Origin of the sequence: Pseudomonas sp. (assembly GCF_017744435.1) — a bacterium.
Classification (GTDB): domain Bacteria; phylum Pseudomonadota; class Gammaproteobacteria; order Pseudomonadales; family Pseudomonadaceae; genus Aquipseudomonas.
Window position 1 is genome coordinate 1 of sequence record NZ_JAGIBG010000021.1, and the last position, 92,212, is coordinate 92,212.

Here is a 92,212-nt window from a genome sequence, read left to right on the forward strand (position 1 = left end):
CCTCCAACACCACCTTAACTACCTAACTCATTGAATCTCAAGGAGTTTGTCGTTCCGATGTCGCTGGAAGTGGGGCGCATTATAAGGGGATTCGAAACCCCGTCAACCCTTAATTTCAAGAAACTTTAATATCGCTGAAAGCAAAGCGGGGAGGCCTATCGGCCTCCCCGCTTCTATATAGCTACACCACCAGGCGCTCACTACGCCTTGAGGGTAACCCGGCCAAACGATTTCTTACCCGCCTGGCACACATGGGTCGCACCGAGGGCAAACATGAAATCCTTATCGACCACCACACCATCGACCTTTACCGCACCACCACTGAGCAGGTCACGCGCCTGCGCCGAGTTCTTCACCAGGCCCGCACGGTTCAGCACCGCAGCGATTGGCAAGTCTTCAGCCGCGGCCACTTCAATCTCTGGCAGATCTTCCGGCAACTCACCTTCCTTCATGCGGTTACCCGCCGCACGGTGAGCATTGGCTGCAGCTTCTTCACCATGGAAGCGCGCAACGATCTCTTCGGCCAGCTTGATCTTGATGTCACGCGGGTTCGCACCATTGGCAACGTCGGCGCGGAACTGATCGATCTCTTCCATCGAGCGGAAGCTCAGCAGCTCGAAGTAACGCCACATCAGGGTGTCCGGGATCGACACCAGCTTGCTGTACATCACACCCGGCGCTTCCTGGATGCCGACATAGTTACCCAGCGACTTGGACATCTTCTTCACGCCATCAAGCCCTTCGAGCAATGGCATGGTCACGATGTTCTGCGCTTCCTGGCCGTAGGAACGCTGCAACTCGCGCCCCATCAGCAGGTTGAACTTCTGGTCGGTCCCACCCAACTCCACATCAGCCTTCAACGCCACGGAATCGTAGCCTTGCACCAGCGGGTAGAGGAACTCATGGATAGCGATCGGCTGGTTGGTGGTGTAGCGCTTGTCGAAATCGTCACGCTCGAGCATGCGCGCAACGGTGTATTGCGATGCCAGGCGAATGAAGTCGGCCGGCGTCAACTGGTCCATCCAGGTGGAGTTGAACGCAACCTCGGTCTTGGCCGGATCAAGAATCTTGAACACTTGCTGCTTGTAGGTCTCGGCGTTGTCCAGCACCTGCTCGCGGGTCAGCGGCGGACGCGTGGCGCTCTTGCCGCTCGGGTCACCGATCATGCCGGTGAAGTCACCGATCAGGAAGATGACCTGATGCCCCAGCTCCTGGAACTGGCGCAGCTTGTTGATCAGCACCGTGTGCCCCAGGTGCAGGTCAGGCGCAGTCGGGTCAAAGCCTGCCTTGATACGCAGAGGCTGGCCGCGCTTGAGCTTCTCGACCAGTTCCGACTCGACCAACACCTCTTCCGCACCGCGCTTGATAAGCGCCAGCTGCTCTTCAACCGACTTCATAGACAGACCCGCAAGGCTCAGATTCAAAGGGAGCCAACCATACAAGATCGGCCATCAATTACAAGTTTCGAAATGAAATGTGACCCGACCGACGCGTCACGGCGTCTACGCGCCCTTGCGCGAAAGTAGATTTGGTTATATTTTATACAGTTATTTCATCTTCATCATGTCATTCATCTTTTCCACATTCATTTTTCTTCAAAGTCACCTTAACTATGACCAACGAAACGCCTAAAGCGCCCCCGCTTTATCCGAAAAGCCATCTGTTGGCCGCCAGCGGCATCGCCGCCCTGCTCAGCCTGGCACTGCTGGTATTTCCCTCAAGCGAAGTCGAAGCCAAGAAGACCACCCTCAGCTTGGAGCTGGAAAGCCCGGCCGATCAGCTGAAGGATGAGTCCATCGCCACCCCGCTGGTACACACCCAAGCCGACCAGGGCTCTCCCTTCGTCCAGATCGACGGCGCTGAAGCCAACACCGAGCAAGCAGCACAAGAAGCACCTGCTACCGAGAAAAAGCCTGAAGTCAAGGAACCAGGTCACCGCGAAGTGACCGTTTCCCGTGGCGATACCCTGTCTACCCTGTTCGCCAAGGTCGGCCTGCCGGCCAATGCCGTGCATGACCTGCTGGCCAGCAACAAGCAAGCAAAGCAGTTCAGCCAGCTGAAGCATGGCCAGGTGCTGCAGTTCGAACTCGACAAAGATGGCCAGCTGACCAGCCTGCACAGCAAGGTCAGCAACCTCGAAACCATCCGCCTGACCAAGACCGCCAAGGGGTACACCTTTGATCGCGAGATCAGCAAGCCTGTGGTCCGCACCGCTTACGCCCATGGCGTGATCAAGAGTTCGTTGTCGGCCTCGGCCCAGCGCGCCGGCCTGTCCCACAGCATGACCATGGATATGGCCAAGGTCCTGGGCTATGACATCGATTTCGCCCAGGATATCCGCCCGGGCGACGAGTTCGACGTGGTCTACGAGCAGAAGGTCATGGACGGCAAGGTGGTCGGCACCGGCAACATCCTGTCCGCACGCTTCACCAACCGCGGCAAGACCTATACCGCCGTGCGCTACACCAACAAGCAGGGCAACACCAGCTATTACACCGCCGACGGCAACAGCCTGCGCAAGGCATTCATCCGTACCCCGGTCGACTTCGCCCGCATCAGCTCGCGCTTCTCCGCCGGTCGCAAGCACCCCATCCTGAACAAGATCCGCGCGCACAAGGGCGTGGACTACGCCGCCCCGCGTGGTACGCCTATCAAGGCAGCCGGTGATGGTCGCATCGAACTGGCCGGCCGCCGCGGTGGTTACGGCAACACCGTGATCATCGCCCATGGCAACAGCTACAAGACCCTTTACGGTCATATGCAGGGCTTCGCCAAGGGCATCAAGACCGGCAGCAACGTGAAGCAGGGCCAGATCATCGGTTACATCGGTACCACTGGCCTGTCGACCGGCCCGCACCTGCACTACGAGTTCCAGGTCAACGGCGTGCACGTCGACCCGCTGAGCCAGAAGGTGCCGATGGCTGACCCGATCGCCAAGAACGAACGCCAGCGCTTCCTGCAGCAGAGCCAACCACTGATCGCCCGCATGGACCAGGAAAAGGCCACCATGCTCGCAGCGAACAAGCGCTGATCCATGGCGCTCTATCTGGGGGTGATGTCCGGCACCAGCCTCGATGGCCTGGACATCGCCTTGATCAATCAAGGCGAGCAGCTTCAGTTGCTCGCCACTCACTACCTCCCCATGCCGACCGACCTGCGCCAGCAACTGCTCAGCCTCTGCAGCAGCGGCCCTGACGAGATTGCCCGCGCCGCCCTGGCGGAAAACCGCTGGGCCAGCCTGGCAGCTGAAGGCGTACGGCAATTGCTGGCCAAGCAAGGGCTGCACGCCGACGCCATCCGCGCCATTGGCAGCCACGGCCAGACCATCCGCCATGAGCCGGCTCGCGGCTTCACCGTGCAGATCGGCAACCCCGCACTGCTCGCCGAGCTTACCGGCATCAGCGTGGTCGCCGACTTCCGCCGTCGCGATGTGGCGGCAGGCGGCCAGGGCGCACCGCTGGTACCGGCCTTCCATGAAACCCTGTTCAGCCACCTCGGCCAACACCTGGCAGTGCTCAATGTGGGTGGCTTCAGTAACCTGAGCCTGATCGAGCGCGACAAGCCGGTGCATGGCTTCGACTGCGGGCCAGGCAACGTATTGCTGGACGCCTGGATCGAGCGCAAGCGTGGCCAGGCCTATGATGCCGATGGCGCCTGGGCTGCCAGTGGCAAGGTGCAAGCCGATTTGCTCAGCAGCCTGCTGAGTGACCCGTTCTTCGCCGGCAGCGGCCCGAAAAGCACCGGCCGCGAGGTGTTCAACCTGCCCTGGCTGGATGGCCACCTGGCGGATCTGCCGGCCTACCGTGACGAAGATGTCCAGGCCACCCTGCTGGAGCTGACCGCACGCAGCATCATCGAATCGCTACAGAACGCCCAGCAAGGCACCGAGGCACTGCTGGTCTGCGGCGGCGGCGCTCGCAATGGCGCCCTGATGGCTCGCCTTGCCGAACTGCTGCCGAAGGCCAGGGTCACCAGCACTGGTGCACAGGGCGTGGATCCGGACTGGGTCGAGGCCATGGCCTTTGCCTGGCTCGCCCACTGCTGCCTTGAGGGCATTGCCGCCAATCGCCCAAGCGTGACGGCGGCCAAGGGGCTACGCGTACTCGGCGCGATCTACCCGGCCTGACCCCAAGTCAGAATGCAAAACGCCGCGCAATAGCGCGGCGTTTTCGTAGAGCCTGGCTTCAGATCGAGAACGAGGAGCCACAACCGCAAGTAGTCGCGGCATTCGGGTTCTTGATCACGAAACGCGAACCTTCCAGGCCTTCCTGGTAGTCCACTTCGGCACCGGCCAGGTATTGGAAGCTCATCGGGTCGACCACCAGCGAAACACCTTCACGCTCGACAATGGTGTCATCTTCGGCCACGTCTTCATCGAAGGTGAAACCGTACTGGAAGCCCGAGCAGCCGCCACCGGTGACGAACACGCGCAGCTTCAGGCGGTCATTGCCTTCTTCGGAAACCAGGTTCTTCACCTTTTGCGCGGCGCCGTGGGTGAATTCCAAAGCCGTAGGGGTGAAGGTTTCGACGCTCATGTTGATTCTCCCGGCGCAGTAGCCGCCATAAAACTCGATGACGCGCATTATCCGCTTCTCCGAGAAAATCGGTCAAGAATTGTGCGGCTTTAGTCGCGACAAACAAAAAGGCCCGCACACGGCGGGCCTTTTCCATCAGCAAGCGCTTACGGCAGCAGGCCGGCGTGGGACAAGCCCATGCGCTCGTCCAGGCCGAACAGGATGTTGAGGTTCTGCACTGCCTGGCCCGATGCGCCCTTGACCAGGTTGTCGATCACCGACAGCACCACCACCAGGTCACCACCCTGCGGGCGATGAACGGCGATACGGCAGACGTTGGCACCACGCACGCTGCGGGTTTCCGGGTGGCTGCCGGCCGGCATCACGTCGACGAACGGCTCATCGGCGTAACGCTTCTCGAACAGCGCCTGCAGGTCGACCGACTTGTCGGCGACGGTCGCATACAAGGTGGCGTGGATACCACGGATCATCGGCGTCAGGTGCGGCACGAAGGTCAGGCCGACGTCCTTGCCAGCAGCCAGGCGCAGGCCCTGGCTGATCTCAGGCAGGTGACGGTGGCCCTTGACCGCGTAGGCTTTCATGCTTTCGCCAGCCTCACAGAACAGCGAGCCGACCGCTGCACCACGGCCAGCGCCGCTGACGCCCGACTTGCAGTCGGCAATCAGGCGCGAAGGGTCGGCCAGGCCGGCTTCGAGCAGCGGCAGGAAGCCCAGCTGGGTGGCGGTCGGGTAGCAACCCGGCACCGCAATCAGGCGCGCCTGGCGGATCTTTTCACGGTTGACTTCAGGCAGGCCGTACACGGCGTCCTTGAGCAGCTCTGGAGCGCCATGGGGCTGGCCGTACCATTTGCCCCATTCGGTCGCGTCCTGCAGGCGGAAGTCTGCAGACAGGTCGATGACCTTGGTCCCGGCCGCCAGCAGCTCGCCAGCCAGGGCATGGGCGACACCGTGCGGGGTGGCGAAGAACACCACGTCGCAGGCGGACAGGGTCTTGCTGTCCGGCACGCTGAAAGCCAGGCCGTCGTAGTGACCGCGCAGGTTCGGATACATGTCGGCGACCGCCACGCCCGCTTCGGAGCGCGAAGTGATGACCGCCACTTCGGCCTGTGGATGCTGTGCCAGCAGACGCAACAGTTCGACGCCGGTGTAACCCGTGCCGCCGACGATACCGACCTTGATCATAACGCTTGCCCCTTATCAACGAGCCGTCTGGAAAGCGCACGATAATAGGGGCGCAAAGCGCCTGTAACAACTCTTGGGGTGCCCCTTCGGGCGCTTGGGCTCTACTATCTGACGACCGTGATTACCTGAAGGAACTCCCTCCATGCTTTACCTATGGATCAAAGCGCTGCATATCGTCAGCGTGGTCTGCTGGTTCGCCGGCCTGTTCTACCTGCCCAGGCTGTTCGTCTACCACGCCCAGAGCCAGGACAGCATCAGCCAGGAACGCTTCGTCACCATGGAGCGCAAGCTGTACCGCGGCATCATGAACCCGGCAATGATCGCCACCTACGTGTTCGGCGCCTGGATGCTCTACCTCACCCCAGGCTGGCTGAGCCAAGGTTGGCTGCATGCCAAGCTCACCCTGGTGATTCTGCTGACCGGCTACCATCACATCTGTGGTGCACAGCGCAAACGCTTCGCCGCTGGCAACAATACCCGCAGTCACGTCTACTACCGCTGGTTCAACGAGGTGCCGGTGCTGTTCCTGCTGGGCATCGTGATTCTCGTGGTGGTCAAACCGTTCTGACATAACCCGATGGAGCCTCACCCATGTCCCTGCCCGCTTCGCTCGAACAACGCCTGCGCTTGCCTGTGGTGGCGGCACCGATGTTCCTGATTTCCAACCCCCAGCTGGTGCTGGCCTGCTGTGGCAGCGGCGTGGTCGGCAGCTTCCCGGCGCTGAACCAGCGTGACAGTGCCGGCTTCAAGGCCTGGCTGGAAGAAATTGAGGCAGGCCTGGCACAGTTGCAGGCGCCTGCACCCTATGCGGTAAACCTGATCGTCCACCCGACCAACCCACGGTTGCAGGCCGACCTCGCACTGTGCGTCGAGCACCGCGTACCCATTGTCATCACCAGCCTCGGTGCCGTGAAGGAAGTGGTGGATGCGGTGCACGGCTATGGCGGCCTGGTGTTTCATGATGTCACCACCCGGCGTCACGCGGAGAAAGCCGCCGAAGCTGGCGTCGATGGGCTGATCGCGGTGGCCGCGGGCGCCGGCGGCCATGCCGGTACCTGGAGCCCGTTCGCCCTGGCAGCCGAAATCCGCCAGTTCTTCGACAAGACCCTGTTGCTGGCCGGCTGTATCAACCATGGTCACGAGATTCTCGCCGCGCAGCTGCTCGGTGCCGACCTGGCCTACATGGGCACACGTTTCATCGCCACCCACGAAAGCCATGCCCAGGCGGCCTACAAGCAGATGCTGCTCGAAGCCCAAGCCGCGGACATCGTCCACACCCCCGCCGTGTCCGGCATCCCGGCCAGTTTCCTGCGCCCCAGCCTGGAACAGGCCGGCTATGACATGGCTGCACTGAAGTCCGGGCACGAGCAAGGCAAGCTCAAGCCGATCGACGATGAAGCCAAGGCCTGGAAAACCGTCTGGTCGGCCGGCCAGGGCGTCGGCGACATCCATGACCTGCCCGCTGCCGCCACACTGATCGAACGCCTGCACGGCGAGTACCGCGCGGCCCTTGAGCGTTCCCTGGCGTTGCGCGTCAAGGCCCTGTAGCAAAAGGCAACAACTCGCCCGGCCAGGCTGTACACTAGGCGCCCTCTTCAGTCCCCAGGAGCCTTGCATGACCCGTTACGCCATGATTACCGGCGCTTCCAGCGGCCTGGGCCTGGCCCTGGCGGAAGCCCTGGCACGGCGCGGGCGCAACCTGATCCTGGTGGCACGCCATCGAGAAACGTTGGAGCCGGTAGCGCTCGAACTGGCCCAACGCTTCGGCGTCGAAGTGCTGCTGCGCGCCTGCGACCTCAGCCAGCCCCTGCGGCTGTCCGGTTTCGTACTGGAACTGGAAGAAGGCGAGCGACGCATCGACCTGTTGGTCAACTGCGCCGGCCAGCGGACCTATGGCCCGTTCCTGGCCCACGAATGGGCCGACGAGCAGGACCTGCTGGAGGTCAATATCCTCGCCCTGAGCCGCCTGTGCCACGCCATTGGCAACCTGATGGCGGTGCAAGGTGGCGGGCAGATCCTCAACGTCGCCGGCCTGGCCGCCGTCGCGCCGGGGCCGGGCATGGCCACCTATGCCGCCAGCAAGGCCTATGTGATGAATTTCAGCGAAGCGCTGCGTGAAGAGCTCAAGCCCGCCGGCATCAAGGTATCGGTACTTTGCCCCGGCCCGGTACGCTCGTCGCGCCGACGCATCCCCAGGCTTGAAAGTAACAGCCGTTGCCTGAGCCCTGAAGAAGTGGCGCTGCACACAGTGCGCGCATTGGCCAAGAACCGCGCAGTGATCATGCCGGTACGCCGCAATCGCTGGCTCGCCTTCGCGCCGCGCCTGCTGCCACGCTGGCTGACGCGCAAGCTGGCCGGCTTCATCCACCGCCGCTACTGCCCGGTCGGCATGGAATAGCCTCTGGGCGAGTGGCGCCCGGCTGAGTACACTCGGCCGACACTCACCATGGAGCAAGTGCTGTGGAAGATTTATTCATCAAGATCATCAACCGGGAGATCCCGGCGAAGATCATCTACGAGGACGACCAGGTTCTGGCGTTCCACGACATCATGCCGCAGGCGCCAGTGCATTTTCTGGTCATCCCGAAAAAGCACATTCGCACCCTCAATGACCTGACAGAAGAAGACAAGGGCCTGGCCGGTCACATCCTGTTCACCGCCCAGCGCCTGGCCAAGGAACTGGGTTGTGAGGATGGCTTCCGCGTGGTCATGAACTGCAACGAGCAAGGTGGCCAGACCGTCTACCATATCCACATGCACGTGCTTGGCCAGCGCCAGATGCACTGGCCACCGGGCTGACCCAAGGCAAGCTCCTCCCGAGCGATTGAGGTAAACTGTCGGGCATCACTTCAGCGGAGGTGCCCGATGGCCACCGAACGTCACTATTCGCCGCTCGACCGCTTGTTGCTGCAGGCCGATACCGCCATGCGCACCTTGCTGCCCTTCAGCGGCCAACCCTCCCGCCCATCGCCGGCGATCATCCAACCGGATGCGGAACTGGATGACAGCCAGACCCGCCACATTGCCGGGCTCATGCGCATCAACCATACCGGCGAAGTCTGCGCCCAGGCGCTATATCAGGGCCAGGCCCTGACCGCCAAGCTGCCGCAAGTGCGCAAGGCCATGGAGCATGCAGCCGAGGAAGAAGTCGACCACCTGGCCTGGTGCGAACAGCGCATCCGCCAGCTGGGCAGCCACCCGAGCGTGCTCAACCCGCTGTTCTACGGCATGTCGTTCGGCATCGGCGCCCTCGCTGGCCTGGTCAGCGACAAAGTCAGCCTTGGTTTCGTCGCCGCCACCGAACATCAGGTGTGCAAGCACCTGGACGAACACCTGGAGCAGCTGCCGCAGGAAGACGAAAAATCCCGCGCCATCCTCGAACAGATGCGCGTGGATGAAGAGCAGCACGCCGAGTCCGCACTCGAAGCTGGCGGCTATCGCTTCCCGATGCCGGTGCGTTTCGGCATGAGCCTGCTGGCCAAGGTCATGACCAAGAGCACTTACCGCATCTGACAAGGGCGCACATATGACGGACCGTATCGACGCCAAGGACCTGGCGCGCGCCGTGCAAGCCGGCATTCTCCAGCCAGGCCAGGATCAGGCCTTGCTGGCGTTTCTGCGCCAGCACGCACCCGCCCGTGGCAGTTTCCAGCTTGCCCATGTCGCCTTCTACTTCGGCGCTCTGCTGATCATGGGGGCGATGGGCTGGCTGCTCACCGAAGCCTGGATGAGTATTGGCGATGGCGCCTTGCTGGCAGTCGCCACGCTTTATATCGTTCTCCTCACGGCGTTCGCCCTCAACCTGCAGGGGCGCAGGCAACCGGTTGCCGCCGGTGTACTGGCCGCCGTCGCGGTCAGCATCGTACCGTTGGTCGTGTTCGCCATCGAACGCCTGGCGGGCTGGTGGCCACTGGATGATGCGCAAGCGGACTATCACCAGTACTACACCTACGTGCAGGGCGGCTGGCTGCTGATGGAGGCCGCCACCGTGGTTGCCGGGCTGCTGATGCTGCGCCTGATCCCCTACCCCTTCGTGGTGATGCCGATTGCGGTGGCCCTGTGGTTCATGTCCATGGACCTGAGCGAATGGGCCTATGGCTCGCCCTTCTCCTGGGAACAACGGCGTACGGTGTCACTGTGGTTCGGGCTCGGCTTGCTGCTGGTGTTCCTGGTTATCGACGGGCGTACCCGCGAGGACTATGCCCATTGGGGCTACCTGGCCGGCCTGGCGGCATTCTGGGGCGGGCTGACGATGATGGACAGCGACAGTGAACTGGGCAAGGCGCTATACTGCCTGATCAACCTGGGGCTGATGGGCATGGCGGTGCTGTTGCGCCGGCCGGTGTTCATGGTGTTCGGGGCGTTGGGGGTAGCGGCGTATCTGGGGTATCTGTCTTACGAGGTATTTGCCGAATCGCTGCTGTTCCCGGTGGTGCTGACCTTGATCGGGCTGGGGGTGATCGGCCTGGGACTGATGTATCAGAAGCGGCGTGAGCAGTTGAGTCAGGCGGTCAGAAGCAGCTTGCCGGAATGGTTGTTGACCGCCCTTCCGGCCCTGCGCGACTGACTGGCGATCGCCGGGGCTGCTGTGCAGCCCTGCAATCCCGCGGTCAGCCCAGCTCTACGATTTCGTAGCCATGGGTGATTTCAACACCGGCACGTTCGAGCATGATCGACGCCGAGCAGTACTTCTCTGCCGACAGCTCCACCGCACGCTTGACCTGAGCTTCTTTCAGCCCACGCCCTTTGACCACGAAGTTCATGTGGATCTTGGTGAACACCTTCGGGTCTTCACTGGCGCGCTCGGCTTCCAGGAACGCTTCGCAGCTTTCCACTGCCTGGCGCGACTTCTTCAGGATGCTCACCACGTCGAAGCTGCTGCAGCCACCGAGGCCAAGCAGCAGCATTTCCATCGGGCGCACGCCCAGGTTGCGGCCACCAGCCTCGGGCGGGCCGTCCATCACCACCACGTGGCCGCTCCCCGATTCACCGAGGAACATCGCTTCACCGGCCCACTGGATGCGTGCCTTCATCTGTCCGTACTCCTGGATTTCGCAAAAGGGTGTCAGCTTAAGCCTTGTATGCCTGTCGGAAAAGCTCAATGCGAGTCGCTTTAGTGTCAAAACTTCCAGCGCTGTCTGATAAGCTGGCGCCAATTGACTGGCGCGTCGCGCCAGACAAGGTCTAACAAGAGCCTATGCCTCGCATCGAACAGGATTTCGTGATGGTTGCCTCAGCCCTACCCGCCAAGATCAAGAACATCGACAAGCTGCTGGTTCACTGCCAGCGCCGCCGCTACACCGCCAAAAGCAACATCATCTGCGCCGGTGACCGTGCCGAAACGCTGTCGTTCATCATCAAGGGCTCGGTCACCATCCTGATCGAAGACGACGAAGGCCACGAGATGATCATCGCCTACCTCAACAATGGCGACTTCTTCGGCGAGCTGGGGCTGTTCGAACCGGCAGGCAGCGAGCAACATCGCAGCGCCTGGGTACGCGCCAAGACCGAGTGCGAAGTGGCAGAGATCAGCTACGACAAGTTCCGCGAACTGGCCCGCCAGGACCCGGAGATTCTCTACGCCCTGGGCAGCCAGATGGCCCAACGCCTGCGCAACACCACGCGCAAGGTCGGTGACCTGGCCTTCTTCGATGTCACCGGCCGCGTGGCCCGCTGCCTGCTCGACCTGTGCAAGCAACCGGATGCCATGACCCACCCGGACGGCATGCAGATCAAGATCACCCGTCAGGAAATCGGCCGAATCGTCGGTTGCTCACGGGAAATGGTCGGCCGCGTCCTCAAGGACCTCGAAGAACGCAGCCTGGTACAGGTCAAGGGCAAGACCATGGTGGTCTACGGCACCCGTTAATCCTTGGGCAGCGCCGCCAGCACGTCGCGGTAGGCCAGGGACAGGCGCTCGAACCAGGGCGCCTCGGGCGCCACTTCGTGCAGCGCGATATGGCTGTCGGCGCGACAGCGCTGCTCCAGCTCACAACATTCATTGAAGCGGTTGACCGCCGCGACCATCGATTCGCGCTCGTTGTCCAGCAGCAGCGCGCCATGCACCAGCACCACCGGGCGTTTGCCACCCAGGCCCTGGCGCCAGCGCTGGGCCGTGCCGACCAGTTTGCGGCCATTGAGGTTGACGTTGTAACGGCCATCGCAGAAGGCACCGTCGATTTCACCCACCGAGGCAACGCCGCCCCACTCGCGCAACACATCGCACAATGGCAGGCACAGGCGCTCGTAGGCACTTTCGATACGGCCATGGTCGCCTTCGCTGCGCGGGGCCACGTAGACCAGTGCAACGTTCACCGTCGCGTGCGACTGCGGCACCGGCTCGCCCCCCGTTTCACGCAGCAGCACCGGCCAACCGGCAATCGCAAGCTCCGAACAGGCGGCTTCGAAGTTGTCCAGGCGGCTCATGCGGCGTGGCATGACCAGGGCGTGATCGGTTGGGCGCCAGAACAGCACGCCGCAATCATGATCGCCGCGGCAGACGGCAGCCAGCAGCTCCTGCTCGGCATGCAGGCCCTGCTCAACGGTGAGGGCCAGGGGTTGATCGGTCATTGATCCACCTATGATGTTGGGTTTACCGGCCTCTTCGCGGGCATGCCCGCTCCCACAGGTACAGCGCAGCCCTGAAGATTGTGGGTTCCCTGTGGGAGCGGGCGTGCCCGCGAAGAGGCCAGAACATACATACAAAAAAGCCGGCAATAAGCCGGCTTCGTTTTTCGATCAGTCCAGAGGCTGAACAGTCTTCTTCACCTGATCCGGGAAGAACAACCGCTGCAGTTCCAGCCCCGGCTGCGGGGCGCGCATGAACGCTTCACCGACCAGGAACGAGTAGACCTCGTTGATCTCCATCAGCTCGACATCGGCACGGTTGAGAATACCGCTCTCGGTAATCGCCAGGCGGTCGCGTGGAATGCGTGGCAGCAGGTCGAGGGTGGTTTCCAGGCTGACTTCGAAGGTGTGCAGGTTACGGTTGTTCACCCCCACCAGCGGCGTATCGAGGGTCTTCAGCGCACGCTCCAGCTCATCGCCGTCATGCACTTCGACCAGCACGTCGAGGCCGACATCCTTGGCCACCGAAGCCAGCTCCGCCATCTTCACATCATCCAGCGCCGACACGATCAGCAGTACGCAGTCAGCCCCCAAGGCACGGGCCTCGACGATCTGGTACGGGTCGACCATGAAATCCTTGCGGATCACCGGCAGCGAAACAGCCGCACGGGCCTGCTGCAGGTACTCGTCTGCGCCCTGGAAGTAATCCACATCGGTCAGCACCGACAGGCAGGTCGCCCCACCCTTCTCGTAGCTGACGGCGATGTCCGCCGGCACGAAGTGCTCGCGGATCACGCCTTTGCTTGGCGAAGCCTTCTTGATTTCGGCGATCACTGCCGGCTGCTTGCGCTTGGCCTGCTCGATCAGCGCATTGGCAAAGCCACGCGGGGCATCGGCTGCCTTGGCCAGGCGCTCCAGTTCGGCAAGGCTGACGCGCGCGCTGCGCTCGGCCACTTCCTGGAACTTGCGGGCGATGATCCTTTCCAGCACCGTCGGCACACTCATGCTTCGTTCTCCACCTTGAATACTGCAGTAAAGGCGCCCAGTTCCTGCAGTTTCTCCCAGGCCAGCCCGGTGTGCAGTACGTCGTGGGCCAGTTCCACGCCAGCCTTCAGGCTCATGGCATGGTCAGCGGCATACAGCGCCGCGCCAGCATTGAGCACGATCATTTCGGCGGCCTTCTGGCCGTTTTCGGTCTTGCGCCGGCCCAGGGCATCGCGGATCAGCTCCAGCGAAGCCTGTGGGTTTTCAACCGCCAAGCCATGCAGGCTCTGGCTCTTCATGCCGAGGTCTTCGGGTTCGACCCAATATTCAGTGATCTCGTCGTTCTTCAGCTCGGCGACAAAGGTTGGCGCCGCCAGGCTGAACTCGTCCAGGCCATCTTTCGAATGCACGACCAGCACATGCTTGCTGCCCAGGCGCTGCAGCACCTCGGCCAGTGGACGGCACAGCGCCTGGGTGAACACGCCGACTACCTGGTGCTTCACACCGGCCGGATTCGTAAGCGGGCCGAGCATGTTGAACAGGGTACGCAGCCCCAGATCGCGACGCGGGCCAGCAGCATATTTCATGGCGCTGTGATGGCTCTGGGCGAACATGAAGCCAATCCCCAGGCTGTCGATGCAGCGGGCGACCTGGGTCGGCGTCAGGTTCAGGTAGATGCCAGCGGCTTCCAGCAGGTCGGCGCTGCCGCTCTTGCCCGATACCGCGCGGTTCCCATGCTTGGCCACGGTGCAGCCGGCGGCAGCGAGGACGAACGACGACGCGGTGGAAACGTTGAAGATGTTGGCGCCATCACCACCCGTACCGACGATGTCGACCACGCCATCAAGGTTTTTCAGTTCGACCTTGTCGGCCAGCTCGCGCATCACCGAGACCGCACCGACGATCTCGTCGATGCTCTCGCTCTTCATGCGCATGCCCATCAGGAAGGCGCCGATCTGCGCTTCACTGCACTGGCCGGTCATGATCTGGCGCATCACGTCGCGCATTTCATCGGTGCTGAGGTCCAGGTGGCCGACGATCCGGCTCAATGCATTCTTGATATCCATGATCGATCCTTAGCGGTGGCCGCCGGTCTGCTTGAGGAAGTTGGCGAACAGCTCGTGGCCCTGCTCGGTGAGGATGGACTCGGGGTGGAACTGTACCCCTTCGATGTTCAAGGTCTTGTGCCGCAGGCCCATGATCTCGTCGACCGAACCGTCTTCATGGGCAGTCCAGGCGGTGACTTCCAGGCAATCCGGCAGGGTTTCGCGCTTGACCACCAGCGAGTGGTAGCGGGTCACCGTGAGCGGGTTGTTGAGCTCGGCGAACACGCCAAGGTCGCGGTGGTGCACTGGGCTGGTCTTGCCGTGCATGACCTGACGGGCACGCACCACATCACCGCCAAAGGCCTGGCCGATGGACTGGTGGCCCAGGCATACGCCGAGGATCGGCAGCTTGCCGGCAAAATGCAGGATGGCTTCGATGGACACGCCTGCTTCGCTCGGCGTGCACGGGCCTGGGGAAACGACGATTCGCTCGGGGTTGAGGGCTTCGATCTCGGCGATGGTCATTTCGTCATTGCGAATGACCTTGACCTCGGCACCCAGCTCGCCAAGGTACTGAACGACGTTGTAAGTGAATGAGTCGTAATTGTCGATCATCAGTAACATCGGGCTAAACCTCTTGAATCTACTGACTTCAAAAAACGAACCTTCCTACACCGACCATGGGCACGGCTTTGCCACGAAGGGCGGTCGCTAAACGGACAGGAAGGCAAACGGGGACGGGCCGGACGGGCCGGCAGGAGATAAAGTCAGGCGCGCCAACGCCAACGGGCGTGGGCCTTGATAACGCGCATCAAGAGTTTGCTGACGATCAACACAGGATAGGTCTCGCTCATACTTGCACGCACAGTAGCCTACCGGGGCGGCGGGCGCAATATGCCCGTAAACACGGGGAAACGAATGGACTTGGGGGGGATGCACAGCGATTTGCTAAGGTCGGGCGGGTAGTGCTCATAAAAACAATGAAAAGGATATTCAACGATGCGAAAAGCACCCTTGATGCGCTTTACCTTTGCCTCATTGGCCTTGGCCTGCAGCCAGGCTTTCGCAGCCCCTTCGCCCTACTCCACAATGATCGTGTTTGGCGACAGCCTCAGTGATGCCGGGCAGTTTGGTGGCGCACGCTTCACCAACCGCGATGCCAATGGCAACTATGCCCCGGTGTCACCGATGATCCTGGGCGGGCGGTTGGGTGTGAACCCGACAGCGCTGGGCCCTTCCACCTCCCCCGTCAACCAGGCACTGGGGCTTGCCGATGGCAACAACTGGGCGGTCGGCGGCTACACCACACAGCAGATCCTGGACTCGATCACCAGCACGTCGCAGACGATCATCCCACCAGGACGCCCTGGCGCCGGGCAGGTACTGCGTGACAAGCCAGGCTATCTGGCCAACGGCCTGCGCGCCGACCCCAACGCGCTGTACTACCTGACCGGCGGTGGCAACGACTTTCTCCAGGGTCTGGTCAACAGCCCGACCGACGCCGCAGCCGCAGGAGCCCGCCTCGCCGCCAGCGCCCAAGCCCTGCAGCAAGGCGGCGCGCGCTACATCATGGTCTGGCTGTTGCCGGACCTTGGGCAGACCCCCAACTTCACCGGTACGCCACAGCAAAACGCACTGACGCAGCTCTCCAGTGTGTTCAACCAGTCACTGATCGGCCAGCTCGGGCAGATCGACGCCGAAATCATCCCCTTGAACATCCCGGTATTGCTTAGCGAGGCCTTGGCCAGTCCGACCCAGTTCGGCCTGGCCGCCGGGCAGAACCTGGTCGGCACCTGCTACAGCGGCGACAACTGCGTGGAAAACCCGGTCTACGGGATCAACGGCAGCAACCCCGACCCGAGCAAACTGCTGTTCAATGACTCAGTGCACCCGACCATCGCCGGGCAGCAACTGATCGCGGATTACGCCTACTCGATCATTTCCGCCCCCTGGGAGCTGACCTTGCTGCCGGAAATGGCCCACGCCAGCCTGCGCGCGCACCAGGACGAGCTGCGCAACCAGTGGCAGACCCCCTGGCAGGCAGTCGGCCAATGGCAGGCCTTCGTCAGCACTGGCGGCCAGGATCTGGACTTCGATGACCAGCACAGTGCTGCCAGCGCTGACGGCCATGGTTACAACCTGACCCTGGGCGGCAGTTACCGGCTCAATGATGCCTGGCGCCTGGGCCTTGCCGGCGGCGTGTACCGGCAGAAGCTGGAAGCTGGTGAACAGGACTCGGACTACAAGCTCGACAGTTACCTGGCCAGCGCCTTCGCCCAGTTCCGTCAGGACCGCTGGTGGGCCGATGCCGCGCTGAGCGCCGGCCATCTGGATTACCGCGACCTCAAGCGCACCTTTGCGCTTGGCGTCAACGACCGCAGCGAGAAGGGCGACACCGATGGCGAGGCCTGGGCGGTGACTGCCCGGCTGGGCTACAACCTGGCGGCCGACAGCAGCCGCTGGCAACTGGCACCGTTCATCAGTGCCGATTATGCGCGGGTGAAGGTCGATGGCTACGACGAGAAGAGCGGGCGCTCGACAGCACTGGGCTTCGATGACCAGGAGCGAACTTCACGGCGCCTGGGCGTTGGGCTGCTTGGCAGCGTGCAGGTATTGCCGAGCACCCGGCTGTTCGCCGAGGTGGCGCAGGAGCATGAGTTCGAGGATGACCAGCAGGATGTGACCCTGCACCTGACCACATTGCCGGCGAATGACTTCACGTTGACCGGGTATACACCGCACAGTGATCTGACTCGGGCGAGCCTGGGGGTGAGCCATGAGCTGGTGACGGGGGTGCACCTGCGCGGGAACTACAACTGGCGCAAGAGTGATGAATTGACTCAGCAAGGTGTCAGCCTTGGAATCAGCGTGGACTTCTAAATCATTGGGGCCGCTTTGCGGCCCATTCGCGGCTAAAGCCGCTCCCACAGGTATTGCATAGGTTTCGAAGCCTGTGCGGTCCCTGTGGGAGCGGCTTTAGCCGCGAGTGGGCTGCAAGGCAGCCCCAATCGATTTACTTGGCGGTAGTCTGCTCAGCCAGCGCCACGGCACGGAACATCGCCCGGCGCTTGTTGATGGTCTCCTCCCACTCCAGCGCCGGCACCGAGTCGGCAACGATGCCGCCACCGGCCTGCACGTGCAGCTCGCCGTCCTTGATCACTGCAGTACGGATGGCAATCGCGGTATCCATGTTGCCGTTCCAGGCGAAGTAACCGACCGCACCACCGTAGACGCCACGCTTGACCGGCTCGAGCTCATCAATGATCTCCATTGCGCGGATCTTCGGTGCACCCGACAAGGTGCCCGCCGGCAGGATTGCCCGCAGCGCATCCATCGCGGTCAGGCCTTCACGCAGTTGGCCGGTCACGTTGGACACGATGTGCATCACGTTCGAGTAGCGCTCGATCACCATTTTCTCGGTCAGGCGCACGCTACCGGTGGACGAGACCCGGCCCACGTCGTTGCGGCCCAGGTCGATCAGCATCAGGTGCTCGGCGATCTCTTTCTCGTCCGACAGCAGGTCGTCTTCCAGCGCACGGTCCGCTTCTTCGGTAGCCCCACGCGGGCGGGTACCGGCGATCGGGCGCACGGTGACCAGGTTATCCTCTACTCGCACCAGCACTTCCGGCGAACTGCCGACCACATGGAAGTCGCCGAAGTTGAAGAAGTACATGTATGGCGTCGGGTTGAAGCAGCGCAGCGCGCGGTACAGGTCGATGGGTGCAGCCTTGAAGTCGATCGACATGCGCTGCGACGGCACGACCTGCATGCAGTCGCCGGCCAGGATGTACTCCTTGATACGGCCGACCGCATTCTCGTAGTCGTCACGGGTGTAGCTGGAGCGGAATTCCGGTTCGGCAGCCATCGGCCCGCTCAGGTCCAGGCCACGGCGAGGGGTGATGGGCTGGCGCAGTTTCTCCAGCAGGCCTTGCAGGCGTGCCTGGCCTTGCTCGAAGGCCTGCTCTTCTGCCGGGTCGACCAGCACGATGGCGTGCATCTTGCCCGCCAGGTTGTCGAACACCACCACCGCGTCGGAAACCATCAGCAGGATGTCCGGCACGCCCAGCGGGTCCGGGTTCGGGCTGGCACCCAGGCGCTTCTCCACGTACCGCACGCAGTCATAGCCGAAGTAGCCGACCAGGCCACCATTGAAACGCGGCAGGCCAGGGATGTCGGCAACCTTGTAGCGGTCCTTGAAGCTTTCGACGAAGGCCAGCGGGTCCTCGACGTCGTGGCTTTCCACTTCCACGCCATCCTGCAGGATGCTCACGTGGTAGCCATGCACGCGCATCACAGTGCGCGACGGCAGGCCGATCATCGAGTAACGGCCCCACTTCTCACCGCCCTGCACGGACTCGAGCAGGTAGGAGTTGGCTTGGTCGGCCAGTTTCAGGTAGATCGACAGCGGCGTGTCGAAGTCGGCCAGGGTTTCACAGGCCAAAGGGATACGGTTGTAGCCGGTAGCGGCCAGGCGCAGGAATTCTTCGCGGGTCATGGGTAGCCTCGTGGCAAGCAGCAATGGGGTCGGGCAAGCGGACGGGCCGGCAGGCGCCGGCGGGCATAAGTCAGGCGCGCCAGCGCCAACGGGCCAGGGCCTTGATGACTTTCATCCAGAATTTGCCAGTGACCGCCACGGTGGACTCTCTGTCTTGGGAGGCTTGAAGGTCCGCCAACGTTATCCCAGTGGCCGGGTCTGCGCAACCGGGCAGCAGTGCGCGCAGGTCGTCCACCACCAGGCTGGGGAATTCCTCGGTAATCGGCCGGCCATGGTTGTAGCCGTAGGTGAGGCCCACGCATTGCACGCCGGCCGCCTTGGCCGCCAGCACATCGCTGCGCGAGTCGCCGACGAACAGCGACTGCTGCGGGCTGACACCGGCCATCTGCATGACGAACAGCAACGCTGCCGGGTCGGGCTTTTTCTGCGGCAAGGTATCGCCACCGATGATCCAGCGGAAATAGCGGCCGATCTTCATCTGGTCCAGCAATGGCGCAACGAAGCGCTCCGGCTTGTTGGTGATCAGCGCCATTTCCACGCCCTGCTTCTGTAGCCAGCGCAGGGTGTCCTTCACTCCGGGGTAGAGCACGGTGAGCGCGTGGCTTTCGGCATAGGCATCCATGAACAGCGCCAGACCTTTTTCGGCCAGCACATCGTCCACGGCATCATGTTCGATGCCACCGGCCAGGGCCCGGCGCACCAGCACCTGGGCGCCGTTGCCAACCCAGTGGCGCACCGCCTCAAGGCCGGCGGGCGGGCGCCCCAGTTCGAGCAGCATGCGGTCCACGGCGGCAGCCAGGTCGGGTACCGAGTCGATCAGGGTACCGTCCAGATCGAACATCACCAGCCTGGGCAGCGTCCCCGGGAACAGCTGCTCGAAGCCACTCATGGGCGGGCCTGGGCCAGTTCGGCGCGCATCTTGGCGATGACTTCCTGGTAGTCCGGGGCGTTGAAGATCGCCGAACCGGCCACGAAGGTGTCAGCGCCAGCGGCGGCGATTTCGCGGATGTTGTTGACGTTGACGCCGCCGTCGATCTCCAGGCGGATATCGCGGCCGCTGGCGTCGATCAGCGCGCGGGCTTCACGCAGCTTGTCGAGGGTACCAGGGATGAACTTCTGCCCGCCGAAGCCTGGGTTGACGCTCATCAGCAGGACCATGTCGACCTTGTCCATCACGTACTTCAGGGCGTCCAGGCTGGTGGCCGGGTTGAACACCAGGCCGGCCTTGCAGCCGCCGTCCTTGATCAGTTGCAGCGAGCGGTCGATGTGCTGCGAGGCTTCCGGGTGGAAGGTGATGTAGGTGGCGCCGGCCTCGATGAAGTCGCCGATGATGCGGTCGACCGGGCTGACCATCAGGTGCACGTCGATCGGTGCGGTCACGCCGTACTTGCGCAGCGCGGTGCAGACCATCGGGCCGATGGTCAGGTTGGGTACGTAGTGGTTGTCCATGACATCGAAGTGGACGATGTCGGCACCCGCGGCCAGAACCTTGTCGACGTCTTCGCCCAGACGGGCGAAATCGGCAGAGAGAATGGAGGGGGCAATAGCGTAGGGCTGCATGGCGCACCTGTTGGCAGAATCACGGTGGCGCGCATTGTAACTCAGGGAAGCGAATGAGGGCTGATTAGCGTCAACCTGTACTGGCCTCTTCGCGGCTAAAGCCGCTCCCACAGGAGGTATGCGAACCCTGTGGGAGCGGCTTTAGCCGCGAAGAGGCCGGTACAGACAACGCATCATCAGGCAGGTTGTTGAGTCCTGAGTTTCTCGCTACGCCCGCGCAGCCACTCCAGGGTCAGCAACAGCACCACCGAGAAGGCAATCAGCAGGGTTGCCGCCGCCGCAATGGTCGGGCTGAGGTTCTCGCGAATGCCGCTGAACATCTGCCGCGGCAGGGTTGCCTGCTCCGGTCCGGCGAGGAACAGCGTCACTACCACTTCGTCGAACGACGTGGCAAAGGCGAACAGCGCCCCCGAGATCACCCCGGGGGCAATCAGCGGCAAGGTCACCCGACGGAAGGTCAGCAACGGCGAGGCGCCGAGGCTGGCCGCCGCACGTACCAGGTTGTAGTTGAAGCCCTGCAAGGTCGCCGACACGGTGATGATGACGAACGGCACACCCAGCACCGCGTGCACCAGGATCAGCGAGATGAAGCTGTTGCCCAGGCCCAGCGGGGCGAAGAACAAGTAGCTGGCCACGCCGATGATCACCACCGGCACCACCATCGGCGAAATCACCAGCGCCATCACCAGCGACTTGCCCGGAAAATCACCACGGGTCAGGCCGATCGACGCCAGGGTGCCAAACACCATGGCCAGTACCGTGGCCGCTGGCGCGACGATGATGCTGTTCTTCAGCGCCCGCATCCACTCGGCCGAGGCAAAGAAGTCGTGGTACCACTGCAGCGAAAAGCCCTGCAGCGGGTACACCAGGAAGCTGCCGCTGTTGAACGACAGGGGCACGATCACCAGCACCGGCAGCACCAGGAACAACAGGATCAGGCCGCAGAGGATGCGCAGGGTGTAGAACCACACCCGCTCGACGGGCGACATGTAGGGGCTCAGCATCTCAAGGCTCCTCAGCTCAGGCGCAGGCGGCTGGCGCCGACCAGCCAGCTATAGATCAGGTACAGCAGCACGGTCGCCAGCAGCAACAGCCCGCCCAGCGCGGTGGCCATGCCCCAGTTGATGCTGGTGTTGGTGTAGAAGGCGACGAAGTAGCTGACCATCTGGTCGTTCGGGCTGCCGAGCAGTGCCGGGGTGATGTAGTAGCCGATGGCCAGGATGAACACCAGCAGGCAACCGGCACCCACGCCGGCATAAGTCTGCGGGAAGTACACCCGCCAGAAGCTGGCGAACGGGTGGCAGCCCAGCGAAATCGCCGCACGCATGTAGCTCGGCGAAATGCCTTTCATCACGCTGTACAGCGGCAGGATCATGAACGGCAGCAGGATATGCACCATCGAGATGTACACGCCGGTGCGGTTGAACACCAGTTCCAGCGGCTGGTCGATGATGCCCATCGCCATCAGCGCGCTGTTGATCAAACCGCCGGACTGCAGCAGCACGATCCATGCGGCCACCCGCACCAGGATCGAAGTCCAGAACGGCAGCAGCACCAGAATCATCAGCAGGTTGCTCTGCCGGGTCGGCAGGTTGGCCAGCAGGTAGGCCAGCGGATAGGCCAGTACCAGGCAGATGGCGGTGATCACCACACCCATCCACAGGGTGCGGGCAAAGATATCCAGGTAGATGGCCTGGTCGGGGGTGGCCTTGGCCAGCTCGCCAAGGTCATCGATACGGTGGTCGAGCGAAGCCAGCAGGTAGAACGAGGTCACCGAACTGGTATTGCGGCGGATCGCCTGCCAGTAGGCCGGGTCGCCCCAACGTTCGTCGAGCGCCTGCAAGGCATCTTTATACGAGGCAGGTTCGGCCTTGAACGGCAGCGCCCGTGCAGTCTTGGCCAGCAGGCTGCGGTAGCCGGCCAGTTCCATGTTCAAGCGTTTGGAGAGGTCGCCCAGGGTCTGGTTCTTGCGCGACTCGGCCAGGTCCTGGCTCAACGCCTTGTAGACGTCTTCGCCGGGCAGGCTCTTGCCGTCCCACTGGCTGATCACCCCGACCGTGCGCGGCAGGCCGCCGACCACTTCCGGGTTGCCGACGCTCTTGTACAGCAGCGCCGCGATCGGCACCAGGAACACCAGCAGGAGAAACAGCGCCAGCGGCGCGATCAACGCCTGCGCCTTCCAGCGGTTGACCCGCTCGGCATGCTTGAGGCGCTGCTTGAGACTTGGACCTGCGCCTTCGTTGAGGGGCACTGCAATGGCCATGGCGAACTCCGCGATACAGGCTGAAATTGGGGCTGCTACGCAGCCTATCGCCGGCAAGCCCGGCTCCCACAGGTATTGCACTGGCTCCGGGGATTGTGCGATCCCTGTGGGAGCCGGCTTGCCGGCGATGGGCCGCAGAGCGGCCCCCGCTTCCCGGGTTGTTACTTCTTCGCCGCCCAGGCGTTGAAGCGTTGCTCCAGCTGCTCGCTGTTGTCGGCCCAGAAGGCCACGTCGATCTGCACCTGGTTGGCGATGTTCTCAGGCGTGGTCGGCATGTCTTTCTTCACCGCGTCGGCCAGCAGCGGTACGGCCTTGGAGTTGGCCGGGCCGTAGGCGATGTTCTCGGAGTAGGTCTTCTGCTGCTCTGGCTGCACGGTGTAGGCAATGAACTTCTTCGCCTCTTCCACATCCTTGGCGCCCTTCGGGATCGCCCAGGCGTCGAAGTCGTAGATGCCGCCGTTCCATACCACCTTGAGGTTGCTCTCTTTCTGCACTGCAGCGATGCGGCCGTTGTAGGCCGAGCTCATGACCACGTCCCCCGAGGCCAGGTACTGGGGTGGCTGGGCGCCGGCTTCCCACCACTGGATGCTCGGCTTGAGCTCGTCGAGCTTCTTGAAGGCGCGATCCACGCCCTCCTTGGTGCCCAGCACCTGATACACATCCTTCGGCGCAACGCCGTCGGCCATCAGGGCGAACTCGAGGGTGTACTTGGCGCCTTTGCGCAGGCCACGCTTGCCCGGGAATTTCTTGGTGTCCCAGAAGTCGGCCCAGCTGGTGGGTGCGGTCTTCAGCTTGTCAGCGTTGTAGGCCAGCACCGTGGACCAGACGAAGAAGCCCACGCCGCAAGGCTGGATGGCGCCCTTCACATAATCGGATTCATTGCCGAACAGGGCCGGGTCGAGTTCTTCGAACATGCCTTCGTCGCAACCTCGAGCCAATTCTGGCGACTCCACCTCCACCAGGTTCCACGACACGCTATTGGTGTCGACCATGGCTTTGACCTTGGCCATTTCACCGTTGTACTCGCCTGCGACGATCTTGCCCTTGCCGGCCTTCTCCCATGGCTCGTAGAACGCCTTGACCTGGGCCGCCTTGTTGGCACCGCCGAAGGAGACCACGGTCAGGTCCGCCGCCATGCTCTGGCCAGCGGCGCACAGGCCGAGGGCCAGGGCGGTCAGTTTCAACTGCTTGCGCATTATTATTCTCTCCACAGTACAGGGTTGGTGAAGCAATCCATCAGTGGGCTTCGGCAATCGGATCGAGCGCGCGGGCGTGCTCCACCTCCCAGCCCAGCGGTACCACATCGCCCACGGCCAGCGCCGGGTCGAGCTCGGCGATCGGCTGCTTCACGAAGAAGTCGGCCTTGCCGCAGACTTCCAGGCGCACCCGTACGTGGTCGCCCAGGTAGATGAACTCGGCCACGCGGCCAGAGAAGCGGTTGACGCAGCTTTCGCTGTGGCCGTTGAGGCGCACGCGCTCGGGGCGTACCGACAGGGTCACCGGCTCGCCAGCCTGGCCGACGTTCACCGCCAGCGCCTCGACCCGCTCGCCACGCGCCAGCTGCACCTGGCAACGCTTGCCATCGCTGGCCAGCAGGGTGCCGTTGATGCGGTTGTTCTCGCCGATGAAGTTGGCAACGAAGGTGTTGCAGGGTTCTTCATAGAGGGTGCGCGGGTCGGCGATCTGCTGGATCTCGCCCTGGTGGAACACCGCCACGCGGTCGGACATGGTCAGCGCCTCACCCTGGTCGTGGGTCACGTAGACCACGGTCACGCCCAGGCGCTGGTGGATGTGCTTGATCTCCATCTGCATGTGTTCACGCAGCTGCTTGTCGAGGGCGCCCAGCGGCTCGTCCATCAGCACCAGCTGAGGTTCGAACACCAGCGCCCGGGCCAGTGCCACACGCTGCTGCTGACCGCCAGAAAGCTGGCCGGGGTAGCGCTTGGCGAAGGCATCGAGCTGGACCATGTTCAGCACCCGCTTGACCCGCTCGCTGATGTCGGTCTTGCTCAGGCCACGCACGGTCAGCGGGAAAGCCAGGTTCTCGGCCACGGTCATGTGCGGGAACAGTGCGTAGTTCTGGAACACCATGCCGATATCGCGCTTGTGCGGCGGCACGTTGTTGATCGAACGCCCGGCCAGCTGGATCTCACCGGCGGTAGGGGTTTCGAAACCGGCCAGCATCATCAGGCTGGTGGTCTTGCCCGAGCCGGAGGGGCCGAGCAGGGTGAGGAATTCACCCTTGCGAATGTCCAGGTTGAGGTCTTTGACGATCAGCGACTCGCCGTCGTAGCTCTTCTGCACACCACGGAAGCTGACCAGCGTCTCGCCGGTGGCAGCGTTCGAATTCGCCTCGCTCATGCCTGCACCTTCTTGTTGGAATGACTGCGTAGGCGAAAGAGTAGAAGAGCCGCAAGCGCCCGGAAATCGGCGGTACTGAGAGAATGCCATCATCCGGTTGGAAGGTTGACTGTAGGGATTGCCCTACAAGAGCGGCGCTTTCAGCACAGACATTAATCTCTGTGGGAGCGGGTTCACCCGCGAAGAGGCCAGTCCAGGCACCGTGCAAATGGCAGGCCAGACCCTTTCGCGGGTAAACCCGCTCCCACAGGGTTCGGCGCCGTACAGGAAATGGCAGCTGTCGCAATCAGAACAGTCAGACCAGCTTGTGCTCCATGGCGTACTTCACCAGTTCCGCCAGCGAATTGACCTTGAGCTTCTGCATCAGCCTGGCCTTGTGGGTGCTGATGGTCTTGCTCGACAGCGCCAGCTGCTGGGCGATGTCGTTGACGTTGGCGCCCTGGGCCAGGCGCTCGAACACCGAGAACTCGCGTTCCGACAACAGCGTGTGCAGTGGCCGGGTTTCGGTCAGGCCTACCTCGAAGACCATGCGGTCGGCCAGTGCCGGGTCGATATAGCGCCCGCCGCCTGCCACCCGGCGAATCGCCGTGAGCAACAGGGCCGGGTCGCTGTCCTTGGTCGCATAGCCCGCAGCGCCCGCCTTAAGCGCACGGGCCGCCATCTGCGCCTCATCGTGCATCGACAGCATCAGGATCGCCGGGGCATCGTTCAGCGCGCGGATACGCGGGATCGCCTCCAGGCCGTTCACCCCCGGCATGGAGATATCCAGCAACACCACCTCGCAAGGTGTGTGGCGCAAGGTCTCGAGCAATTGCTCGCCATTCCCGGCCTCCCCCGCCACCTGCATGTCCTTGGCCAGGCCGATCAACTGCTTGATGCCTTCCCGGACAATGGTGTGGTCTTCGGCCACCAGCACTCGAATCACGCTCGCTCTCCTACTTCAAGGGAATGGCCACGCTCAGGCTGGTGCCCTCGCCTGGTTCACTGTCCAGCGCCATGCTGCCACCGAGCATCAGCACCCGCTCACGCACGCCCACCAGGCCGAACGACGTCGGCCTGGGCTGATCCCGGCAGAAGCCGGTGCCATCGTCACTGACCGTCATGCGCAGTTGCCCGTCTTCACGCACCAGCTCGATCTCAACGCTGTGTGCCTGCGCATGGCGCATCACGTTGGTCAACGCCTCCTGCAGGATGCGGAACAGGCCGATGGCCTTGGCATCGCTCAATGCTGGCAGATTATCCGGTACCTGTACCAGACACGGTATCTGCGTGCGCGCTTCGAAGCGCCGCGCCTGCCATTCGATGGCCGAGGCGATGCCCGCGTCGAGGATCGGTGGACGTAGCGCGGTGGCGACGTCGCGCACCAGCTGGAACAACTGGGCGATCAGGCGCTTCATGCTGCCCAGGCGCTCGTGCAGGCCAGGGTCCAGTTCGGCAAAAGCCAGCTCGCACATCGACACTTCCAGCTTGAGCACGGTCAGCATCTGCCCCAGCTCATCGTGCACTTCACGGGCGATACGGGCCTTTTCTTCTTCGCGCACGCTCTCCAGGTGCGCCGACAACTCGCGCAGCTGCTCCTGCGACTGGGCCAACGCCAGCTCGGCGCGCTTGCCTTGGGTGATGTCCCAGACGACACCGTCCCAGGCCACCCGGCCATTGGGCAAACGCCGGGCACTGGCCTTGATGTCGGCCCAGCGCTGCTCGCCCTGGCGGGTGAGGATGCGCCCTTGCCACGACCAGTCCTGATCGCTGGCAATGGCCAGGTCCTGCACCTGGTGATAGTCGGCCCGATCGTCTGGATGAACGAGATTGCGCAAACCCATCAGTGGGTGCTGGATCTGCGCGGGCGTGTAGCCGACCAGTGCCTCGCTGCCCTCGCTGATGTAAGGAAATTCCGGCTCACCTTCGGCAGGTGCCGGCTCAAGGCGGAACACCAGGCCCGGAACGTTGCCGGCGATGCCCTTGAGCCGCGCCTCGCTTTCGCGCAAGGCCGCCAGGGCGCGATGGCGCTCGGTGACATCGGCGAGGTACACCACCAGGTATTCGGCATCGCGAAAACGCAGGAAACTGAGCGACAGTTCCACCGGCAGCAAGCTGCCGTCGGCGCGCCGGCACTGGGTTTCGAATTGCCGGGCACCGCCATCGCCGGCACGGGCGCCCTTCCACAGTTCGAGCCAGCGGTCCATGGTCAGGTTCGGCTCGAAGTCGATCAGCGGGCGCTCCAGCAGCTCGGCCTCGGCATAGCCGAGCATGTGCTCCACCGCATGGTTGGCGTAGCGTACATGGCTGTCCCAGTTGACCCAGAGAATGCCCACCGTGCTCTGATCGATGGCGAACTGGCTCAGGCGCAGCGCCTCTTCGCGCCCCTGCCGTTCGGTCAGGCTTTCCCGCGTGGCCAGCAAGCTGCGCTCCAGCTGGCGTTGCTGCCGACGCTGCCACACCAGCGTGGCCAGGGCGCACAGCAGCAACATGCCGAACAGCAAGGCCAGGTTCTGCCAGAAGCCAGGCGACTCGCTCAAGCGCGGGTATTTAGGCTGCAACCAACGCTGGTGAAGTTGTTCCAGCTCCTTGGCCGGCATGGCCTGCAGCCCGCGTTCGAGCACATCGGCAAGCACCGGCCAGTCGCGTCGCGAACCCACCCGCAGCAATTGCGGCAAGCCGATATCACCCACCACCACCAGCTCGGCGAACTCACTTTCCCGCGACAGCCGACTCAGCTGTGCCTCATCGAGCACGGCGTAACTGGCCTGGCCACCGACCACCAGTTGCAAGGCCTCGCGCTCGCTGGGCACGCCCTGAAGATTGAGGCCGCTGTAATTGCCGCGCAGATAGTCGGCAAGGGCGCCGGGCATGCGCACTGCGACGCGGGTTTCAGCATCGAGCTTTTCCAGCTCCACGGCCATCGCCCCGGTACGCGGCCCCACCACCAGCTGCGGTACCCGCATGTAAGGGTCGCTGAACAGCCACAGGCGCAGGCTGGCCGGTGTTTGCGTCAGTCCCGGGGCGAAATCGATTTCCCCCGCCTGCAAGGCATGCTCAAGGCCGGCCTGGTCGGTGAAGTTGCGCCAGGTCAGGTCCAGGCCCAGCGCTTGCCCCAGCCAGTTCACCAACTCGACGTTGGCGCCGTAAAGCTGCTGCAGGCGGCGGTCGAACTGTGCGTAGGGCGCCTGCAGCACCAGGCCGACACGCAGGCTGCGATGACTGTCGAGCCATTGCTGCTGGGCAGGCTCCAGCGTCACCGCTGGCGGCACTTCCGGCCGTGCCAAGGCGATCAAGGGCAGGCACAACCAGCCGATAACCAACAGGCGACGCAATCGCTTCATCTACACGCTCGTCTTGGCAAGGGCGCCCATGCAGCATGGCCGCCGCGGGCAAATACTATTAGGCTGCCGGTATCATTCTGGCCTTGGGTTGATTCATGTCCACACTTTATCGCACGACGCTGGCAATGTGCTGTCTGGCCTCGCTCCTACCACTCGGCGCTTTGGCCGCTGACGCCGCCAAGCCGGAGGCTGCAGCCGAGGCGCCTGCCGCCCCGGTGCCACGGCCGCCCCTGCTGGAGCGCAGCCAGGAGGACGCGCAAGCCCTGGAGCGCCTGGCGCCAAAAGCCGAACAACAGACCCTGCAGGCCGGAGCGGACAGCTTCCTGGCCCTGTGGAAGCCGGCCAACGACAGCGATCCGCAGGGTGCCGTGATCATCGTCCCTGGCGCTGGCGAAAATGCCGACTGGCCCAACGCAGTCGGCCCGTTGCGGCGCAAGTTCCCGGATATCGGCTGGCACAGCTTGAGCGTGAGCCTGCCCGATCTGCTCGCCGACGCCCCGCAGGCGCGGGTAGAGGCCAAGCCGACGCCAGCCCCTGAGAAGAAAGCAGGCGAAAGCGCACCGGCCAAGGACACCCCCGCCGACGCCAACGCCAACATCGCTCAGGCCACCGCCACCGACACCGATACCGCGGAAAGCACCGACGCCGAGCAAGCCAGCGAACAGAACGACGTGGCCGACGCCGAACGCATCTTCGCTCGCCTGGATGCTGCCGTGGCCTATGCCCAGCAGCACAACTCACGCAGCATCGTGCTGATCGGCCACGGCAGCGGCGCCTATTGGGCAGCACGCTACCTGAGCGAAAAGCAACCGCCACAGGTGCAGAAGCTGGTGATGATTGCCGCACAGACGCCGGCCCGGGTCGAGCACGACCTGGAAAGCCTGACGCCGACCCTCAAGGTACCGACGGCCGACCTCTACTACGCCACCCGTACCGGTGATCGCAATGCGGCGGCGCAGCGCTTGCAGGCCAGCAAGCGGCAGAAGGACAGCCAATACAAGCAGCTGTCATTGATTGCCATGCCGGCCAACAAGGACGGCGAACAGGAGCAGTTGTTCCGCAGGGTTCGGGGCTGGATGAGCCCGCAACAGTAATTCCAGGTTGCCAGGGGCGCTGTGCGCCCCTTCTAGAACCCGCCCCGCTTGCGCACGATGGCGTAGGCCTGGTGCAGTTCGCGGGTCCGCTCGGTCGCTTCGCGCACTTGCGCTTCGCTTGCCCCGCTGCCCGCCAGTTTGTCCGGATGATGCTTGCTGACCAGGCGCCGGTAAGCCTGCTTGACCTGGTCCCCTTCGGTATCGGCCTCGACCCCCAGCAAGCGCAGCGCTGCCGCGTAGTTCATCACCCCGCCTGACACCGGTGCCTTGCGTGGCTCGTACTCCAGTGACATCGCCTGCACCTGACGCCGGCTCAGCCCCAGCTTGTGCCCCCACTCCAGCAGCAGTTCACGCTCGTGCCGCCCAGCCTTGCCGTCGGCCCAGGCCATGCGCCAGCAGGCACGCAAGGTACCCTCGGCGGCATGCGGCTGCAGGCGGATGCGGCGCAAGTGACCAGACAACCTGTCTTTGCCAGTCTTGCCCCGGTTGAACGCGGCTATCGCCCGCAAACGTGCGGCCTCAGCCATGTCCAGGCGGACCATTTCCTGTCGCGCCTGCTGGATGTGCTGCTCGGCCACGCGGCCATCGCTCTTGGCCAACCGCCCGAGCAAGACGAACAGCAATTCATCGTCTTGCAGGACCGGGCGACCGCCCAGGCGCTCGCACATGTCGTCCCAGCCCTGCAAGCGAATGCGTCGGTCCATCGCCTGGCCCAGCAAGGCGCCGAGCAACGCACCGGGGATGCTGGCGACCGCAAAGCCTGCGCCCAGCCCGATTACCGTGCCTGGCCACCACATGTCAGGCGCGCTCGCCGATCAAGCGCTCGGCTTCGGCCAGGCGCTCCAGGGTACCGACATCTACCCAGTGGCCGCGGAAGTGCTCACCGCTCACCTGGCCTGACGCCATCGCCTCGCGCAGCAACGGCGCCAGCTTGAAGGCACCCGCCTGGCAGCCTTCGAACAAGGCCGGGTGCAGCACCGAGAGGCCGCTGAAGGTCAGCGTGCCGGGGGCCTCGTCACCATCGACCACCCGATCCTCGCTCAGACGGAAGTCGCCACGCCCGTGATGGCCGGGGTTGTCGACCAGCACCAGATGCGCCAGACCGCGCAGCGGTGAGCGCAGGCGGGCCAGGTCATAGTCGGACCAGACATCGCCGTTGATCAGCGCAAAGGGCTCATCCCCCAGCAATGGCAAGGCCTTGAAGATGCCGCCGCCGGTTTCCAGCGGCTCACCTTCGGCCGAGTAGCGAATGCTCAAGCCAAACCGGCTGCCATCGCCAAGATGGCCTTCGATCTGCTGGCCAAGCCAGGCGTGATTGATCACCACCTCGGTAAACCCGGCCGCCGCCAGCGCGCGCAGGTGATACTCGATCAGTGGCTGACCCGCGACTGGCACCAGCGGTTTGGGGGTATGCAGGGTCAGCGGGCGCATACGCTCGCCTTTGCCTGCTGCAAGAATCATCGCCTTCATGCACGCGCTCCGGCTTGCAACTCGGCGATCAGCTGGCCCAGTTCGGCAAGCTCCGGGCGACGGCTGACCACTTCTTCTATATAGGCGAAGAATCGCGGGACGTCGGCCAGATAACGCGGTTTTCCGTCACGATGGCAGATTCGCGCGAAGATACCGATCACCTTGAGGTGGCGCTGCACGCCCATCAGGTCGCTGGCGCGCTGGAAATCGTCGAATGCCGGCTGCACCGGAATGCCCGCAGCCTGCGCCTGGTCCCAGTAGCGGCGCAGCCAGCCTTCGACCTGCGCTTGCGGCCAGCTGAGGAACGCATCCTTGAACAGGCAGGTGATGTCGTAGGTGACCGGGCCGTAGACCGCGTCCTGGAAGTCCAGCACGCCTGGGTTCGGGGTGCTTTGCATCAGGTTCCGCGGCATGTAGTCACGGTGCACCAGCACCTTGGGCTGGGCCAGGGCGCTGTCGATCAGCAACTGGCTGATACGCTGCCAGCTGGTTTTCTGCGCGTCAGTGAAGGCCAGGCCGAGCTCGCGGCCGACGTACCACTCCGGGAACAGCTCGACTTCACGGCGCAGCAGGACGTCGTCGTAGCTGGACAACGGCGCGTCCATCGGCAGGCGCTGGAAGGCCAGCAGGGCGTCGATGGCATCGGCGAACAATGCATCGGCGTTGTCGGCATTAATGATGTCCAGGTATGTCTGGTGACCCAGATCCCCCAGCAACAGGAAGCCGCGCTCCAGGTCCTGCGCATGAATCTGCGGCACATGCACGCCAGCGCCGGCCAGCAGATGGTCAATGGCGACGAATGGTCGGCAGTTTTCCTGTGGCGGTGGCGCGTCCATGATCACGAAGCTGTGGCCTGCGCCCTGCCAGCGGAAGTAACGGCGGAAGCTGGCATCACTGCTCGCGGCGGTCAGGCTGCCCTCGGGCACCTCACCCCAGGCGTTGTCGCGGAAAAGTTGATCGAGCTGCTCATGGAGCCAGACAGTCAGTTGTTGCAAGCGTACATCGTGTTCAGGCATTACAAGGGTCTCCGACGGCCCTAGCCGTCAAGCGGGTCATGCTTTATTATCCAGCATCTTTTTCAGACCATCGAGAGGCGTGCGGCCCCACACGCGGGCAGATGGCACGCAGGAAGCCCGGACTAATAAGATGGCATTGAAATCCCCCGCGTTTCGTAGAAAGTTTCCGTTGCTGGTGACCGGCGGTCTGCTGGCCATGCAACCTCTGGCCACCCCCTATGTGGTGGCTGCCGAGCAGTTCGACTGCCAAGTGTCCGCCTCCGGTGGTTGGGACTGCAAGCCCAAGACCCCAGCCAACAACCTGCCTCCACGCCCGGTGCATGAAGGCGCCGCGCTGACTTCGGGCACCGAAGCCGAGCCGACCGAGTCCGCTGACAAGCCCATGCTGGTCACCGAGGCCAAGGGCCGTGGCCTGAAGTCGCGTAGCGAAGACTACAGCCACCTCGACTGGGTTCCACGCGAGAAGCTCACTGCAGCCCAGCTGGCCGAAACCGGCCCGTACTGCGGTGGCGCGTACATCGAGCCCACTCGCCCGGGCATGGCCGACTCCACGCCGAAGGACGAGTCGCCTACCTACATCAACGCCAAGGTGTCCAAGTACCAGCAGGAGCAGCAGATCGCTACCCTCGCCGGTGACGTGGTCATGCGCCAGGGCAGCATGCAGGCCGAAGCCGACGAGGCCAACCTGTACCAGGCCGAGAACCGTGGTGAGCTCAAGGGCAACGTCAAGATCCGCGACAACGGCTCGCTGGTGGTCGGTGACCAGGCAGAGATCCAGCTCGACACCGGCGAAGCCCAGGTCGACAACGCCGAATACGTGATGCACAAGTCGCACATTCGCGGCAACGCCCTGTACGCCAAGCGTGGCGAAAACGCCATCATCCGTCTGAAGGACGGTACGTACACCACTTGCGAACCGGGCAGCAACGCCTGGCAGCTGAAGGGCAACAACATCACCCTGAACCCGGCGACCGGTTTCGGTACCGCGACCAACGTCACCCTGCGGGTCAAAGATTTCCCGGTGCTCTACACACCGTACATCTACTTCCCGATCGACGACCGTCGCCAGTCCGGCTTCCTGCCGCCGTCCTTCAGCAGCACCAGCGATACCGGCTTCATGCTGGTCACGCCGTACTACTTCAACCTGGCGCCGAACTATGACGCCACGTTGTACCCGCGCTACATGACCAAGCGCGGCATGCTGATGGAAGGCGAATTCCGCTACCTGACCAAGTCCAGTGAAGGCCAGTTCGGCGGCGCGTACCTCAACGACGAGGACGACGATCGCAAGCTGCAGACGGACTACAAGAAACAACGCTGGATGATCAACTGGCAGCACAAGGGCGGCTTGAACGAGCGCCTGATGACTGAAGTTGACTACACCGACATCAGCGACCCGTTCTACTTCCAGGACCTCGAATCTGATCAGATTGGTGTGAAGAGCCAGGACGTGGTCAAGCAACAGGGTGCCCTGACCTGGCGTGGCGACAACTACACTGCCCGCCTGAATGCGCAAGCTTACGAAATGGCGACCCTGTCGCAGATCACTCCGTACAATAAGCTGCCGCAGCTGACCTTGAATGGAGCACTGCCGTTCCATCCGGGCGGCCTGCGCCTGGGCTACGAGACCGAAGCCGTACGTTTCGACCGCGACCTGAAGAATGACACTGTGTTCGACAAGGACGGCAACCTGGACACCACCGCCGGTGCCGATGGCCGTCGCCTGGACCAGAACATCAGTGGCATCGCACGGGCCAACGGCACACGCCTGAACGTCGCGCCGTCGATCAGCCTGCCGATGCAGGCCAGCTATGGCTACTTCACGCCCAAGCTGAAGTATGCCTACACGCACTATGACCTTGACCTGGACAGCCAGGGCCAGGCGCAAGCGATCACCCAATCGGCCAACCCGGCATACGGCAGTTACAACAGCACGCTGAACCGCGACATTCCGATCGCCTCGATCGACAGCGGCCTGTACTTCGACCGCAACACCTCGCTGTTCGGTACCAACTACCGCCAGACCCTCGAACCGCGCCTGTACTACCTCTACGTCCCGTACAAGGACCAGAAGGACATCCCGCTGTTCGACTCGGGTGAAGCGCTGTTCAGCTACGACTCGCTGTTCCGTGACAACCGCTTCTCCGGCACCGACCGTATCGGTGACGAGAACAAGCTGTCGCTGGGTGTGACCACCCGCTGGATCGAAGATAACGGCTTCGAGCGTCAGAACTTCAGTATCGGCCAGGCGTACTACTTCAAGGACCGCAAGGTCCAGCTGCCAGGCATCGACTACCGTACCCGCCAGGACTCGCTGTCGGATGTATCGCCGTACGCGTTGCTGTACAACTACTACTTCAACCGCGACTGGCGCTTCAACTCGGACTTCAACTGGGACCCGGACAGCCGCAGCACCCGCTCGGGCAGCGCGATGTTCCACTACCAGCCTGAAGACAATCCGAACAAGATCGTCAACTTCGGTTATCGCTACCGCAACGACACCATCGCCTACGACTCCACCACCGGTACGTGGAAAGTGGGCGGCGGCGACTATGGCACACCTGGCACCGACACTTTCATCAAGGATTACTACAAGATCCAGCAGCACGACTTCTCGGTCATCTGGCCGGTCGTACCGCAATGGAACGTGATTGCCCGCTGGCAGCATGACTACAACCGCAACCGCACCCTGGAAGCCATGGGCGGTTTCGAATACGACAACTGCTGCTGGAAGCTGCGCCTGATCAACCGTTACTGGGTCGACTACGACGACTTCAGCCAGGCCACGCCAGCCAACGAAAAAGGCGACCACGGCATCTTCCTGCAAATCGTCCTGAAAGGCCTCGGCGGCGTAGTGGGCAACAAGGTGGAATCGTTCCTCGACCAAGGCATTCAAGGTTACCGTACACGTGAAGACCAAGCTTATTGATCGACTGCGCCCGGTGTTGCTGGGCGCTGCATTGCTGAGTGGCGCGGTGCATGCCGCGGTACAACCTCTGGACCGCGTGGTAGCCATCGTCGACAACGATGTGGTCATGCAGAGCCAACTGGACCAGCGTGTCCACGAGGTGCAGCAGACCATCGCCAAGCGCGGCGGCGGCGTGCCGCCGTCCGGCGCACTGGAGCAGCAGGTACTGGAACGCCTGATCGTCGAGAACCTGCAACTGCAGATCGGCGAACGTTCGGGCATCCGCATCACCGACGAAGAGCTGAACCAGGCCATCGGCACCATCGCCCAGCGCAATGGCATGTCCCTGGAGCAGTTCCGCGCCGCCCTCGCCCATGACGGCCTGTCGTTCGACGACGCCCGTGAGCAGGTCAAGCGCGAGATGATCATCAGCCGTGTGCGTCAGCGCCGCGTTGCCGAGCGCATCCAGGTTTCCGAACAGGAAGTGAAGAACTTCCTCGCCTCGGACATGGGCAAGATGCAGATGTCGGAAGAGTACCGCCTGGCCAACATCCTCATCCCGACCCCGGAAGCCGCCAACTCGGACGACATCCAGAAAGCTGCGCGTAAGGTCGGCGAGCTGTACCAGCAACTGCGCCAGGGCGCCGACTTCGGCCAGGTGGCGATCGCCAACTCGGCCAGTGAAAACGCCCTTGAGGGTGGTGAAATGGGCTGGCGTAAAGCGGCTCAACTGCCACCGGACTTTGCCAAGATGCTCAGCAGCATGGCGGTCGGCGACATCACCCAGCCAATCCGCATCCCCAACGGTTTCATCCTCCTCAAGCTCGAGGAGAAGCGTGGTGGTGGCGAGAACGTGCTGCGTGACGAAGTGCATGTCCGCCACATCCTGATCAAGCCGAGCGAAATCCGCAGCGAAGCGGCCACCAAACAACTGGCCGAGCGCCTGTACGACCGGATCCAGAACGGCGAGGACTTCGGCGAGCTGGCGAAGAGCTTCTCGGAAGACCCAGGTTCTGCACTCAACGGCGGCGACCTCAACTGGGTCGACCCGAACAGCCTGGTACCGGAGTTCCGCGAGCAGATGGCCAACGCCCAGCAAGGTGTTGTGACCAAACCGTTCAAGACCCAGTACGGCTGGCACGTCCTTGAAGTGCTGGGCCGCCGTGCCACCGACAGCACCGAGCAGGCGCGTGAGCAACAGGCCATGAACGTGCTGCGCAACCGCAAGTACGACGAAGAGCTGCAGACCTGGCTGCGCCAGATCCGCGACGAAGCCTACGTTGAAATCAAGCTGCCTGGCGCTGACCAGGCCGCACAGTGAAGCCCCTGCGCTTCGCCGTCACCCCCGGCGAACCAGCCGGCATAGGCCCCGACCTGTGCCTGCTGCTCGCCGCCGACGCCCAGCCCCATCCCCTGATTGCCATCACCAGCCGTGACCTGCTCGCCGAGCGGGCCACGCAGCTGGGGCTGGCTGTCAGCCTGCTGCCGGTCATGCCAGGCCAATGGCCCGACCAGCCTGCGCCTGCTGGCAGCCTGTACGTGTGGGATACCCCCTTGGCCGCGCCAGTGGTGCCAGGCCAGCTGGACAAGGCCAATGCGGCGTTCGTGCTGGAAACCCTGACCCGTGCCGGCCAAGGTTGCCTTGACGGGCAATTCGCCGGGATGATCACCGCGCCGGTGCACAAGGGCGTGATCAACGAAAGCGGTATCGCCTTCTCCGGCCATACCGAATTCCTTGCCGACCTGACCAGCACCGCCCAAGTGGTAATGATGCTGGCCACCCGTGGCTTGCGTGTCGCCTTGGTGACCACGCACCTGCCGCTGCGGGACATTGCCGACGCCATTACCGCCGAGCGCGTGGAGCGGGTCACCCGTATCCTGCACGCCGACATGCGCGACAAGTTCGGCATTGCCAACCCGCGCATCCTGGTCTGCGGCCTCAACCCGCATGCCGGAGAAGGCGGCCATCTTGGCCGCGAAGAAATCGACATCATCGAGCCGACGCTGGCCCGCCTGCGCACCGAAGGCATGGACCTGCGCGGCCCGTTGCCGGCCGATACCCTGTTTACCCCCAAATATCTGGAGCACTGCGACGCGGTGCTGGCGATGTACCACGACCAGGGCCTGCCCGTACTCAAGTACAAAGGTTTTGGCGCTGCCGTCAACGTGACCCTGGGCCTGCCGATCATCCGCACATCGGTGGACCACGGCACTGCCCTGGACCTGGCCGGCAGCGGCAAGGTCGACACCGGCAGCCTGCGTGTCGCCCTGGAAACCGCCTACCAGATGGCCGAGAACCGACCATGAACGAGCAATACCAACACCGGGCGCGCAAGCGTTTCGGCCAGAACTTCCTGCACGACGCAGGCATCATCGACCGCATCCTGCGCGCCATCAACGCCAAGGCCGGCGAACACCTGCTGGAAATCGGCCCGGGCCAGGGTGCCCTGACCGAAGGCCTGCTGGGCAGTGGCGCCCAGCTGGACGTGGTGGAACTGGACAAGGACCTGGTGCCGATCCTGCAGCACAAGTTTGCCGGCCGCAGCAATTTCCGCCTGCACCAGGGCGACGCCCTGAAGTTCGACTTCAACCAGCTCGGCGTACCACCACGCAGCCTCAAGGTGGTTGGCAACCTGCCGTACAACATCTCTACCCCACTGATCTTCCACCTGCTCAGCCACGCCGGGCTGATCCGCGACATGCACTTCATGCTGCAGAAGGAAGTGGTCGAGCGCATGGCGGCCGGCCCAGGCGGTGGTGATTGGGGTCGCCTGTCGATCATGGTGCAGTACCACTGCCGTGTGGAACACCTGTTCAACGTGGGCCCAGGCGCGTTCAACCCGCCGCCGAAGGTCGACTCGGCGATCGTGCGCCTGGTGCCGCACGAAGTACTGCCACATCCGGCCAAGGATGCGCGGTTGCTGGAGCAGGTGGTGCGTGAAGCGTTCAACCAGCGTCGCAAGACCCTGCGCAACACCCTGAAAGGCCTGCTCGACAGCGCCGCCATCGAGGCCGCCGGCGTGGATGGCAGCCTGCGCCCTGAACAGCTCGACCTGGCAGCCTTCGTGCGCCTGGCGGATCAGTTGGCCGACCAGCAAGCCTGATTCAGCCTGCACCGGCCTCTTCGCGGCGGTTCGCCGCGAAGAGGCCGGCACTGACGACACACATTCCCCGAGGCTGCGCACCGCTGGCCCTCCCCCCTCTCAATGGCCTAGACTGCGTTATTGCGTCAGTTCGCCCAAGGCCCTTGCATGTCCGACCCTCGCTATCAGATCGACGTCAGCGTCGTGACCCGTTACCTGAAAGACCAATCCGACCCCGAAAGCAGTCGCTTCGCCTTCGCCTACACCATTACCGTGCAAAACAACGGCTCGATCAAAGCCAAGCTGTTGTCGCGTCACTGGCTGATTACCAACGGTGATGGCGAAGTCGAGGAAGTGCGCGGTGCCGGCGTAGTCGGCCAGCAGCCGACCATCGAACCCGGCCAGAGCCATACCTACAGCAGTGGCGCGGTCATCAGCACGCGCGTCGGCACCATGCAGGGCAGCTACGAAATGTTCGCCGAAGACGGCAAGCGCTTCGAAGCCGACATCGCTCCCTTCCGCCTCGCGGTCCCTGGGGCGCTGCACTGATGGCCACCTACGCCGTCGGAGACCTGCAAGGCTGCCTGGGGCCGCTCAAGTGCCTGCTCGCACGGGTCAACTTCAACCCGGCGGTCGACCGCCTGTGGCTGGTCGGTGACCTGGTCAACCGCGGCCCCGAATCGCTGGAAACCCTGCGTTACCTCTATTCGATCCGCCAGTCGCTGGTGTGCGTGCTGGGCAACCATGACCTGCACCTGCTGGCCGCCTGGCACAATGTCGAGCGCCTGAAGAAAAGCGACACCCTGCGCGAGATCATCGAAGCGCCGGACGCTGACCAATTGTTCGACTGGCTGCGTCAGCAGAAGCTGCTGCATTACGACGAGCCCCGCGGCATCGCTCTGGTCCATGCCGGTATCCCGCCGCAATGGACCCTAGGCCAGGCACTGCAACTGGCCGAAGAAGTCGAGCAAGTGCTGCGCGACGACAACCGCCTGCAACTCTACCTGGACGGCATGTATGGCAACGAGCCGAACAAGTGGAGCAAGAACCTCAGCGGTGTCGAACGCCTGCGGGTGATCACCAACTACCTCACGCGCATGCGCTTCTGCACTGCGGCAGGCAAGCTCGACCTCAAGAGCAAGGAAGGCCTGGATACTGCGCCCAAAGGCTACAAGCCCTGGTATGCACACAAGGACCGCCGCTCGCGCCACGTGAAGATCATCTTCGGCCACTGGGCCGCACTCCAGGGCCAGGTCAACGAACCCGACATCATCGCCCTCGACACCGGCTGCGTGTGGGGCGGTGCCATGACCCTGTACAACGTCGACAGCGGCGAATACCACCGCTGCGACTGCACCGACGACGGCCATGTCCGCCCGCCAGCACAAGCCACTACACTGAACGATCAACCCTGAAGAGAACCGTACCCATGAGCGAATTCAAGCGCATCCCTCCCGAGCAGGCCCTGGCCCTGCGCGCGCAAGGTGCGGTAGTCGTCGACATTCGCGACTCGCAAGCCTTTGCCGCCGGCCACATCACCGGCGCCAAGCATCTGGATAACCACTCGGTCGCCGAGTTCATCCGCAATGCCGACCTGGATGCCCCGACCCTGGTGGTCTGCTACCACGGCAATTCCAGCCAGAGCGCAGCCGCCTACCTGGTCGGCCAGGGCTTCTCCGACGTGTACAGCGTCGATGGCGGTTTCGAACTGTGGCGCGCCACCTACCCGGCCGAGACCGTCCAGGGCGCTGCCGAATAATTTTTTCATTTTTACTGCAGCCCGCGCCCCACGCGGGCTCGCAGCCAACCTGACGAACGGTCGTTCGCAACTTCTCCGCCGCCCGCCCTTGATCTTGCGGATAACCAACTATTCTTAAGCGCAGGCCATCCAGAAAAAGGGGAGAGCCGGTACACCGGCGTGCGGGTCATCGGTAGCGTTACAGGGTGTTCTGGGGGGTATACAGCAATCGGCAACCCCGGTTGCATGCCAGCATCAGCTGACTGATCCGGCGTCGTCTCCACGTATCGAGCGAGGTGACGTCATGAGTATTTTTAGCCACTTCCAACAACGCTTCGAGTCCACGCGTCAGGAAGAACTCTCGCTGCAGGAGTACCTCGAGCTGTGCAAAGAGGATCGCAGTGCTTACGCATCCGCGGCTGAACGGCTGTTGCTGGCCATCGGCGAGCCGGAACTGATCGACACCTCCAGCAACTCCAGGCTGTCGCGAATCTTCTCCAACAAGGTTATTCGCCGGTATCCGGCCTTTGCCGACTTCCATGGCATGGAAGAGTGCATCGACCAGATCGTTTCGTACTTCCGCCACGCCGCCCAAGGCCTGGAAGAGAAGAAACAGATCCTCTATCTGCTGGGCCCGGTAGGCGGCGGTAAATCGTCGCTGGCCGAGAAACTCAAGCAGCTGATGGAAAAAGTACCGTTCTACGCCATCAAGGGCTCGCCGGTATTCGAGTCCCCGCTGGGACTGTTCAATGCCACCGAAGACGGGGCCATTCTCGAGGAAGAGTACGGCATCTCGCGGCGCTACCTGAATACCATCATGTCGCCCTGGGCCACCAAGCGACTGCAGGAATTTGGCGGCGATATCAGCAAGTTCAGGGTGGTGAAGCTGTACCCCTCGATCCTCAATCAGATCGCCATCGCCAAGACCGAACCGGGTGACGAGAACAACCAGGACATCTCTGCCCTGGTCGGTAAAGTGGATATCCGCAAACTCGAAGAATTCCCACAGAACGACGCCGATGCCTACAGCTACTCGGGCGCACTGTGCCGGGCCAACCAGGGCCTGATGGAGTTCGTCGAAATGTTCAAGGCGCCGATCAAGGTCCTGCACCCCTTGCTCACCGCCACCCAGGAAGGCAACTACAACAGCACCGAAGGCCTTGGGGCCATCCCCTACACCGGTATCCTGCTGGCCCACTCCAACGAATCGGAGTGGCACACCTTCCGCAACAACAAGAACAACGAAGCGTTCATCGACCGGATCTACATCGTCAAGGTGCCGTACTGCCTGCGCGTCAGCGACGAGATCAAGATCTACGACAAGTTGCTGGTCAACAGCTCGCTGGCCAAGGCCCATTGCGCACCAGACACGCTGAAGATGCTCGCCCAGTTCACCGTGCTCTCACGCCTCAAGGAGCCGGAAAACTCCAACATCTACTCGAAGATGCGCGTCTACGACGGCGAAAACCTCAAGGACACCGACCCAAAAGCCAAGTCGATCCAGGAGTACCGCGATGCGGCGGGCGTCGACGAAGGCATGAACGGTCTGTCGACCCGCTTCGCCTTCAAGATTCTCTCCAAGGTGTTCAACTTCGATCCGCATGAAGTGGCAGCCAACCCGGTGCACCTGCTGTATGTGCTGGAACAGCAGATCGAGCAGGAACAGTTCCCGGCCGAAGTGCGCGAGCGCTACCTGCGCTACCTGAAGGAGTACCTGGCACCTCGCTACATCGAATTCATCGGCAAGGAAATCCAGACTGCCTACCTCGAGTCCTACAGTGAATACGGCCAGAACATCTTCGACCGCTATGTGCTTTACGCCGACTTCTGGATCCAGGACCAGGAATACCGCGACCCGGAGACCGGCGAGATCCTCAACCGCATCGCCCTCAACGAAGAGCTGGAAAAGATCGAGAAGCCGGCAGGCATCAGCAATCCGAAGGATTTCCGCAACGAGATCGTCAACTTCGTGCTGCGCGCCCGTGCCAACAACAATGGCAAGAACCCGAGCTGGCTCAGCTACGAGAAGCTGCGGGTGGTGATCGAGAAGAAAATGTTCTCCAACACCGAGGACCTGCTGCCGGTCATCAGCTTCAACGCCAAGGCCAGCAAGGAGGACCAACAGAAGCACAACGACTTCGTCACGCGGATGGTGGAGCGTGGCTACACCGACAAACAGGTGCGCCTGCTGTCGGAATGGTACCTGCGGGTCAGGAAATCGCAATAAAGCGGCAAGCTACAAGCCGCACGCTTCAAGCTGCCCAGCGCCGAGCGCAAGCCCGGCGCCGTAGCTTGCAGCAGCGGTGGCTGCTCTTTCCTGCAGTCTGAAGCTTGTGGCTTGCAGCTGCTCCCAGCTACCGGAGGGACCATGAGCTACGTTATCGACCGACGCCTGAACGGCAAGAACAAGAGCACGGTCAACCGCCAGCGCTTCCTGCGGCGTTACCGTGAACACATCAAGAAGGCCGTTGAAGAGGCCGTGAGCCGCCGTTCCATCATGGATATGGAACACGGTGAACAGATCAGCATTCCGGGACGGGACATCGATGAACCGGTGCTGCACCATGGTCGTGGCGGCAAACAGACCATCGTGCACCCAGGCAACAAGGAATTCACCGCCGGCGAGCACATCCCCCGGCCCCAGGGCGGCGGGGGCGGCAGCGGCCGCGGCAAGGCCGGCAACTCCGGCGAGGGCATGGACGATTTCGTCTTCCAGATTACCCAGGAAGAGTTCCTCGAATTCATGTTCGAAGACCTCGAATTGCCCAACCTGGTCAAACGCCACCTGACCGGCGCCGACACCTTCAAGACCGTGCGAGCCGGTATCGCCAACGAAGGTAACCCGTCCCGCATCAACATCGTCCGCACCCTGCGCTCGGCCCACGCCCGGCGCATTGCCCTGACCGGCAGCAGCCGTGCACTGCTGCGCGAAGCACAGAAGGAACTGGACCGGCTGAAAGTCGAGGAACCCGACAACTTCACCGACATCCAGGAAGTCGAACAGGAAATCGAGCGGCTCAAGGCACGCATCAACCGCCTGCCCTTCCTCGACACCTTCGACCTCAAGTACAACCTGCTGGTCAAGCAACCCAATCCCAGTTCCAAGGCAGTGATGTTCTGCCTGATGGACGTGTCCGGCTCGATGACCCAGGCCACCAAGGACATCGCCAAACGCTTCTTCATCCTGCTGTACCTGTTCCTCAAGCGTAACTACGACCGCATCGAGGTGGTGTTCATCCGCCACCACACCAGCGCCCGCGAAGTCGACGAGGAAGAGTTCTTCTACTCCCGGGAAACCGGCGGCACCATCGTTTCCAGTGCGCTGAAGATGATGCAGGAAATCATGGCTGAACGTTACCCGGCCGCCGACTGGAACATCTATGCCGCCCAGGCCTCCGACGGCGACAACTGGAACGACGACTCGCCGATCTGCCGCGAGATCCTGTCCAAGCAGATCATGCCGCATGTGCAGTACTACACTTACGTTGAGATCACCCCGCGTGAACACCAGGCGTTGTGGTACGAGTACGAGCGAATCGGCGAGGCCTTCCCCGACACGTTCGCCCAGCAGCAGTTGGTATCGGCCGGCGATATCTACCCGGTCTTCCGTGAACTCTTCCAGCGCAGGTTAGCCACATGACCGCCAGAGCACAGAGACGCCAACCCATTTCCACCGGGTCCGAGTGGACGTTCGAGCTGATCCAGACCTACGACCGGGAAATCAGCCGGCTGGCCGAGCGTTACGCACTGGATACCTACCCCAACCAGATCGAGGTGATCACCGCCGAGCAGATGATGGACGCCTACGCTTCCGTCGGTATGCCGCTGGGTTATCACCACTGGTCCTACGGCAAGCAGTTCCTCAGTACCGAGAAGTCCTACAGCCGGGGCCAGATGGGCCTGGCCTACGAGATCGTGATCAATTCCGATCCGTGCATCGCCTACCTGATGGAAGAAAACACCATGTGCATGCAGGCACTGGTGATCGCCCATGCTTGCTATGGCCACAACAGTTTCTTCAAGGGCAACTACCTGTTCCGCACCTGGACCGACGCCACGTCGATCATCGACTACCTGGTGTTCGCCAAGCAGTACATCGCTCAATGCGAAGAACGCCACGGCATCGATGCCGTGGAAGACCTGATCGACTCCTGCCACGCGCTGATGAACTACGGCGTGGATCGTTACAAGCGCCCCTATCCGATCTCCGCCGAAGAAGAACGCCGGCGCCAGAAAGACCGTGAAGAACACCTGCAGCGGCAGATCAATGACCTGTGGCGCACCATTCCAAAGAGTGCCGAAAAAGGCGGCGAGCGCGACGATGCGCGGTTCCCCTCCGAACCGCAGGAAAACATCCTCTACTTCATCGAGAAGAACGCCCCGCTGCTCGAACCCTGGCAGCGCGAAGTGGTGCGCATCGTGCGCAAGATCGCCCAGTACTTCTACCCACAGCGCCAGACCCAGGTGATGAACGAAGGTTGGGCGACGTTCTGGCACTACACCCTGATGAACGACCTGTACGACGAGGGCCTGATCACCGAAGGCTTCATGATGGAGTTCCTGCAGTCGCACACCAGCGTGGTGTTCCAGCCCGGGTTCGACAGCCCGTATTACAGCGGCATAAACCCCTATGCGCTGGGCTTTGCCATGTACACCGACATCCGCCGCATGTGCGAAAACCCGACCGAGGAAGATCGCCGCTGGTTCCCCGACATTGCCGGCAGTGACTGGCTCTCTACCATCAAGTTTGCCATGAGCAGCTTCAAGGACGAGAGCTTCATCCTGCAGTATCTGTCACCCAAGGTGATGCGTGACCTGAAGCTGTTCAGTATCCTCGATGACGACCAGCGCGACGACCTGCTGGTACCGGCCATCCATGACGAGGCCGGCTACCGAATCATTCGCGAGCAACTGGCAGCCCAGTACAACCTCGGCAACCGCGAGCCCAACGTGCAGATCTGGAGCATCGACCGCCGTGGCGATCGCTCGCTGACCTTGCGCCACCAGCAGCACAACCGCAAACCGCTGGGCGATTCCACCGAGGAAGTGCTCAAGCATCTGCACCGCCTGTGGGGCTTCGATATCCACCTGGAGACCGTACAGGGCGACCAGGTGGTCAAGACCCATCACATGCCACCCCGTGGGGAGCATGCCGAGAGCGGCGACTACGGGCGCATGGACCTCGCCGTCATCCACCACCTCTGATGCACCGCCATTGCTGCCGACAGGGTATCCTGTGGGTAGTAATGGAGGCTGCACATGCACATCTACAAAGTCGGCGGCGCAGTACGCGACCGCCTGCTCGGGAGCCCGGTCAGCGATATCGACTGGCTGGTGGTCGGCGCCACGGTCGAAGAAATGCACGCCCAGGGTTTTCGCCCGGTCGGCGCTGATTTCCCGGTTTTCCTGCATCCAAAGACCGGCGAGGAATATGCCCTGGCGCGCACCGAGCGCAAGAGCGGGCGTGGTTACGGCGGGTTCACTTTTCACGCAAGCCCCGACGTGACGCTGGAAGAAGACCTGATCCGCCGGGACCTGACCATCAATGCGATGGCCGAAGATGAACAGGGCACTGTGTACGATCCCTACCACGGTCAGGCCGACCTTGAACAACGCATTCTGCGCCATGTTTCCCCCGCGTTCGCCGAAGATCCCCTGCGTGTACTGCGCGTTGCCCGCTTTGCAGCGCGCTATGCCCCCCTGGGTTTTCAGGTCGCCGATGAAACATTGGCATTGATGCGCCAGATCGCCGAATCAGGCGAACTGCAGGCGCTGACCGCCGAACGCAGCTGGAAGGAGATCGAGCGAGCGCTGATGGAAAGCCAGCCGCAGGTGTTCATCCAGGTGCTGCGCGCCTGTGGCGCCCTGAAAGAATTGATGCCCGAACTGGAGCATGGCGGGGATACCCTGGCGGCACTGCAGCGGGCGGCTGAGCACCAGCAGCCATTGGCGGTGCGCTGGGCGTGCTTGCTTCGCGGGCTGGAGCCAGCAGCGATCAAAGCGCTCAACCAGCGTTTCAAGGCGCCGCGTGAATGCCAGGAACTGGCCGTGCTGGTGGGTGAGTTTGCCGGGCGGGCTGACGACGCGTTGCAGTTAACGCCTGCAAACTTGCTGGAAATGCTGCAGAAGTTCGACGTTTATCGACGACCGCAGCGTATTGAAGATTTCATTGCCGCGTGTGAAATGGCCGTACCTGAAGGTTATCCACAGGCCCAGTATCTGCGCGAGGCAGCAGCAGCGGCACGGGCGGTGGATGTGAAGCCACTGGTGGAAGCCGGATTGACCGGCCAAGGCCTGGGCGAGGCCCTCAAAAGTGAGCGGCTGAAAGCGCTCGAGGCTTACAAGTCGGGCTGACCACACTGGCCCTTTCGCGGCTAAAGCCGCTCCCACAGGGACTGCATGATGCCAAGGCTTATGCGGTCCCTGTGGGAGCGGCTTTAGCCGCGAAAGGGCCGGTACAGGCTCACGCCTGGGTCAGCTGCACTCCCCGCCATTCGAAAGCAACAGGCGCCAACACCTGGTCGATCCGCGCCTCCTGCCACAACTGCGCCATGCTTTTCCCGGCCCCGGGATGCACAAGCTCCGGCGCCAGCAGCGACAACGGCCACAGCACGAAGGCATTCTTCAGGATCTCCGCCCGAGGCAGCACCAGCCCATCGAACGTGCCATGCAGGTCGTCATACATGAGTACATCGATATCCAGCGGCAGGCCCTTGCGATCCGGTGCATAGCGACCGTTGTCCGCCTCGATGAACTTGAGCCGGCGATCCAGCTCCATCAGTGGCAGATCGGTCTTGCCGGTGACCACGAAGTTGATGAACGGTCCGCTCTTGATCCCCACCGCCTGGCTCTCGAACGCCGGGGAACATTGCATGTCGCTGAGAATGGCCGCCAACGCATCGAGCCCCGCACACAGGTGCTGGTGGCGATCGATATTGCTGCCAAGGCCCAGATAAACCGTGCTCAGAGACATCCGCGCTCGATCTCCACGCCAACACCGCCACGGGCGGCGGGAACGGCACCCGGCTTGGTCAGCTTCAACCGAACCCAGGGAATGTGGAACTCTTCCATCAGCGTCGCCACCAGGCGCTCGGCAAAGGTTTCCACCAGTTCAAAGCGCGCCTGTTCGGCAAATGCCTGGACCCTTGCCGAAACACTGGCGTAGTCGAGCGCCAGGTTCAGGTCATCACCGGCCGCTGCCGGGCGGTTGTCCCAGGCAAAACTCAGGTCCAGGCGCAGGCACTGGCGAATATCCCGTTCCCAGTCATAGGCACCGATGACGGTATCGACTTCCAGGCCTTCGATGAACACTCTGTCCAAGCACTTTTCTCCACAGCACGACAAGGGCGACTGGCGCCGTTAGAATCAGGGCGTCCTCGCCCGGAATAGTTAGCATGTTTTGGTTATTGGCGCTGCTCGCCTACCTGCTCGGCTCGCTGTCCTTCGCCATCGTCCTCAGCCGCCTTTCGGGCAGCCCGGACCCGCGTTCCAGCGGTTCGGGCAATGCCGGCGCCACCAACATGCTGCGCCTGGCAGGCCGTAAACTGGCGATCCTGACCCTGCTTGGCGACCTGTGCAAGGGCCTGTTGCCGGTTTTGCTCGCCCGCGCTGCCGGCCTTGGCCTGCAGGAGCAGGCCTGGGTCGGTGTCTGCGCAGTGCTCGGCCACCTGTTTCCGCTGTACTTCCGCTTTCGCGGCGGCAAAGGCGTCGCCACCGCCGCCGGCATGCTCATGGGCCTGTATTTCCCGGCCGCACTGCTGGCCATCGGCGCCTGGCTGCTGACCTTCTACCTCACGCGTACCAGCTCGCTGGCAGCGCTTGTCGCGACCCCGCTGACCTTGCCACTGCTGGCCTGGCGCGAGCCGGAGGCGCTGCTGCCGATCGCCGTGCTCACGGTGATGATCGTCTGGCGCCACCGCAACAATCTGCGCGATTTGTTTGCCGGGCGCGAAAGGCATTTCTGACGCGCCCGCAAGCCTTCACACCGGCGGCAGCTGCTCCATCGGCCAGCGCGCCTGCACGCTGATCGCCAGGTCCTGCTGCTGCCCGGACAACAGGCGCTGGCAACCGGCATAGGCGATCATTGCGCCGTTATCGGTGCAGAACTGCGGACGCGCGTAGTACACGTTGCCCTTGAGACCGGCCAGCATGTCTTCCAGCGAGGCGCGCAACGCCTTGTTGGCACTCACGCCACCGGCGATGACCAGGCGCTTGAGGCCAGTCTGCTTGAGGGCGCGCTTGCACTTGATGGTCAGAGTCTCCACCACCGCCTGCTGGAATGCCAGGGACACGTCGCAACGGGTTTGCTCGTTGTCGTCGCCAGCATTCTTGCACTGCTGCCAGGTGTTCAAGGCGAAGGTCTTGAGGCCGCTGAAGCTGAACTCAAGGCCCGGCCGATCGGTCATCGGCCGCGGGAACACGAAGCGCCCAGGCACACCCTGTTCAGCCAGGCGCGCGATTTCCGGGCCCCCTGGGTAATTGAGGCCGATCAGCTTGGCGGTCTTGTCGAACGCTTCGCCAGCCGCATCGTCGAGGCTCTCGCCCAGCAGCTCGTATTGACCGATGCCATCCACCCGCACCAGCTGGGTGTGGCCGCCGGAAACCAACAAAGCGACGAACGGAAACTCGGGCGGGTTTTCCTCCAGCATCGGTGCCAGCAGGTGGCCTTCCATATGGTGTACGCCGATTGCCGGGATATCCCAGGCGAAGGCCAGGGCCTGGGCGCACGAGGCGCCGACCAGCAGCGCACCGACCAGGCCAGGACCCGCGGTGTAGGCGATGGCGTCGATCTCGGTGGCAACGCAGCCCGCCTCCTCCAGCACCTGGCGGATGAGCGGCAGCATGCGCTTGACGTGGTCGCGCGAGGCGAGCTCGGGTACCACGCCGCCGAACACGCGGTGCAGGTCGATCTGACTGAACAGCGCGTCGGCTAACAAACCGCGCTCACTGTCGTATAATGCGACGCCGGTTTCGTCGCAGGATGTTTCCAATCCCAGTACTAGCATGGGCTCGTCCCTTGTGGGGGCTGAATTCGAAGCCGCGCATGATAGTCCCCGTGCCGGGTGCCGACCAGCGGTTTTCGATCAGAGGCTTTGCATTCCGGCGTACTAAGGGTTAACATCCGCAACCCTTGAAAACCGACGTTCTCCAGCACACCTTTTGTTTTGCCAGGAGCACGTCTACCCCGGTAATGAATTAAGGTAGCCCTGGATGCCAGCCGTCAAAGTTAAAGAGAACGAACCCTTCGACGTAGCTCTGCGTCGTTTCAAGCGCTCCTGCGAAAAAGCCGGTGTACTGGCTGAAGTTCGTAGCCGCGAGTTTTACGAGAAGCCGACCGCCGAGCGTAAGCGCAAAGCAGCTGCTGCTGTTAAGCGTCACGCCAAGAAAGTTCAGCGCGAACAGCGCCGCGCCGTTCGTCTGTACTAATACAGACGTTCTACGCTAGAGCTTCTGCCCTGCCCGGCTCACCGCCGGGCCGATGGCAGCGGCTTGCTTCAAACCTTGAGCAGCTAGCCCAAGGCGCCCGTCGCAACCTGCAGTGGGCAAATGCATCAAAGCGTCAGATCTGGTTTCGGCCAGGCGTGCACGTCCTGACTGACGGGCCCTTGCGGCTACCGACGAGCACACATTCCCTCGCATTTCCCCCTACTAAGCATTCGCCCCTCTGCGGCGCGTTAGCGATTAGACTTGCCAGTTGCCAGATGACGAGACTGCCATGGCCGGGCTGATTCCCCAAAGCTTCATCGACGACCTGATCAACCGCCTCGACATTGTCGACGTGGTGAGTTCGCGCGTTCAGCTGAAAAAGACCGGCAAGAACTACTCCGCCTGCTGCCCGTTCCACAAGGAAAAGACACCTTCCTTCACGGTCAGCCCCGACAAGCAGTTCTACTACTGCTTCGGCTGCGGCGCCGGCGGCAATGCCCTCGGCTTCGTCATGGACCACGACAACCTGGACTTCCCCCAGGCCGTCGAGGAACTGGCCCGCGCGGCCGGCATGGAAGTGCCCAGGGAACAAGGCCGTCGCGACAACAAGCCGCGCCAGCCAACTGATTCGCCGCTGTACCCCTTGCTGGATGCCGCCTCGGAGTTCTACCGCCAGGCCCTGCGCAGCCATCCGACCCGCAAGGCGGCGGTGGACTACCTCAAGGGTCGCGGCCTGTCGGGCGAAATCGCCCGCGACTTCGGCCTGGGCTTCGCGCCGCCCGGCTGGGACAACCTGCTCAAGCACCTGGGCGCCGACACCCTGCAACAGAAGGTGATGATCGACGCCGGCCTGCTGATCGAGAACGCCGAAAGCGGCAAGCGCTATGACCGCTTCCGCGACCGAGTAATGTTCCCGATCCGCGACAGCCGCGGGCGCATCATCGCCTTTGGCGGCCGGGTACTGGGCGACGACAAGCCCAAGTACCTCAACTCCCCGGAAACCCCGGTGTTCCACAAGGGCCAGGAACTCTACGGGCTGTACGAGGCACGCAAGCACAACCGCAACCTCGACGAGATCATTGTCGTCGAGGGCTACATGGACGTGATCGCCCTGGCCCAGCAAGGCCTGCGCAATGCCGTGGCCACCCTCGGCACCGCGACCAGCGAAGAGCACCTCAAGCGCCTGTTCCGCGTGGTGCCCAGCGTGCTGTTCTGCTTCGATGGCGACCAGGCCGGGCGCAAGGCCGCCTGGCGCGCACTGGAATCGACCCTCTCGGCACTGCAGGATGGCCGCCGTGCGCGCTTCCTGTTCCTGCCCGAAGGCGAAGACCCGGACAGCCTGGTACGTGCCGAAGGCACCGACGCCTTCAGGGCGCGGATCAACCAGCACGCGCAGCCACTGGCCGACTATTTCTTCGAGCAGCTGAGCAACGAAGCCGACCCGCGCTCGCTGGAAGGCAAGGCACATATGGCGACCCTGGCCGCACCGTTGATCGAAAAGATCCCCGGCGCCAACCTGCGTCAGCTGATGCGCAACCGCCTGAAGGAAATCACCGGCCTGGACCCACAGCAGGTCGAGCAACTGGCGCAACAGGCGCCGGCGGCCAGCAGTGTGCCGGACTACGACCCTGGCTATGACTACGATGCCATGGCCAGCTTCACCCCCGACTACGGCGACATGCCACAGCACGACTACGCTCCCGCTCATCAGGAACCGGAGTGGAAACCGAACAAAGGCGGGGGCAAAAAACAGTGGAGCGACAAGCCCTGGGACAAGAACCGCAAGGGCGGCAAACCATGGCAGCAGCGCGACGAAGCACCGCCGCGGGTGCCGGCACCGGTCGAACCACCGACCCTGGCCGCCCTGCGCACCTTGCTGCACCACCCGCTGCTGGCCGGCAAGGTCGAGGATGCCAGCCACTTCGCCGACGAAGAGCACCTGTACAGCCAGTTGCTGGTGGCCTTGATCGAAGCTGCGCAGAAGAATCCTGGGCTAAGCTCAATGCAGCTGATCGCACGTTGGCACGGCACTGAACAAGGCCGCCTGCTGCGGGCCCTGGCAGAAAAGGAATGGCTGATCGTGGCCGACAACCTTGAACAACAGTTTTTCGACACTATAACTAGCTTGTCCGCCCGCCAACGCGAGCGCAGCCTGGAACAACTGCTCAGGAAATCACGTCAAAGCGAATTGACCAGCGAGGAAAAATCACAGCTCCTCGCCCTGCTGAGCCGGAATGTTCCCGCACAAACGCCGACCTCATCTGGCGCGTGAGGCCCATGCTCGGGTATAATCCTCGGCTTGTTTTTTGCCCGCCAAGACCTTCAGTGGATAGGGTGTTATGTCCGGAAAAGCGCAACAGCAGTCTCGTATCAAAGAGTTGATCACCCGCGGTCGTGAGCAGGGCTACCTGACTTACGCGGAGGTCAACGACCACCTGCCTGAGGATATTTCAGATCCGGAACAGGTGGAAGACATCATCCGCATGATCAACGACATGGGGATCAACGTATTCGAGAGTGCTCCGGATGCGGATGCCCTTCTGTTGGCGGAAGCCGACACCGACGAAGCCGCGGCCGAAGAAGCCGCTGCTGCGTTGGCGGCAGTTGAAACCGATATCGGCCGCACGACCGACCCGGTGCGCATGTACATGCGCGAAATGGGTACCGTCGAGCTGCTGACCCGCGAAGGCGAGATCGAAATCGCCAAGCGGATCGAGGAAGGCATCCGTGAAGTCATGGGCGCCATCGCTCACTTCCCGGGCACTGTCGACTACATCCTCGGCGAATACGACCGCGTCACCGCCGAAGGCGGCCGCCTGTCCGACGTTCTCAGCGGTTACATCGACCCTGACGACAACATCGCCGCACCGACCGAAGAAGTGCCAGTACCTGGCGCCAAGGCCCCTGCGGCCAAGGAAGAGTCGGACGACGAAGACGAAGAAAGTGAAGGCAGTGACGACGAGGAAGAGGCCGAAAGCGGTCCTGATCCGGTCGTTGCAGCCCAGCGCTTCGGCGCCGTTGCCGACCAGCTCCAGGCCACCAACAAGGTCCTGAAGAAAGGCGGCCGCAACGTCAAGGAAAGCATCGAGGCCCTGCAGGCCCTGGCTGACCTGTTCATGCCGATCAAGCTGGTGCCGAAGCAGTTCGACGTCCTCGTCGAGCGCGTGCGCGATGCCCTGAACCGCCTGCGTCAGCAAGAGCGCGCGATCATGCAGCTGTGCGTGCGTGACGCCCGCATGCCGCGTGCCGACTTCCTGCGCCTGTTCCCGAGCAACGAAACCGACCAGACCTGGTCCGGTGACCTGGCCAAGCGCAGCACCAAGTGGGCTGCTGCCCTGGGTGAAAAGGACGCCGCCATCGTCGCCTGCCAGCAGAAGTTGATCGACCTCGAGACCGAGACCGGCCTGACCGTTGCCGAGATCAAGGAAATCAACCGTCGCATGTCCATCGGTGAGGCGAAAGCCCGCCGCGCCAAGAAAGAAATGGTCGAGGCGAACCTGCGTCTGGTGATCTCCATCGCCAAGAAGTACACCAACCGTGGCCTGCAGTTCCTCGACCTGATCCAGGAAGGCAACATCGGCCTGATGAAGGCGGTGGACAAGTTCGAATACCGTCGTGGCTACAAGTTCTCGACCTACGCCACCTGGTGGATCCGCCAGGCGATCACCCGCTCGATCGCCGACCAGGCGCGCACCATCCGTATTCCGGTGCACATGATCGAGACGATCAACAAGCTCAACCGTATTTCCCGCCAGATGCTGCAGGAAATGGGCCGTGAACCGACCCCGGAAGAGCTCGGCGAGCGCATGGAAATGCCTGAGGACAAGATCCGCAAGGTATTGAAGATCGCCAAAGAGCCGATCTCCATGGAAACCCCGATCGGTGACGACGAAGATTCGCACCTGGGCGACTTCATCGAGGACTCGACCATGCAGTCCCCGATCGACGTGGCCACGGTCGAAAGCCTCAAGGAAGCGACCCGTGACGTGCTCTCGGGCCTGACCGCACGCGAAGCCAAGGTGCTGCGCATGCGCTTCGGTATCGACATGAACACCGACCACACCCTCGAAGAGGTGGGCAAGCAGTTCGACGTGACCCGTGAGCGGATCCGTCAGATCGAAGCGAAGGCGTTGCGCAAATTGCGCCACCCGACTCGCAGCGAGCACCTGCGCTCCTTCCTCGACGAGTGATGACAAACCCCGGCCCAGGCCGGGGTTTTTCTTATCCGACAAATAGTTGTGATCGGCCGCTCGGCTGGCTGAATGCCCGTCTACACTCGACTTCAGACCAACTGAATGCGAGGCCGCTATGCTGCCGATGCCGGCCATTCTGTTGTTGCTCCTGATGCTGTGGAACACAACGGCCGGCGCCCTGACCCTGACAGACGAGGAAAAAACCTGGCTCGCTGCCCACCCGCAGTTGAGACTGGGCGTCGACGCTTCCTGGCCACCATTCGAGTTTCGTGACCAGGAAGGCCGGTACCAGGGATTGGCCGCCGATTACATCGCCTTGCTCCAGGATCGCCTGGGAGTATCACTGAAGCCGGTCGAGCCCAGCAGCTGGACCGAAGTGCTGCAGCAGGCGCGCGAAGGCCGTATCGACCTGCTGCCCGGCATCATGTCGACGCCGGAACGTCAGGGCTACCTGGCATTCACCCGCCCCTACCTCGATTTCCCCATCGTCATCCTGGCCCATGAAGGCGGCCCGCAACCGCGCACGCTCAAGGACTTGTACGGGCTGAAGGTCGCCGTGGTGGAAAACTACGCGCCCCATGAACTGCTACGCACCCACCACCCGGACCTCAACCTGGTGGCGATGCCCAATGTCAGCTCGACCCTGCAGGCACTGGCCACCGACGCGGTGGACGCCGTGGTCGGCGACCTCGCCTCGAGCATCTGGAGCTTGCGCCAGCTCAAGCTCGAAGGGCTGTACGTGAGCGGCGAAACGCCCTATCGCTATCAATTGGCAATGGCCGCGCCCCGTGACCAGCATGTACTGATCGGCATCCTCGACAAGGTGATGGCCGACATGTCCAGCGATGAAGTCAGCCATATCCAGCAGCGCTGGGTTGGCAACGTGGTCGACCAGCGCAGCTTCTGGCGTGACACCCTGCTCTATGGCCTGCCCGCCGTCCTGCTGCTGATCGCCATTCTCGCCGTGGTCATCCGCATCAACCGCCGGCTCAGTTCGGAAATCTCCCGGCGCATCGCCCTGGAACAGGAGCTGCGCAGCAGCGAATACCACTACCGCGGCCTGATCGAGAGCCTGTCGGCAATTGCCTGGGAGGCCGACGCCAACGACTTCACCTACAGCTATGTCTCGCCGCATGCCGAAGACTTGCTGGGCTATCCCCTGCACGACTGGCTCAAGCCCGGTTTCTGGCGCAGCATCCTGCACCCCGACGATGCGCTCTGGGCCCAGGCCTTCTGCGAAAGCGAAACCGCTGCAGGGCGTGATCACAGCCTCGACTACCGCGTGATGCGCGCCGACGGCCAGCCGCTCTGGGTACGCAACATCGTCAGCATGATCGAACACGGCCATCGACCCGTGATGCGCGGCTTGATGATTGACATCAGCGAGACCAAGCGCACCGAAGACGCGCTGCGTCTGTCGGAGCAGAAGTTCGCCTCGGTGTTCGAGCAGTGCCCGGACATTCTGCTGATCGCACGGCACAGCGATGGCGTGCTGCTCGAGGTCAATGAAGCCTTCGAAGAGCAGATCGGCCTTTCACCGGGAGAAGTGATCGGCCGTACCGCCACCGAGCTCAATTTGTGGGGCATCGAAGGCATGGGCCCGAGGCTGCTCGAACGCCTGCACCAAGGCGGCATCCGCAACATCGAAATGACCTTCCGCCGCAGCAACGGCCAGTTGTTCACCGGCCTGACCTCCGCCGAGACTTTCGAGCTTGACGGCACCCTGGCGCTGGTCGTGGCCGTTCGCGACATCAACCAGCTCAAGGAAACCCAGCAACAGTTGCAGACCTCCGAGGAAAAGTTCGCCAAGGCCTTCCACGCCTCACCTGACGGCCTGCTGCTGTCGCGCCAGAGCGATGGCCTTCTGCTGGAGGTCAACGAGGGCTTCTGCCGCCTGACCGGTTACGAGTTCAACCAACCTATCGATCAGACCTCGTTCGACCTGGGGATCTGGGTCGATCTCAACGAACGCAAGCGCCTGATTGACCAGCTTGGCCGTGATGGCTTCGTGCGTGACTTCAGTTGCCACCTGCGCCGCAGCGACGGGCAGATTCGTCTCTGCGAGCTGTCGGCTCGGCCACTGCCGATCGGTGGCGTCGACTGCATGCTGACCATTGCCCGCGACATCACCGAACGCCACCTGATGCAGGAAAAGCTGCAACTGGCTGCCACCGTGTTCGAAAATACCGCTGAAGGCGTGCTGATCACCGACACCGACCAACGCATCAGCGCAGTCAACCGTGCCTTCAGCGAGATCACCGGCTACAGCGAGATCGAAGCACTCGGCCAAACCCCGCGCCTGCTCGCCTCCGGTCAGCATGACAGCGCTTTCTACGCCGCCATGTGGCACCAGCTCACCGCTGAAGGTCACTGGCAGGGCGAGATCTACAACAAGCGCAAGAATGGCGAGCTGTATCCCGGCTGGCTGACCATCAGCGCCGTACGCAACAACGAGCGCGAAATCACCCACTTCGTCGCCGTGTTCGCCGACATTTCCAGCCTCAAGCACGCCCAGGCCAAACTCGATTACCAGGCCCACCACGACCCGCTGACCGGCCTGCCCAACCGCGCCCTCTTCGAAAACCGGCTGCAGGCCGTACTGACCTGCTCGCAGGTCTCCAACCGCCAGGGTGCGGTGCTGTTCCTCGACCTGGACCGTTTCAAACACATCAACGACAGCCTCGGCCACCCGGTTGGCGACCTGTTGCTCAAAGGCATCGCCCAGCGTCTCAAGGAGCAGGTGCGCGACGTCGACACCGTGGCCCGCCTGGGTGGTGACGAGTTCATCATCCTGCTGCCCGGCCTGCACAAGCCCAGCGATGCCCATGCCATCGCCAACAAGCTGCTGGCCTGCTTCGTCGCCCCGTTCCAGGCCGGCGAGCACGAGTTCTTCACCAGCGCCAGCATCGGCACCAGCCTCTACCCACAGGATGGCACCGACGTCGCCACGCTGATCCGCAACGCCGACGCTGCCATGTATCGCTCCAAGGCCAAAGGCCGCAACCGCGTGGAAGCCTACACCCGTGACCTGACCGTGCAGGCCAGCGAACGCATCGCCATGGAACACGAATTGCGCCGCGCCATCGAGCGGAACGAGATGAGCCTGAGCTTCCAGCCCAAGTTGAGCCTCAAGACCCAGACCCTGGTCGGGGCCGAAGCACTGATTCGCTGGAGCCACCCGACGTTCGGCGAGGTGCCGCCCGAGCATTTCATTCACCTGGCCGAAGAGAACGGCACCATTCTCCAGCTGGGCGACTGGGTGCTGGAACAGGCTTGCCAGCAGATGCACCGCTGGAAGAAGGCTTATCAAGCCTTTGGGCCACTGTCGATCAACCTGGCGGGCGCGCAGCTGCGCCACCCCAACCTCGCCAAACGCATCGAGCATCTGTTGAAGGTCTACCAGCTGAAAGCAGGTGACCTGCAGCTGGAAATCACCGAGAACTTCATCATGAGCCAGGCCGAAGAGGCCTTGGCCGTATTGCATCAGCTCAAGCAGCTGGGCGTACAGCTGGCGATCGACGACTTCGGCACCGGCTACTCATCGCTGAGCTACCTCAAGCGCCTGCCGCTGGATATCCTCAAGATCGACAAGTCATTCATCCGCGGCCTGCCGGACGACCCGCACGATGCCGCCATCGCCCGCGCCATCATCGCACTGGGGCGCAGCATGCAATTGACGATCATCGCCGAGGGCGTGGAGAACCAGGCACAGCAACGCTTCCTTGCAGCCGAGGGCTGCGAGCAGATCCAGGGCTACATCGTCAGCCTGCCATTGCCGCCGGACGAGTTCGCAGCGACGTTTCTTCGTATAGCACTGTCTGATCTTTCGGATGGCACGCTTTCAAAACCCTCGTTATAATCCGGGCACTTACTGAGGGCCTATAGCTCAGTCGGTTAGAGCAGAGGACTCATAATCCTTTGGTCCACGGTTCGAGTCCGTGTGGGCCCACCAGCCATGACGAAAGCCGCGCCGATGCGCGGTTTTTTTGTGCTCGAAAGATGACAGTTTCAGGGCTTGCCCTGCTTGTCTACGGCTGGCTAGGCTAGCGGACCCTCCGTAGAGACTCGCCATGTCGGATTCCCGCCCCATCACCCTCGACGAAATCGACCGCCAGCTGATCGCCCTGCTGCAGATCAACGCCCGCGAAAGCGTCGCCACCCTCGCCCGCCAGCTCGGCATCGCCCGCACCACGGTCAACTCGCGCCTGGAGCGGCTGGAAAAGAACAAGGTCATCACCGGCTATGGCGTGCGCCTTGGCCAGCGCCTGATTGGCGGTGGGCTGCAGGCCTATGTCGGGATCAAGGTGCAGCCACGCTCCGGCAAGGAAGTGGTACGTCGCCTGAGTGCCATGGGGCAGGTGCAGCAGCTGTGCGCGGTGAGTGGCGAGTTCGATTACGTGGCCTGGTTGCGCAGCGATTCGCCGGAGCAACTCGACCAGCTGCTGGACCAGATTGGCAGCGTCGAGGGGGTGGAGAAGACCACCACGTCGATCATCCTCAGCAGCAAGGTTGATCGCGGGCAGCCTGCCTGATCCGTCAGACTGCCAAAGTCTTACAGGGTAATCCCGACACTTCCTACAGGCGTTACAAGCTGCAATTCAATGACGCTCCCTCAGCGCGCCGACGCGTATAGGCTGGAAAGAAAGCCCATTGACGGGCTTCTCTTACCCATCCAAACTATACGCAGATTACGTACATGCCATGGACGCGTTTTTTGTTGAGTTGCCACCTTTTGAACGCCACCGGTCCGAGTACCTCAGCGAAGAGCAGTTCCGCTGCCTACAGCAGATCTTGTTGAGCTGCCCAGATGCAGGCGATGTCATCAGAGGAACCGGAGGGCTTAGAAAAATCCGGTTTTCTGATCCCCTCAGGCACAAGGGAAAACGAGGGGGCATCCGCGCCATTTACTACTACTGGCTATCGGGCATGCAGTTCTGGTTGTTCACCCTTTACGGGAAAGACATGCAGGATGACCTGACAGATCAACAGCGCAAGACGCTGAAAACCATGCTCGAACGTGAATACCTGATGAGGACACACCATGCCCCGCAACCTCTTCACTGAACTCAGCGAAGGCTTCGAAGCCCTGGCCGAGGAGCGTGCAGGGAAAATGACCCTGCGCTCACACAAGGTAAATTACGAGGAACTCGCGCCACTGGCTCCCAACGAGCTGCTTGAGCTGCGCCAGCAACTGAACATGTCCAGAGCGCTCTTCGCAAACTATCTGCGGACCAATGCCCGAACGCTGGAGAACTGGGAGCAAGGTCGCTCCAAGCCGAATGCCCAAGCCATTGCCTTGATCCGCCTGGTACAAAAATTCCCGGAAACGGTGGAGCACCTTGCAGCAATCAGCTGATCGTTAAAACTGATGTAGTTATGGTCATAGCGACGAAAAAAACTACATTACGCCATCATTCTGCATCTTAATTACGAACACCCCGCTTCATAAAATGACCCCCAGCCATCTCCTATACTCAGGCTCCGCCCCTCGCGCAGCCGCTCTGGCAAGGTCACTTCATGAACAAGAAAAACCGCCACCCCGCCGACGGCAAACAGCCCATCACTATCTTCGGCCCAGACTTCCCCTTCGCCTTCGACGACTGGCTGGAACACCCGGCCGGCCTGGGTAGCATTCCAGCCAAGCGCCATGGTGAGGAAGTCGCCATCGTCGGCGCCGGCATCGCCGGCCTGGTCGCGGCCTACGAATTGATGAAGCTGGGCCTCAAGCCCGTGGTATACGAGGCCTCGAAGCTCGGCGGGCGGCTGCGTTCGCAGGCCTTCAACGGCACCGACGGCATCATCGCCGAACTCGGCGGCATGCGCTTTCCGGTGTCCTCCACCGCCTTCTACCACTATGTCGACAAGCTGGGCCTGGAAACCAGGCCCTTCCCCAACCCGCTGACGTCCGCATCGGGCAGCACGGTGATCGACCTCGAAGGCCAGACCTACTACGCCGAAAAGGCCAGTGACCTGCCGAAACTGTTCCATGAAGTGGCCGACGCCTGGGCGGATGCGCTGGAAAGCGGTGCCCGGTTCGCCGATATCCAGCAGGCGATCCGTGACCGTGACGTACCTCGGCTCAAAGAATTGTGGAACAAGCTGGTGCCCCTGTGGGACGACCGAACCTTCTACGACTTCGTCGCTACCTCGCGCTCGTTCGCCCAGCTGAGCTTCCAGCACCGCGAAGTGTTCGGCCAGGTCGGATTCGGCACCGGCGGCTGGGACTCGGACTTCCCCAACTCGATGCTGGAAATCTTCCGCGTGGTCATGACCAACTGCGACGACCACCAGCACCTGATCGTCGGAGGCGTGGAGCAAGTCCCTCAAGGCATCTGGCGCCATGTGCCAGAGCGCTGCGCCCATTGGCCGGCTGGCACCAGCCTGAGTTCGCTGCATGGCGGCGCACCGCGCACCGGGGTCAAGCGCATCGCCCGCGCGGCCGATGGGCGCCTGGCAGTCACTGACAACTGGGGCGATACCCGCCACTACAGCGCGGTGCTCGCCACCTGCCAGAGCTGGCTGCTGACCACCCAGATCGACTGCGAAGAGTCGCTGTTCTCGCAGAAGATGTGGATGGCCCTGGACCGCACCCGCTACATGCAGTCGTCGAAGACCTTCGTCATGGTCGACCGGCCGTTCTGGAAGGACAAGGACCCGCAGACTGGCCGCGACCTGATGAGCATGACCCTCACCGATCGCCTCACCCGCGGTACCTATCTGTTCGACAACGGTGACGACAAACCGGGGGTGATCTGCCTGTCCTACGCCTGGATGAGCGATGCCCTGAAGATGCTGCCTCATCCGGTGGAAAAGCGCGTGCAACTGGCCCTGGACGCGCTGAAGAAGATCTACCCCAAGACCGACATCGCCGGGCACATCATCGGCGACCCGATCACCATTTCCTGGGAGGCCGACCCGCACTTCCTCGGTGCCTTCAAGGGCGCGCTGCCGGGCCACTACCGCTACAACCAGCGCATGTATGCGCACTTCATGCAGCGGGACATGCCCGCCGAGCAGCGCGGCATGTTCATTGCCGGTGACGACGTGTCGTGGACCCCGGCCTGGGTTGAAGGTGCGGTGCAGACGTCGTTGAATGCGGTGTGGGGTATCATGAACCACTTCGGTGGCCACACCCACCCGGACAACCCAGGCCCGGGTGATGTGTTCGACGAGATCGGGCCCATCGCCCTGGCTGACTGAAACCAAGGAGGCAGCATGCGCATCGCTCTGTTCCAGGGCGCACCCAACCCGCTGGACGTGCCCGGCAACCTGCAACGGCTGCGTCACCAGGCGCAGCTGGCGGCCGAGCGTGGCGCGCAATTGCTGGTGTGCCCGGAGATGTTCCTGAGCGGCTACAACATCGGCCTGGCACAGGTTGAACGGCTGGCCGAGGCCGACGATGGGCCCTCGGCCATGGAGGTGGTGGAGATCGCCCAGGCGCACCGTATCGCCATCGTCTACGGCTACCCGGAGCGCGCCGATGACGGGGCGATCTACAACAGCGTGCAGTTGATCGATGCCCATGGCCGCAGCCTGTGCAATTACCGCAAGACGCATCTGTTCGGCGAGCTGGACCGGGCGATGTTCAGCCCTGGCGCCGACCATTTCCCGGTGGTCGAGCTGGAAGGCTGGAAGGTCGGCATGCTGATCTGCTACGACATCGAATTCCCGGAGAACGCCCGGCGCCTGGCGCTGGCAGGTGCCGAACTGATCCTGGTGCCGACGGCGAACATGACGCCGTACGACTTCGTCTGCCAGGTGACCGTGCGCTCGCGGGCGCAGGAGAACCAGTGCTACCTGGTGTATGCCAACTACTGCGGGGCCGAAGACGAGATCCACTACTGTGGGCAGAGCAGCATCATCGGGCCCGATGGCAGCCTGCTGGCCATGGCCGGGCGCGATGAGTGCCAGTTGCTGGCTGAGCTGGAGCATGAGCGGGTGGTGCGGGGGCGTGAGGCATTTCCTTACCTGACCGATCTGCGTCAGGAGTTGCACCTGCGTCAGGGCTGACAAGGGCCGCTTTGCGGCCCATTCGCGGGCACGCCCGCTCCCACAGGGACCGCGTGATCGTGTGGTCAACGCTATTCCTGTGGGAGCGGGCGTGTCGGGACGCCGCACCGCCGCGAATGGGCCAGGCCTGCCTTGCAAATGGGTTAGCATGAACACCTGCCCCGGAGTTCCCATGCCTGACACCACCCGCCACCTCACCCTCGCCAACGGCTTGCAGCTGACCCTGCGCCATGCCCCGCGCCTGAAGCGCTCGGCGGCCGCCTTGAGGGTGCATGCGGGCAGCCACGACGCTCCAGCCGCATGGCCGGGCCTGGCCCACTTCCTCGAACACCTGTTCTTCCTCGGCACCGCACACTTCCCTCTGGAAGACGGCCTGATGCGCTACGTCCAGTCCCTGGGCGGTCAGGTCAATGCCAGCACCCGCGAGCGCACCACCGATTTCTTCTTCGAAGTACCGCCTGCTGCGTTGGCCGGTGGCCTGGAACGCCTGTGCCAGATGCTTGCCGAACCGGACCTGGGCATCGAACGGCAAAGCCGCGAGCGTGAAGTCATCCACGCCGAATTCATCGCCTGGTCACGCAACCCGCAGGCACAGCAGCAATTTGCCTTGCTGCAATCTGTGGCTGGCAATCATCCGCTGATCGGCTTTCATGCGGGCAATCGCTATTCCCTCGCGTTGCGCAATATTGCCTTCCAGCAAGCGCTCACGGGCTTTCATCAACGTTTCTACCAGGGCGGCCAGATCACCCTGAGTCTCTGTGGCCCACAGCCACTGGATGAACTGGAGCAACTCGGCAGGCTATACGCCGGGGTCTTCGAAACAGGCGCCCCTGTGCCGCAAACCTTGCCACCTGCCTTGACCGCCAACAAGCCGCTACTGTTCGCCCACGAGGGCCTGCCCGAAGGTGCGGAACAGGCGCTGGAGCTGCTGATCGCCAACCTCGGTGACAACCGCCCCGGCAGTTGGCTGGAGGCTCTGGAGCGACGTGACTGGCTTAAAGGGTGCAAGGTCGAGAAGTTATATGCCTTCGCCGGGCAACTGCTCTGGCACATCGACCTGAAGCTCGCCCCGGATGCCGACACTGATGAGGCGCTGAAGCTGCTGCACGGCTGGTTCGACTTCTTCCGCCAGGCAGAACCCGCCCAACTCAACGGCGCGTTTGGCCGTTTGCAACAACGTCGCGAACGCAGCGCCAGCGCACTGGAGCTGGCCCGCCGCGATAGCGCCGGGCAGCCGTTTGCGGCACTGGATACACAAGCGCTGGTCGCGCTCGAAGCGCTGCTTGAACAGCTGCCTCGTCACGCATACGGGCAATGGCAACTGCCAACGGCAGAGCCGTTGTTGTTCGATGAACTACCCACTGTTAAAACTGCAGAACTTCCCCCTGCGCTGGCCATGAGCGACCTGCTTCCCCCCACCAGGCAATACGCAGCACTTTATCTGCGCTGGTACATGCCATCGGCATTACGCCAACGTCTGCAGGGCATACTTGAACACGCCTTGCACCCCATGCAGGTACGTTGCGAGCAGGCCTGCGTGCAACTGCAGTTCAACGCGTCTGGCGAATACTGGCAGCTACGTTGCGCTGGCCATCCAGCAGCCGTGGTACGCGCCATGGGCCAAGCGTTGGCGCTGATGCAGGCGCCCTCCAACTGGCAACCATCGCCACCTCAGGCGCCCGCCCTGATACCGATCAGGGCGTTGATCAATCAGTTACCTGATGCCGTGCTCGGCACCCGCCCCGCCGCAATACCGTCCAGCACCCCCGACCAAGCGCTGCTCGACGGCGCCTGGCAGCATAGCCGCTGGCAGGGCCTGGCCGTGGGCTTCGACACCAGCGCCGAGCAGGCATTGGGCGCAGTGCTGCAGGGCTGCCCAGGGCGAGGTGCGGTGCCCACGCCTGCCGCCCTCTGGACCGGCCATCGCTGGCACCATGCCGAGGTGCCAGGCAGTGAAAATGCCCTGCTGCTGTTCTGCCCACTCTCAGCCGGGCAGCAAGCCTGTGGTCGTCTTCTGGCCCAGCTGCTGCAAGGCCCGGTGTATCAACGACTGCGGGTCGAACTGCAACTTGGCTATGCCGTTTTCAGTACCTTTCGTCAGGTCGAAGGTATCGGTGGCCTGCTGTTCGGTGTGCAGTCGCCACATGCCAGCCAGGCCGAAATCCTCGATCACCTGCGCGAACTTCTGGGCCAGGGCATCACACTCGATAGCCATGCTCGTCAGGCACTGGCCGAGCAGTTCGATGAGCCTGCCATGGCCAACGCCGAGGTCGCCGAATGGGCATGGCAGACACACCTGGCCACACAGCCCGCCGACCTGCTTGCGCTGCAGCGGTCTATTCTGTTGACGCAACAAGCGGATCTGGACGACCTGCTACGTGACCTGCTCGGCCCCGATTGCGCCTGGCTTTGCCTGGCCAACAGCGCCGCGCCCGATGCGTCCTGGCACTGATCTCGCGGGGATTGTTACGTTTACTGCAAGGGCGCTTATCAAAGAATTAACCTTTCAGTACAAATTTTTCTTGTAAGATAACGCTATCTCAGCCAAGGGAACCTCCTGCCCGAGGCGGTACCCAACCCGTAGCTGAAGCACCCCAACCCCATCCGGAAGGAGAACGCCCATGTGGACCAAACCTGCATACACTGACCTGCGTATCGGCTTCGAAGTGACCATGTACTTCGCCAACCGCTAAGCCTTGCTTTGCGGCTCGACGCCTCGGCCCGCCGGGGCGTCGTCGTTTTTCCGATACGGCTTTTCGCAGAAGGAGTGGCCATGTACATCCAGATTCTCGGTTCCGCCGCCGGTGGTGGTTTCCCGCAGTGGAACTGCAACTGCGTCAACTGCAAGGGCTATCGCGACGGCAGCCTGCGTGCCACCGCGCGCACCCAGTCGTCCATCGCCCTGTCCGACGACGGTGAGCACTGGATCCTGTGCAATGCCTCGCCCGACATCCGCGCCCAGCTCCAGGCCTTCGCGCCGATGCAGCCGGCGCGTGCCCTGCGCGACACCGGCATCAACGCCATCGTCCTGCTCGACAGCCAGATCGACCACACCACCGGCCTGCTCAGCCTGCGCGAAGGCTGCCCGCACCAGGTCTGGTGCACCGACATGGTCCACCAGGACCTGACCACCGGCTTCCCGCTGTTCAACATGCTCAGCCACTGGAACGGTGGCCTGCAGTGGAACCGCATCGAGCTTGAAGGCAGTTTCGTCATCGACGCCTGCCCCAACCTCAGGTTCACCCCGTTTCCTCTGCGTAGCGCAGCACCGCCCTACTCGCCGCACCGCTTCGACCCGCACCCGGGCGACAACCTCGGCCTGCTGGTCGAGGACACGCGCACCGGCGGCAAGCTGTTCTACGCCCCCGGCCTCGGCCAGGTCGATGCCAAGCTGCTGCAGATGATGCACGGCGCCGACTGCCTGCTGGTCGACGGCACGCTGTGGGAGGATGATGAAATGCAGCGCCGCGGTGTCGGCACCCGTACCGGCCGCGAGATGGGCCACCTGGCGCAGAACGGCCCCGGTGGCATGCTCGAAGTGCTCGACGGCTTCCCGCGCCAGCGCAAGGTGCTTGTCCACATCAACAACACCAACCCGATCCTCGATGAAGATTCCCCCGAGCGCGCCGAAGTCCAGCGCCGCGGCGTCGAAGTCGCCTTCGATGGCATGAGCATCGAGCTGTAAGGAGGCCCCATGAGCGACGCACTGCCAATGTCACCTGCCGATTTCGAGCAGGCCCTGCGCGCCAAGGGCGCCTACTACCACATCCACCATCCATACCATGTGGCGATGTACCAAGGTCGCGCCACTCGCGAACAGATCCAGGGCTGGGTGGCCAACCGTTTCTACTACCAGGTCAACATCCCGATGAAGGATGCCGCGATCCTGGCCAACTGCCCGGACCGCGAAATCCGCCGCGAGTGGATCCAGCGCCTGCTCGACCATGACGGCGCGCCCGGCGAGGACGGCGGTATCGAAGCCTGGCTGCGCTTGGGTCAGGCGGTCGGCCTCGACCCCGACCAGTTGCGCTCCCAGGAACTGGTGCTGCCCGGCGTGCGCTTCGCCGTCGATGCCTACGTCAACTTCGCCCGCCGTGCCAGTTGGCAGGAAGCGGCCAGCAGCTCGCTGACCGAGCTGTTCGCTCCGCAGATCCACCAGTCGCGCCTGGACAGCTGGCCACAGCACTACCCGTGGATCGACCCGGCCGGCTACGAGTACTTCCGCACCCGCCTGGGCCAGGCCCGGCGCGACGTCGAGCACGGCCTGGCGATCACCTTGCAGCACTACACCACCCGCGCGGGCCAGGAGCGTATGCTGGAAATCCTGCAGTTCAAGCTGGATATCCTCTGGAGCATGCTCGACGCCATGAGCATGGCCTACGAGCTGAACCGCCCGCCTTACCACACCGTCACCCAACAACGGGTCTGGCACAAGGGGATCGCCCTATGAGTTTCGACCGCAAGCAAACGCCGAACTGGCGCCCCGGCTACCGCTTCCAGTACGAGCCGGCACAAAAAGGCCATGTGCTGCTGTACCCCGAGGGCATGATCAAGCTCAACGACAGCGCTGGCCTTATCGGCGGGCTGATCGACGGCAAGCGTGACGTGGCGGCGATCATCGCCGACCTCGAACGACAATTCCCTGGTGTGCCCGAAGTCGCCGACGACATTGAGCAATTCATGGAGGTGGCCCGTGCCGAACACTGGATCACCCTCGCCTGAGGTGCCGGTCGGCCTGCCGCTGTGGCTGCTGGCCGAACTGACCTACCGCTGCCCGCTGCAGTGCCCGTACTGCTCCAACCCGCTGGACTTCGCCGCCCAGGGCCAGGAGCTGAGCACCGAGCAGTGGTTCAAGGTAATGGCCGAGGCCCGCGAAATGGGTGCCGCGCAGATCGGCTTCTCCGGTGGCGAACCGCTGGTGCGCCAGGACCTCACCGAGCTGATCGGCGAGGCCCGCCGGCTGGGCTACTACACCAACCTGATCACCTCCGGCATCGGCCTGACCGAAGCGCGCATCGCTGCCTTCAAGCAGGCCGGGCTGGACCATATCCAGATCAGCTTCCAGGCCAGTGACGAGCAGGTCAACAACCTGCTGGCCGGCTCGAAAAAGGCCTTTGCGCAGAAGCTGGAGATGGCCCGCGCGGTGAAGGCCCACGGCTACCCGATGGTGCTCAACTTCGTCACCCACCGGCACAACATCGACAAGATCGACCGTATCATCGAGCTGTGCATCGCCCTTGAAGCCGACTTCGTCGAGCTTGCCACCTGCCAGTTCTACGGCTGGGCGCACCTCAACCGCCTGGGCCTGCTGCCGACCCGCGCGCAGCTCGAACGTGCCGAACGCATCACCAACGAGTACCGGCAAAAGCTCAAGGCCGAAGGCAGCCCGTGCAAGCTGATCTTCGTCACCCCGGACTACTACGAGGAACGCCCCAAGGCCTGCATGAACGGCTGGGGCAGCCTGTTCCTGACCATCACCCCGGACGGCACTGCCCTGCCTTGCCACGGCGCCCGGCAATTGCCGGTGCAGTTCCCCAACGTGCGCGACCATGACCTGCACCACATCTGGTACGACTCGTACGGCTTCAACCGCTTCCGCGGTTACGACTGGATGCCCGAGCCGTGCCGTTCGTGCGACGAGAAGGAAAAGGACTTCGGCGGCTGCCGTTGCCAGGCCTTCATGCTGACCGGCGATGCCAGCAAGGCCGACCCGGTGTGCGCCAAGTCACCCGATCACGGCATCATCCTCAAGGCCCGCGAGGAAGCGGAGACCGCCCAACTCGCCATCGAAGAGATGACCTTCCGCAATGAGCGCAACTCCCGTGTCATCGTCCGCGGCTGACTTCAGCGCCGCCCAGGCCGTTGCCGCCGGCACCGACTTTGCCGAACTCAAGGTCAGTGCCGAGGGGCTGTTCTGGAACGAGTTCCGCCCGGCCGATGGGGCCTGCCGTATCTGGCAGTGGCGTGACCAGCAGGCGCGCTGCCTCACGCCCGATGGTTTCAGCGTACGCAGCCGGGTCTACGAATACGGTGGTGGCAGCTTCTGCCTGGGCGGCGATGGGCTGCTGTTCGTCAATGAGAAGGATCAGCAGGTCTATACCCAGCGCCTCGAAGGCGGTGCACCTCGCGCCCTGACCGATCAGTCCGATTGCCGCTATGGCGACGTGCAGTGGCACGACGGCAAGGTGCTGGCAGTCGAAGAGCGCCATGGCGAAAGCGTCGAACATCGCCTGGTGGCACTGGACGATAGCAGCAGGGAGGTACTCGCCGAGGGTGCCGACTTCTATGCCTCGCCAACGATCAGCGCTGATGGCCAGCGCCTGGCCTGGGTCGAATGGGACCGTCCGGCACAGCCCTGGACCGTTACCCGGCTGATGTGCCGAGAACGCGGCCCCAGCGGAAACTGGGGAGCGGTACGCTGCATGGCGGCCGATGACGAATCACTGCAACAACCACGCTTCGATGCTCAAGGCCGGTTGTATTGCCTGTCCGACCGCAATGGGTTCTGGCAGCCGTGGGGCGAAATCGACGGCCGCTGGCAAGCGCTGCCTGCGGAAGATGCGGACCACGCCGCCGCGCCCTGGCAACTGGGCACCAGCACCTGGCTGCCCCTGGGGCCGCAGAGCTACCTGGCCAGCTGGTTCGAAGGTGGCTTCGGGCAACTTGGCCTGCGCTCCGACGATGGCCGGGTGGAGCGTTTCGCCAGCGCCTATACCCGCTTCCGCAGTCTGGCTATGGATACCGAATACCTCTACGCCATCGCCGCTTCTCCGGTCAGTCCACCGGCGGTGATTGCCATTGCCCGCATCGGCCACGAAGTCAGCGTGCTGGCCGGTGGCGCCGAAGTGCTGCCTGCCGCGCAAATCAGCCTGCCGCAGTCGATTCATTACGAGAGCGGCGGTGCGCTGGCCCATGGTTTCTTCTATCCGGCAGCCGCCAACATGGGCCCGGCACCCTTGGTGGTGTTCATCCACGGCGGCCCGACCTCGGCCTGCTACCCGGTACTCGACCCACGCATCCAGTACTGGACCCATCGCGGTTTCGCCGTGGCCGACCTGAACTACCGGGGCAGCACCGGCTATGGCCGGGCATACCGCCAGGCGCTGCACCTGCGTTGGGGCGAAAGCGATGTGCAGGATGCCTGTGCCGCCGTCGAGTATCTGGCCGGGCGAGGGCTGATCGACCCCGGCAAGGCCTTCATTCGCGGCGGCAGTGCCGGTGGCTACACCACACTGTGCGCCTTGGCTTTCCACGGTGTATTCCGTGCGGGTGCCAGCCTTTACGGGGTCAGTGATCCAATTGCCCTGGGCCAGGCCACGCACAAGTTCGAAGGTGATTACCTGGACTGGCTGATCGGTGACCCGCAGCAAGATGCCGAACGTTATCGCCAGCGCACGCCCCTGCTGCATGCTTCGCAAATCAAGGTGCCGGTGATCTTCTTCCAGGGCGAGCTGGATGCCGTGGTGGTGCCGGAGCAGACGCGCTCGATGCTGGCCGCGTTGCAAGCCAATGGCATCGCGGCTCAAGGGCATTTCTATGCAGGGGAGCGGCACGGGTTCCGCAAGGCCGAAAACCTGGCGCATGCGCTGGAGGAAGAGTGGAAGTTCTATTGCAGGGTGTTGGAGGGCTGACAGCCTGGGGCCGCTCTGCGGCCCCGGCATCCTCAGCGCTTGGCGATGATATACACCGCATGCACGATCCCCGGGATGTAGCCCAGCAGGGTCAGTAGTATGTTCACCCAGAACGCCCCGCCAAACCCCACCTGCAGAAACACACCCAGCGGCGGCAAGATGATGGCGATGATGATGCGAATGAAGTCCATGCGGGTCTCTCCTGAAGGGCTTACATCAGAGACTCGCCGCGCATCGCAGAGGTTCCACAGGCAAAAAAAAACGCCCCGGGCCAAATGAAACAGGCACGGGGCGATGCGCAGAAACGCCAGACGGTTCGTAAAATTCTTGATCAGGCCGGCATTTCGCGGCGGGCCTGTTGTTGCGCATGCAAACGGGCAAAGGCCCGTGCCAGGCGCAGGAGCATTTCGTCGATATTGCCCTTGCTCACGGTCAGCGCCGGCGAGAAACGCACAACATCGGCCTGCGGCGCGTTCAGCAGCAAACCTTCGTGCAAGGCAGCCCCGACCAGTTCCTTGGCCAGGTTTTCCTGCAACTGCAGCGCCCACAAAAGCCCCTGGCCGCGCACTTCGCCCTGGCCATAGCGGCCGGCCAGGCGGCTCAGGCCATCACGCAGATGGCGACCACTGTCCTGCACCTGCCCGAAGAAACCCGGCTCCAGCACGGTTTCCAGCACAGCCAGACCCGCAGCGCTCATCAGTGCATTGCCGTGATGGCTGCCCTCCAGTTCGCCAGGTTCCGCACAGCAGGCTGTCCCGCGAGCGAGCAAGGCCGCCAGTGGCACGCCGCCCCCCAAGCCCTTGCCCAGCGTGATGATGTCGGCACGCACGCCGTAGGTCTCTTCTGCCAGCAATGCCCCGCAGCGGCCAATACCCGTCTGCACTTCGTCGAGAATCAGCAGGATGCCCAGTTCCCGGCAGAGCTTTTCCACGCCCTGCAGGTACTCACGTGTCGCCGGGATCACCCCCGCCTCACCCTGGATCGGCTCGAGCATGATCGCCACGGTGCGCGAATCGACCTCGGCATGCAGCGCCGCCAGGTCGTTGAACGGCACCTTGCTGAACCCCGGCAGGCCCGGCTCGCAGCGGTTGCACGGCAGCGGGTCGGAAGCGGACAGCGCGCCCAGGCTGCGGCCATGGCAGGCCTGGCTGGCAGTAATGATGTGGTAGGCGCCGTTGCGGTGCAGCTGGCCCCACTTGCGCGCCAGCTTGATCGCCCCTTCACAGGCCTCGGCACCGCTGTTGAGCAAGTACGCCTGGTCGCTACCGGTGCTCTGGCACAGGCGGTTGACCAGCGCCAGCAGACCACGGCTGTGGTAGCCCGCACCCGGATTGATCAGCGCCTGGGCCTGGTTGCCCAGCGCCTTGACCAGCGCCGTCGGGCTGTGGCCGAGGCTGTTGACCGCGCCGCCCTGGGTGAAGTCCAGATAGGCATGCCCTTCGTTATCCCACAACCAGGAGCCCTGGCCACGCACGAACACCTGCGCCGCACGCTCGGTGCTCGGCATCAGGCGCTCGCGCGACAACTGCGGCGCATCCGCCACGATCACCGGCGCACGCTTGGGCTCGGCAACCGCGGCAGGGGCCGAACGGCGCAGGTTGAACAGGTTCATCGGGGCTCCAACCAATCACGGTAAAGGGCGGCCAGGGGTCCGGTCTTGCTGCCGGCGCTGGATAATTTTGCCTTGCCTATCAAAAGTGTTTTTCAAACGCGGTAACAATGAGCGGATTGATCGCTGTAACCCGTTGGAATACGGCGATAGACTAGGCTTCGGCAGCGTTTGCGGCCATTTCGTTTTCCCAGCTTTTTCGATAAGTGTTACTTATGGATTTTCGCCAACTGCGTTATTTCGTCGCGGTGTATGAAGAAGGCCATGTCGGCCGCGCCGCCGAACGCCTGTCGCTGTCGCAACCGGCACTGTCACAACAGATTCGCCAGCTTGAGCACAGCCTCGACCTCAGCCTGTTCGAGCGCAGCAACAAGCGCCTGCTGCCGACCCTGGCTGCACACACCCTGTACAACCATGCCCTGCCGCTGCTGGATGGCCTGCAACGTGCCCATGAGGCCATGCGCAACTTCAAGGGCCAGTCACTGCGCACCTTGGCCATCGGGGTGCTGCAGACCGTGCGGCCAAGCCTGGTGCCACAGTTGCTGGAACGTGTGCGCAAGGCCCAGCCGCATCTCGTGGTGCAGATCTACGAACTGTCGGGGCTGGAGATCGAACGGCGGCTGCTCAATGGCAACCTGGACATCGGCATCAGCTACCTGCCACCGCGCCAGCCAGGGCTGCACGGTTCGCTGCTGTACGAAGACGAGTTGCAGGTTGTCATCCCGGCTACCCACCCTCTGAAAGACTTCAAGAAGGTCTCCATCAAACAGGCCGCCGAATTACCCATGCTGATGCTCGGCGAGGAATTCCAGATCCGCCAGATCTGGAAGGAGCAGTTGGCCGCACAAGGCCGCAGGCCGCAGGTGCAAGCCGAGATGAACAACATGGCGGGGATTCTCGACAGCCTGGCGCACACCGCGCTGGCGACCATTCTGCCGGGGCGGGCCAAGGATGCCGCCGAGGACGACCAGGGTTTGCTGTGGAAACCGTTGAGTGAGCCGCGCGTGCCGCTCAAGGTCGGCCTGGTGTTCCGTGATGCTCAGCGCCAACAGGCGTCGGTGGAACTGCTGCGCACGTTGCTGGAGGAAGAGACCGACGCCCGGCAACTGGGTGCCACGCCGCTGGATGTGCTTGGCTGAAAAAACGCAGACGAAGAAAACCCCGCCGAAGCGGGGTTCTCTAGACTGTTTCCCTGTGACATCCCTATCGCCCCGCCATCCTGGCAGGAAATCCTTCGTTGTCCCTGTTCTGTCCTTTGCGCTTCCTGCGCAACGTCCATGTAGAAAGATTAACTGTGGATCCAATCTGGCGCCAGTGGCGAAAAGTCACCACGTCATGTAGGAAAAGGCTTACAAGAAGTAATCTTTCGCAATCACTTCAAAACTGTTCGGCATCCAGCAGGTACAGCGACTCACTGCCCGCCTTCACCGAGGCCACCAACGAATTCACCCGCGGCAGCAAGCGCGCAAAGTAAAAGCGCGCCGTGCCCAGCTTGGCCGCATAGAACGCCTCGTCGCCCTCACCGGCCTTGGCCGCACGCGCCATCAGTGCCCACATGTAGGCATAGGCCACATAGCCAAAGGCCTGCAGGTACTCGACCGACGCGGCACCGATCTCATTCGGATTGCCCTTGGCCTGCTCCAGTACCCATTCGGTCAGCCCGTCGAGCTGATCCAGGTAGGCGCCCAGCGGCTTGGCAAACTCGTCCAGCTGGCCATCAGCGCTGGCAATGAACTGGCGAATCTCGTCAGAGAACAGCTTGTAGTACGCACCACCGCTGGCCACCACCTTGCGCCCCATGAGGTCCAGCGCCTGGATACCGTTGGTACCTTCGTAGATCTGGGTGATACGCACATCGCGCACCAGTTGCTCCTGGCCCCACTCGCGAATGTAGCCGTGGCCACCGAATACCTGCTGGCCGTGCACCGTGCACTCAAGGCCGAGGTCGGTGAGGAAGGCCTTGGCCACCGGAGTCAGCAGCGCCACCAGCTCTTCGCTGCGTTTGCGCGTGACCGGGTCTTCGCTGTACTTGGCGCTGTCGAGCTGCATCGCCACATAGGTGGAGAAGGCACGACCGCCCTCGATCAGCGCCTTCATGGTGAGCAGCATGCGCCGCACGTCAGGGTGGACGATGATCGGGTCGGCGGCCTTGTCCTTGGCCTGCGGCCCGGTCGGGGCGCGGCTCTGCAGGCGATCACGGGCGTATTCCACAGCGTTCTGGTAGGAGCGTTCGGCCGACGCCAGGCCCTGGATGCCCACGCCCAGGCGCTCGTAGTTCATCATGGTGAACATGGCCGCCAGGCCCTTGTTCGGCTCGCCGACGATGTAACCGACGGCCTCGTCGAAGTTCATCACGCAGGTCGCCGAAGCCTGGATGCCCATCTTGTGCTCGATCGAGCCACAGGTGGCCGGATTGCGCGCGCCGAGGCTGCCGTCCTGGTTGACCAGGAACTTCGGCACCAGGAACAGCGAGATGCCTTTGGGCCCCGCCGGTGCGTCCGGCAGCTTGGCCAGCACCAGGTGGATGATGTTCTCGGTCAGGTCATGCTCGCCGCCGGTAATGAAGATCTTGGTGCCGCTGACCTTGTAGCTGCCATCGGCCTGGGGCTCGGCTTTGGTGCGGATGATGCCCAGGTCGGTGCCGGCATGCGGTTCGGTCAGGCACATGGAGCCGGCCCAGACGCCGGCGTACATGTTCGGCAGGTACTGTTCCTTCAGCGCTTCACTGGCATGGGCGTTGATCGACAGGCAGGCACCGGCGGTCAGCATCGGGTACAGGCCGAAGGCCAGGCTCGAGGCGTTGACCATTTCCTCGACCTGGGCCGAGATCGCCTTGGGCATGCCCATGCCACCGAATTGCGGGTCACCGCCCACGCCCACCCAACCGCCCTCGGCGTAGGTGTTGTAGGCCTCGATGAAGCCGGCTGGCGTACGCACGGCACCGTTGTCCCAGTGGCAGCCTTCCTCGTCAGCGGCGCGGCTGAGGGGGGCAATGGTCTTGCTGGTGACCTTGCCGGCTTCTTCCAGCACTGCCATGGCGGTATCCGCATCGACCGCCTCGGCCAGTTCGGGCAGCTGCGCCCACAACTCGGCCACGTTGAAGACTTCATTCAGTACGAAGCGCATGTCGCGCAGGGGCGCTTTATAGTCAGCCATGACAACCTCTCGCTGGTCGGGTCGGGGCGGCCACAGGGACCGCGGCACGGGGTTCGTAAAAAGAAGCAACCCGGGGTTGAATCCAGTGTAACCGAACAACTTTTGCGAGACATAGGGTCATCACGCGACCATATAGTCTATTTTGGTCACGCCATCCGCACGGCCCCGCGCTGGGATTGTTGACCATGGACCATGACACAGTTACGCCCCGCACCCTTGGCACTGTAAAGCGCCTGGTCGGCGGACTTGAGCACTTCTTCCGGGTTGCGATGGTCGACCAACCGCTCGGCGACGCCAATGCTGATGGTCACCGAGACCGTGCCGCCAGCGCTGCCGCTGCGGCGCTGACGCCCGGCTGAATCGTCCTGCGGGCGGCTGTTCTGGTCACGCAGGTGCATGGTGTAGTTGGCAATCATCTCGCGCACCGCTTCCACGTGCGGCACGCACTCTTCGGCGGTCTTGCCGGCGAACACCAGGGCAAATTCCTCGCCACCGTAGCGATAGGCGCGGCCACCGCCGGTGACCTTGGACAACCGGCTGGCGACCAGCCGCAGCACCTGGTCACCGACATCATGGCCGTGGGTGTCGTTGAATTTCTTGAAGTGGTCGACGTCGGTCATCGCGATCACGTAGTTGCGACCCAGGCGTTGCATGCGCTCGTTCAATGCACGGCGCCCAGGCAAACCGGTCAGTTCGTCACGGAAGGCCATTTGGTAGGCCTCGTGCGAGACCGCCGCAGCAATCATCAGCATCACCTGGCTGCACATGATGTTCAGGGTGAATGGCAGGATGAAGGTCTTGGGCAGCATCCAGAAGATGCCGACCAGGCCAATCAGCTGCGCCGCATGCAAGGGCCGGGGCTCGCGCAGGTATTGCACGACCAGCAGGACGAACACCACGACGAACACCGGGTAGACCATCTGGATCAGGCTCATCCACTGGCCATGCAGCGACGGCCAGCGGATCTCCGCCAGCCAGGCCAGCAGCGCCTGCGGGAAGCTCTGCTCCAGGGCCACGGCCACGCTGCCGACGGCGAACAGCACGGCGAAGCGGGCCAGCAGGTCCTGGGCCAGGTGAGTACGTTCCTGCCAGGCGCCGAACAGGCCGTACAAGGCAGGCAGCAACAGGCACACCAGGTGGAAGATCACCGCCGCGTCCTCGCGCACGCGGCCGTTGTCACGATAGAAGTCGGTCTGGGTATCAAGCAGGAAATAGGCGATGTACACCGTGACCATCAGGAACAGCTCACGCTGGCGGCGATACACGGCGCAGTAGGCGCCGCCCAGCAGCAGGACCAGGGTGGGGAGGACGTTGAACAGTGATGTGAAGAAGACGCTGAGGTCTCTTACATAAGCCGCCGCAAGCCCAGCCAGCAGCAAAAACAGCGAAGGCAGGAAATGGCTCGCGCGAACAGCGTTTAGACGAAACAAGGGCAATCTCCGACCCGGCAGATCAATAATAGCATTGTGCCTTTACTTCATCGGCAGCACACGTGAATAGATGAGTACACCGGTGGGGTTAACGGCAGCGGGGGTGGAGGGCTTGAGCTTTTCTTGTAACTGAAAGCCACCGCGATCGATGTGTAGGAGCGGCCTGGTGTCGCGAAAGGGCTGCAAAGCAGCCCCAGCAATTTCAGCAGGGTTGCTGAAATTCCGGGGGCGCTTCGCACCCCTTTCGCGACACCAGGCCGCTCCTACAATGCACCGCACCAGCTAGGCGCTAGAGGTCGTTGTTGAATGGCAGCAGTGGCCCCTGCGCAGTGGAGCGCCCTGAGGCACCCACGGCATTGAGCTGAAAATCGGCGTCTTGCGCTTGCCGAGAGGTGATCTGTGCGCTGGCCGGTTTTTGCCCGACCGAGTTTTCATCGCCCTTCTCACCCTGTGGCAGCACCAGTGACGGGTGATCGAACGGTGCCCGCTCCCAGGCGACGCGCGGATCGGTCAAGCCGATTTCCATGAACTTGACCAGTGCATCGACTTCATCGGGGGTCAGGTTCAGCGCGGTCATGTCCGGATCAAGGTTGGAGCCGTTGTGCTGATTGACTGCCGGGTGCTCGAAGCCGCTGGTGTTGCTGGCGTCCTCGCCACGCCGGTCGCCGCCGCGGTTGTAGAACTCCATCACCTGCTGCAGCGTTGCCCGGCTGCCGTTGTGGAAGTACGGCCCGGTCAAGGCGATGTTGCGCAGGGTCGGGGTCTTGAAGGCGCCATCGACCGAGTCGCGGAAACCGACACTGGGCTTGAGGGTCGGGTCGCAGGGCACCGCTGCGCTCAGCGGCGCCTCGAAGGTGCACACATCGACCTCCAGTGGGTCAGGAATATTCCCGCCTTGCAGCTGGGTGTTGTACTGACGGGTGAAAGACAGCGGATTGCCCCAGGCGTCCGAGCCACCCAGCGCCAGGTCCTCGGAAGTCGGGCGCACACCGGTGTTGTAGAAGCCGTTGTCGTAGAGCGTGGTCAGGCCGTCGGCCATGATCATGCGCTCGATGCGCTCATGCGGCTGAAACAGCAACCGGCTGCCCGCGTTGGTCAGCTCCGCGCCACCATGGCAGCTGACACACTTGCCTTTGCCCAGGAACAGGTTCATGCCTTGCACCTGCTGGGCGTTCATGGCGGTGTGATCGCCTTGCAGATAGGCATCCAGTGGCGCCTGGTCGGAGATCAGCGTGGACTCGTACATCTGGATCGCCAACCCGAAGAACAGCGGGAAGTTCGCTTCCATCTGGGTATAGGGCTCGCTGCCCAGCAAGACCTGTTGCGTGGCATTCCACAGGCGGGGCTGGAAGGCGCTCTTGATCAGTTCGCGATAGGTCGGCCGACGGGCACTGGAGACCGGCCCGAGTACCGAGTCGGTCGGCGAGATCTTCTGCCCCTTGAGCATCATGGTGTCGAGCATGCGCCGGCCAATGTCGGCGAAGGTGCGCCCGCCGCAGGACATTTCCACCGCGCTACCGGGAGGCCCGACGGCTTGCGAGGCGGCCGAGGCATCCTTGAGGGCCAGGCGCACCTTGACCGCCACGCCACTGGCATCCTTGGTCACGAAGATCCCAGCGTCAGGGTCGCGGTTACCAAATGGCGAGAGGCCGTTGAACACGTTGTTGGCCCGACCATCCCAGAAGTTGCGCACGTTGAACGCCGCGTTGATCACCGACGGTGCATTGCGCCCGGTGGCGCGGCGCACATTGATGCCGCCCACCTGGAAAATGCCGTCCGGTTGCTGGGTGCACTTGTCGAAGCGCGACTGCCGGGGTTTGACGAAGTTGGCGTCGAACACACCTTGCGAGCCGATGACGTCATCACTCGAATAGACGATCGCCGAGTTGCGATCCAGAGGATTGGCCAGCACGTGGGTCGGGAAGTCGCCTTTTTTCAATGTGTAGTTCGGGCCACCCTTGCCGCCGGAACGCGTGGCGTAGCTCGGCACGTCGCCGGGAATGTCAGCGGCCGTGAACGGCTTGTTGAAGATCGACGCGACGTTGGCATTGGTGTTGGCCTGGCCGGGGTTGATCTGGTTGGTGACTCGGTGATCGACACCCGCGTGGTAGTGGCAGGACGCGCAGGCGGTGGCGCCATCACTGCCGATCGCCATGTCCCAGAACAGGGCCTTGCCCAACAGCACCACTGCCCCGCGATTGATCACATAATCGGACATCAGGTCGACCTTGCGGCCACCTTCGGTGCCCGAGGGGTCCGGCGGCGTCATGCCACGCAGTGACTGCAGGCTGGGTACATCCGGCACGGCCGGTACGGTCCCGGCCGGGTCCGCTGCCCGAACGCTGGTCAAAGGAAGGCCGGCGGCGAGCGTCATCGCTATCGCACAGGCCACGCGGGGGATTCGTAAGTTACTCAGATAGTCGACCATGATGGACTTCCCGACGGCTCAGGTTTTTCAGGCTGATCGTTCACGCAACTAAGTGCGCTTAATGCCACCATAGCTGTAACAAAGTATTTCGGCGCGTAACACCCAATGATTTTTTATACCGGTTTATTTAGGTGATCATACCAATAAATACTGATCACCCAACTTACTCAGTTCCGGTGTAAATTCGCCCCCATTAGTGGGTGGCATTCCCCATGCTGCCTTCACGAAGTGTTCACAGACGCCCCGAAACGCCAAGCTCACAGGCATCCCGTGCTTCGGTAAAACCTGGCAACGTATTTGCTATTTCGTACTCAACGGCTGACCAATAGTTGGAGAAGTGCGGAACAAGGCCAAACTGAAACTTGAAGAAGATGAGAGCAGCACGCGCACGTATGTTGCGCTGCGCCAGCCATGCTTATTTAAAAGTATTGAAAAATGCAATTAGGCCCGAACAGGCCTAATTAAAATTTAAAGCCAAAAAAAACGCCGCTCACTAGGAGCGGCGTTTTCTTCAGTAGCTCACCAGGGCTTAGTAACCCAGCGAGAAGTCTTCTTCTTTCATGTCCATCAGGTTGTTGGCGCCCGACAGCATGGTGGCCACGTGAGCACGGGTACGCGGCAGGATGCGCTGGAAGTAGAAGCGCGCGGTCTGCAGCTTGGCGGTGTAGAAGCCTTCTTCGCTGGTGCCGGCTGCCAGCTTTTCAGCCGCCAGGCGGGCGATGTCAGCCCAGAAGTAGGCCAGGCACGCGTAACCGGAATACATCAGGTAATCCACCGACGCAGCACCGACTTCCTCGCGGTCCTTCATCGCGGCCATGCCCACTTTCATGGTCAGCTCGCCCCACTCCTTGTTCAGCGCTGCCAATGGCTCGACGAACTCCTTGACCGCGTCATTGCCTTCCTGCGCCTGGCAGAACTTGTGCACGATCTTGGTGAAGCCCTTGAGCGCTTCGCCCTGGGTCATCAGCACCTTGCGGCCCAGCAGGTCGAGGGCCTGGATGCCGGTGGTGCCTTCGTACAGCATGGAGATACGGCTGTCGCGCACGTTCTGCTCCATACCCCACTCGGCGATGAAGCCGTGACCACCGTAGATCTGCACGCCATGGTTGGCGGCCTCGAAGCCGACTTCGGTCATGAATGCCTTGGCGATCGGGGTCAGGAACGCCAGCAGGGCGTCGGCCTTCTTGCGCTCTTCTTCGTCCTGGCTGTACTTGACGATGTCCACCTGCTTGGCAGTGAAGTACACCATCGCGCGGTTGCCTTCAGCGAAGGCCTTCATGGTCAGCAGCATGCGACGCACGTCCGGGTGGACGATGATCGGGTCAGCGGCTTTGTCCGGTGCTTTCGGGCCGGTCAGGGAACGCATCTGCAGGCGTTCACGGGCGTATTTCAGGCCGCCCTGGAAGGCCACTTCGGCGTGGGCCAGGCCTTGCAGCGCGGTACCCAGGCGTGCGGTGTTCATGAAGGTGAACATGCAGTTCAGGCCTTTGTTGGCCGGGCCGATCAGGTAGCCGGTGGCCGCGTCGAAGTTCATCACGCAGGTGGCGTTGCCGTGGATGCCCATCTTGTGCTCGATCGAGCCACAGCTCACGCCGTTGCGCTCACCCACCCCGCCTTCGGCGTTGGGCAGGAACTTCGGCACGATGAACAGCGAGATACCTTTGGTACCCGCCGGAGCATCCGGCAGACGCGCCAGCACGATGTGGACGATGTTGTCGGCCATGTCGTGTTCGCCAGCCGAGATGAAGATCTTGGTGCCGGACACTTTGTAGCTGCCGTCGGCCTGTGGCTCGGCCTTGGTGCGCAGCATGCCCAGGTCGGTACCGCAGTGCGGCTCGGTCAGGCACATGGTGCCGGTCCACTCGCCGGATACCAGCTTGGTCAGGTAGGTGTGCTGCTGCTCGGCGGTGCCGTGGGCGGAGATGGTGTTCATCGCGCCGTGGGACAGGCCTGGGTACATGCCCCACGACCAGTTCGAACCACCGACCATTTCGCTCAAGGCCAGGCCCAGCGATTCTGGCAGGCCCTGGCCGCCGTGCTCGACGTCATGCGCCAGGCTCGGCCAGCCACCTTCCACAAACTGCTCGTAGGCTGCCTTGAAACCGGTCGGGGTCTTTACGCCCGACTCGCTCCAGGTGCAGCCTTCCTGGTCACCGACACGGTTCAGCGGAGACAGCACCTGCTCACAGAACTTCGCGCCTTCTTCCAGGATCGCGTCGACCATGTCCGGTGTGGCGTCCTGGCAACCCGGCAGGCTCTGATAGTGCGCCTCGTAGCCGAGCAGCTCGTCGCGGACGAAACGAATATCACGCAAGGGGGCTTTGTAATCAGGCATTGCGATGAACCTCTGTGATGAGTTCGGTAGGGGACCGCTGATACCGACCAGCTCTTGTCGGCTTTCGGTCAAACAGTTGTTTGAAACTTACGTTTAGGACCGCCCGATGTCAAGGAGGGACTATGGTTCCATTTACGCCGCGAAAGATGGCGTTTATGCCAACCCCAGAAAAAACAATGCCCCTGTGGGAGCGGGCTTGCCCGCGAAAGGGCCAGGGCAGGCAACAGAGCTGCCTGATCTGACGCATTCGCGGGCACGCCCGCTCCCACAGGGGCTGTGTATAACTCGGAGAAATTGGCCGATCAGGCGTAGGTGTCGATGAACCGTCCGAGCATTTCGTCGGAAGCCTTTGCCACCTTTGCGCCGAGTTCGACCTCGGTCTTGCCCAGGGCCAATTGCACGGTGCTGGTGGCCAGGTCCATCTGCTGGCTGCGGTCGACCCCACGCAGGCGCTCGGCCTGGAAGTCGCTGGACTGGCTGGTGGCGGCGCGCTCGACCGAGGCATTGGCGATCTGGCCGGCCGCCTGATCGACGCGGTTCTGGCCGTTGTAGATGGCGTTGAGGCCCGCGTAGTACGCGGTGCTGCCGGTGATTTCCATGTCAGGACTCCAATGACGCTGGATGTGAACAGGGCCAATTAAAGCAGGCCAGGCGCGAAAAGGCCCGTTTAAATCCCTAATGGCCCAGTGCTACTTGATAGGCCATAGGCATACCTGCCAATCCCTCAATCCAGCAAGTCGAGTTGCAAATGCTCCGCCACGACATCTGCCGTGGCCTGCTTGAGCTTCGGCACCCGCCCCAGGCACGGCGCTGGCAAGCGCTCCGCCAGGCTGGCCAGGTTTTCCTCCAGCCGCGAAGTCCGTGGTTCGATGATATTCGCCACCCAGCCCGCCAGCTGCAGCCCGTCCCGGGCAATCGCCTCGGCACTGAGCAAAGCATGGTTGATGCAGCCCAGGCGCACCCCGACCACCAGAATCACCGGCAGCTTGAGGGCAATCGCCAGGTCCGACAGGTTGGCGTGGTTGGACAATGGCACGCGCCAACCGCCCGCACCTTCGACCAGGGTAAAGTCTGCCCCCTGGTCCAGCACATGGCGCATGGCCCTGGACAGCACGGGTACTTCCAGCGCAACACCCGCCTCCCGGGCAGCCACGTGCGGTGCAATGGCCGGCTCGAAGGCAAACGGGTTGACCTCTTCGTAGGCGAGCTTGACCGAGCTTTCGTCGATCAACGCCTGGGCATCACTGTTGCGCAGGCCTTTGGGCGTCATCGTGCAACCCGAAGCCACCGGCTTCGCGCCCAAGGTACTCAGCCCCTGCAACCGTGCCGCATGCAACAGCCCGGCGGCGATGGTGGTCTTGCCGACATCGGTGTCGGTCCCGGCGATGAAATAGGCCTGGCTCATGTCGCTCCTCTCATGCCTGTGGCTTGCGCAACACACCATAGACCACCTGATAGGTGGCGGGCAGCCCCTGGGGCTGGCGAAACGCTTCATAGGCCTGCAACAGGCCTTGCATGCGCGCACGACCGGTCAGGCCAGAAGGCCGCCCGGGGTTGAGATTGTGAGCGCCGAGCGCCTTGAGTTCGTGAGTCAGGCTGCGCACATCGGGGTAGTGCAGCACATGGGCCTGACGCTGCAGGCTGACCTGTGCGAGACCACTGGCCGCACACAGGCGCTGATAGTCTTCAAACCTGCGGAAGCGATTGACATGCACCATGCCATCCACCGCCTGCCAGCTGGCACGCAGTTCATCGAGGGTACCGACGCACAGGCTGCTGAACGCCAGCACGCCGCCTGGGCGCAGCACACGGCGGGCTTCTTCCAGCACGCTGGCGAACTGGCCGCACCACTGCACCGCCAGGCTAGTGAACACCAGGTCGACACAAGCATCCCCCAGCGGCAACCGTTCGGCATCACCGGCCACATGATAATGCGCCCCGCCGCGCTCATCGCGGGCATGTCGCAGCATGCCTTCGGCAATATCCACCGCAACACCGGTGGCCTGGGCGAAACGCTCGCCCAGCACTCGGCTGAAATGCCCCGTGCCACTGCCAAGGTCCAGCCAGCGCGTCGGTGCCACGCCATCCGGCAACTGGTCCAGCAGGCTCACGCCCACCGCACGCTGCAGGGCGGCAACGCTGTCATAGCTGGCGGCCGCACGGGAGAACGAGGCGGCCACCTGGCGCTTGTCCGGCAGCGCGCCGGGCAGGGTTGGACGGGAAAGGTCAGTCATCGCCACTCTCATGCAGGAAACTCTTGATGCCCGCCGCCAGCTCCTGTGGATACTCCAGCAGGAAAGCGTGGGAACTGTCTTCGACCAGGCCGACTTCCACGTCGGGCAGCAGCTCGCTCAGCGCTTTGGCCGCCTCGGCCGGCACCAGGGCATCGCTGCCGGCGAACAGGTGCAATTGCGGGCCGCCAAAGGCTTGCAGGGCCTCACGGGTATCGAGCCTGGCCAGCACTTCAAGGCCGGTGGCCAGGTACAGCGGGTCGGTGTCCGGCACGCCGACACCCAGTTGGCGCAGCAGCGTGCGAGGTTGCAGAGCACCATCGCTGCACAGGGTACGAAAGCGCTTGAGGGTCACCGAGGTGTGGCTGCGGCAACCGTCGAGAAACGTGCCGAAGGTGTCCTCGGCCATGCCGTGCGGCCAGTCGGCGCGGGCCACGAAACTGGGGTTGCTGCCCAACGTCAGCAGGCCGCAGCAGTGGTCGCCACGCTTGCGCGCCAGTTCGCTGGCGAGCATGCCGCCGAGCGACCAGCCACCCAGCCAGGTATCGCTGGGCAATTTGCGGTCAAGGTAGTCCACCCATGCCTGCACATCGCCATCGGCCAGTTCCGGCAGGGGCATCAGTTCGACCTGCAGACGTGCGTCCTGGGCCCGCAGGCTGGCGGCGAGCGGCTCGAGGGCGGCGGTGCCCAGCCCCCAGCCGGGAAGAAGGATCAAACGGTTACGCATCGGCGGCCTCCAGCTGTGGATAACACTCGGCCAATGCATTCAACAATAGCTGCACCTGCGCCTCGCTGTGCGCGGCGCTCAGGGTGACCCTCAGGCGGGCACTGCCGGCAGGCACGGTTGGCGGGCGGATGGCGGTCACCAGCAGGCCACGGTCACGCAGCATGCGCGACAACTTGAGGGCCTGGGCACTGTCGCCGATCAGGATCGGCTGGATCGGTGTCGGGCTGTCCATCAGCTGCAGGCCGATTTGCGAGGCGCCCTGACGGAACTGGCGAATCAGCGCAGCCAGGTGCTCGCGACGCCAGGTTTCGCGGCGCAGCAGCTCCAGGCTCTTGAGCGTGGCGCAGGCCAGCGCTGGTGGCTGGCTGGTGGTGTAGATGTAGGGCCGGGCGAACTGCACCAAGGCTTCGATCAGCTCTTCGCTGCCAGCGACGAAAGCGCCAGCCGTGCCACAGGCCTTGCCCAGGGTACCGATCAGTACCGGTACATCGTCGATGCTCAGGCCGAAGTGCTCGACGACACCGCCACCCTGCTCACCCAAGGTACCCAGGCCATGGGCGTCGTCGACCATCAGCCAGGCGCCGCGGGCACGGGCCACGGCGGCCAAAGCCGGCAGGTCGGCAAGGTCACCGTCCATGCTGAACACGCCGTCGGTGACCACCAGGGTGTTGCCGGTGGCCTTGCCCAGGCGGCTGGCGAGGCTGACGGGGTCGTTGTGCAGGTAGCGGCTGAAACGGGCACCACTGAGCAGCCCGCCATCGAGCAGCGACGCGTGGTTCAGGCGATCCTGCAGCACAGTGTCGCCCTGCCCCACCAGCGCGGTGATGGCGCCAAGGTTGGCCATGTAGCCTGTGGAAAACAGCAGCGCGCGCGGGCGGCCGGTCAGTTCTGCCAGCGCCTCTTCGACGGCATGGTGCGGCGCGCTGTGGCCGATCACCAGGTGCGAGGCCCCGCCACCGACACCCCAGCGCGCGGCGCCAGCCTGCCAGGCGGCGATCACTTCAGGGTGGTTGGCCAAGCCCAGGTAGTCATTGCTGCAGAAGGCCAGCAGGCGCTGGCCATCGACCACAACTTCCGGCCCCTGCGGGCTTTCCAGCAATGGCCGCTGCCGATACAGGTCTGCGGCGCGCCGTTCGGCCAGGCGCGCCGCCAGGTCAAAGGCCATTTCAGGCCGAGGCTGCGTCGTAGAACAGCTCGCTGCTGCGTTGCTCGACCAGGGCCTGCTCGATGGCTGCCTGGTGCACTTCGTCGGCATGCTCTTCGCGCGCTTCGGGCTGGATGCCCAGGCGGGCGAACAACTGCATGTCCTTGTCGGCCTGCGGGTTGGCGGTGGTCAGCAGTTTCTCGCCGTAGAAGATCGAGTTGGCGCCAGCCATGAAGGCCAGGGCCTGCATCTGCTCGTTCATCTGCTCGCGGCCGGCGGACAGCCGCACGTGCGACTTGGGCATGAGAATACGGGCGACGGCCAGCATGCGGATGAAGTCGAACGGGTCGACGTCCTCTTCCTCGGCCAGCGGGGTGCCGGCGACCTTGACCAGCATGTTGATCGGCACCGACTCCGGGTGCTCGGGCAGGTTGGCCAGCTGGATCAGCAGGCCGGCGCGGTCGTCCAGCGACTCGCCCATGCCCAGAATGCCGCCGGAGCAGATCTTCATCCCAGCATCGCGCACGTAGGCCAGGGTCTGCAGGCGTTCGCCGTAGGTACGGGTGGTGATGATGCTGCCGTAGAACTCAGGCGAGGTGTCGAGGTTGTGGTTGTAGTAGTCCAGGCCAGCCTGGGCCAGGGCCACGGTCTGCTCCTGGTCGAGCTTGCCGAGGGTCATGCAGGTTTCCAGGCCCATGGCCTTCACGCCTTTGACCATCTCCAGCACGTAGGGCATGTCCTTGGCCGACGGGTGCTTCCAGGCCGCACCCATGCAGAAGCGGGTGGAGCCGATGGCTTTGGCGCGAGCCGCTTCCTCGAGCACCTTCTGCACTTCCATCAGCTTCTGCTTTTCCAGCCCGGTGTTGTAGTGGCCGGACTGCGGACAATATTTGCAATCTTCCGGGCAGGCGCCGGTCTTGATCGACAGCAGCGTCGACACCTGTACGCGGTTCGGGTCGAAATGCGCGCGGTGCACGGTCTGCGCCTGGAACAGCAAGTCATTGAATGGCTGCTGGAACAGTGCCTTGACCTCAGGCAGGGACCAGTCGTGACGTGTTGTTGCAGTTGTGCTGGCGCTCATCGGCGTTTCCTTGTTTAGGCTGTAGCTGGCGCCGAGGCACAAGTGCCCGCCAGCGCATCACGGTTAGCTCGCATAGTCATGGAAGGCCTATGAACTGTCAACCTTGGTTAAAAACACTGGTTTACAAGTGTATAAATATTGAGCATTCCTGCTTGCTGTGCAGTGAACTTGCCGAACAGCACTACCCGCTGTGCGTCGCCTGCGAGCACGAACTGCCATGGCTCGATGAACATTGCCTGCGCTGCGCCCTGCCCTTGCCGATGGCCGGCCTGATCTGCGCCCAGTGCAGCCGTCGCCCGCCGGCTTTCGATCAGGTCATAGCGCCTTGGCACTATGGCTTCCCACTGGACACGCTGATCAGCCGTTTCAAGCACAACGGCCAATGGCCGCTAGGCCGGCTGATGGCCGAGATGCTCGGTCTCCAATTGCACCATCGCTATCTGGATGACCTGGCCAGGCCAGACCTGCTGTTGCCTGTTCCGCTGGCCCGGCGTCGACTGCGCGAGCGCGGTTTCAACCAGGCCGGCATGCTCGGGCGCTGGCTGTCGAAGGCACTGGCTATCGAATGTGATGAACAGTTGTTGCTGCGCACGCGTGAAACACCGGCACAACAGAGCCTGAACGCCCAGGCACGCCAGCGCAATCTGCGCCGGGCGTTCGCACTGGCCAGCGCGGCATCGCTCAAGGGCAGCCACGTTGCCGTGGTCGACGATGTGCTGACCACCGGGGCCACCGCGCAGGCTGTCGCGCAACTGCTGCGTGAGGCCGGCGCACGCAGGGTCGATGTGTATTGCCTGGCACGCACGGCAAAACCGGGGCAAGCTTGACAGGTCAGTTCCAGAAAGGCGCCACCATGTCCCTGCCCGCTCTCCTCACCCAGCACATCGCCCGCCGCCCACAGCGCATCGCCCTGCTCCAGCACATCGCCGAACAAGGCTCGATCACCCGCGCGGCCAAGGCTGCCGGCATCAGCTACAAGGCTGCCTGGGATGCGATCGATGAACTCAACAACCTGGCCAGCCAGCCCTTGGTCGAGCGCAGCACGGGCGGACGGGGCGGTGGTGGCGCAAGGCTCTCGGTAGAAGGCGAACGGGTGCTACGCCTGTACCAGAAAGTGCAGGCACTGCAGGCACAGATTCTCGAAGCGGCGGAAGAGTCCAGCGACCTCGACTTGCTGGGCCGCCTGATGCTGCGCACCAGTGCACGCAATCAGCTGCAGGGGCAGGTCAGCGGGTTGCGCAGGGAGGGCCGGCATGATCGGGTCAGCCTGGCGCTGGGCGGCGGGCTGGAGATCGACGCATTGATTACCCATGACAGCACGGCGCGGCTGGAACTGACACTGGGGGCCACGGTGATGGCGCTGCTCAAGGCCGGCTGGGTGCAGTTGCTGGGAGCGGAGGATGAAGCCGAGGCCGGCAGCAATGTGCTGAACGCCACCGTCGAAGAGGTATTGGCGGATGCACAGGGCGACAGCGAAGTGCGGCTGGCACTGGGCAATGGCCAGACGTTGTGTGCATTTGCCGAGGCCGGTTGGTTGGTCGAGCAGTCGATCAAAGCAGGAAGCAAAGTGAAGGTGCAGTTCCATCCTTCCTATGTATTGCTCGGGGTACCGGTTTAACCTGTGCCGGCCTCTTCGCGGGTTTATCGAGGCGTCGAACCGCCGCGAAAGGGCCAGCTCAGGCAACATCTGGGCAGGCCATGGAATGAGTTACCATGCCGACATGTCGCCCACCCCCGGAGCCCCCATGTCCCACCCCTTCGACACCCTCACCCCCGACCTGGTCCTGGACGCCGTGGAAAGCCTGGGTTTTCTCAGCGATGCCCGGGTCCTGGCGCTGAACAGCTACGAGAACCGTGTCTATCAGGTGGGCATCGAAGATTCGCAACCGTTGATCGCCAAGTTCTACCGCCCGGGCCGCTGGAGCGATGCGGCGATTCTCGAAGAACACCAGTTCACCGCCGAACTCGCCGACTGCGAAGTGCCTGTGGTCGCACCGCTGCAACACGGCGGCCAGACCCTGTTCGAGCACAAGGGCTTCCGCTTCACCCTATTCCCGCGCCGAGGCGGCCACGCCCCGGAGCCCGGCAACCTCGACCAGCTCTACCGCCTCGGCCAGTTGCTCGGCCGTCTGCACGCGGTTGCCGCAACCCGCCCGTTCGAACACCGCGAAACATTGGCAGTGGACAACTTCGGTCACGCTTCGCTGCAAACACTGCTGGAGGGCGATTTCGTCCCACGTGAGTTGCTGCCTGCGTTCGAGTCCGTAGCCCGCGAACTGCTCAAGCGGGTCGAGGATATCTACGCACGTACCCCGCATCATGTGATGCGCCTGCACGGCGATCTGCACCCTGGCAACCTGATGCATCGCGACGACGTCTATCACGTCGTAGACCTGGACGACTGCCGCATGGGCCCGGCCGTGCAGGACCTGTGGATGATGCTGGCTGGCAGCCGCGAAGAGCGCCTTGGCCAATTGGCCGAACTGATCGACGGCTACAACGAGTTCCACGACTTCGACCCACGCGAACTGCCACTGATCGAGCCCCTGCGCGCCCTGCGCCAGCTGCACCACAGCGCCTGGCTGGCACGGCGTTGGGATGATCCGGCGTTCCCGCGCAGCTTCCCCTGGTTTGGCCAACCGCGTTACTGGGGTGACCAGATCCTCGCCCTGCGCGAGCAGACGGCGGCACTGGACGAACAACCGTTGAAATTGTTCTAGATAGCCGCAAGGGTCTGTCTACAATAGGCGTCGCTGTATTTAGCTACCTAAGCAAGGATTCTGCATGCACGCCGCAAACCCGCGTCGCGGGTACATTCTTGGCCTGTCGGCCTACATCATCTGGGGTTTGTTCCCCCTGTATTTCAAAGCCATCCAGAGCGTTCCGGCGGTGGAGATCATCGTCCACCGGGTGCTCTGGTCCGCGTTGTTCGGCTCCCTGCTGCTACTGGTGTGGAAACACCCAGGCTGGTGGCGCGAGCTGCGCGACAACCCCCGCCGCCTGGCGATTCTGGCCCTGAGCGGTACGCTGATCGCTGCCAACTGGCTGACCTACGTGTGGTCGGTGAACAGCGGTCGCATGCTCGAAGCCAGCCTCGGCTACTACATCAACCCACTGGTCAATGTGCTGCTGGGCATGCTCCTGCTCGGAGAACGCCTGCGCCGCCTGCAATGGCTGGCCGTGGGCATGGCTGCAGTGGGCGTGGCGCAACAGGTGTGGCAGGTGGGTAGCCTGCCGTGGGTATCGCTGATGCTGGCATTGACCTTCGGCTTCTATGGGTTGATCCGCAAAAAGGCCCCAGTGGCAGCGCTCCCGGGGCTGGTGGTGGAAACCTGGATGCTGGTGCCCCTGGCGCTAGGCTGGTTGCTGCTGAACCCTACGGCGGTCAGTGCCCAGGGTGCGTTCTATACCAGCAGCGAAGCACTGTGGCTGATGGCAGCAGGCCCGGTGACGCTAGTGCCGTTGGTCTGCTTCAACGCCGCCGCCCGACACCTGCCTTATACCACCCTGGGCTTTCTGCAATACCTGGCGCCGACGCTGGTGCTGCTGCAGGCAGTGCTGCTTTTCGATGAGCATTTGTCTTCGAGCAGCCTGGTGGCCTTCATTTGTATCTGGGCGGGCCTGGCGCTCTACAGTGTCGATGCCTGGCTGAATCTGCGCAAGCGCGCCTGATCAAAAAACGATCAAAACTCTACAGGCCACGCCGTTCGTGGCCTGTAGCAACCTCTCCAAAGGTTATCCACACCCTCGTCCCCGTGCTTTGTGCACAAGCGACTGATTTCTGTACGTTTTTTGCTCAAACCTCGGGAAGGCCTGCCGTTCCTGGGCTAGCGAGGTGCGCCCCCAGGTTATCCACAGGGCCTTCCCCGTGAAATCGGGATAACCCGATCATTCCTCCGGCCGCAACTTCAACTCCACCATCAAGTCATCCGCCAGGCTTTCCAGCTTCTGTTGCAGGTCATCCAGCGACAAGGTCAACGGCAGCGCCAGCAGCGCGTCGGCATGGAACAGCGGCTCACTGCTCATCGGTGCCGGCCGCACTTCGGTGGTAAAGCGCTCCAGGTTCACCCCCTGATCCGCCAGCAGGCGGGTGATATCACGCACGATACCCGGGCGGTCATTGCCCACCAGCTCCATGGCAATGGGCTTCCAGGTACACGACGGCTCGATGCCGCTCTCGGCGATGAGCACGCGAATATCGTATTGCCCCAGCGCCTGCAGCGACTTCACCAGCTCGTCGTAGTTTTCCGCCGGCACCGCCACCCGCAGGATCCCGGCAAACTGCCCGGCCATCCGCGACATGCGGCTCTCCAGCCAGTTGCCGTTATGATCGGCGATGCACTGGGCAATGCGCTCGACCTGGCCGGCCTTGTCCGGGGCAATCACGGTCAGTACAAGATGATCCACAGGCCCTTCCTCTGCGTCGGGCCGCCCAAGGCGGCGAAAATACGGGGGATCGACTCAGTATAGGCAAGGCGCGGCAACCTGCCGCAGGGCAATCCGCACAAGCAATCGTGTACTGTTTCAAGATTTATCTGGAACAATCCACCGGTTTTTTGCGAACATACGTTCTCCCAGCGTGACCATACGCGACCAACCGGTCGCATAACGGCGCTTTTAGTCTGATTTTGCCTCGCCTACTGCTTCATGTAGTATCCCGTGGCGCGGACTACAAAACGTCGTTTGGATGTCTGCCAAGGCGCCTGTGAAAATACGCACACTGTCTGCCAGCCTGTCTGGCCGGCTGCACCCAGCCGCCCTCGGGTCTAGTCCGATGGCAAGCACTGGTACGTGTTTAGAGAAGCGCTACAGGCTTAATACAGAAGAGCGAAATAGCTGAGCAGAGGTGAGGCAAGCAATGACTGGATACGTTCAAGTCGGTGGCCTTCAGGTCGCCAAGGCCCTGTACGACTTCGTCAACAACGAAGCGATTCCTGGAACCGGCATCGAAGCCGAGAAGTTCTGGGCAGGGGCGGCAGAGATCATTAAAGACCTCGCTCCAAAGAACAAAGCCCTGCTCGCCAAGCGCGACGAGCTGCAAGCCAAGATCGACGCCTGGCACCAGGCACGCAAAGGCCAGGCACACGACGCCGTAGCCTACAAAGCATTCCTCCAGGAAATCGGCTACCTGCTGCCACAAGCCGACGATTTCCAGGCCACCACCCAGAACGTGGACGAAGAAATCGCCCACATGGCCGGCCCACAGCTGGTCGTCCCGGTGATGAACGCCCGTTTCGCCCTGAACGCCGCCAACGCCCGTTGGGGTTCGCTGTACGACGCCCTGTACGGCACCGACGTCATCAGCGATGAAGGTGGCGCCGAGAAAGGCCAGGGTTACAACAAGCTGCGTGGCAACAAGGTCATTGCCTTCGCCCGCGCCTTCCTCGACGAAGCCGCACCACTGGCGGCCGGCTCGCACGTCGACTCCACCGGCTATCGCATCGAAGGCGGCAAGCTGGTCGTCGCCCTGAAAGGCGGCAGCAACAGCGGCCTGCGTGATGACGCCCAACTGATCGGTTTCCATGGCGACGCCAAGGCGCCGACCGCCGTGCTGCTCAAGCACAACGGCCTGCACTTCGAGATTCAAGTGGACGCCAGCACGCCTGTCGGCAGCACCGATGCCGCCGGCGTCAAAGACATCCTGATGGAGTCGGCGCTGACCACCATCATGGACTGCGAAGACTCGGTCGCCGCCGTCGATGCCGATGACAAGGTCATCGTCTACCGCAACTGGCTGGGCCTGATGAAAGGCGACCTGGCCGAAAGCGTGAGCAAGGGTGGCAAGACCTTCACCCGCACCATGAACCCGGACCGCGAATACGCCGCGCCCAATGGCGGCAGCGTAACCCTGCACGGCCGTTCGCTGCTGTTCGTGCGCAACGTGGGTCACCTGATGACCAACCCGGCGATTCTCGATGCCCAGGGCAACGAAATCCCCGAAGGTATCCAGGATGGCCTGTTCACCAACCTGATCGCCCTGCACAACCTCAACGGCAACACCAGCCGCAAGAACACCCGCAGCGGCAGCGTGTACATCGTCAAGCCGAAGATGCACGGCCCGGAAGAAGTCGCCTTCGCCGCCGAGATCTTCAGCCGTGTCGAAGACCTGCTGGGCATGAAGCGCAACACCGTGAAGGTCGGCATCATGGACGAGGAGCGCCGTACCACGGTCAACCTGAAGTCCTGCATCAAGGCGGCCGCCGAGCGCGTGGTGTTCATCAACACCGGCTTCCTCGACCGCACCGGTGACGAAATCCACACCTCGATGGAAGCCGGCGCCGTGGTGCGCAAGGGCGCCATGAAGAACGAGAAGTGGATCGGCGCCTACGAGAACAACAACGTCGACGTAGGCCTGGCCACCGGCCTGCAAGGCCGTGCGCAGATCGGCAAGGGCATGTGGGCTATGCCTGACCTGATGGCCGCCATGCTCGAGCAGAAGATCGCTCACCCGCTGGCCGGCGCCAACACCGCCTGGGTACCGTCGCCGACCGCCGCCACCCTGCACGCCCTGCACTACCACAAGGTCGACGTACAAGCGCGTCAGCGCGAGCTGGCGTCGCGCACCCCAGCCTCGGTCGATGACATCCTGACCATCCCGCTGGCGGCCGATACCAACTGGTCGGCAGAAGAGATCCGCAACGAGCTGGACAACAACGCCCAGGGCATCCTCGGCTATGTCGTGCGCTGGATCGACCAGGGTGTGGGTTGCTCGAAGGTACCGGACATCAACGATGTCGGCCTGATGGAAGACCGCGCCACCCTGCGCATCTCGGCCCAGCTGCTGGCCAACTGGCTGCGCCATGGCGTGGTCAGCCAGGAGCAGGTGCTGGAAAGCCTCAAGCGCATGGCGGCAGTGGTCGACAAGCAGAACGCGGGTGACGCCCAGTACCGCCCGATGGCGCCGAACTTCGACGACAACGTCGCGTTCCAGGCGGCGATCGAGCTGGTTGTCGAAGGTGCCAAGCAGCCGAACGGCTACACCGAGCCAGTGCTGCACCGCCGCCGTCGCGAGTTCAAGGCGCGTAACGGGCTGTAATTGCACGGGGCCGCTTTGCGGCCCTTTCGCGACACAAGGCCGCTCCTACAGGGAAATGCGATCCCCTGTAGGAGCGGCCTTGTGTCGCGAAAGGGCCGCAAAGCGGCCCCGTGCAATTACAGCCCGTTACGCGCCTTGAACTCGCGACGGC

General features: G+C 63.0%; 81 protein-coding genes and 1 tRNA gene. 46 read left to right on the forward strand and 36 right to left on the reverse strand.

What is annotated here, in order from left to right:
• Positions 1–200 precede the first annotated feature (200 nt).
• Positions 201–1,397, reverse strand: a complete 1,197-nt coding sequence (gene tyrS / locus J7573_RS15560; RefSeq protein ID WP_294336806.1) for a tyrosine--tRNA ligase — start codon at positions 1,395–1,397, stop codon at positions 201–203.
• 215 nt (positions 1,398–1,612) lie between these two features.
• Between tyrS and J7573_RS15565 the strand changes: the two genes are divergently transcribed.
• Positions 1,613–3,031: a peptidoglycan DD-metalloendopeptidase family protein gene (locus tag J7573_RS15565; protein ID WP_294336810.1), complete on the forward strand. Its 1,419-nt coding sequence runs from the start codon at positions 1,613–1,615 to the stop codon at positions 3,029–3,031.
• Positions 3,032–3,034: 3 nt separating this feature from the next.
• Positions 3,035–4,126 carry an anhydro-N-acetylmuramic acid kinase gene (locus J7573_RS15570; protein WP_294336811.1) on the forward strand — a complete coding sequence of 364 codons (1,092 nt, stop codon included), beginning with the start codon at positions 3,035–3,037 and terminating at the stop codon, positions 4,124–4,126.
• A 58-nt stretch (positions 4,127–4,184) separates the two neighbouring features.
• Here the strand turns inward: J7573_RS15570 and erpA are convergent, their stop codons facing one another.
• The gene (erpA, locus tag J7573_RS15575) at positions 4,185–4,535 is read right to left on the reverse strand and encodes an iron-sulfur cluster insertion protein ErpA (RefSeq protein ID WP_015268740.1); all 351 of its coding nucleotides are present in this window, start codon (positions 4,533–4,535) and stop codon (positions 4,185–4,187) included.
• Between the two features lie 146 nt (positions 4,536–4,681).
• Positions 4,682–5,716 (reverse strand): N-acetyl-gamma-glutamyl-phosphate reductase, encoded by a 1,035-nt coding sequence (gene argC, locus J7573_RS15580; RefSeq protein WP_294336828.1) that lies wholly within the window; start codon positions 5,714–5,716, stop codon positions 4,682–4,684.
• Positions 5,717–5,858: 142 nt separating this feature from the next.
• On the opposite strand from argC, the gene hemJ reads away from it, so the two are divergent.
• The 6 genes from hemJ to J7573_RS15610 all read left to right on the forward strand — a co-directional run bounded on the left by hemJ (position 5,859) and on the right by J7573_RS15610 (position 10,283).
• Positions 5,859–6,284 carry a protoporphyrinogen oxidase HemJ gene (gene hemJ, locus J7573_RS15585; RefSeq protein ID WP_054885191.1) on the forward strand — a complete coding sequence of 142 codons (426 nt, stop codon included), beginning with the start codon at positions 5,859–5,861 and terminating at the stop codon, positions 6,282–6,284.
• Between the two features lie 23 nt (positions 6,285–6,307).
• Positions 6,308–7,264 carry a nitronate monooxygenase family protein gene (locus J7573_RS15590; RefSeq protein ID WP_294336831.1) on the forward strand — a complete coding sequence of 319 codons (957 nt, stop codon included), beginning with the start codon at positions 6,308–6,310 and terminating at the stop codon, positions 7,262–7,264.
• A gap of 67 nt (positions 7,265–7,331) precedes the next feature.
• Positions 7,332–8,114 carry an SDR family oxidoreductase gene (locus tag J7573_RS15595; RefSeq protein ID WP_294336834.1) on the forward strand — a complete coding sequence of 261 codons (783 nt, stop codon included), beginning with the start codon at positions 7,332–7,334 and terminating at the stop codon, positions 8,112–8,114.
• Between the two features lie 62 nt (positions 8,115–8,176).
• Entirely contained in the window at positions 8,177–8,515 is a 339-nt protein-coding gene (locus tag J7573_RS15600) for a histidine triad nucleotide-binding protein (RefSeq protein WP_294336836.1), read from the forward strand.
• Between the two features lie 66 nt (positions 8,516–8,581).
• Positions 8,582–9,229 (forward strand): 2-polyprenyl-3-methyl-6-methoxy-1,4-benzoquinone monooxygenase, encoded by a 648-nt coding sequence (gene coq7 / locus J7573_RS15605; protein WP_294336839.1) that lies wholly within the window; start codon positions 8,582–8,584, stop codon positions 9,227–9,229.
• Between the two features lie 13 nt (positions 9,230–9,242).
• Positions 9,243–10,283 carry a DUF2157 domain-containing protein gene (locus tag J7573_RS15610; protein ID WP_294336840.1) on the forward strand — a complete coding sequence of 347 codons (1,041 nt, stop codon included), beginning with the start codon at positions 9,243–9,245 and terminating at the stop codon, positions 10,281–10,283.
• A 43-nt stretch (positions 10,284–10,326) separates the two neighbouring features.
• Here J7573_RS15610 and J7573_RS15615 read toward each other — a convergent pair whose 3' ends face one another.
• Positions 10,327–10,749, reverse strand: coding sequence for an OsmC family protein (locus tag J7573_RS15615; RefSeq protein WP_004376171.1), 423 nt, complete (start codon positions 10,747–10,749; stop codon positions 10,327–10,329).
• A gap of 191 nt (positions 10,750–10,940) precedes the next feature.
• On the opposite strand from J7573_RS15615, the gene crp reads away from it, so the two are divergent.
• Positions 10,941–11,585 (forward strand): cAMP-activated global transcriptional regulator CRP, encoded by a 645-nt coding sequence (gene crp, locus J7573_RS15620; protein ID WP_294336879.1) that lies wholly within the window; start codon positions 10,941–10,943, stop codon positions 11,583–11,585.
• Here crp and J7573_RS15625 read toward each other — a convergent pair.
• The 4 genes from J7573_RS15625 to J7573_RS15640 all read right to left on the reverse strand — a co-directional run bounded on the left by J7573_RS15625 (position 11,582) and on the right by J7573_RS15640 (position 14,937).
• Complete coding sequence (locus J7573_RS15625) at positions 11,582–12,286, reverse strand: lipoate--protein ligase family protein (protein ID WP_294336882.1); 705 nt, start codon at positions 12,284–12,286, stop codon at positions 11,582–11,584. The two genes, crp and J7573_RS15625, sit on opposite strands and share 4 nt — an antisense overlap.
• Positions 12,287–12,454: 168 nt before the next feature.
• Positions 12,455–13,288 (reverse strand): indole-3-glycerol phosphate synthase TrpC, encoded by an 834-nt coding sequence (gene trpC, locus J7573_RS15630; RefSeq protein WP_294336885.1) that lies wholly within the window; start codon positions 13,286–13,288, stop codon positions 12,455–12,457.
• Positions 13,285–14,334 carry an anthranilate phosphoribosyltransferase gene (gene trpD / locus J7573_RS15635; protein WP_294336888.1) on the reverse strand — a complete coding sequence of 350 codons (1,050 nt, stop codon included), beginning with the start codon at positions 14,332–14,334 and terminating at the stop codon, positions 13,285–13,287. Before trpD ends, trpC begins: the two co-directional genes overlap by 4 nt.
• A 9-nt stretch (positions 14,335–14,343) precedes the next feature.
• Positions 14,344–14,937, reverse strand: a complete 594-nt coding sequence (locus J7573_RS15640; RefSeq protein ID WP_294336891.1) for an aminodeoxychorismate/anthranilate synthase component II — start codon at positions 14,935–14,937, stop codon at positions 14,344–14,346.
• Between the two features lie 375 nt (positions 14,938–15,312).
• Here J7573_RS15640 and estP point away from each other — a divergent pair, with 375 nt between their 5' ends.
• Complete coding sequence (gene estP, locus J7573_RS15645) at positions 15,313–17,193, forward strand: esterase EstP (RefSeq protein WP_294336894.1); 1,881 nt, start codon at positions 15,313–15,315, stop codon at positions 17,191–17,193.
• A 133-nt stretch (positions 17,194–17,326) separates the two neighbouring features.
• On the opposite strand, the gene trpE is transcribed toward estP, so the two are convergent.
• From trpE to J7573_RS15690, 9 genes are all read right to left on the reverse strand, one after another.
• Positions 17,327–18,808, reverse strand: a complete 1,482-nt coding sequence (trpE, locus tag J7573_RS15650) for an anthranilate synthase component I (RefSeq protein WP_294336896.1) — start codon at positions 18,806–18,808, stop codon at positions 17,327–17,329.
• A 70-nt stretch (positions 18,809–18,878) separates the two neighbouring features.
• The gene (locus J7573_RS15655; RefSeq protein WP_294336898.1) at positions 18,879–19,697 is read right to left on the reverse strand and encodes a phosphoglycolate phosphatase; all 819 of its coding nucleotides are present in this window, start codon (positions 19,695–19,697) and stop codon (positions 18,879–18,881) included.
• Complete coding sequence (gene rpe / locus J7573_RS15660) at positions 19,694–20,368, reverse strand: ribulose-phosphate 3-epimerase (RefSeq protein ID WP_027917448.1); 675 nt, start codon at positions 20,366–20,368, stop codon at positions 19,694–19,696. Before rpe ends, J7573_RS15655 begins: the two co-directional genes overlap by 4 nt.
• 176 nt (positions 20,369–20,544) lie before the next feature.
• Positions 20,545–21,372, reverse strand: a complete 828-nt coding sequence (locus J7573_RS15665) for an ABC transporter permease (protein WP_079226329.1) — start codon at positions 21,370–21,372, stop codon at positions 20,545–20,547.
• An 11-nt stretch (positions 21,373–21,383) separates the two neighbouring features.
• Positions 21,384–22,631, reverse strand: coding sequence for an ABC transporter permease (locus J7573_RS15670; RefSeq protein ID WP_294336905.1), 1,248 nt, complete (start codon positions 22,629–22,631; stop codon positions 21,384–21,386).
• Positions 22,632–22,792: 161 nt separating this feature from the next.
• The gene (locus J7573_RS15675; RefSeq protein ID WP_054885207.1) at positions 22,793–23,827 is read right to left on the reverse strand and encodes an ABC transporter substrate-binding protein; all 1,035 of its coding nucleotides are present in this window, start codon (positions 23,825–23,827) and stop codon (positions 22,793–22,795) included.
• Between the two features lie 40 nt (positions 23,828–23,867).
• Entirely contained in the window at positions 23,868–24,992 is a 1,125-nt protein-coding gene (locus J7573_RS15680; protein ID WP_159408658.1) for an ABC transporter ATP-binding protein, read from the reverse strand.
• Positions 24,993–25,287: 295 nt separating this feature from the next.
• On the reverse strand, positions 25,288–25,917 hold the full coding sequence (locus J7573_RS15685) for a response regulator transcription factor (RefSeq protein WP_159408657.1): 630 nt from the start codon (positions 25,915–25,917) through the stop codon (positions 25,288–25,290).
• 10 nt (positions 25,918–25,927) lie between these two features.
• Positions 25,928–28,315, reverse strand: a complete 2,388-nt coding sequence (locus J7573_RS15690) for a sensor histidine kinase (RefSeq protein ID WP_294336915.1) — start codon at positions 28,313–28,315, stop codon at positions 25,928–25,930.
• Positions 28,316–28,410: 95 nt separating this feature from the next.
• Here J7573_RS15690 and J7573_RS15695 point away from each other — a divergent pair, with 95 nt between their 5' ends.
• Positions 28,411–29,409, forward strand: a complete 999-nt coding sequence (locus tag J7573_RS15695) for an alpha/beta hydrolase family protein (RefSeq protein ID WP_294336917.1) — start codon at positions 28,411–28,413, stop codon at positions 29,407–29,409.
• A gap of 32 nt (positions 29,410–29,441) precedes the next feature.
• On the opposite strand, the gene J7573_RS15700 is transcribed toward J7573_RS15695, so the two are convergent.
• The 3 genes from J7573_RS15700 to J7573_RS15710 are packed head-to-tail and all read right to left on the reverse strand — an operon-like array spanning position 29,442 to position 31,895.
• Positions 29,442–30,206 (reverse strand): TerB family tellurite resistance protein, encoded by a 765-nt coding sequence (locus J7573_RS15700; protein WP_294336920.1) that lies wholly within the window; start codon positions 30,204–30,206, stop codon positions 29,442–29,444.
• Position 30,207: 1 nt separating this feature from the next.
• Positions 30,208–30,879 carry an N-acetylmuramate alpha-1-phosphate uridylyltransferase MurU gene (gene murU, locus J7573_RS15705; RefSeq protein WP_294336922.1) on the reverse strand — a complete coding sequence of 224 codons (672 nt, stop codon included), beginning with the start codon at positions 30,877–30,879 and terminating at the stop codon, positions 30,208–30,210.
• The gene (locus J7573_RS15710; protein WP_294336923.1) at positions 30,876–31,895 is read right to left on the reverse strand and encodes a phosphotransferase; all 1,020 of its coding nucleotides are present in this window, start codon (positions 31,893–31,895) and stop codon (positions 30,876–30,878) included. Before J7573_RS15710 ends, murU begins: the two co-directional genes overlap by 4 nt.
• 130 nt (positions 31,896–32,025) lie before the next feature.
• Between J7573_RS15710 and J7573_RS15715 the strand changes: the two genes are divergently transcribed.
• From J7573_RS15715 to J7573_RS15765, 11 genes are all read left to right on the forward strand, one after another.
• A complete protein-coding gene (locus J7573_RS15715; protein ID WP_294336925.1) occupies positions 32,026–34,824 on the forward strand; it encodes an LPS-assembly protein LptD in 2,799 nt (932 codons plus the stop codon).
• On the forward strand, positions 34,805–36,124 hold the full coding sequence (locus J7573_RS15720) for a peptidylprolyl isomerase (protein WP_294336927.1): 1,320 nt from the start codon (positions 34,805–34,807) through the stop codon (positions 36,122–36,124). Before J7573_RS15715 ends, J7573_RS15720 begins: the two co-directional genes overlap by 20 nt.
• Positions 36,121–37,110 carry a 4-hydroxythreonine-4-phosphate dehydrogenase PdxA gene (gene pdxA, locus J7573_RS15725; RefSeq protein ID WP_294336929.1) on the forward strand — a complete coding sequence of 330 codons (990 nt, stop codon included), beginning with the start codon at positions 36,121–36,123 and terminating at the stop codon, positions 37,108–37,110. The genes J7573_RS15720 and pdxA overlap by 4 nt, the downstream gene beginning before the upstream one ends.
• Positions 37,107–37,907 carry a 16S rRNA (adenine(1518)-N(6)/adenine(1519)-N(6))-dimethyltransferase RsmA gene (gene rsmA / locus J7573_RS15730; RefSeq protein ID WP_294336933.1) on the forward strand — a complete coding sequence of 267 codons (801 nt, stop codon included), beginning with the start codon at positions 37,107–37,109 and terminating at the stop codon, positions 37,905–37,907. Before pdxA ends, rsmA begins: the two co-directional genes overlap by 4 nt.
• 147 nt (positions 37,908–38,054) lie before the next feature.
• On the forward strand, positions 38,055–38,435 hold the full coding sequence (gene apaG, locus J7573_RS15735) for a Co2+/Mg2+ efflux protein ApaG (RefSeq protein ID WP_294336934.1): 381 nt from the start codon (positions 38,055–38,057) through the stop codon (positions 38,433–38,435).
• Complete coding sequence (locus J7573_RS15740) at positions 38,435–39,301, forward strand: symmetrical bis(5'-nucleosyl)-tetraphosphatase (protein WP_294336936.1); 867 nt, start codon at positions 38,435–38,437, stop codon at positions 39,299–39,301. Before apaG ends, J7573_RS15740 begins: the two co-directional genes overlap by 1 nt.
• Before the next feature lie 14 nt (positions 39,302–39,315).
• Positions 39,316–39,645 carry a thiosulfate sulfurtransferase GlpE gene (glpE, locus tag J7573_RS15745; protein ID WP_294336938.1) on the forward strand — a complete coding sequence of 110 codons (330 nt, stop codon included), beginning with the start codon at positions 39,316–39,318 and terminating at the stop codon, positions 39,643–39,645.
• 283 nt (positions 39,646–39,928) lie between these two features.
• Positions 39,929–41,851 (forward strand): PrkA family serine protein kinase, encoded by a 1,923-nt coding sequence (locus J7573_RS15750; protein WP_060484777.1) that lies wholly within the window; start codon positions 39,929–39,931, stop codon positions 41,849–41,851.
• Between the two features lie 141 nt (positions 41,852–41,992).
• Positions 41,993–43,264: a YeaH/YhbH family protein gene (locus tag J7573_RS15755; protein WP_103448722.1), complete on the forward strand. Its 1,272-nt coding sequence runs from the start codon at positions 41,993–41,995 to the stop codon at positions 43,262–43,264.
• Positions 43,261–44,829, forward strand: a complete 1,569-nt coding sequence (locus J7573_RS15760; RefSeq protein ID WP_110639247.1) for a SpoVR family protein — start codon at positions 43,261–43,263, stop codon at positions 44,827–44,829. The genes J7573_RS15755 and J7573_RS15760 overlap by 4 nt, the downstream gene beginning before the upstream one ends.
• Before the next feature lie 54 nt (positions 44,830–44,883).
• Positions 44,884–45,978, forward strand: a complete 1,095-nt coding sequence (locus J7573_RS15765) for a multifunctional CCA addition/repair protein (RefSeq protein WP_294336946.1) — start codon at positions 44,884–44,886, stop codon at positions 45,976–45,978.
• Between the two features lie 109 nt (positions 45,979–46,087).
• Here the strand turns inward: J7573_RS15765 and folK are convergent, their stop codons facing one another.
• Both folK and folB read right to left on the reverse strand, forming a co-directional pair.
• On the reverse strand, positions 46,088–46,597 hold the full coding sequence (gene folK, locus J7573_RS15770) for a 2-amino-4-hydroxy-6-hydroxymethyldihydropteridine diphosphokinase (RefSeq protein ID WP_294336948.1): 510 nt from the start codon (positions 46,595–46,597) through the stop codon (positions 46,088–46,090).
• Positions 46,588–46,944, reverse strand: coding sequence for a dihydroneopterin aldolase (gene folB, locus J7573_RS15775; RefSeq protein ID WP_027917471.1), 357 nt, complete (start codon positions 46,942–46,944; stop codon positions 46,588–46,590). The genes folK and folB overlap by 10 nt, the downstream gene beginning before the upstream one ends.
• Before the next feature lie 74 nt (positions 46,945–47,018).
• On the opposite strand from folB, the gene plsY reads away from it, so the two are divergent.
• The gene (plsY, locus tag J7573_RS15780) at positions 47,019–47,588 is read left to right on the forward strand and encodes a glycerol-3-phosphate 1-O-acyltransferase PlsY (RefSeq protein ID WP_054885227.1); all 570 of its coding nucleotides are present in this window, start codon (positions 47,019–47,021) and stop codon (positions 47,586–47,588) included.
• A 15-nt stretch (positions 47,589–47,603) separates the two neighbouring features.
• Here plsY and tsaD read toward each other — a convergent pair whose 3' ends face one another.
• A complete protein-coding gene (gene tsaD / locus J7573_RS15785) occupies positions 47,604–48,629 on the reverse strand; it encodes a tRNA (adenosine(37)-N6)-threonylcarbamoyltransferase complex transferase subunit TsaD (RefSeq protein ID WP_294336953.1) in 1,026 nt (341 codons plus the stop codon).
• Positions 48,630–48,834: 205 nt separating this feature from the next.
• Between tsaD and rpsU the strand changes: the two genes are divergently transcribed.
• The 17 genes from rpsU (at position 48,835) to J7573_RS15870 (ending at position 68,884) form a co-directional block, all read left to right on the forward strand.
• Positions 48,835–49,050: a 30S ribosomal protein S21 gene (rpsU, locus tag J7573_RS15790; protein ID WP_003255575.1), complete on the forward strand. Its 216-nt coding sequence runs from the start codon at positions 48,835–48,837 to the stop codon at positions 49,048–49,050.
• Between the two features lie 289 nt (positions 49,051–49,339).
• On the forward strand, positions 49,340–51,322 hold the full coding sequence (gene dnaG / locus J7573_RS15795; protein WP_294337040.1) for a DNA primase: 1,983 nt from the start codon (positions 49,340–49,342) through the stop codon (positions 51,320–51,322).
• Positions 51,323–51,389: 67 nt separating this feature from the next.
• A complete protein-coding gene (rpoD, locus tag J7573_RS15800) occupies positions 51,390–53,240 on the forward strand; it encodes an RNA polymerase sigma factor RpoD (protein ID WP_294337042.1) in 1,851 nt (616 codons plus the stop codon).
• Between the two features lie 118 nt (positions 53,241–53,358).
• A complete protein-coding gene (locus tag J7573_RS15805) occupies positions 53,359–57,102 on the forward strand; it encodes a bifunctional diguanylate cyclase/phosphodiesterase (RefSeq protein WP_294337044.1) in 3,744 nt (1,247 codons plus the stop codon).
• A 16-nt stretch (positions 57,103–57,118) separates the two neighbouring features.
• Positions 57,119–57,195: transfer RNA gene (locus tag J7573_RS15810), tRNA-Ile, on the forward strand.
• 118 nt (positions 57,196–57,313) lie between these two features.
• Positions 57,314–57,775, forward strand: coding sequence for an Lrp/AsnC family transcriptional regulator (locus J7573_RS15815; protein WP_152957982.1), 462 nt, complete (start codon positions 57,314–57,316; stop codon positions 57,773–57,775).
• Positions 57,776–57,944: 169 nt separating this feature from the next.
• A complete protein-coding gene (locus J7573_RS15820) occupies positions 57,945–58,307 on the forward strand; it encodes a toxin (protein ID WP_294337050.1) in 363 nt (120 codons plus the stop codon).
• On the forward strand, positions 58,285–58,599 hold the full coding sequence (locus tag J7573_RS15825; protein ID WP_294337052.1) for a transcriptional regulator: 315 nt from the start codon (positions 58,285–58,287) through the stop codon (positions 58,597–58,599). The genes J7573_RS15820 and J7573_RS15825 overlap by 23 nt, the downstream gene beginning before the upstream one ends.
• Positions 58,600–58,760: 161 nt before the next feature.
• On the forward strand, positions 58,761–60,443 hold the full coding sequence (locus J7573_RS15830; protein ID WP_294337055.1) for an NAD(P)/FAD-dependent oxidoreductase: 1,683 nt from the start codon (positions 58,761–58,763) through the stop codon (positions 60,441–60,443).
• Positions 60,444–60,458: 15 nt separating this feature from the next.
• Complete coding sequence (locus J7573_RS15835) at positions 60,459–61,253, forward strand: carbon-nitrogen hydrolase family protein (RefSeq protein ID WP_294337060.1); 795 nt, start codon at positions 60,459–60,461, stop codon at positions 61,251–61,253.
• 172 nt (positions 61,254–61,425) lie between these two features.
• Entirely contained in the window at positions 61,426–63,705 is a 2,280-nt protein-coding gene (pqqF, locus tag J7573_RS15840) for a pyrroloquinoline quinone biosynthesis protein PqqF (protein WP_294337062.1), read from the forward strand.
• Between the two features lie 169 nt (positions 63,706–63,874).
• Positions 63,875–63,946: a pyrroloquinoline quinone precursor peptide PqqA gene (pqqA, locus tag J7573_RS15845; protein ID WP_003243383.1), complete on the forward strand. Its 72-nt coding sequence runs from the start codon at positions 63,875–63,877 to the stop codon at positions 63,944–63,946.
• An 80-nt stretch (positions 63,947–64,026) separates the two neighbouring features.
• The gene (gene pqqB, locus J7573_RS15850) at positions 64,027–64,938 is read left to right on the forward strand and encodes a pyrroloquinoline quinone biosynthesis protein PqqB (protein WP_294337064.1); all 912 of its coding nucleotides are present in this window, start codon (positions 64,027–64,029) and stop codon (positions 64,936–64,938) included.
• Between the two features lie 9 nt (positions 64,939–64,947).
• Entirely contained in the window at positions 64,948–65,703 is a 756-nt protein-coding gene (pqqC, locus tag J7573_RS15855) for a pyrroloquinoline-quinone synthase PqqC (RefSeq protein ID WP_294337065.1), read from the forward strand.
• Positions 65,700–65,975, forward strand: coding sequence for a pyrroloquinoline quinone biosynthesis peptide chaperone PqqD (gene pqqD / locus J7573_RS15860; protein ID WP_294337067.1), 276 nt, complete (start codon positions 65,700–65,702; stop codon positions 65,973–65,975). The genes pqqC and pqqD overlap by 4 nt, the downstream gene beginning before the upstream one ends.
• On the forward strand, positions 65,947–67,095 hold the full coding sequence (pqqE, locus tag J7573_RS15865; protein WP_294337069.1) for a pyrroloquinoline quinone biosynthesis protein PqqE: 1,149 nt from the start codon (positions 65,947–65,949) through the stop codon (positions 67,093–67,095). The genes pqqD and pqqE overlap by 29 nt, the downstream gene beginning before the upstream one ends.
• Positions 67,061–68,884, forward strand: a complete 1,824-nt coding sequence (locus tag J7573_RS15870) for a S9 family peptidase (protein ID WP_294337071.1) — start codon at positions 67,061–67,063, stop codon at positions 68,882–68,884. Before pqqE ends, J7573_RS15870 begins: the two co-directional genes overlap by 35 nt.
• 32 nt (positions 68,885–68,916) lie before the next feature.
• Here J7573_RS15870 and J7573_RS15875 read toward each other — a convergent pair whose 3' ends face one another.
• Together J7573_RS15875 and J7573_RS15880 are read right to left on the reverse strand one after the other, a co-directional pair.
• On the reverse strand, positions 68,917–69,075 hold the full coding sequence (locus J7573_RS15875) for a YqaE/Pmp3 family membrane protein (RefSeq protein ID WP_294337072.1): 159 nt from the start codon (positions 69,073–69,075) through the stop codon (positions 68,917–68,919).
• Positions 69,076–69,215: 140 nt separating this feature from the next.
• Entirely contained in the window at positions 69,216–70,496 is a 1,281-nt protein-coding gene (locus J7573_RS15880) for an aminotransferase class III-fold pyridoxal phosphate-dependent enzyme (RefSeq protein ID WP_294337074.1), read from the reverse strand.
• A 212-nt stretch (positions 70,497–70,708) separates the two neighbouring features.
• On the opposite strand from J7573_RS15880, the gene J7573_RS15885 reads away from it, so the two are divergent.
• Positions 70,709–71,632 carry a LysR family transcriptional regulator gene (locus tag J7573_RS15885; RefSeq protein WP_294337076.1) on the forward strand — a complete coding sequence of 308 codons (924 nt, stop codon included), beginning with the start codon at positions 70,709–70,711 and terminating at the stop codon, positions 71,630–71,632.
• A gap of 238 nt (positions 71,633–71,870) precedes the next feature.
• On the opposite strand, the gene J7573_RS15890 is transcribed toward J7573_RS15885, so the two are convergent.
• From J7573_RS15890 to bioB, 10 genes are all read right to left on the reverse strand, one after another.
• On the reverse strand, positions 71,871–73,649 hold the full coding sequence (locus J7573_RS15890) for an acyl-CoA dehydrogenase C-terminal domain-containing protein (protein ID WP_294337078.1): 1,779 nt from the start codon (positions 73,647–73,649) through the stop codon (positions 71,871–71,873).
• 146 nt (positions 73,650–73,795) lie between these two features.
• The gene (locus J7573_RS15895) at positions 73,796–75,079 is read right to left on the reverse strand and encodes a GGDEF domain-containing protein (protein ID WP_294337079.1); all 1,284 of its coding nucleotides are present in this window, start codon (positions 75,077–75,079) and stop codon (positions 73,796–73,798) included.
• Between the two features lie 289 nt (positions 75,080–75,368).
• Positions 75,369–77,507, reverse strand: a complete 2,139-nt coding sequence (locus J7573_RS15900; protein WP_294337081.1) for a cytochrome c peroxidase — start codon at positions 77,505–77,507, stop codon at positions 75,369–75,371.
• A gap of 529 nt (positions 77,508–78,036) precedes the next feature.
• On the reverse strand, positions 78,037–79,842 hold the full coding sequence (locus J7573_RS15905) for a phenylacyl-CoA dehydrogenase (RefSeq protein ID WP_110639226.1): 1,806 nt from the start codon (positions 79,840–79,842) through the stop codon (positions 78,037–78,039).
• A gap of 302 nt (positions 79,843–80,144) precedes the next feature.
• Complete coding sequence (locus J7573_RS15910; RefSeq protein WP_060512164.1) at positions 80,145–80,441, reverse strand: hypothetical protein; 297 nt, start codon at positions 80,439–80,441, stop codon at positions 80,145–80,147.
• Positions 80,442–80,566: 125 nt separating this feature from the next.
• A complete protein-coding gene (gene bioD, locus J7573_RS15915; RefSeq protein WP_294337085.1) occupies positions 80,567–81,247 on the reverse strand; it encodes a dethiobiotin synthase in 681 nt (226 codons plus the stop codon).
• A 10-nt stretch (positions 81,248–81,257) separates the two neighbouring features.
• Complete coding sequence (gene bioC, locus J7573_RS15920; RefSeq protein WP_294337087.1) at positions 81,258–82,076, reverse strand: malonyl-ACP O-methyltransferase BioC; 819 nt, start codon at positions 82,074–82,076, stop codon at positions 81,258–81,260.
• On the reverse strand, positions 82,069–82,800 hold the full coding sequence (locus J7573_RS15925; RefSeq protein ID WP_294337089.1) for an alpha/beta fold hydrolase: 732 nt from the start codon (positions 82,798–82,800) through the stop codon (positions 82,069–82,071). The genes bioC and J7573_RS15925 overlap by 8 nt, the downstream gene beginning before the upstream one ends.
• Positions 82,793–83,965 carry an 8-amino-7-oxononanoate synthase gene (bioF, locus tag J7573_RS15930; RefSeq protein ID WP_294337091.1) on the reverse strand — a complete coding sequence of 391 codons (1,173 nt, stop codon included), beginning with the start codon at positions 83,963–83,965 and terminating at the stop codon, positions 82,793–82,795. Before bioF ends, J7573_RS15925 begins: the two co-directional genes overlap by 8 nt.
• A 1-nt stretch (position 83,966) precedes the next feature.
• The gene (bioB, locus tag J7573_RS15935) at positions 83,967–85,025 is read right to left on the reverse strand and encodes a biotin synthase BioB (RefSeq protein WP_294337093.1); all 1,059 of its coding nucleotides are present in this window, start codon (positions 85,023–85,025) and stop codon (positions 83,967–83,969) included.
• Between the two features lie 89 nt (positions 85,026–85,114).
• Here bioB and J7573_RS15940 point away from each other — a divergent pair, with 89 nt between their 5' ends.
• The 4 genes from J7573_RS15940 (at position 85,115) to rarD (ending at position 88,697) form a co-directional block, all read left to right on the forward strand.
• On the forward strand, positions 85,115–85,852 hold the full coding sequence (locus J7573_RS15940; RefSeq protein ID WP_294337095.1) for a ComF family protein: 738 nt from the start codon (positions 85,115–85,117) through the stop codon (positions 85,850–85,852).
• Between the two features lie 26 nt (positions 85,853–85,878).
• Positions 85,879–86,643 (forward strand): TOBE domain-containing protein, encoded by a 765-nt coding sequence (locus J7573_RS15945; RefSeq protein ID WP_294337096.1) that lies wholly within the window; start codon positions 85,879–85,881, stop codon positions 86,641–86,643.
• Positions 86,644–86,770: 127 nt separating this feature from the next.
• Entirely contained in the window at positions 86,771–87,745 is a 975-nt protein-coding gene (locus J7573_RS15950) for a serine/threonine protein kinase (RefSeq protein ID WP_294337097.1), read from the forward strand.
• A gap of 64 nt (positions 87,746–87,809) precedes the next feature.
• Positions 87,810–88,697, forward strand: a complete 888-nt coding sequence (gene rarD, locus J7573_RS15955) for an EamA family transporter RarD (protein WP_294337098.1) — start codon at positions 87,810–87,812, stop codon at positions 88,695–88,697.
• A gap of 216 nt (positions 88,698–88,913) precedes the next feature.
• On the opposite strand, the gene J7573_RS15960 is transcribed toward rarD, so the two are convergent.
• A complete protein-coding gene (locus tag J7573_RS15960) occupies positions 88,914–89,432 on the reverse strand; it encodes an ACT domain-containing protein (RefSeq protein WP_110640003.1) in 519 nt (172 codons plus the stop codon).
• Between the two features lie 451 nt (positions 89,433–89,883).
• Between J7573_RS15960 and J7573_RS15965 the strand changes: the two genes are divergently transcribed.
• Positions 89,884–92,061: a malate synthase G gene (locus J7573_RS15965; RefSeq protein WP_294337101.1), complete on the forward strand. Its 2,178-nt coding sequence runs from the start codon at positions 89,884–89,886 to the stop codon at positions 92,059–92,061.
• Positions 92,062–92,212 lie beyond the last annotated feature (151 nt).

Coding starts and splice junctions, on each gene's coding strand:
- tyrS (WP_294336806.1), bottom strand. CDS start 1,397: ATGAAGTCGGTTGAAGAGCAGCTGGCGCTTATCAAGCGCGGTGCGGAA.
- J7573_RS15565 (WP_294336810.1), top strand. CDS start 1,613: ATGACCAACGAAACGCCTAAAGCGCCCCCGCTTTATCCGAAAAGCCAT.
- J7573_RS15570 (WP_294336811.1), top strand. CDS start 3,035: ATGGCGCTCTATCTGGGGGTGATGTCCGGCACCAGCCTCGATGGCCTG.
- erpA (WP_015268740.1), bottom strand. CDS start 4,535: ATGAGCGTCGAAACCTTCACCCCTACGGCTTTGGAATTCACCCACGGC.
- argC (WP_294336828.1), bottom strand. CDS start 5,716: ATGATCAAGGTCGGTATCGTCGGCGGCACGGGTTACACCGGCGTCGAA.
- hemJ (WP_054885191.1), top strand. CDS start 5,859: ATGCTTTACCTATGGATCAAAGCGCTGCATATCGTCAGCGTGGTCTGC.
- J7573_RS15590 (WP_294336831.1), top strand. CDS start 6,308: ATGTCCCTGCCCGCTTCGCTCGAACAACGCCTGCGCTTGCCTGTGGTG.
- J7573_RS15595 (WP_294336834.1), top strand. CDS start 7,332: ATGACCCGTTACGCCATGATTACCGGCGCTTCCAGCGGCCTGGGCCTG.
- coq7 (WP_294336839.1), top strand. CDS start 8,582: ATGGCCACCGAACGTCACTATTCGCCGCTCGACCGCTTGTTGCTGCAG.
- J7573_RS15610 (WP_294336840.1), top strand. CDS start 9,243: ATGACGGACCGTATCGACGCCAAGGACCTGGCGCGCGCCGTGCAAGCC.
- J7573_RS15615 (WP_004376171.1), bottom strand. CDS start 10,749: ATGAAGGCACGCATCCAGTGGGCCGGTGAAGCGATGTTCCTCGGTGAA.
- crp (WP_294336879.1), top strand. CDS start 10,941: ATGGTTGCCTCAGCCCTACCCGCCAAGATCAAGAACATCGACAAGCTG.
- J7573_RS15625 (WP_294336882.1), bottom strand. CDS start 12,286: ATGACCGATCAACCCCTGGCCCTCACCGTTGAGCAGGGCCTGCATGCC.
- trpC (WP_294336885.1), bottom strand. CDS start 13,288: ATGAGTGTGCCGACGGTGCTGGAAAGGATCATCGCCCGCAAGTTCCAG.
- trpD (WP_294336888.1), bottom strand. CDS start 14,334: ATGGATATCAAGAATGCATTGAGCCGGATCGTCGGCCACCTGGACCTC.
- J7573_RS15640 (WP_294336891.1), bottom strand. CDS start 14,937: ATGTTACTGATGATCGACAATTACGACTCATTCACTTACAACGTCGTT.
- estP (WP_294336894.1), top strand. CDS start 15,313: ATGCGAAAAGCACCCTTGATGCGCTTTACCTTTGCCTCATTGGCCTTG.
- trpE (WP_294336896.1), bottom strand. CDS start 18,808: ATGACCCGCGAAGAATTCCTGCGCCTGGCCGCTACCGGCTACAACCGT.
- J7573_RS15655 (WP_294336898.1), bottom strand. CDS start 19,697: ATGAGTGGCTTCGAGCAGCTGTTCCCGGGGACGCTGCCCAGGCTGGTG.
- rpe (WP_027917448.1), bottom strand. CDS start 20,368: ATGCAGCCCTACGCTATTGCCCCCTCCATTCTCTCTGCCGATTTCGCC.
- J7573_RS15665 (WP_079226329.1), bottom strand. CDS start 21,372: ATGCTGAGCCCCTACATGTCGCCCGTCGAGCGGGTGTGGTTCTACACC.
- J7573_RS15670 (WP_294336905.1), bottom strand. CDS start 22,631: ATGGCCATTGCAGTGCCCCTCAACGAAGGCGCAGGTCCAAGTCTCAAG.
- J7573_RS15675 (WP_054885207.1), bottom strand. CDS start 23,827: ATGCGCAAGCAGTTGAAACTGACCGCCCTGGCCCTCGGCCTGTGCGCC.
- J7573_RS15680 (WP_159408658.1), bottom strand. CDS start 24,992: ATGAGCGAGGCGAATTCGAACGCTGCCACCGGCGAGACGCTGGTCAGC.
- J7573_RS15690 (WP_294336915.1), bottom strand. CDS start 28,315: ATGAAGCGATTGCGTCGCCTGTTGGTTATCGGCTGGTTGTGCCTGCCC.
- J7573_RS15695 (WP_294336917.1), top strand. CDS start 28,411: ATGTCCACACTTTATCGCACGACGCTGGCAATGTGCTGTCTGGCCTCG.
- J7573_RS15700 (WP_294336920.1), bottom strand. CDS start 30,206: ATGTGGTGGCCAGGCACGGTAATCGGGCTGGGCGCAGGCTTTGCGGTC.
- murU (WP_294336922.1), bottom strand. CDS start 30,879: ATGAAGGCGATGATTCTTGCAGCAGGCAAAGGCGAGCGTATGCGCCCG.
- J7573_RS15710 (WP_294336923.1), bottom strand. CDS start 31,895: ATGCCTGAACACGATGTACGCTTGCAACAACTGACTGTCTGGCTCCAT.
- J7573_RS15715 (WP_294336925.1), top strand. CDS start 32,026: ATGGCATTGAAATCCCCCGCGTTTCGTAGAAAGTTTCCGTTGCTGGTG.
- rsmA (WP_294336933.1), top strand. CDS start 37,107: ATGAACGAGCAATACCAACACCGGGCGCGCAAGCGTTTCGGCCAGAAC.
- apaG (WP_294336934.1), top strand. CDS start 38,055: ATGTCCGACCCTCGCTATCAGATCGACGTCAGCGTCGTGACCCGTTAC.
- J7573_RS15740 (WP_294336936.1), top strand. CDS start 38,435: ATGGCCACCTACGCCGTCGGAGACCTGCAAGGCTGCCTGGGGCCGCTC.
- glpE (WP_294336938.1), top strand. CDS start 39,316: ATGAGCGAATTCAAGCGCATCCCTCCCGAGCAGGCCCTGGCCCTGCGC.
- J7573_RS15750 (WP_060484777.1), top strand. CDS start 39,929: ATGAGTATTTTTAGCCACTTCCAACAACGCTTCGAGTCCACGCGTCAG.
- J7573_RS15755 (WP_103448722.1), top strand. CDS start 41,993: ATGAGCTACGTTATCGACCGACGCCTGAACGGCAAGAACAAGAGCACG.
- J7573_RS15760 (WP_110639247.1), top strand. CDS start 43,261: ATGACCGCCAGAGCACAGAGACGCCAACCCATTTCCACCGGGTCCGAG.
- J7573_RS15765 (WP_294336946.1), top strand. CDS start 44,884: ATGCACATCTACAAAGTCGGCGGCGCAGTACGCGACCGCCTGCTCGGG.
- folK (WP_294336948.1), bottom strand. CDS start 46,597: ATGTCTCTGAGCACGGTTTATCTGGGCCTTGGCAGCAATATCGATCGC.
- plsY (WP_054885227.1), top strand. CDS start 47,019: ATGTTTTGGTTATTGGCGCTGCTCGCCTACCTGCTCGGCTCGCTGTCC.
- tsaD (WP_294336953.1), bottom strand. CDS start 48,629: ATGCTAGTACTGGGATTGGAAACATCCTGCGACGAAACCGGCGTCGCA.
- rpsU (WP_003255575.1), top strand. CDS start 48,835: ATGCCAGCCGTCAAAGTTAAAGAGAACGAACCCTTCGACGTAGCTCTG.
- dnaG (WP_294337040.1), top strand. CDS start 49,340: ATGGCCGGGCTGATTCCCCAAAGCTTCATCGACGACCTGATCAACCGC.
- rpoD (WP_294337042.1), top strand. CDS start 51,390: ATGTCCGGAAAAGCGCAACAGCAGTCTCGTATCAAAGAGTTGATCACC.
- J7573_RS15805 (WP_294337044.1), top strand. CDS start 53,359: ATGCTGCCGATGCCGGCCATTCTGTTGTTGCTCCTGATGCTGTGGAAC.
- J7573_RS15815 (WP_152957982.1), top strand. CDS start 57,314: ATGTCGGATTCCCGCCCCATCACCCTCGACGAAATCGACCGCCAGCTG.
- J7573_RS15820 (WP_294337050.1), top strand. CDS start 57,945: ATGGACGCGTTTTTTGTTGAGTTGCCACCTTTTGAACGCCACCGGTCC.
- J7573_RS15825 (WP_294337052.1), top strand. CDS start 58,285: ATGCCCCGCAACCTCTTCACTGAACTCAGCGAAGGCTTCGAAGCCCTG.
- J7573_RS15830 (WP_294337055.1), top strand. CDS start 58,761: ATGAACAAGAAAAACCGCCACCCCGCCGACGGCAAACAGCCCATCACT.
- J7573_RS15835 (WP_294337060.1), top strand. CDS start 60,459: ATGCGCATCGCTCTGTTCCAGGGCGCACCCAACCCGCTGGACGTGCCC.
- pqqF (WP_294337062.1), top strand. CDS start 61,426: ATGCCTGACACCACCCGCCACCTCACCCTCGCCAACGGCTTGCAGCTG.
- pqqB (WP_294337064.1), top strand. CDS start 64,027: ATGTACATCCAGATTCTCGGTTCCGCCGCCGGTGGTGGTTTCCCGCAG.
- pqqC (WP_294337065.1), top strand. CDS start 64,948: ATGAGCGACGCACTGCCAATGTCACCTGCCGATTTCGAGCAGGCCCTG.
- pqqD (WP_294337067.1), top strand. CDS start 65,700: ATGAGTTTCGACCGCAAGCAAACGCCGAACTGGCGCCCCGGCTACCGC.
- J7573_RS15870 (WP_294337071.1), top strand. CDS start 67,061: ATGAGCGCAACTCCCGTGTCATCGTCCGCGGCTGACTTCAGCGCCGCC.
- J7573_RS15875 (WP_294337072.1), bottom strand. CDS start 69,075: ATGGACTTCATTCGCATCATCATCGCCATCATCTTGCCGCCGCTGGGT.
- J7573_RS15880 (WP_294337074.1), bottom strand. CDS start 70,496: ATGAACCTGTTCAACCTGCGCCGTTCGGCCCCTGCCGCGGTTGCCGAG.
- J7573_RS15885 (WP_294337076.1), top strand. CDS start 70,709: ATGGATTTTCGCCAACTGCGTTATTTCGTCGCGGTGTATGAAGAAGGC.
- J7573_RS15890 (WP_294337078.1), bottom strand. CDS start 73,649: ATGGCTGACTATAAAGCGCCCCTGCGCGACATGCGCTTCGTACTGAAT.
- J7573_RS15900 (WP_294337081.1), bottom strand. CDS start 77,507: ATGGTCGACTATCTGAGTAACTTACGAATCCCCCGCGTGGCCTGTGCG.
- J7573_RS15905 (WP_110639226.1), bottom strand. CDS start 79,842: ATGCCTGATTACAAAGCCCCCTTGCGTGATATTCGTTTCGTCCGCGAC.
- J7573_RS15910 (WP_060512164.1), bottom strand. CDS start 80,441: ATGGAAATCACCGGCAGCACCGCGTACTACGCGGGCCTCAACGCCATC.
- bioD (WP_294337085.1), bottom strand. CDS start 81,247: ATGAGCCAGGCCTATTTCATCGCCGGGACCGACACCGATGTCGGCAAG.
- bioC (WP_294337087.1), bottom strand. CDS start 82,076: ATGACTGACCTTTCCCGTCCAACCCTGCCCGGCGCGCTGCCGGACAAG.
- J7573_RS15925 (WP_294337089.1), bottom strand. CDS start 82,800: ATGCGTAACCGTTTGATCCTTCTTCCCGGCTGGGGGCTGGGCACCGCC.
- bioF (WP_294337091.1), bottom strand. CDS start 83,965: ATGGCCTTTGACCTGGCGGCGCGCCTGGCCGAACGGCGCGCCGCAGAC.
- bioB (WP_294337093.1), bottom strand. CDS start 85,025: ATGAGCGCCAGCACAACTGCAACAACACGTCACGACTGGTCCCTGCCT.
- J7573_RS15940 (WP_294337095.1), top strand. CDS start 85,115: ATGAACTGTCAACCTTGGTTAAAAACACTGGTTTACAAGTGTATAAAT.
- J7573_RS15945 (WP_294337096.1), top strand. CDS start 85,879: ATGTCCCTGCCCGCTCTCCTCACCCAGCACATCGCCCGCCGCCCACAG.
- J7573_RS15950 (WP_294337097.1), top strand. CDS start 86,771: ATGTCCCACCCCTTCGACACCCTCACCCCCGACCTGGTCCTGGACGCC.
- rarD (WP_294337098.1), top strand. CDS start 87,810: ATGCACGCCGCAAACCCGCGTCGCGGGTACATTCTTGGCCTGTCGGCC.
- J7573_RS15965 (WP_294337101.1), top strand. CDS start 89,884: ATGACTGGATACGTTCAAGTCGGTGGCCTTCAGGTCGCCAAGGCCCTG.